The organism is Microbacterium sp. 1S1, from assembly GCF_008271365.1.
Classification (GTDB): domain Bacteria; phylum Actinomycetota; class Actinomycetes; order Actinomycetales; family Microbacteriaceae; genus Microbacterium.
The window spans coordinates 446,158-557,875 of record NZ_CP043430.1; the positions used below are offsets into that span (position 1 = coordinate 446,158).

General features: G+C 70.8%; 108 protein-coding genes and 1 riboswitch (1 of these 109 cut by a window edge). Of the genes, 54 read left to right on the forward strand and 54 right to left on the reverse strand.

What is annotated here, in order from left to right; all coding sequences use genetic code 11:
• Window positions 1-258 precede the first annotated feature (258 nt).
• Together FY549_RS02345 and FY549_RS02350 are read right to left on the reverse strand one after the other, a co-directional pair.
• Window positions 259-1,113, reverse strand: a complete 855-nt coding sequence (locus FY549_RS02345) for an alpha/beta fold hydrolase (RefSeq protein WP_149083657.1) — start codon at window positions 1,111-1,113, stop codon at window positions 259-261.
• A gap of 9 nt (window positions 1,114-1,122) precedes the next feature.
• Window positions 1,123-1,881 (reverse strand): copper homeostasis protein CutC, encoded by a 759-nt coding sequence (locus tag FY549_RS02350; RefSeq protein ID WP_149083658.1) that lies wholly within the window; start codon window positions 1,879-1,881, stop codon window positions 1,123-1,125.
• Between the two features lie 71 nt (window positions 1,882-1,952).
• Between FY549_RS02350 and FY549_RS02355 the strand changes: the two genes are divergently transcribed.
• The 3 genes from FY549_RS02355 to FY549_RS02365 are packed head-to-tail and all read left to right on the forward strand — an operon-like array spanning window position 1,953 to window position 4,075.
• The gene (locus tag FY549_RS02355; RefSeq protein ID WP_149083659.1) at window positions 1,953-2,393 is read left to right on the forward strand and encodes a MarR family winged helix-turn-helix transcriptional regulator; all 441 of its coding nucleotides are present in this window, start codon (window positions 1,953-1,955) and stop codon (window positions 2,391-2,393) included.
• Window positions 2,394-2,398: 5 nt separating this feature from the next.
• The gene (locus tag FY549_RS02360) at window positions 2,399-3,730 is read left to right on the forward strand and encodes an MFS transporter (RefSeq protein ID WP_149085954.1); all 1,332 of its coding nucleotides are present in this window, start codon (window positions 2,399-2,401) and stop codon (window positions 3,728-3,730) included.
• Between the two features lie 60 nt (window positions 3,731-3,790).
• Window positions 3,791-4,075 (forward strand): hypothetical protein, encoded by a 285-nt coding sequence (locus FY549_RS02365; protein ID WP_025105431.1) that lies wholly within the window; start codon window positions 3,791-3,793, stop codon window positions 4,073-4,075.
• Between the two features lie 89 nt (window positions 4,076-4,164).
• On the opposite strand, the gene rocD is transcribed toward FY549_RS02365, so the two are convergent.
• From rocD to FY549_RS02400, 7 genes are all read right to left on the reverse strand, one after another.
• The gene (gene rocD / locus FY549_RS02370; RefSeq protein WP_149085955.1) at window positions 4,165-5,385 is read right to left on the reverse strand and encodes an ornithine--oxo-acid transaminase; all 1,221 of its coding nucleotides are present in this window, start codon (window positions 5,383-5,385) and stop codon (window positions 4,165-4,167) included.
• A gap of 11 nt (window positions 5,386-5,396) precedes the next feature.
• Entirely contained in the window at window positions 5,397-6,275 is an 879-nt protein-coding gene (gene ddaH / locus FY549_RS02375; RefSeq protein ID WP_149083660.1) for a dimethylargininase, read from the reverse strand.
• A 163-nt stretch (window positions 6,276-6,438) separates the two neighbouring features.
• Window positions 6,439-7,437, reverse strand: a complete 999-nt coding sequence (locus FY549_RS02380) for an NAD(P)-dependent alcohol dehydrogenase (RefSeq protein ID WP_149083661.1) — start codon at window positions 7,435-7,437, stop codon at window positions 6,439-6,441.
• Complete coding sequence (locus FY549_RS02385) at window positions 7,434-7,664, reverse strand: helix-turn-helix transcriptional regulator (protein WP_149083662.1); 231 nt, start codon at window positions 7,662-7,664, stop codon at window positions 7,434-7,436. Before FY549_RS02385 ends, FY549_RS02380 begins: the two co-directional genes overlap by 4 nt.
• Window positions 7,664-8,098, reverse strand: a complete 435-nt coding sequence (locus tag FY549_RS02390; RefSeq protein ID WP_149083663.1) for a hypothetical protein — start codon at window positions 8,096-8,098, stop codon at window positions 7,664-7,666. Before FY549_RS02390 ends, FY549_RS02385 begins: the two co-directional genes overlap by 1 nt.
• A 288-nt stretch (window positions 8,099-8,386) precedes the next feature.
• The gene (locus tag FY549_RS02395; protein ID WP_149083664.1) at window positions 8,387-12,061 is read right to left on the reverse strand and encodes a proline dehydrogenase family protein; all 3,675 of its coding nucleotides are present in this window, start codon (window positions 12,059-12,061) and stop codon (window positions 8,387-8,389) included.
• A gap of 64 nt (window positions 12,062-12,125) precedes the next feature.
• Window positions 12,126-12,686, reverse strand: coding sequence for an acyl-CoA thioesterase (locus FY549_RS02400; protein ID WP_149083665.1), 561 nt, complete (start codon window positions 12,684-12,686; stop codon window positions 12,126-12,128).
• Window positions 12,687-12,816: 130 nt separating this feature from the next.
• Between FY549_RS02400 and FY549_RS02405 the strand changes: the two genes are divergently transcribed.
• Window positions 12,817-13,326, forward strand: a complete 510-nt coding sequence (locus tag FY549_RS02405) for a GNAT family N-acetyltransferase (protein ID WP_136034128.1) — start codon at window positions 12,817-12,819, stop codon at window positions 13,324-13,326.
• Window positions 13,327-13,377: 51 nt separating this feature from the next.
• Here FY549_RS02405 and FY549_RS02410 read toward each other — a convergent pair whose 3' ends face one another.
• Genes FY549_RS02410 through FY549_RS02430 form a run of 5 tightly spaced genes read right to left on the reverse strand, consistent with a single transcriptional unit; the run spans window position 13,378 to window position 18,433 of the window.
• Window positions 13,378-14,529: an acetyl-CoA C-acetyltransferase gene (locus tag FY549_RS02410; protein ID WP_149083666.1), complete on the reverse strand. Its 1,152-nt coding sequence runs from the start codon at window positions 14,527-14,529 to the stop codon at window positions 13,378-13,380.
• Window positions 14,530-14,542: 13 nt separating this feature from the next.
• A complete protein-coding gene (locus FY549_RS02415) occupies window positions 14,543-15,016 on the reverse strand; it encodes an ASCH domain-containing protein (protein WP_149083667.1) in 474 nt (157 codons plus the stop codon).
• A gap of 3 nt (window positions 15,017-15,019) precedes the next feature.
• Window positions 15,020-16,681: a cytochrome b/b6 domain-containing protein gene (locus FY549_RS02420; RefSeq protein WP_149083668.1), complete on the reverse strand. Its 1,662-nt coding sequence runs from the start codon at window positions 16,679-16,681 to the stop codon at window positions 15,020-15,022.
• A gap of 2 nt (window positions 16,682-16,683) precedes the next feature.
• Window positions 16,684-17,655 carry an electron transfer flavoprotein subunit alpha/FixB family protein gene (locus FY549_RS02425; RefSeq protein WP_149083669.1) on the reverse strand — a complete coding sequence of 324 codons (972 nt, stop codon included), beginning with the start codon at window positions 17,653-17,655 and terminating at the stop codon, window positions 16,684-16,686.
• Between the two features lies 1 nt (window position 17,656).
• Window positions 17,657-18,433 (reverse strand): electron transfer flavoprotein subunit beta/FixA family protein, encoded by a 777-nt coding sequence (locus FY549_RS02430; RefSeq protein WP_149083670.1) that lies wholly within the window; start codon window positions 18,431-18,433, stop codon window positions 17,657-17,659.
• 175 nt (window positions 18,434-18,608) lie between these two features.
• On the opposite strand from FY549_RS02430, the gene FY549_RS02435 reads away from it, so the two are divergent.
• Genes FY549_RS02435 through FY549_RS02445 form a run of 3 tightly spaced genes read left to right on the forward strand, consistent with a single transcriptional unit; the run spans window position 18,609 to window position 20,055 of the window.
• Window positions 18,609-19,145, forward strand: a complete 537-nt coding sequence (locus FY549_RS02435; protein WP_149083671.1) for a MarR family winged helix-turn-helix transcriptional regulator — start codon at window positions 18,609-18,611, stop codon at window positions 19,143-19,145.
• A complete protein-coding gene (locus FY549_RS02440) occupies window positions 19,145-19,615 on the forward strand; it encodes an SRPBCC family protein (protein ID WP_149083672.1) in 471 nt (156 codons plus the stop codon). Before FY549_RS02435 ends, FY549_RS02440 begins: the two co-directional genes overlap by 1 nt.
• Entirely contained in the window at window positions 19,612-20,055 is a 444-nt protein-coding gene (locus tag FY549_RS02445) for a YdeI/OmpD-associated family protein (RefSeq protein WP_149083673.1), read from the forward strand. The genes FY549_RS02440 and FY549_RS02445 overlap by 4 nt, the downstream gene beginning before the upstream one ends.
• Before the next feature lie 92 nt (window positions 20,056-20,147).
• On the opposite strand, the gene FY549_RS02450 is transcribed toward FY549_RS02445, so the two are convergent.
• From FY549_RS02450 to FY549_RS02465, 4 genes are all read right to left on the reverse strand, one after another.
• On the reverse strand, window positions 20,148-20,924 hold the full coding sequence (locus tag FY549_RS02450) for an enoyl-CoA hydratase-related protein (protein ID WP_149085956.1): 777 nt from the start codon (window positions 20,922-20,924) through the stop codon (window positions 20,148-20,150).
• A 107-nt stretch (window positions 20,925-21,031) separates the two neighbouring features.
• Entirely contained in the window at window positions 21,032-21,910 is an 879-nt protein-coding gene (mmsB, locus tag FY549_RS02455; protein ID WP_149083674.1) for a 3-hydroxyisobutyrate dehydrogenase, read from the reverse strand.
• Window positions 21,907-23,088, reverse strand: a complete 1,182-nt coding sequence (locus tag FY549_RS02460) for an acyl-CoA dehydrogenase family protein (protein ID WP_149083675.1) — start codon at window positions 23,086-23,088, stop codon at window positions 21,907-21,909. The genes mmsB and FY549_RS02460 overlap by 4 nt, the downstream gene beginning before the upstream one ends.
• Before the next feature lie 9 nt (window positions 23,089-23,097).
• On the reverse strand, window positions 23,098-24,597 hold the full coding sequence (locus FY549_RS02465) for a CoA-acylating methylmalonate-semialdehyde dehydrogenase (protein ID WP_149083676.1): 1,500 nt from the start codon (window positions 24,595-24,597) through the stop codon (window positions 23,098-23,100).
• Window positions 24,598-25,040: 443 nt separating this feature from the next.
• On the opposite strand from FY549_RS02465, the gene FY549_RS02470 reads away from it, so the two are divergent.
• Window positions 25,041-25,643: an antibiotic biosynthesis monooxygenase gene (locus tag FY549_RS02470; RefSeq protein ID WP_149083677.1), complete on the forward strand. Its 603-nt coding sequence runs from the start codon at window positions 25,041-25,043 to the stop codon at window positions 25,641-25,643.
• Between the two features lie 23 nt (window positions 25,644-25,666).
• Here the strand turns inward: FY549_RS02470 and FY549_RS02475 are convergent, their stop codons facing one another.
• Window positions 25,667-26,563, reverse strand: a complete 897-nt coding sequence (locus FY549_RS02475) for a LysR family transcriptional regulator (protein ID WP_149083678.1) — start codon at window positions 26,561-26,563, stop codon at window positions 25,667-25,669.
• Between the two features lie 92 nt (window positions 26,564-26,655).
• Here FY549_RS02475 and FY549_RS02480 point away from each other — a divergent pair, with 92 nt between their 5' ends.
• The gene (locus FY549_RS02480; protein ID WP_149083679.1) at window positions 26,656-27,321 is read left to right on the forward strand and encodes a type 1 glutamine amidotransferase domain-containing protein; all 666 of its coding nucleotides are present in this window, start codon (window positions 26,656-26,658) and stop codon (window positions 27,319-27,321) included.
• Between the two features lie 47 nt (window positions 27,322-27,368).
• Here the strand turns inward: FY549_RS02480 and FY549_RS02485 are convergent, their stop codons facing one another.
• A complete protein-coding gene (locus FY549_RS02485) occupies window positions 27,369-28,844 on the reverse strand; it encodes an MFS transporter (RefSeq protein ID WP_149083680.1) in 1,476 nt (491 codons plus the stop codon).
• A 176-nt stretch (window positions 28,845-29,020) separates the two neighbouring features.
• On the opposite strand from FY549_RS02485, the gene FY549_RS02490 reads away from it, so the two are divergent.
• A complete protein-coding gene (locus FY549_RS02490; RefSeq protein ID WP_149083681.1) occupies window positions 29,021-29,527 on the forward strand; it encodes a ClbS/DfsB family four-helix bundle protein in 507 nt (168 codons plus the stop codon).
• Between the two features lie 6 nt (window positions 29,528-29,533).
• Here FY549_RS02490 and FY549_RS02495 read toward each other — a convergent pair whose 3' ends face one another.
• The 5 genes from FY549_RS02495 to FY549_RS02515 all read right to left on the reverse strand — a co-directional run bounded on the left by FY549_RS02495 (window position 29,534) and on the right by FY549_RS02515 (window position 34,981).
• Window positions 29,534-30,667: a bifunctional 2-methylcitrate synthase/citrate synthase gene (locus FY549_RS02495; protein WP_149083682.1), complete on the reverse strand. Its 1,134-nt coding sequence runs from the start codon at window positions 30,665-30,667 to the stop codon at window positions 29,534-29,536.
• A gap of 34 nt (window positions 30,668-30,701) precedes the next feature.
• The gene (prpB, locus tag FY549_RS02500) at window positions 30,702-31,610 is read right to left on the reverse strand and encodes a methylisocitrate lyase (protein WP_149083683.1); all 909 of its coding nucleotides are present in this window, start codon (window positions 31,608-31,610) and stop codon (window positions 30,702-30,704) included.
• A 118-nt stretch (window positions 31,611-31,728) separates the two neighbouring features.
• Entirely contained in the window at window positions 31,729-33,255 is a 1,527-nt protein-coding gene (locus FY549_RS02505) for an MmgE/PrpD family protein (protein ID WP_149083684.1), read from the reverse strand.
• Complete coding sequence (locus tag FY549_RS02510; protein WP_149083685.1) at window positions 33,252-33,917, reverse strand: GntR family transcriptional regulator; 666 nt, start codon at window positions 33,915-33,917, stop codon at window positions 33,252-33,254. Before FY549_RS02510 ends, FY549_RS02505 begins: the two co-directional genes overlap by 4 nt.
• 119 nt (window positions 33,918-34,036) lie before the next feature.
• Window positions 34,037-34,981, reverse strand: coding sequence for an EamA family transporter (locus FY549_RS02515; protein WP_149083686.1), 945 nt, complete (start codon window positions 34,979-34,981; stop codon window positions 34,037-34,039).
• Window positions 34,982-35,020: 39 nt separating this feature from the next.
• Between FY549_RS02515 and FY549_RS02520 the strand changes: the two genes are divergently transcribed.
• The 8 genes from FY549_RS02520 to FY549_RS02555 all read left to right on the forward strand — a co-directional run bounded on the left by FY549_RS02520 (window position 35,021) and on the right by FY549_RS02555 (window position 43,329).
• Window positions 35,021-35,557, forward strand: coding sequence for a CGNR zinc finger domain-containing protein (locus tag FY549_RS02520; RefSeq protein ID WP_149083687.1), 537 nt, complete (start codon window positions 35,021-35,023; stop codon window positions 35,555-35,557).
• A 140-nt stretch (window positions 35,558-35,697) separates the two neighbouring features.
• A complete protein-coding gene (locus FY549_RS02525; protein ID WP_149083688.1) occupies window positions 35,698-36,966 on the forward strand; it encodes an ABC transporter substrate-binding protein in 1,269 nt (422 codons plus the stop codon).
• A gap of 159 nt (window positions 36,967-37,125) precedes the next feature.
• Complete coding sequence (locus FY549_RS02530) at window positions 37,126-38,037, forward strand: carbohydrate ABC transporter permease (protein ID WP_149083689.1); 912 nt, start codon at window positions 37,126-37,128, stop codon at window positions 38,035-38,037.
• A complete protein-coding gene (locus FY549_RS02535) occupies window positions 38,037-38,891 on the forward strand; it encodes a carbohydrate ABC transporter permease (RefSeq protein WP_101848193.1) in 855 nt (284 codons plus the stop codon). Before FY549_RS02530 ends, FY549_RS02535 begins: the two co-directional genes overlap by 1 nt.
• The gene (locus tag FY549_RS02540) at window positions 38,888-40,804 is read left to right on the forward strand and encodes a hypothetical protein (RefSeq protein ID WP_149083690.1); all 1,917 of its coding nucleotides are present in this window, start codon (window positions 38,888-38,890) and stop codon (window positions 40,802-40,804) included. Before FY549_RS02535 ends, FY549_RS02540 begins: the two co-directional genes overlap by 4 nt.
• A complete protein-coding gene (locus FY549_RS02545; RefSeq protein ID WP_149083691.1) occupies window positions 40,801-41,583 on the forward strand; it encodes a ribonuclease activity regulator RraA in 783 nt (260 codons plus the stop codon). The genes FY549_RS02540 and FY549_RS02545 overlap by 4 nt, the downstream gene beginning before the upstream one ends.
• Window positions 41,553-42,518 (forward strand): aldo/keto reductase, encoded by a 966-nt coding sequence (locus FY549_RS02550; protein ID WP_149083692.1) that lies wholly within the window; start codon window positions 41,553-41,555, stop codon window positions 42,516-42,518. Before FY549_RS02545 ends, FY549_RS02550 begins: the two co-directional genes overlap by 31 nt.
• Before the next feature lies 1 nt (window position 42,519).
• Complete coding sequence (locus FY549_RS02555) at window positions 42,520-43,329, forward strand: amidohydrolase family protein (protein ID WP_159463407.1); 810 nt, start codon at window positions 42,520-42,522, stop codon at window positions 43,327-43,329.
• Window positions 43,330-43,528: 199 nt separating this feature from the next.
• Here the strand turns inward: FY549_RS02555 and FY549_RS02560 are convergent, their stop codons facing one another.
• Genes FY549_RS02560 through FY549_RS02570 form a run of 3 tightly spaced genes read right to left on the reverse strand, consistent with a single transcriptional unit; the run spans window position 43,529 to window position 48,868 of the window.
• A complete protein-coding gene (locus FY549_RS02560) occupies window positions 43,529-44,179 on the reverse strand; it encodes a GntR family transcriptional regulator (protein WP_149083694.1) in 651 nt (216 codons plus the stop codon).
• Between the two features lie 19 nt (window positions 44,180-44,198).
• Window positions 44,199-44,804 (reverse strand): SGNH/GDSL hydrolase family protein, encoded by a 606-nt coding sequence (locus FY549_RS02565; protein ID WP_149083695.1) that lies wholly within the window; start codon window positions 44,802-44,804, stop codon window positions 44,199-44,201.
• Window positions 44,795-48,868: an Ig-like domain-containing protein gene (locus FY549_RS02570; protein WP_149083696.1), complete on the reverse strand. Its 4,074-nt coding sequence runs from the start codon at window positions 48,866-48,868 to the stop codon at window positions 44,795-44,797. Before FY549_RS02570 ends, FY549_RS02565 begins: the two co-directional genes overlap by 10 nt.
• Before the next feature lie 357 nt (window positions 48,869-49,225).
• Here FY549_RS02570 and FY549_RS02575 point away from each other — a divergent pair, with 357 nt between their 5' ends.
• The 6 genes from FY549_RS02575 to FY549_RS02600 all read left to right on the forward strand — a co-directional run bounded on the left by FY549_RS02575 (window position 49,226) and on the right by FY549_RS02600 (window position 57,428).
• Window positions 49,226-50,080 (forward strand): carbohydrate ABC transporter permease, encoded by an 855-nt coding sequence (locus FY549_RS02575; protein ID WP_174235390.1) that lies wholly within the window; start codon window positions 49,226-49,228, stop codon window positions 50,078-50,080.
• The gene (locus FY549_RS02580; protein ID WP_101848185.1) at window positions 50,077-50,982 is read left to right on the forward strand and encodes a carbohydrate ABC transporter permease; all 906 of its coding nucleotides are present in this window, start codon (window positions 50,077-50,079) and stop codon (window positions 50,980-50,982) included. The genes FY549_RS02575 and FY549_RS02580 overlap by 4 nt, the downstream gene beginning before the upstream one ends.
• Before the next feature lie 50 nt (window positions 50,983-51,032).
• A complete protein-coding gene (locus tag FY549_RS02585) occupies window positions 51,033-52,358 on the forward strand; it encodes an extracellular solute-binding protein (protein WP_149083697.1) in 1,326 nt (441 codons plus the stop codon).
• Window positions 52,359-52,369: 11 nt separating this feature from the next.
• Entirely contained in the window at window positions 52,370-54,175 is a 1,806-nt protein-coding gene (locus FY549_RS02590) for a BNR-4 repeat-containing protein (RefSeq protein ID WP_149083698.1), read from the forward strand.
• 35 nt (window positions 54,176-54,210) lie between these two features.
• Window positions 54,211-56,472 (forward strand): FAD-dependent oxidoreductase, encoded by a 2,262-nt coding sequence (locus tag FY549_RS02595; RefSeq protein ID WP_149083699.1) that lies wholly within the window; start codon window positions 54,211-54,213, stop codon window positions 56,470-56,472.
• A 68-nt stretch (window positions 56,473-56,540) separates the two neighbouring features.
• Window positions 56,541-57,428: a LacI family DNA-binding transcriptional regulator gene (locus tag FY549_RS02600; RefSeq protein WP_259614153.1), complete on the forward strand. Its 888-nt coding sequence runs from the start codon at window positions 56,541-56,543 to the stop codon at window positions 57,426-57,428.
• 11 nt (window positions 57,429-57,439) lie between these two features.
• On the opposite strand, the gene FY549_RS02605 is transcribed toward FY549_RS02600, so the two are convergent.
• Complete coding sequence (locus tag FY549_RS02605; protein WP_149083700.1) at window positions 57,440-58,249, reverse strand: DeoR/GlpR family DNA-binding transcription regulator; 810 nt, start codon at window positions 58,247-58,249, stop codon at window positions 57,440-57,442.
• An 80-nt stretch (window positions 58,250-58,329) separates the two neighbouring features.
• Between FY549_RS02605 and FY549_RS02610 the strand changes: the two genes are divergently transcribed.
• The 7 genes from FY549_RS02610 (at window position 58,330) to FY549_RS02640 (ending at window position 64,707) form a co-directional block, all read left to right on the forward strand.
• Complete coding sequence (locus FY549_RS02610; protein WP_149083701.1) at window positions 58,330-59,304, forward strand: acetylxylan esterase; 975 nt, start codon at window positions 58,330-58,332, stop codon at window positions 59,302-59,304.
• A gap of 121 nt (window positions 59,305-59,425) precedes the next feature.
• Window positions 59,426-60,001: a glucose-6-phosphate isomerase family protein gene (locus FY549_RS02615; protein WP_149083702.1), complete on the forward strand. Its 576-nt coding sequence runs from the start codon at window positions 59,426-59,428 to the stop codon at window positions 59,999-60,001.
• Between the two features lie 9 nt (window positions 60,002-60,010).
• Window positions 60,011-61,501, forward strand: a complete 1,491-nt coding sequence (xylB, locus tag FY549_RS02620) for a xylulokinase (protein WP_149083703.1) — start codon at window positions 60,011-60,013, stop codon at window positions 61,499-61,501.
• On the forward strand, window positions 61,501-62,472 hold the full coding sequence (locus FY549_RS02625; protein ID WP_149083704.1) for a phosphoglycerate dehydrogenase: 972 nt from the start codon (window positions 61,501-61,503) through the stop codon (window positions 62,470-62,472). The genes xylB and FY549_RS02625 overlap by 1 nt, the downstream gene beginning before the upstream one ends.
• Entirely contained in the window at window positions 62,469-63,419 is a 951-nt protein-coding gene (locus FY549_RS02630; protein WP_149083705.1) for a shikimate dehydrogenase family protein, read from the forward strand. The genes FY549_RS02625 and FY549_RS02630 overlap by 4 nt, the downstream gene beginning before the upstream one ends.
• Window positions 63,419-64,387 (forward strand): phosphotriesterase, encoded by a 969-nt coding sequence (locus FY549_RS02635; RefSeq protein WP_149083706.1) that lies wholly within the window; start codon window positions 63,419-63,421, stop codon window positions 64,385-64,387. Before FY549_RS02630 ends, FY549_RS02635 begins: the two co-directional genes overlap by 1 nt.
• A gap of 23 nt (window positions 64,388-64,410) precedes the next feature.
• Window positions 64,411-64,707, forward strand: a complete 297-nt coding sequence (locus FY549_RS02640; protein ID WP_149083707.1) for a putative quinol monooxygenase — start codon at window positions 64,411-64,413, stop codon at window positions 64,705-64,707.
• Between the two features lie 691 nt (window positions 64,708-65,398).
• Here the strand turns inward: FY549_RS02640 and FY549_RS02645 are convergent.
• The 4 genes from FY549_RS02645 to FY549_RS02660 all read right to left on the reverse strand — a co-directional run bounded on the left by FY549_RS02645 (window position 65,399) and on the right by FY549_RS02660 (window position 70,121).
• Entirely contained in the window at window positions 65,399-66,400 is a 1,002-nt protein-coding gene (locus FY549_RS02645; RefSeq protein WP_149083708.1) for an ABC transporter substrate-binding protein, read from the reverse strand.
• A gap of 134 nt (window positions 66,401-66,534) precedes the next feature.
• Window positions 66,535-67,569, reverse strand: a complete 1,035-nt coding sequence (locus tag FY549_RS02650; protein WP_174521432.1) for an ABC transporter permease — start codon at window positions 67,567-67,569, stop codon at window positions 66,535-66,537.
• The gene (locus FY549_RS02655; protein ID WP_149083709.1) at window positions 67,569-69,071 is read right to left on the reverse strand and encodes a sugar ABC transporter ATP-binding protein; all 1,503 of its coding nucleotides are present in this window, start codon (window positions 69,069-69,071) and stop codon (window positions 67,569-67,571) included. The genes FY549_RS02650 and FY549_RS02655 overlap by 1 nt, the downstream gene beginning before the upstream one ends.
• Before the next feature lie 180 nt (window positions 69,072-69,251).
• Window positions 69,252-70,121, reverse strand: a complete 870-nt coding sequence (locus FY549_RS02660; protein WP_149083710.1) for a sugar phosphate isomerase/epimerase family protein — start codon at window positions 70,119-70,121, stop codon at window positions 69,252-69,254.
• A gap of 170 nt (window positions 70,122-70,291) precedes the next feature.
• Here FY549_RS02660 and FY549_RS02665 point away from each other — a divergent pair, with 170 nt between their 5' ends.
• Complete coding sequence (locus FY549_RS02665) at window positions 70,292-71,293, forward strand: LacI family DNA-binding transcriptional regulator (RefSeq protein ID WP_149083711.1); 1,002 nt, start codon at window positions 70,292-70,294, stop codon at window positions 71,291-71,293.
• Between the two features lie 96 nt (window positions 71,294-71,389).
• Here the strand turns inward: FY549_RS02665 and FY549_RS02670 are convergent, their stop codons facing one another.
• Genes FY549_RS02670 through FY549_RS02680 form a run of 3 tightly spaced genes read right to left on the reverse strand, consistent with a single transcriptional unit; the run spans window position 71,390 to window position 74,086 of the window.
• The gene (locus FY549_RS02670) at window positions 71,390-71,809 is read right to left on the reverse strand and encodes an RbsD/FucU family protein (protein ID WP_149083712.1); all 420 of its coding nucleotides are present in this window, start codon (window positions 71,807-71,809) and stop codon (window positions 71,390-71,392) included.
• 26 nt (window positions 71,810-71,835) lie between these two features.
• Window positions 71,836-72,804 (reverse strand): aldo/keto reductase, encoded by a 969-nt coding sequence (locus FY549_RS02675; protein WP_149083713.1) that lies wholly within the window; start codon window positions 72,802-72,804, stop codon window positions 71,836-71,838.
• Window positions 72,791-74,086: an L-fuconate dehydratase gene (locus tag FY549_RS02680; protein WP_149083714.1), complete on the reverse strand. Its 1,296-nt coding sequence runs from the start codon at window positions 74,084-74,086 to the stop codon at window positions 72,791-72,793. Before FY549_RS02680 ends, FY549_RS02675 begins: the two co-directional genes overlap by 14 nt.
• Window positions 74,087-74,209: 123 nt before the next feature.
• On the opposite strand from FY549_RS02680, the gene FY549_RS02685 reads away from it, so the two are divergent.
• The gene (locus tag FY549_RS02685; protein ID WP_149083715.1) at window positions 74,210-75,070 is read left to right on the forward strand and encodes a fumarylacetoacetate hydrolase family protein; all 861 of its coding nucleotides are present in this window, start codon (window positions 74,210-74,212) and stop codon (window positions 75,068-75,070) included.
• Window positions 75,052-75,846, forward strand: coding sequence for an SDR family NAD(P)-dependent oxidoreductase (locus FY549_RS02690; protein WP_149083716.1), 795 nt, complete (start codon window positions 75,052-75,054; stop codon window positions 75,844-75,846). Before FY549_RS02685 ends, FY549_RS02690 begins: the two co-directional genes overlap by 19 nt.
• A 690-nt stretch (window positions 75,847-76,536) precedes the next feature.
• Here the strand turns inward: FY549_RS02690 and FY549_RS02695 are convergent.
• Window positions 76,537-77,436, reverse strand: a complete 900-nt coding sequence (locus FY549_RS02695; protein ID WP_149083717.1) for an amidohydrolase family protein — start codon at window positions 77,434-77,436, stop codon at window positions 76,537-76,539.
• Window positions 77,437-77,483: 47 nt separating this feature from the next.
• On the opposite strand from FY549_RS02695, the gene FY549_RS02700 reads away from it, so the two are divergent.
• On the forward strand, window positions 77,484-78,161 hold the full coding sequence (locus FY549_RS02700) for a FadR/GntR family transcriptional regulator (RefSeq protein WP_149083718.1): 678 nt from the start codon (window positions 77,484-77,486) through the stop codon (window positions 78,159-78,161).
• Between the two features lie 4 nt (window positions 78,162-78,165).
• Here FY549_RS02700 and FY549_RS02705 read toward each other — a convergent pair whose 3' ends face one another.
• Window positions 78,166-78,828, reverse strand: a complete 663-nt coding sequence (locus FY549_RS02705) for a transaldolase family protein (protein ID WP_149083719.1) — start codon at window positions 78,826-78,828, stop codon at window positions 78,166-78,168.
• A 118-nt stretch (window positions 78,829-78,946) separates the two neighbouring features.
• Between FY549_RS02705 and FY549_RS02710 the strand changes: the two genes are divergently transcribed.
• From FY549_RS02710 to FY549_RS02725, 4 genes are read left to right on the forward strand one after another with little or no spacing between them, the layout of a single operon-like run.
• Window positions 78,947-79,909: a ribokinase gene (locus tag FY549_RS02710; RefSeq protein ID WP_149083720.1), complete on the forward strand. Its 963-nt coding sequence runs from the start codon at window positions 78,947-78,949 to the stop codon at window positions 79,907-79,909.
• 14 nt (window positions 79,910-79,923) lie between these two features.
• Window positions 79,924-80,328 carry a D-ribose pyranase gene (gene rbsD, locus FY549_RS02715; protein WP_149083721.1) on the forward strand — a complete coding sequence of 135 codons (405 nt, stop codon included), beginning with the start codon at window positions 79,924-79,926 and terminating at the stop codon, window positions 80,326-80,328.
• Window positions 80,328-81,140, forward strand: a complete 813-nt coding sequence (locus FY549_RS02720) for a GntR family transcriptional regulator (protein WP_149083722.1) — start codon at window positions 80,328-80,330, stop codon at window positions 81,138-81,140. The genes rbsD and FY549_RS02720 overlap by 1 nt, the downstream gene beginning before the upstream one ends.
• A 25-nt stretch (window positions 81,141-81,165) precedes the next feature.
• The gene (locus FY549_RS02725) at window positions 81,166-82,224 is read left to right on the forward strand and encodes a PLP-dependent cysteine synthase family protein (protein WP_149083723.1); all 1,059 of its coding nucleotides are present in this window, start codon (window positions 81,166-81,168) and stop codon (window positions 82,222-82,224) included.
• A 16-nt stretch (window positions 82,225-82,240) separates the two neighbouring features.
• Here FY549_RS02725 and FY549_RS02730 read toward each other — a convergent pair whose 3' ends face one another.
• Window positions 82,241-83,104 (reverse strand): FHA domain-containing protein, encoded by an 864-nt coding sequence (locus FY549_RS02730; protein ID WP_149083724.1) that lies wholly within the window; start codon window positions 83,102-83,104, stop codon window positions 82,241-82,243.
• Window positions 83,105-83,116: 12 nt separating this feature from the next.
• Window positions 83,117-83,383 carry a hypothetical protein gene (locus FY549_RS02735; protein WP_149083725.1) on the reverse strand — a complete coding sequence of 89 codons (267 nt, stop codon included), beginning with the start codon at window positions 83,381-83,383 and terminating at the stop codon, window positions 83,117-83,119.
• Window positions 83,384-83,595: 212 nt separating this feature from the next.
• On the opposite strand from FY549_RS02735, the gene FY549_RS02740 reads away from it, so the two are divergent.
• The 5 genes from FY549_RS02740 to FY549_RS02760 all read left to right on the forward strand — a co-directional run bounded on the left by FY549_RS02740 (window position 83,596) and on the right by FY549_RS02760 (window position 87,006).
• A complete protein-coding gene (locus tag FY549_RS02740) occupies window positions 83,596-84,429 on the forward strand; it encodes a DUF4397 domain-containing protein (RefSeq protein ID WP_149083726.1) in 834 nt (277 codons plus the stop codon).
• Window positions 84,430-84,655: 226 nt separating this feature from the next.
• On the forward strand, window positions 84,656-85,093 hold the full coding sequence (locus FY549_RS02745; protein WP_200839144.1) for a class F sortase: 438 nt from the start codon (window positions 84,656-84,658) through the stop codon (window positions 85,091-85,093).
• A 41-nt stretch (window positions 85,094-85,134) separates the two neighbouring features.
• Window positions 85,135-85,698 (forward strand): RNA polymerase sigma factor, encoded by a 564-nt coding sequence (locus tag FY549_RS02750; RefSeq protein ID WP_149083727.1) that lies wholly within the window; start codon window positions 85,135-85,137, stop codon window positions 85,696-85,698.
• Entirely contained in the window at window positions 85,685-86,422 is a 738-nt protein-coding gene (locus tag FY549_RS02755; RefSeq protein ID WP_149083728.1) for an anti-sigma factor, read from the forward strand. Before FY549_RS02750 ends, FY549_RS02755 begins: the two co-directional genes overlap by 14 nt.
• 65 nt (window positions 86,423-86,487) lie before the next feature.
• Window positions 86,488-87,006 (forward strand): glycine cleavage system protein R, encoded by a 519-nt coding sequence (locus tag FY549_RS02760; protein WP_149083729.1) that lies wholly within the window; start codon window positions 86,488-86,490, stop codon window positions 87,004-87,006.
• A 101-nt stretch (window positions 87,007-87,107) separates the two neighbouring features.
• On the opposite strand, the gene FY549_RS02765 is transcribed toward FY549_RS02760, so the two are convergent.
• Window positions 87,108-87,785 (reverse strand): FadR/GntR family transcriptional regulator, encoded by a 678-nt coding sequence (locus tag FY549_RS02765; RefSeq protein ID WP_149083730.1) that lies wholly within the window; start codon window positions 87,783-87,785, stop codon window positions 87,108-87,110.
• Between the two features lie 166 nt (window positions 87,786-87,951).
• Here FY549_RS02765 and FY549_RS02770 point away from each other — a divergent pair, with 166 nt between their 5' ends.
• The 4 genes from FY549_RS02770 to FY549_RS02785 all read left to right on the forward strand — a co-directional run bounded on the left by FY549_RS02770 (window position 87,952) and on the right by FY549_RS02785 (window position 92,430).
• Window positions 87,952-89,187 carry an aminotransferase class V-fold PLP-dependent enzyme gene (locus FY549_RS02770; protein WP_149083731.1) on the forward strand — a complete coding sequence of 412 codons (1,236 nt, stop codon included), beginning with the start codon at window positions 87,952-87,954 and terminating at the stop codon, window positions 89,185-89,187.
• Window positions 89,188-89,248: 61 nt separating this feature from the next.
• Window positions 89,249-90,562, forward strand: coding sequence for an ABC transporter substrate-binding protein (locus tag FY549_RS02775; protein ID WP_149083732.1), 1,314 nt, complete (start codon window positions 89,249-89,251; stop codon window positions 90,560-90,562).
• Window positions 90,563-90,565: 3 nt separating this feature from the next.
• The gene (locus FY549_RS02780; protein WP_149083733.1) at window positions 90,566-91,513 is read left to right on the forward strand and encodes a carbohydrate ABC transporter permease; all 948 of its coding nucleotides are present in this window, start codon (window positions 90,566-90,568) and stop codon (window positions 91,511-91,513) included.
• Window positions 91,510-92,430: a carbohydrate ABC transporter permease gene (locus tag FY549_RS02785; RefSeq protein WP_200838623.1), complete on the forward strand. Its 921-nt coding sequence runs from the start codon at window positions 91,510-91,512 to the stop codon at window positions 92,428-92,430. Before FY549_RS02780 ends, FY549_RS02785 begins: the two co-directional genes overlap by 4 nt.
• A 66-nt stretch (window positions 92,431-92,496) precedes the next feature.
• Here FY549_RS02785 and FY549_RS02790 read toward each other — a convergent pair whose 3' ends face one another.
• From FY549_RS02790 to FY549_RS02800, 3 genes are read right to left on the reverse strand one after another with little or no spacing between them, the layout of a single operon-like run.
• Window positions 92,497-93,510: an aldo/keto reductase family protein gene (locus FY549_RS02790; RefSeq protein WP_149083734.1), complete on the reverse strand. Its 1,014-nt coding sequence runs from the start codon at window positions 93,508-93,510 to the stop codon at window positions 92,497-92,499.
• Between the two features lie 58 nt (window positions 93,511-93,568).
• On the reverse strand, window positions 93,569-94,066 hold the full coding sequence (locus FY549_RS02795; protein WP_149083735.1) for a hypothetical protein: 498 nt from the start codon (window positions 94,064-94,066) through the stop codon (window positions 93,569-93,571).
• Between the two features lie 9 nt (window positions 94,067-94,075).
• Window positions 94,076-95,569, reverse strand: a complete 1,494-nt coding sequence (locus FY549_RS02800) for a PLP-dependent aminotransferase family protein (RefSeq protein WP_149083736.1) — start codon at window positions 95,567-95,569, stop codon at window positions 94,076-94,078.
• Between the two features lie 19 nt (window positions 95,570-95,588).
• Between FY549_RS02800 and FY549_RS02805 the strand changes: the two genes are divergently transcribed.
• Window positions 95,589-95,909 carry a hypothetical protein gene (locus FY549_RS02805; RefSeq protein ID WP_149083737.1) on the forward strand — a complete coding sequence of 107 codons (321 nt, stop codon included), beginning with the start codon at window positions 95,589-95,591 and terminating at the stop codon, window positions 95,907-95,909.
• Here the strand turns inward: FY549_RS02805 and FY549_RS02810 are convergent.
• Together FY549_RS02810 and rlmN are read right to left on the reverse strand one after the other, a co-directional pair.
• The gene (locus FY549_RS02810) at window positions 95,897-97,387 is read right to left on the reverse strand and encodes a DUF4407 domain-containing protein (protein WP_149083738.1); all 1,491 of its coding nucleotides are present in this window, start codon (window positions 97,385-97,387) and stop codon (window positions 95,897-95,899) included. The genes FY549_RS02805 and FY549_RS02810 overlap by 13 nt on opposite strands.
• Before the next feature lie 131 nt (window positions 97,388-97,518).
• Window positions 97,519-98,808: a 23S rRNA (adenine(2503)-C(2))-methyltransferase RlmN gene (rlmN, locus tag FY549_RS02820; RefSeq protein WP_200838624.1), complete on the reverse strand. Its 1,290-nt coding sequence runs from the start codon at window positions 98,806-98,808 to the stop codon at window positions 97,519-97,521.
• A gap of 130 nt (window positions 98,809-98,938) precedes the next feature.
• On the opposite strand from rlmN, the gene FY549_RS02825 reads away from it, so the two are divergent.
• From FY549_RS02825 to FY549_RS02835, 3 genes are read left to right on the forward strand one after another with little or no spacing between them, the layout of a single operon-like run.
• Entirely contained in the window at window positions 98,939-99,577 is a 639-nt protein-coding gene (locus FY549_RS02825; protein WP_149083739.1) for a bifunctional 4-hydroxy-2-oxoglutarate aldolase/2-dehydro-3-deoxy-phosphogluconate aldolase, read from the forward strand.
• A gap of 37 nt (window positions 99,578-99,614) precedes the next feature.
• Window positions 99,615-100,316, forward strand: coding sequence for an ankyrin repeat domain-containing protein (locus FY549_RS02830; protein WP_149083740.1), 702 nt, complete (start codon window positions 99,615-99,617; stop codon window positions 100,314-100,316).
• Window positions 100,313-101,062 (forward strand): sulfite exporter TauE/SafE family protein, encoded by a 750-nt coding sequence (locus FY549_RS02835; protein WP_149083741.1) that lies wholly within the window; start codon window positions 100,313-100,315, stop codon window positions 101,060-101,062. Before FY549_RS02830 ends, FY549_RS02835 begins: the two co-directional genes overlap by 4 nt.
• A gap of 54 nt (window positions 101,063-101,116) precedes the next feature.
• Here the strand turns inward: FY549_RS02835 and FY549_RS02840 are convergent, their stop codons facing one another.
• Both FY549_RS02840 and FY549_RS02845 read right to left on the reverse strand, forming a co-directional pair.
• Window positions 101,117-101,950 (reverse strand): SDR family oxidoreductase, encoded by an 834-nt coding sequence (locus tag FY549_RS02840; protein WP_149083742.1) that lies wholly within the window; start codon window positions 101,948-101,950, stop codon window positions 101,117-101,119.
• Between the two features lie 45 nt (window positions 101,951-101,995).
• The gene (locus tag FY549_RS02845; protein WP_149083743.1) at window positions 101,996-102,754 is read right to left on the reverse strand and encodes an SDR family NAD(P)-dependent oxidoreductase; all 759 of its coding nucleotides are present in this window, start codon (window positions 102,752-102,754) and stop codon (window positions 101,996-101,998) included.
• A gap of 133 nt (window positions 102,755-102,887) precedes the next feature.
• On the opposite strand from FY549_RS02845, the gene FY549_RS02850 reads away from it, so the two are divergent.
• Window positions 102,888-103,613 (forward strand): aminoglycoside 3'-phosphotransferase, encoded by a 726-nt coding sequence (locus tag FY549_RS02850; RefSeq protein WP_149083744.1) that lies wholly within the window; start codon window positions 102,888-102,890, stop codon window positions 103,611-103,613.
• Between the two features lie 13 nt (window positions 103,614-103,626).
• On the opposite strand, the gene FY549_RS02855 is transcribed toward FY549_RS02850, so the two are convergent.
• The 5 genes from FY549_RS02855 to FY549_RS02875 form a co-directional block, all read right to left on the reverse strand.
• The gene (locus FY549_RS02855) at window positions 103,627-105,099 is read right to left on the reverse strand and encodes an amino acid permease (protein ID WP_200838625.1); all 1,473 of its coding nucleotides are present in this window, start codon (window positions 105,097-105,099) and stop codon (window positions 103,627-103,629) included.
• A gap of 8 nt (window positions 105,100-105,107) precedes the next feature.
• On the reverse strand, window positions 105,108-106,478 hold the full coding sequence (locus FY549_RS02860) for a glutamate decarboxylase (protein WP_149083745.1): 1,371 nt from the start codon (window positions 106,476-106,478) through the stop codon (window positions 105,108-105,110).
• A gap of 101 nt (window positions 106,479-106,579) precedes the next feature.
• On the reverse strand, window positions 106,580-107,371 hold the full coding sequence (locus FY549_RS02865) for an energy-coupling factor transporter transmembrane component T family protein (protein WP_149083746.1): 792 nt from the start codon (window positions 107,369-107,371) through the stop codon (window positions 106,580-106,582).
• Entirely contained in the window at window positions 107,368-108,825 is a 1,458-nt protein-coding gene (locus tag FY549_RS02870) for an ABC transporter ATP-binding protein (RefSeq protein ID WP_187614909.1), read from the reverse strand. The genes FY549_RS02865 and FY549_RS02870 overlap by 4 nt, the downstream gene beginning before the upstream one ends.
• Window positions 108,825-109,466 carry an ECF transporter S component gene (locus tag FY549_RS02875; protein ID WP_187614910.1) on the reverse strand — a complete coding sequence of 214 codons (642 nt, stop codon included), beginning with the start codon at window positions 109,464-109,466 and terminating at the stop codon, window positions 108,825-108,827. Before FY549_RS02875 ends, FY549_RS02870 begins: the two co-directional genes overlap by 1 nt.
• Window positions 109,459-109,568, reverse strand: a riboswitch (TPP riboswitch). Its footprint overlaps the gene before it by 8 nt.
• 77 nt (window positions 109,569-109,645) lie before the next feature.
• Between FY549_RS02875 and FY549_RS02880 the strand changes: the two genes are divergently transcribed.
• Complete coding sequence (locus FY549_RS02880) at window positions 109,646-111,175, forward strand: D-alanyl-D-alanine carboxypeptidase family protein (protein WP_149083748.1); 1,530 nt, start codon at window positions 109,646-109,648, stop codon at window positions 111,173-111,175.
• Window positions 111,176-111,232: 57 nt separating this feature from the next.
• Here FY549_RS02880 and FY549_RS02885 read toward each other — a convergent pair whose 3' ends face one another.
• Window positions 111,233-111,718, reverse strand: partial view of an ABC transporter ATP-binding protein gene (locus FY549_RS02885; protein WP_259614151.1) — the 3' portion only. The gene runs 1,845 nt beyond the window's last position; the window shows 486 of its 2,331 coding nt (coding positions 1,846-2,331); its start codon lies beyond the right edge, outside the window; the stop codon is at window positions 111,233-111,235.

The following is a 111,718-nucleotide window of genomic DNA, read 5'->3' on the forward strand; positions in this document are numbered from 1 at the left end:
CTCACCGACGCCCCCACTGCGGTGCGTGCTCGAAAACGCTCCCCCCGGGACCGTCCAGAGTACGAAAGTGAGCTCGTTTTGGCGGCGGAAGGGGCGGAACTGATCCCGGAGGAAAACCGGACCGACCGGGACCGGGACCCGGATGGGACGGGACCGGACGGACCCGAACGGGACGGACGAACCCGGACGGGGCGAACCCGGGCGAACCCGGACGGACCCGGACAAGACGGACCGGAACGAGACGGGACCGAAAGGGGGTCAGCGCGCGGGGATGTGGGCGTCGAGCCAGGCGAGCACGTCGGCGCGCACCTCGTCCTGCTGCAGCTCCTGGAAGATCTCGTGCCGGGCGTCGGGGTAGACGAGGGTCGTGACGTCGGTGAGTCCGGAGCGCCGGCGGTACTCGTCGGCGAGCTTGTGCACGCTGCGCGGACCGCCGACCGGGTCGTCGCGGCCGACCAGGAGGAGCATCGGCAGGTCGCGCGCGAGGTGCTTCGCGGGCCGCCCGTAGAGCCGTGCCGCGTCGAGCGGACCGAACAGCTTGAGCAGCGGCACGCCCGTCGTGAGCGGATCCTCGTCGAAGGCCTTCCACACGGCGGGGTCGCGGCTCAGCCACTCGTATCCGGTCGCGTCATCCGCCGCCCACGCGGCGTTCAGCGGTGCCGGGTTGAGGGAGCGGGGCGTCCGCAGCGCCGAGCCGGACAGGATGACCGCGTCGAAGGCCTCGGCATGCTCGTTCACCAGCATCTGCGCGAGGAACGACCCCCACGAGTGTCCGAGCAGCACGAGCGGAAGGTCGGGGTTCTCGTCGCGGATGATGCCGGTCAGCTGCCAGACCGCGTCCTTGGCCGCCCGGAGACCTCCGGGGCCGAGTCGTCCGAGCCGGGCGGGGTCGCCGTGCTGGCGGATGCCGGTGCGGCCGTGACCCCGGTGGTCGTCGGCGTAGACGATGAACCCGGCTCCGGTGAGCGCGCCGATCAGCGCCGGATAGCGGCCCGCGTGCTCTCCCACCCCGTGCAGGAGCTGGACGACGCCGCGGGGCGTGCCCTCCGCGGGGTGGACGTCGTAGACGATCGCGATGCCGTGGCGGTCCGTGTACTCGCGGGTCTCGGTCATGGCGCGGCCCTACCGGTCGCTCTCCGCGCGGGCGCCGCGGACCGCGTCGCGGATCGCGAGGGCGATGTCGCGGTCCGTCACCTCGTAGCCGCCGACGCCGTCGGAGGCGGAGCCCATGCGCACCCCGCCGTCCTCGGTCACGGCCCGCTTCGCGGAGAAGTGGATCGCGTCGACGCCGGTCGCCGCGAGCACCGGAGCGCTGGCGACGTCGACGCCGCTGCCGGCCATGACCTCGATCTCCCCCTCCGCCGCCGCGACGAGCGCACGCAGGGTGTCGATGCCGTCGATCGCGGCGGAGGCGCCGCCGGAGGTGAGCACGCGGCGGAGACCCAGCTCCCGCGCGGCGCGCAGGGTCGCGACCGGGTCGGCGGTCACGTCGATGGCCCGGTGCAGGGTCGCCGGAGCTCCCCCGGCCGCATCCCGCAGCCGGGCCATGGCGTCGCGGTCCAGTCGCCCCGCGCTGTCGAGAGCGCCGATCACGACGCCTGCGGCCCCCGCGGCGATCGCGTGCCGCACGTCCCGCTCTGCGACGGCCAGCTCGTCGGCGCTGTAGTGGAAGCCGCCGGCACGCGGACGGATGAGGACGTGCACCTCGGGTCCGCTCGCCCCCACGGCGTCGAGCGCGAGCTCGAGGGTGGCCGGCGACGGGGTGAGCCCGCCGAGGGCGAGGGCCGTGGCCAGCTCGACGCGAGCGGCACCGACCTCGGCGGCGATACGCACTCCGGCGGGATCCTGGACGGCGATTTCGAGAGCGATCGTTCGGGTCACCCCTCCATTGTGCCCGCTGGACTCGGCCGCTCCCGCCCATGCGTCCGAAATATTAGATAGACTAACTAAGTATGTCTGCGTCCGATGATTCCCTCCACCTCACCGCCACAGACCTGCGCATGGCCACGTTCCGTCTCGCCCGCCGCCTCCGCTGCGCGCGTGCCGCCGACATGATGAGCGACACCCAGCTCGCCGTGCTCGCCGAGCTGCGCATGAACGGCCGCCGCACGATCTCCACTCTCGCCGAGCGCGAGCGTGTGACCGCCCCGTCCATGACGAGCATCGTGAACGGGCTGGAGGAGCAGGGCTACGTGGCCCGCACCCCGGACGAGGACGACCGGCGCCGTGTGCAGGTCGACATCACCCCCGCCGGTGCCGAGATCGTCGTGGAGACGATCCGCCGCCGTGACGTGCTGCTCGCCGACATGCTCCGCGAGGTCGACTACACCGAGGAGGAACTGGCGACCCTGCGAGAAGCCAGCGCCCTGATGCGGAGGGTGGTGGAGAGATGAGCGCCATGTTCCGCTCCTTCGCGAACGTCAACTATCGGATCTGGTTCGCCGGCGCCCTGGTCTCCAACGTCGGTGGATGGATGCAGGCCACCGCCCAGGACTGGGTCGTGCTGACCGAGCTCACCGACAACGACGCGACGGCGATGGGCGTCACGATGGCGCTGCAGTTCGGGCCGCCGCTGGTGCTGGTGAGCCTGACCGGGTGGGTCGCCGACCGCTTCGACCGGCGGAAGATCCTCCTGACCACGCAGGCCGCGCTGCTCGCCCTCGCCATCGCGGTCGGCTCCCTGCTGCTCGCCGGGGTCATGACCCTGCCGATGATGCTCGCGTTCGCCCTCGGCTTCGGCATCGTCAACGCGTTCGACGCGCCGGCCCGACAGGCCTTCGTGTCGGACATGGTGTCCGCGTCGGAGACCTCCAACGCGGTGGCGCTCAACTCGGCGTCCTTCAACCTCGCTCGCATGATCGGACCGGCGGTCGGCGGCCTGCTCATCGTGGCGATCGGCTCCGGCTGGGTGTTCATCGCCAACGCCGCGACCTTCCTCGCCATGATCGTCGCACTGCTGCTCATGCGCACGCATCTGCTCGCGCCACGCCCCAAGAACCGCAGCCGCGGCGGCCTGGCCGAGGGGTTCCGGTACGTCTGGGCGCGCAGCGACCTCAAGGTCGTGTTCGTGACGGTGTTCCTCATCGGCGCGTTCGGCATGAACTTCCCGATCTTCGCCTCGACCATGGCGCTGGAGTTCGGAGCCGGGGCCGACGGGTACGGGGTGCTGAGCTCGGTGCTCGCGATCGGGTCCCTGATCGGCGCCCTCCTCGCCGCGCGTCGCGACCGGGCGAGGGTGCGCGTGGTGATCCTCGCGGCGGGCGGCTTCGGGATCGCGGCCTTCGTCTCGGCCGCGATGCCCACCTACCTCTCCTACGCGGTCACGCTGACCTTCACCGGCTTCATGATCGTGACGCTGCTGACCACGGCCAACGGCTACGTGCAGATCACCACCGACCCCGCGCTCCGCGGCCGGGTCCTCGCGCTGTACATGGCCGTCATCATGGGATCGACCCCGGTCGGCGCGCCGATCGCCGGCTGGGTGGCCGACGCCTTCGGCCCCCGCGCCGCGATCATGCTCGGCGGCACGGCGGGCTTCATCGCGTGCGCCATCGGGGTGACCTGGGTGCTGACGTCCGGGAGGTTGCGCCGCCAGGAGAGCAGCCGTTTCCGCCTGACACTGGACGAGACGCGGCCGCTGCGGGTCGTGCAGCCGGTCGAGCCCGTCGACTACACGGAGAAGGCCGCGGCGACGACGCCGATCCGCCTGCCGCAGCGCGACGACGAGTGAGTCGCACGGGCGTTTGTCAACGCCTTCCTCATCCGGGTACGGCGGTCGTAGCGTCGTGTCATGGACGAGAACATGAGCACCCCGCACCCGCAGGATCCGGCTGAAGGCGCTCCCGGCGTCGACGTCCCGGATGAGAACTCCGGCCAGGGCGACGGCACCGGCGGCGCGATCCAGGGCGACAGCTCCCGCGGCGAGTCGACCGGCGGCGCCATCCAGGGCAGCTCCGGCCCCGGGCACGACGCCCCGCTCGGCGGCGACGAGAACACCGAGGACGAGCTCGCGGCCGACAACGCCGCCGAGGAGGACACCCTCCGCACGCTCGACCCGGACTCCCCGCCCGCCTGAGCCGTCGACCCACCCCTTCGAGACGAGCCACCCCCGTGCGAACGTTCGCACGGGGGTGGCTCGGGCGGAAGGGGTGGGTCGGCCGGGCCTCAGCCCTCGAGCACCACCTTCAGCTGCTCGACGGCCCAGTCCAGCTCCGTCGCCCGGATGACGAGCGGCGGCGCGATGCGGATGGTCTGCCCGTGCGTGTCCTTCACGAGCACGCCCCGCTCGAGCAGCTTCTCCGCGATCTCACGACCGGTCCCGACGGCGGGATCGATGTCCACGCCCGCCCACAGTCCGGCGAGGCGCACCGCGGTGACCCCGTGGCCGATCAGCGGCTGCAGGGCCGCATCGAGGTGAGCGCCAAGAGCCCGCGCGCGCTCCTGGAACTCCCCGGTCTGCAACATCTCGACGACGCGCAGGCCGACGGCCGCCGCAAGCGGATTGCCGCCGAAGGTGGAGCCGTGCTCGCCAGGACGGATGACCCCCAGCACATCGGCATTCCCCACCACGGCCGACACCGGGAGGATGCCGCCGCCCAGCGCCTTGCCCAGAAGGTAGAGGTCCGGCACGACGCCCTCGCGATCGCACGCGAACGTCTCCCCGACCCGTCCGAGTCCGGCCTGGATCTCGTCCGCGATGAACAGCACGTTCTTCTCGTCGCAGATCTCACGGATGCGGCGGAGGTACCCCTCCGGCGGGATCACGACACCCGCCTCACCCTGGATCGGCTCCACGAGGATGGCAGCCGTGTCGTCCGTGATGGCCGCCGCGATGGCCTCGGCATCGCCGTAGGGTACGGCGTCGAAACCCGGTGCGTACGGTCCGAAGTCGTCACGGGCGGTCGGGTCGTCGCTGAAGCCCACGATGGTGGTCGTCCGACCGTGGAAGTTCCCGGCGGCGACGATGATCCGCGCGTTCCCCTCGGGGATGCCCTTCACGCGGTAGCCCCAGGCGCGGGCGACCTTGATGCCGGTCTCGACCGCCTCGGCGCCCGTGTTCATCGGCAGCACGAGCTCCTTGCCGGCGAGGGCGGCCAGTGCGGCCGCGAACGGCTCCAGCATGTCGCTCTGGAAGGCGCGGCTGACGAGCGTGACCCGGCCGAGCTGCTCCGTCAGCGCCGCGACCAGCGCGGGGTGGCGGTGACCGAAGTTCACGGCGGAATACGCGGCGAGCAGGTCGAGGTAGCGCCTGCCCTCCACGTCGGTGACCCACGCCCCCTCCCCGCGAGCGATCATCACGGGCAGGGGGTGGTAGTTGTGCGCAACGTGCGGCTCCGCGCCCGCGCTGGCTCCCTGGGCCTGTCGAACGGTCGACGCGCCCTCCACCTGCTCCAGGGTCACTTCGCACCTCGCAGCTCGAGCGTGCAGCACTTGATCCCGCCGCCGCCGAGAAGGAGCTCGGAGAGGTCGACGGTGATCGGGTTGTAGCCGCGCTCGCGCAGCTGCTGCTCGAAGCCCTTCGCCCGGGGGGAGATGATGACGTTGTAGCCGTCGCTCGACGAGTTGAGGCCGAAGACCGCGCCGTCCTCGTCCGAGACGAGGATCGCGTCGGGGAAGCGCTTCTCCAGCTCGGCACGGCTGGAGTCGTCGAAGGCACCGGGGAGGTACGCGATGTTCGCCCGCTCCGGGCCGCCGTTCTCCACGCCCTGGACGGGATCGAGCACGGCGATCGCGGTGTCGAGGTGGTAGAAGCGGGGGTCGGTGAGGTTGAGGGAGACGACCTCCCGGCCGAACACCTCGCCGACCTCGCGATGGCTGTCGCCGGTGGAGCGGAAGCCCGTTCCGGCGAGGATCACGTCGCCGACGAGCAGGAAGTCGCCCTCGCCCTCGTTGACCTCCTTGGGCAGGACCGTGTCGTAGCCGGCGGCGCGGAACCACTCGGCGAAGGCCGGGGCCTCGCCCTGCCGCTCGACGAACCGGAACTCCGGCACGTACGCACGGCCGTCGATGAGGAAGCCACCGTTGGCCGTGTAGACCATGTCCGGATAGCCCGGGAGCGGGTCGATGAGCTCGACCTCGTGGCCGAGCTCGAGGTACAGGTCGTAGAGCTTCTGCCACTGGGCGACGGCATTGGCCGTGTCGGTCGGGCGCGAAGGCTCCATCCACGGATTGATCGAGTAGTTCACCGTGAAGTGCTCAGGGCGGCACATCAGGTAGTGGCGGCGGTGCGCGGTGCGCGTGGGGGCGGTGGTGACGGCGGTCTCCGGCGTCGACATGGATGCTCCTCGTGTGAACGGGCGCGGCGGACGCTGTCCAGGGGCCCGGCGGTCCTTCGACCCCCCGCTCGGACGAGGCGGAGAGGAAGATGCGACTCGGGCACGCCGGTGACCATTGTGCCACCGGACCCTGGGCGCCACCAGCATCGGCGCCGCGCGGCGCTCAGCCCTCCCGCTGCGTCACCACGACCTTGCCGACCGTGTGCCCGGATTCCACGTGCGCGAGCGCCGACACGGCCTCCTCGAACGGGTGGGTGCGCTCGATGACCGGGACCAGGTGCCCCTCCTCCACGAGCTCGAGCAGCTTCGACAGCACCTCCGGCCGCGGGGTCGCCGCGAGCGACACCACCCGGGGGCCGCCGAGCGAGAGCGCCGCTGCGCGGATCATCCGGGGCACCGGGCCGAGGACGCGGCCGCCATCGCCCGTCACGAGCACCACGCGGCCGTCGGGGCGCACGAGCCGCTGGAGCTCGCGGAGCGGGACGCCTCCGGCGATGTCCACGACCGCGTCGAACCCGGCGGACGGCAGTTCCGCCAGCGGAGACGTGCGGTGGTCGAACGTGCGCTCGGCCCCGAGGCGTTCGAGCAGCAGGGCGTTCTGCGTGCGGCAGGTCGCCCAGACCTCGGCGCCGCGGAGCGCAGCGAGCTGCACGGCGAAGGTCCCGACGCCCCCGGAAGCACCGATCACGAGGACGCGCTGGGCTCGGTGCCTGAGGCCCACGCGGGCCGCGTCGAGCGCCTGCCACGCAGTGCCTCCGGCGACCGGCAGACACGCGGCGGCCTCGGCAGTCACATCGGGCGGGATCGGGACGACCCGGTCGGCCGTGATCCGCGCATGGGTCGCGAGGCCCCCTCCGCCCTGCAGCTCACCGACGACGAGTTCGCCGAGCTCCGCGTTCACGACATCGGCGCCGACCGCCACGACCGTGCCGGCGACGTCGAGCCCGCGCACCGGGTGCTTCGGTCGGGTCAGACCGAAGAAGGGACGGACCAGGAGCGGGTCACCGAGGAGCAGCCGCACGTCGCCGGCATTGAGCGCGGTGGCCTGCACGCGCAGTACGACCTCTCCGCGCCGGGGCCGGGGCAGGGGCACGCGGGTCAGTGACGTACCGGACGCCGGGCCGTACGTCTCCCGTGCCCACGCGGACATCGTCTTGGTCATGCGGCACCTCCGGGGTCGGTGGGATACGCGAACAGATCGTCGATCCCGACACCGAACGCCCGGGCGATCTGGAACGCGAGCTCGAGAGTCGGCGAGTACCGCTGCTGCTCGATCGCGATGAGAGTCTGGCGCGTCACGCCGATCGTGCGCGCGAGCTCGGCCTGCGTGAGTCCGGCGCGCTCGCGGTGCACGCGGATGCTGTTGGAGACGAGGGTGGGCTTGACCATCAGATCAGTCCCCGACGGTAGGCGATCACGCGGGCGACCCCGCCGACGACCGCCGCCACGAGGAACCCGGCGAACATGGTGTTCGCGATCCAGAACACGTCGGCGCCGAGACCGCACAGGACGATGACCCCGATGCCGGCGATGGCGACGAAGCCCTGCTCGACGCGGGCTCCCATCCGGCCGATGTCCCGGTCGCGGACGTCGGAGCGGCCCACGCCGTCCGGGTCCGACATCCCGGCGACGATCCCCCAGACGATGCTCAGGAGGATCGTGGCGACGATGCCGCCTCCGATGGTCCACAGCATCAGCGGGAACCAGTCCGTCGCGGTCAGCGGACCGCCGCCGGCCTCCTGCAGCAGCAGCACCACGTAGGCGATCGCGGCGAGTGGGCTGACGATGAGTCCCGCCCAGACATTCCGCTCCTCGTAGACCATGCCGGCCTCCTCGTGTCAAAGATTCTTGACACGAGAGTACGCCGCGGACCTCTCGGATGTCAAGAATCTTTGACACGCTCCCCGTTCTCCCGGTCCCCCCTTCATTTCCCGGGATCAGAAACGCACCCCCACGACCCCGGGAGCGCGCCTTTTTCCATCCCGCAGCCCTGAGCGCCGCCCCCCCGCTCCACCGCGCGGGATCAGAAACGCACCCGCGTCGGTCCTGGAAGGGACGTTTTCGAGCCGGCACCCGCGGACGCCCGGGAGCCGAGGGGCAGCGGAACCGGGTCAGATGACGGAGGCGCTCCAGGGGTCGGGGTTTCCGTAGCGGTGGGCGGTGATCGAGACGGACTGCTCGTGCACGAACGGGAGGAGCTCGATGCGCGCGGCCGCCGTCACCTCCGCGTCGTACACCGCGAGGTCCGGATCGCCGTCGGTGGCCACGGCCAACGCCGCGCGCAGGGCCGCCACGGACTCGCGTCCCCCCACGAGCCGCACGCGCTGATGCCGCGGGAGCACCGGCTCGACGCGGTCCCCCGGCACTCCGTCTCCCTCGGCCACCTGCATCCGCTGGAGCCACTCGTCCTCGGTCTCCAGGAACACCACGGCGTCGAGGTCGCCCAGGGCGTGCCGCACGCCCGCGGGAAGCCCGACCGGCGTGGACACGACGAAGCCCGCGCCGGCACGCACCCCCGCGATCACGACACGCAGCAGGTCGTTCAGGGCGGCGTCTCCGGTCGCGCGGATCTCCACCGGCACGGGTCGGTAGCGGAAGAGGTTGCGCTCGATCTCCAGCCGCGAGACGTCCCGCACCCGTCCGAACTCGCGGTCCCACGCCAGGGCATCCGACAGGGCGGACCGCCGGAGCCACTCGAACGCCTCGTACGGGAGGGACGGCTGCGCGGCCTCGATGAGCCCGGTGATCCGGGAGTCGAGCCCGCGCAGGTGCAGGGTGCTCGACGCCGGGGACCCGTGCTGCGCGCGCCACGACCCGAGTCCGATGAGGTGGTTCGGGCCGCCGGGCTTGGCCCCGGCGCCGACCGAGGAGCGCTTCCAGCCGCCGAACGGCTGCCGCTGCACGATGGCACCGGTGGTGCCGCGGTTGACGTAGAGATTCCCGGCCTGCACGCGGTCGAGCCAGAAGGCGAGGTCGTCCGGGTCCTGCGTATGCAGTCCCGCGGTGAGACCGTAGGCGACGGCGTTCTGCAGGTCCACGGCCTTCGCGAGGGTCGGCGCGTACATGATGCCGAGCACCGGCCCGAAGAACTCCTCGGTGTGGAAGCGGGAGCCGGACTGGACGCCGACCCGCACACCAGGCCGCCAGAGCCGACCGCTGCCGTCGTCGGCGGGGTCGAGGGAAGGTTCGATGAGCCACCGCTCGTCGCCCTCGAGCTCGCTGAGCGCCCAGGCCAGCTTGCCCTCGGGTTTCTCGATGACCGGCCCGATCTCGGCGAGCGGGTCGGACGGCCAGCCGACCCGGAGCGAGCGCACGGCATCGGCGAGCTGTCGCGCGAAGCGCTGCGAGCGTCCCACCGGACCGACGAGGATCGCGAGCGACGCCGCGGAGCACTTCTGCCCCGCGTGCCCGAACGCGCTCTTCACGAGGTCGGCGACGGCCAGGTCCAGGTCGGCGGAGGGCGTGATGATCATCGCGTTCTTGCCGCTGGTCTCCGCCAGGAGGGGAAGGTCAGGCCGCCAGGACCGGAACAACGCGGCGGTCTCCCACGACCCGGTGAGGATCACCCGGTCCACCGCCTCGTCCGTGATGAGGGCGCGTCCGAGGTCGCCTTCCTCGATGTCGACCAGAGCGAGGGCCTCACGGGGCACGCCGCCGTCCCACAGCGCCTCGACGAGCACCGCCGCACACCGCCGCGCCTGCGGGGCCGGCTTGAGGACGACCCCTGAGCCCGCGGCGAGTGCCGCCAGCACCCCGCCGGCCGGGATCGCGAGGGGGAAGTTCCACGGCGGGGCGACGACGGTCACCCTCGCAGGGACGAACACGGCTCCGGAGATCGCATCGAGCTCGCGGCACGTGGCCGCGTAGTACCGGGCGAAGTCGACCGCCTCGCTCACCTCGACATCGGCCTCGGCGAAGACCTTCCCGGTCTCCGCGGCCGCGACCTCGATCAGCTCGCCGCGCCGCGACTCGAGCGCCGCCGCCGCCCGTAGTAGCACGTCGGCCCGCTCGGTCGCCGGGCGCGATCCCCAGGCCCCCGCCGCACCCTGCACGCCTCGGACGATGCGGCTGAGATCGTCGGCATCCTCGACGCGCGCGGCGTCGAGGACATCTCGCCCGGCGGCCGAGTCCGCGAGCCGACCGCGGATCGCCGCCGCCCACTCCCGGTTCGCAGGAAGGGCGAGATCGGTGTCGGCCGTGTTCGCGAAACCCGGAGCACCCCCGGTGTCCTCCCCCCGCTCGCGCGCCGCATACACGGCGGTCTCGAGGTAGGCACCGGTGTCGGTGTCGTCGGAGCCACGGGCGATGCCGAGCACGGCCTTCGTGAGGTCCTCTTCCGCGACCGGACCGACGGGCGCGGGCCGTACGGACTCATGCACAGGTGCGAGCCGGTTCTGCGTCCGCCGTGGGCCGAGGCCGAGGCCGGGGTCGGCTGCCCGATCGAGCGCGTCGAGGAAACGGTCGGCCTCTCGCGTGAAGAGCGCCTCGTCGTCGTGCAGGTGGAACGCCGCGGAGAGGAAGTTCTCCACAGAGGCGTTCTCCTCCAGCCGCCTCACGAGGTAGCTGATGGCCACGTCGAACTCGGCAGGAGCGACGACCGGCACGTACAGCAGCACCGGCCCGACATCGCGCGAGACCGCCCGCACCTGCCCCTGGGCCATGCCGAGGAGCATCTCGAACTCGACCGCGTCGCGGACGCCACGCTCCCCGGCGAGCAGCCACGCGTGCGCGATGCCGAAGAGATTGTGCCCTGCGACGCCGAGCCGTACCGCTGCCGTGCGCTCGGGCTGCAGCGCCCAGTCCAGGCACCGCAGGTAGTTGGCGTCGGTGTCGAGCTTCGTGTCGTAGGGTGCGGGCGTCCAGCCGTGCAACGTCGCTTCGACGTGCTCCATCGCGAGGTTCGCGCCCTTCACGAGCCGCACCTTGATGCGCGCTCCCCCGTGGATCACGCGGTCCTGCGCCCAGGCCGTGAGCTCCTGCAGCGCGGGCAGCGCGTCGGGCAGGTAGGCCTGGAGCACGATCCCCGCTTCGAGTCCGGCGAGCCGCTGGTCCTCCAGGAGCCGTGTGAAGACGGCGATCGTGAGATCGAGGTCGCGGTACTCCTCCATGTCGAGGTTGATGAAGGTGCCGTCGGCCGCGGCCGTGAGGTACAGCGGGAGCAGCCGCTCGACGACCCGGTCGACGACCCCGTCGAAGCCCCACATCGAGATGCGGCTGACGATGGCCGAGACCTTGACCGAGACGTAGTCGACGTCGGGACGCCGGATGAGGTCGTGGATGCCGTCGAGCCGACGCTGCGCCTCCGCCTCCCCGAGCACCGCCTCCCCGAGGAGATTCAGGTTCAAGCGCGACCCGGACTCCCGCAGCTTCGCGATGGCGGGGCCGAGCTTCGCGGGGCGGGCGTCCACCACGAGGTGCCCGACCATCTCCCGCAGCGCCCGCCGCGCGATCGGGACGACCGGCGCCGGCAGCACGGGAGCGACACCGCCGCCGAGACGGACGGCGGAGCGCAGGTACCAGGGCAGGAACTCCGGCACGATGGGCGCGATCCGGTGCAGCTGGGCGGCCGCGGCTGTGAGGCTCTCCGGCCGCATCACGCCGTCGACGAAGCCCAGCGTGAACGGCAGGCCGTTGGCATCGCGGAGGACACCGGCGAGGCGCTCGGCGGCGGGGTCGACGTCGGCCGCTGCCGCCTCGATCACCCAGCGGCGCGCGAGGTCGACCGCCTGATCGGCGCGGGATGCGGAGGCCTCCGCCTCCGCGGAGGATGACGACGACTCTGCCATGTGACCACCCTAGGTCTCCGCCCGGCGGATTCGCGGGTGCCCGACCGCGCAGGCCGCAGTCGGGTCAGTTCCAGATGCTGGGGGCGGGGGTGCGCACGGGAGGCAGGGCGGACGCGGCGGCCCAGTCGTGCACCCACGCGTCGATCTCGGGGACTCCCTCCGGCTTGCCGACCGCCGCGAAGAGCTCCTCGTTGCTGATCGTGCCGCCGGCGCGACGCAGCACGCGGGCCCGCACGATGGCCCTGGCGTAGACCTCGCCGCCCACCACCGCACGGTGCTCCAGGAACAGCGCCTTGTCGTCGTGCCCGATGAAGCGGGACTGCACCTCGAACCGCTGCCAGAGCTGGAGCGACTTGCGGAAGGTGATCGTCTCGCTCGACACGACCGCGTACCAGCCGCGCTCCTTCATCACGTCGAAGAGGCCCGTGCGGATCAGGTGATCCCAGCGGCCGAGGTCGAACAGCGACAGGTAGCGGCCGTTGTTCATGTGGCGGAGGATGTCGAGGTCGGTGGGGAGGGTGGTGACGGTCACGGTGCCCACGGCGGTCGGGTCGAGGGTCTTGCCCTGCCGCACACGACGACGTGCACCGAGGATCACGAGGAGGGTCCGCCAGATCACATTCACGAGCACCGATCGTAGCCATCCGCGCACGATGGCTGAACTTCGTTGTCCGAACCCTCCATGCCGCCCCGGGGCCTCTCGCACGGTTTCCGTCCGATTTCCGATTTCCACGGACCCGCCGTAGAGTCACCGCATGAGCGCCGAAGCCCAGCCCGAAGTCATCGTCCGTCCGGTCCGTGATGTGGATGCGGAAGCCCTCGGTCGCGTGCATGCGCAGTGCTGGCACGAGACCTACGATCACCTCATCAGCAAGGCGGCGCTGGAGAAGGTCTCGCCCCGGCGCATGGCCGAGCTGTGGACCCACTGGGCCGCTCAGGGCCCGGACTTCAAGATGAACGCGGCTCTCGTCGACGGCGAGATCGTCGGGTTCGTCGGCTCGGGACCCGCGCGCGACAAGGACGCCCCGGCGTTCCGCGAGCTCTACTTCATCTACCTGCTCGATGCGTACCACTCGACCGGCATCGGTCAGAAGCTGTTCGACGCGGCCGTCGAGAAGGACGAGCCCCTCTACCTCTGGGTCGCCGAGGACAACCCGCGCGCGCACCGCTTCTACACGCGCAACGGGTTCCACCTCGACGGCGCGTCGCACACCGAGCCGTTCCTGGGTGAGACGCTCACCGAGGTCCGCTTCGTGCGCCCCTGACCCCCGACTGACCGACAGGGCCGCCCCTCGGGGCGGCCCTGTCGTCTGCGCTCAGAGGCGTTCGATGATCGTGACGTTCGCGACGCCGCCGCCCTCGCACATCGTCTGCAGGCCGTAGCGACCGCCGGTGCGCTCAAGCTCGTTGAGCAGGGTCGCGAGAATGCGCGTGCCTGTCGCGCCGATGGGATGCCCCAGCGCGATACCGCCGCCGTTGACATTGACCTTCTCGTGCGGAACGTCGATCTCGCGCATCCAGGCGAGCACCACGGAGGCGAACGCCTCGTTGACCTCGAACAGGTCGATGTCGTTGATCCGGAGTCCGGTGCGCGTCAGTGCCTGCCGGGTCGCCGGGATCGGCGCGGTGAGCATGAACACCGGGTCGTCGCCGCGGACAGAGAGGTGGTGGACCCGGGCCCGCGGGGTGAGTCCGTGCTCCTGCACCGCTCGCTCGCTGGCGACGAGCACGGCGCTCGACGCGTCACTGATCTGCGAGGCGACCGCCGCGGTGATCCGTCCGCCTGGCGCGAGCGGCGGCAGGCCCGCCATGCGTTCCAGGGTGGTGTCGCGCCGCACGCCCTCGTCGTGGTCGAGTCCGCCGAGCGGGGCGATCTCCGCCGCGAACCGCCCCTCATCCTGCGCCAGGGCCGCGCGACGATGGCTCTCCAGCGCGAAGTGCTCCATCTCTTCCCGCGAGATGTCCCAGCGCTCGGCGATCAGCTCGGCGCCACGGAACTGCGAGATCTCCTGGTCGCCGTAGCGATCCTGCCAACCGGGGGATTCGGCGTACGGCGTCGTGAAGCCGTACGCCCTCCCCACGCTCGCGGCGGCGGTGAGCGGGATGCGGGACATGTTCTGCAGCCCGCCGGCGATGACGAGGTCGCTCGTGCCGCTGAGCACGGCCTGCGCCGCGAAGTGCACCGCCTGCTGACTCGATCCGCACTGCCGGTCGATCGTCACGCCCGGGACGTGTTCGGGGAAACCGGCGACGAGCAGTGCGGTGCGCGCGACGTTCCCGGCCTGTCCGCCGATCGCATCGATGGCCCCGAGGATCACATCGTCCACGGCGCCGGGGTCGATGCCCGTACGAGCGACCAGTGATCTCAGGCTGTGGGCGCCGAGGTCGGCGGGGTGGATCTCCGCAAGAGCGCCGCCACGGCGTCCGACCGGCGAACGGACCGCGTCGACGATGTAGGCCTCTGCCATGATCTGCGTCTCCTCACTCCTCCGCGCCGGTCGGCAGGAGCAGCCGGAAGCGCTCGCACACCACCGGCATGTCGGGCGCATGGCCGCGCGGATTCTCGGAGTGGGCGCGCCAATAGCGCTCGTGCACGTCGCGCCAGTGCGCCAGTGTGCGGTCCCCCTCCCCCTCGGCGAAGGCGTGCGCCTCGTCGACCTCGTCGAACGGGACGATGTCGATCGCCGTCGTCTCGATCACCGCCCGCGGGGTGCCCGCTCCGTCCAGGATGATGCTGAGCTCGCCCACGGTCGGCAAAGGCTCCCCCGACTCCTCGTAGTCCCAGAGGGAGGACGCCGTGCCCACCTTAATGCCCGCGAGCACGAGCTCCAGCAGTTCGTCGGCGTGCTCCGGCGTCGCACCGAAGCCCCATGCCTCGGGGAGGGCCTCCGGCAGGTCGGGCAGCAGGCTGCGGGCTTCGCGCCAGTAGTCCTCGATGGCTGTGCGGTCGGGCATGGATCAGCGCCCCGAGACCTTGCCGAACAGCTTCGCGATCGGCGCGAGCACGAGCGGCCGCGCAGCGACCCACGCGATTGCGATCACGACGAGCGAGGCGATGAACACCCAGAACCCGGTCCACGTCGCGGCGTCCTGCGCGGCGAACATGTGGTTGAGGTTGCGCTGGAACCCGGTCAGCATCACGAGTGCGACGTGCGCGATGATGAACGCCACGAAGTACAGCATCACCGGGAAGTGCAGGGCGCGAGCCCATTCCACCGGGTACGCCTTCGACAGGCGCTCCGCCTTCTTCGGCCACAGCCCCGACATGCGGAATCCGGTGATGGCCGCGAGCGGTGCCGCGAGGAAGACGGTGACGAAGTAGGCGAGCTGCTGCAGGCTGTTGTAGTTGTTCCAGCCGTTCTCGTGCGGCCAGTCGAACGAGATGTACTGCAGCGCCGCCGACAGCGCGTTCGGGAAGACCTCCCAGCTCGTCGGGACGATCCGCACCCAGTGCCCCGTGGCGAACACCAGGACCACGAAGATCACGCCGTTCAGCAGCCACAGGATGTCGAGGGCCTGATGGAACCAGAGGTTCAGGCTGATCTTGCCCTTCGGGTTGTTCCGCGGCGTCCAGAACACGCTCGGCCGCTTCTCGGTGCGCACCTGCAGACCGGACCGGATGATCAGCACGATAAGGAACATGTTGAAGAAGTGCGCCCAGTTGACCCACGGCGCGAAGCCGGGTTCGACGGGGATCGGCGGCTCGTACTCGCCGGGGTAGGCGGCCAGGAAATCCTGCAGGAAAGGGAGGCTCAGCAGCGCGCGGACGAGGGCCACGGCCGCCGCCGCGAGCACGCCGAGGGCGGCGGCGCCGAACAGCGCCGCGATCGCCTGGGTCCACGAGGGGCGACGCCGGGCAGCGGAGGCGGTGGTGGACGCGGTCGCCGGGAGGTGCCGCGGCGCACGTCCGTCCCACACCGTCCGCGTCCAGGGCAGCGGGGTGCTGATGTCGGCGGCGGGCGCGAGGGCTGTGCCGGCGGTGGCGGGCTCGGGAGAAGGCGCCGCCGGAGACGGCGTCTCCGTGATCACCGCGGCATCCGGCGTCGCGGCCGCGGCCGTGGTCGCAGGAGCGGGCGCGGTCCCGGCAGGCGGCCACGGCTCGCCACCCGGCACACGAGGCAGTCCGCGGCGGACGCTCTCGCCCCCGGCAGAGGTCGTCGGAGTGGGCACCGCAGCGGACGCCGGGGCCGACGCTGGCGCGGTGGGCGCAGCGGGCGCAGCGGACGCGGACGCGGGCGCAGCGGACGCGGTCGGAGTCGCCGCGTCCGCGGCGTGTGCGGTCGCGCCCGGAAACGCGGCTACGGGCGACGCCGCGGGCGCGACAGCGGACGTCGGCCACGGCTCGCCGCCAGGAACGCGCGGCAGGCCCCGACGGAGCACCGGGCGCGGCGCGGCGTCCGGCGTCGCGGCCGGAGCGGTGTCATCCGGCGTGACCGGCACGGGGCGGTCCTCGGCGCGCTCCGCCGGCGTCGCGACCGGGGCCGCCTCCGGCGCCTCGACGGCAGCGGCCATCCCGGACGGCTCGACCGCATCGCCGGTCTCGACCGTCACGCCGGCCGGCGGCCACGGCTCCCCGCCCGGCACCCGCGGCAGCCCGCGGCGCAGCATCCGCGTCGCCATGGTTACTTCTTCCGCGCCTCGAGGGCGGCGATCACCTGCGGGACGATCGTGAAGACGTCACCGACGATGCCGAAGTCGGCGACGTCGAAGATCGGCGCCTCCGGGTCCTTGTTGATGGCGACGATGTTCTTCGACGTCTGCATTCCGGCACGGTGCTGGATCGCACCGGAGATGCCCAGCGCGACGTAGAGCTGTGGCGACACCGAGACGCCGGTCTGGCCGACCTGATGGGACTGCGGGATGTATCCCGCATCCACCGCCGCGCGGGAGGCACCGACGGCCGCGCCGAGAGCGTCCGCGAGCTCTTCGACGAGCACGAACTTCTCCTTCGAGGCGAGGCCGCGGCCACCGGAGACGACGCGGGTCGCGCCGCGCAGCTCGGGACGGGACGAGGTGGCCTCGACGGTCTCGACGGGGCCGGCCACCGCGGCGACCGCGCCAGACGATGCGACCGCGAGCTTCTCGACCTGCGGGGAGGCGACAGCCTCCGCCCTGGCCTCCACCGCGCCCTGCCGCACGGTGACGACGAGCGTGCCGTAGGTCGCGGCCGCGTCGACGAGATACGCCCCGCCGTAGACGGAGTGGTGGGCGACGATGCCCTCGTCGTCACGGGAGACACCGACGGCATCCACGGCGAGAGCGCTCCTCGAACGCACCGCGAACCGTCCGGCGACATCGCGCCCGGAGATCGAGTTCGAGATCAGGACCGCCGCGGGCTCCACCTGTGCCGCGGCAGCCTGCAGTGCGTCGACGATCGGCACCGTCAGCGCCGAGGGGTCGCCGTCGGCCGTGAGCACCACCGCGGCTCCGGCCTCCGCAGCCCGCGCGACGGCGGCGTCGGAGCCGCCGACGACCAGGGCCACCGGCGTGCCGATGCCCGCTGCGGCACCGAGGAGTCCCGCAGTGCTGCTGGCGAGCTCGCCCGACGGGTCGACGTCGAGGAGCACGAGGATCGAGTTCTCGGGGTACGTCATGTCACACCAGCCTGTTCTGCACGAGGAACTCGACGAGCTTCTCGGCGGCATCGCCCTCGTCGGTGATCTTCACTCCGGCGGCCCGCGGGGGCTTCTCGGAGACCGCGGTCATGATGGTGCGGGGGGCCACCGCCGGGTCGGCCGACACGTCCAGGTCGGCGAGGGACAGCACCTCCAGCGGCTTCTTCTTCGCGGCCATGATGCCCTTGAAGTTCGGGAACCGCGCGTCGGGCAGCGCCTCGGTGATGGAGATCACGGCGGGCAGCGGGGTCGACACCTGCTGGCTTCCCGCGTCGGCGCCGCGGGTGGCGGAGACGCCTTCGGGTGTGATCTCGACCGCGGTGAGCGCCGTGGCCTGGGCCCAGCCGAGGTGCTCCGCGAGCATCGCGGGGATCACACCGCCGGAGCCGTCGGTGGACAGGTTGCCGGTGATGACGAGGTCGGGGGCGCCGCGACGGATCGCCGCGGCGAGCACCTCGGCGGTCAGCCCCAGGTCAGCGCCGCGGAGCTGCTCGTCGACGATGTGGACCGCGGACGCGGCACCGATCGCCAGGGCACGACGCACAGAGGCGGTCGAGCTCTCCGGCCCCATCGTGAGGGCGACGACCTCGGTCCCCTCGTTCTTGTCGGCGTAGGAGAGGGCGACCTCGAGCGCCCGTTCCGTGATCTCATCGAGGACGACATCCCCGGCGCCGCGATCGGCGAGACCCGTCTCCAGATTCAACGTGCGATCGCCATAGGTGTCCGGCACCTCTTTGACCAGGACGAAGATCTTCATCGAATGCTCCTCACGACACGCTGAGTCTATCCGCACGCTCTTCTATGTAGCCAAAGGCGGAGGGTTCCCCCGGTGGAGGCCCCGATTTCCGCCTCGAATGTATACATAGTCGACAGACGCCGCGCAGTGACCGGCGGTGGCGTCCGCGACGGCCCTCCGCCGGTACCGTAGAGACGTGGTCCGACCCCGCCCGCTTCCCGTCGACCCGCTCGCCGAGGCGAAGCGGCAGTGGATCGCGCACGGCTGGACCGACGCTGCGGACGGCATGACGGTCGTCACCTCGGTGATGCGGGCCCAGCAGCTCCTCCTCGCCCGCGTCGACGCCGCCCTCAAGCCGTTCGCGCTGAGCTTCGCGCGGTACGAGGTCCTGCGACTGCTGGCGTTCAGCCGTGCCGGCAGGCTGCCGTTGTCGAGCGTCGTCGCACGCCTGCAGGTCCACGCCACCACCATCACCAGCACGGCCGAGCGCCTCGTGCGGGACGGCCTCGTCGTGCGCGAACCGCATCCGCACGACGGACGCGCCGCGATGCTCGCCCTGACCGAGGCGGGCCGCGACCTGGTCGAGCGGGCCACGACCGCCCTCAACGCCGACGTGTTCGCCGACCCCGGCATGAGCGACGCCGACGCCGCCGAGCTCGTCGCCATCGTCGCCCGCCTGCGCCGCGACGCCGGCGACTTCATCGACCCACGACCGCTTCCCGAACCGCTCTGATGCCCCGGTTCGTCCTCGAGACCGTGATCGCGGCGTCCCCCACGGTCGTCTTCGCCGCTGCGCTCGACCCGGAGCTGCACCTGCAGTCCATGGCGCGCTACGACGAGACGATGATCGAGGAGCCCGCGGGCGGCGTGTTCGCCGAGGGGTCCACGGTCACCTGGCGCGCGCGGCACTTCGGCATCCCGTTCCGGCTGCGCTCCGTGGTGTTCGACATCGAGGCGCCGCGTCGGTTCACGGACCGGCAGATCTCCGGGCCGTTCCGCGAGCTCCGGCACGAGCACGAGTTCGAGGAGCATCCGCGCGGAACCCTCATGCGCGACACGATCGCCTTCCGGTCGCCCTTCGGCCCCCTCGGGCGCCTCGTCGACGCCCTGGTCCTCGGGCGGTACATGGAGCGACTCATCGCGGAACGCAATACGGCCCTCGTCGCTGCGATCGAGGACGGCGGGCGTACTCTTCCTGCATGAGCGAACTGCGCGTGCACACCGTCCTCGCCGGTCGCGGTCCTGCCGCGGCGATCATCCTCACCGACGAGCAGGTGGCCGCGTTCGGCGCGGGTAAGACCTTCCCTGTCGCGGTCACGATCGGCGGCCGAACCGCCCGCCTGCGACTGGCCCGGATGGGCGGCGAGAACCTGATCGGCCTCAGCAAGGCCGCGCGGGCGGAGCTCGGCGTGGAGATCGACCAGGAGGTGGACGCGGTGATCCGGCTCGACACCGCCGAACGGACCGTCGAGGTGCCGCCCGCGCTCGCCGCCGCCCTCGACGCCGACCCCGCCGCGCGTGCGGCGTTCGACGCCCTGTCCCCCTCGGCCCGCAAGGAGCATGCCCGCGCCGTCGCCGACGCCAAGCAGGAGGCGACGCGCGAGCGCCGGGTCGCGACAATCGTGGAGTCGCTTCGCGGCTGATCGTTCACAACTCAGGAGAGCTGCGGCCGACAGCCACGCGGCCGTGCCGGGCGGCGGTTTCGCGACCGATTCTCCTGAGTTGTGAATGACGGTCAGCGGTTCTGGAAGTCCGGCGTGCGCTTCTCGCGGAATGCCGCCATCCCTTCCTTCTGGTCGTGGGTGTCGAACAGCGCCGCGAACGCCTGCTTCTCGTGGGCGAGGCCGTCGGACAGCGTCGTCTCCATCGCGGCATCCAGCGCGGCCTTGGCGGCGTACACCGACGGGAGCGACTTGGACGCGATCGTCTCGGCCAGCGTCGAGGCCTCGGGCAGGAGCTCCGCCGCGGGGACGACGCGGGACACGAGTCCGGAGCGCTCCGCCTCCTCAGCACCCAGGAAGCGGCCCGACAACACGAGCTCCGCGGCCTTGTAGTACCCCACCGCGCGGATGAGTCGCTGGGTGCCGCCCATGCCGGGGATCACGCCGAGATTGATCTCCGGCTGTCCGAACTTCGCGGTGTCCGCGGCGAGGATGATGTCGCACATCATCGCCAGCTCGCAGCCGCCGCCGAGTGCGAACCCGGAGACCGCCGCGATGACCGGGGTGCGCACGGCGGCGAAGTCGCGCCAGACGCCGAAGTGGTCGGTCTCGAGCATCTCCGCCGCGGACATGCCCTCCATCTCCTTGATGTCGGCACCAGCGGCGAAGGCCTTCTCGGAGCCGGTCACGACGATGGCCCCGATGCCCTCGTCCGCGTCGAAGGCCTGGGCGGCCGCGGTGACCTCCTGGGCGAGGGTGCTGTTCAGCGCATTGAGGGCTTCCGGACGGTGGAGGGTGATCCACCCCACCCGCCCGCGCTGCTCCACCAGGATCGTCTCGTACTCGGTCATCGCTTCCGCCTTCCTGTCGTCTGCCATCCACCCTCCCTGTCGAATCGCCCGAACGGTCGCATTTCGGCCGGCGTCGGAGCCAACCCGGCGACTCGAGATCCCAGAGGTCAGCCGCGGATCTCGGTGATGATGCCGGAGAAGTCGCGACCCGCGCCCTCACCGGCGGCGTAGGCCGCGTAGAGCTCCTGCGCCAACCGCCCCATCCGGGCGTCCGTCGACGTCTGCTCGATCGCCTGCAGCGCCAGGCCGAGATCCTTCGCCATGAGGGCTCCCGCGAACCCCGGCTGATAGTCCCGGTTCGCCGGGCTCGTGGGCACCGGGCCGGGCACCGGACAGTTCGTCGTGATCGCCCAGCACTGCCCCGACGCCTGGGACACCACGTCGAACAGGGCCTGATGCTCGAGCCCGAGCCGCTCGCCCAGGACGAACGCCTCGGCCACGGCGATCTGCGACACCGCGAGGATCATGTTGTTGCAGACTTTCGCCGCCTGGCCCAGCCCCGGTCCCCCGCAGTGCACGATCCGCTTCCCCATGATCTCGAGCAGGGGCAGGGCCGCCGCGAAGTCCTCCTCGGAACCGCCGACCATGAACGCCAGGGTGCCGGCCTCCGCCCCGACCACGCCCCCCGAGACCGGAGCATCGATGTGCCGGTGCCCCGCGGCGAGCGCGAGCGCGTGGGCGGCCCGCGCCTCGTCCACTGCGATGGTCGACGACTCGATGAACAGGGTGCCGGGGGTCGCGGCCGCCAGGAGCTCCGTGCGATACGCCTCGATGACGTGCTTCCCCGCCGGGAACATCGTCACCACGACCTCCGCGTCCGTCACGGCCTCCGCCCCGCTCGCGGCGACGGGGATGCCGGCCTCCCGTGCAGCCTCGATCGCCGCGGGCATGAGGTCGAAGCCGTGCACCTCGTGCCCCGCCGCGACGAGATTCCTGGCCATCGGCAAGCCCATGTGACCGAGCCCGAGGAAGGCCACGCGGGTCATGATGCGCTCCGCATCGACGTCGACCCCGCCGGTCGCAGCATCTCGCGTCCGACGATGAGGCGCATGATCTCGTTCGTCCCCTCGAGGATCTGGTGCACACGGAGGTCGCGAACGATCTTCTCGATCCCGTAGTCCTGCAGGTAGCCGTACCCGCCGTGCAGTTGGAGCGCGCGGTTGGCGACCTCGAAGCCCGCGTCGGTCGCGAAGCGCTTGGCCATCGCACAGCGCATCGTCGCGTCGGGTGCCTTCGCGTCCACGGCCTCCGCGCCGTCTCGGACCATCAGCCGCGCCGCCTGGAGGTCGGTGCGCATGTCGGCGATCGCGAAGAGGATCGACTGCTTCTCCGCCAGGGGCTCGCCGAACGCGACGCGCTCGCGCACGTACTGCACGGCCTTGTCGAGCGCGGCCTGCGCACCGCCGAGCGAGCACGCCGCGATGTTGAGGCGGCCGCCGTTGAGGGCGGACATCGCGATCGCGAACCCGCGGCCCTCGTCCCCGAGCATCGCGGACGCCGGTACGCGCACGCCGTCCATGATGACGGGGCGGGTCGGCTGCGCGTGCCACCCCATCTTCTTCTCCGGAGCGCCGAAGCTCAGGTTCTCGGCGTCCCCGGGGACGAGGAACGCGCTGATCCCGCGGGCTCCCGGCTCTCCGGTCCGCGCCATGACGACGTACACCGCGGCTTCACCGGCACCGGAGATGAACTGCTTCACGCCGGTGAGCACGTAATCGTCGCCGTCGCGGACCGCGCTGGTCGCGATGTTCGCCGCGTCGGACCCGGCCCCCGGCTCCGTGAGGCAGTAGCCGCCGAACTCCTGCATGGCGGTGAGGGACGGCAGCCACCGCGACCGCTGGTCGTCGTCGCCGTACGTGTCGATCATCCACACCACCATGTTGTGGATGGAGATGTAGGCGGCGACGGCGGGGTCGGCCTTGGCGAGCTCCTCGAAGATGGCGATTGTGTCGACGCGGGTGAGCCCCGTGCCGCCGAACTCGTCGCTGACGTAGATCCCGCCGAGGCCGAGCTCGCCGCCGCGCTGCAGGGACTCCCGCGGGAACAGGTGCTTCTCGTCGCGCTCGGCGGCGAACGGGGCGAGTTCCGCGTCGGCGAACTCGCGCACGGCGTCGAGGATCGCCTCGCGCTCTTCCTCGGTGGTGGTGACGGTGGTCATGGTCATCGCTTTTCCTCAGTGCATGGTGGGGATGACGAAGCTCGCGCCGTCGCGCACCCCCGACGGCCAGCGGCTCGTCACGGTCTTGGTCTTGGTGTAGAAGCGGAAGGCGTCGGCGCCGTGCTGATTGAGGTCGCCGAAGCCGCTGCGCTTCCAGCCGCCGAACGTGTAGTAGGCGATCGGCACGGGGATGGGCACGTTCACGCCCACCATCCCGACCTCCACGCGGGCGGCGAAGTCGCGGGCGGCATCGCCGTCGCGGGTGAAGATGGCGACGCCGTTGCCGTACTCGTGCTCGGAGGCCATGCGCAGCGCCTCCTCGTAGTCGGCGGCGCGGGCGATGACCAGGACGGGGCCGAAGATCTCCTCCCGGTAGATCGCCATGTCGGTCGTCACGTGGTCGAACAGCGTCGGCCCGAGGTAGAAGCCCTCCTCGTGCCCGGGGACCGTGAACCCGCGGCCGTCGGCGAGCAACGTCGCCCCTTCGTCGATCCCCTGCTGGATGTAGCCCTTCACCCGCTCGACGGCGGCGCTCGTGACGAGGGGCCCGTAGTCGACGTCCTCCGCGAGGGAGGGCCCGACCCGCAGCTGGGCGACGCGCTCGGTGAGCTTGGCGGCGAGCGCGTCGGCGGTCTCCTCACCCACCGGGACGGCGACGGAGATGGCCATGCACCTCTCCCCCGCGGAGCCGTAGCCGGCGCCGATGAGCGCGTCGACGGCCTGGTCGAGGTCGGCGTCCGGCATCACGATCATGTGGTTCTTGGCCCCGCCGAAGCACTGCGCGCGCTTGCCGTGCGCGGCCGCGGTGGCGTAGATGTACTCCGCGATGGGTGTGGACCCCACGAAGCCGACGGCACGGATCCGGTCGTCGGTGAGGAGTGTGTCCACCGCTTCCTTGTCTCCGTGCACGACGTTGAGGACCCCGGCGGGCAGTCCCGCCTCGAGGAACAGCTCGGCGAGCCGCACCGGAACCGAGGGATCGCGCTCGCTGGGCTTGAGGATCACGGCGTTCCCGGCGGCGAGTGCGGGACCGGCCTTCCACAGCGGGATCATGGCGGGGAAGTTGAACGGGGTGATGGCGGCGACGACGCCCAGCGGCTGCCGCATCGAGTACACGTCGATGCCCGCTCCGGCCCCCGTCGAGTATTCGCCCTTGAGCAGGTGCGGCGCGCCGGCGGAGAACTCGATCACCTCCAGGCCCCGCTGGATGTCGCCTTTCGCGTCGTCGACGGTCTTGCCGTGTTCGCTCGCGAGGAGTTCGGCGAGCGGCGTCATCTCCTGCTGCACGAGATCGAGGAATCGCAGGAGCACGCGGGCGCGCTTCTGCGGGTTGGTCGCGGCCCACGCGAGCTGTGCCTCCTCGGCATTCCCGACGGCCCGGCGCACCTCCTCCGCGGAGGCGAGCGGCACGCGGGCCTGCACCGCCCCGGTGCTCGGGTCGAAGACGTCGGCGAAGCGGCCGCCCTCGGGGGTGACATGCGATCCGCCCACGAAGTGCGGGATAGTTCGGGTCATTGTGTGACATCCCTCCGTGCCTTCTTTGGCACATCGGCGAGTTTACTCCGATGACCGTGAAAATACGAGGATGTCCTTGTATCTCCGGACCCCGGGTGTTCGCGTGCCGCCGTCGCCCGTTCTCCGGCCGTTCACCCGCCGGACATCCGGGCCGATTACAACTGCAGATGCACGGCACAGACTCAGACCGGATCGGGTAGTCGCGTCTCCCGTGCGGCACGGTGAGCCTCTCGCTCCCGTCGCGGCTCCCACGCCGCGAGACCCCCGCCGAATCGGGTCGGCGGGGGTCTCCTCATTCCTCGGCCGTCTCCCCGCCGCCGCGCGCGGACCCCGCCGATCGGGCGACCTGAGCGAGAACTAGAATCGACCACGCGCCGCGACCCTGGCGCCTCCGCTCCGGCGTCCGCACCCCGACGCCCCACTCACCCCCCGAGGACCGCATCATGTCCGCAGCCGCGCCCGCGTCCGAGCCCGTCACCGTCTCGATCCGCCGCGAAGTCGATCCCGAGCGCATCGCCGAGGCCACCGCCTGGGTGCAGACCGGCGTGAACCTCGCCACGAAATACCCCGGATTCCTCGGCTCGGGCTGGGTACGGGCCGGCGAGGACTCCCAGGTGTGGCACATGCTCTACCGTTTCGCGAGCGAGGAGTCCCTCACCGCCTGGGAGCAGTCCGGAGAACGAGCCTGGTGGCTGTCGATGGGGCAGGGCTTCGTCCGCAGCGAGCGATCCAAGCGCCGCTCCGGTATCGAGGGATGGTTCGACGAACCGTCGACCGGCTCGATCCCGGTCGTCGAGGCGGACGGCTCGACCAGCACGGTGACGGTCGCCCCGGCGCCGCCACGGTGGAAGCAGGCGGTCTCGATCTGGCTCGGCTTCTTCCCCGTGAACCTGGCCTTCACGTACGCGATGAGCCCCGTCCCGGGATGGGAGGCCGTGCCGCTCTGGCTCCGGGTGCTCATCACGACGCTCGTCCTCACGCCGATCATGACGTACTGGGTGCTTCCCTTCGTGACCCGCTCGCTGCGCTCCTGGCTCGCTCGCTAGGACGGCTCGCCGGGCCCCGCAGCTCAGATCGCGGAGGCGGCGAGCCGGAGCGCGCGCTCGACGGCTCCGACCGCGGGGGTCAGCGGCCCCGGGCGCCGCACCGCGAAGAGTGTGTTGATCGGCGGATCATCCGTCTCGTTCAGCGCGACGAGCGTGCCGTCCGCCAGCTCCTCGGCGATCAGGTAGCGCGGGAGCACGGTCACGCCGGCCCCGGCCGCCGCGGCCCGGGCGACCGCGCGCAGATCCGGTATCACCAGTGCCGGCTCACGCTCCAGCCGCGTCCCGAAGACGTGCCGCCAGTACCGGCGGAGGATCGGCACGTCGGCGGCGTAGGCGAGCAACGGCGCCCGGTCGAGCGCGTCGGGTCGGAGGCCATCCCCGGGAGCGACGAGACCGGGTGCGGCGACGAGGACGAACTCCTCGTCGCACAGCGGAACCGCGAGCAGAGTGCGGCCTCGCGGCCGCACGGCGGAGACCACGAGGTCCAGAGTGCCCGCACGGAGGGCAGCGAGCAGATCCTCCGCGAGCCCCGGCGTGACCGTGACGCGCATCCCCGCTGTGACCAGCGGAGCGAGTGCCGGCATGGCGACGCGTTCCAGGAACTCGCTCGCACCTCCCAGCCTCACCACGGGGGCCGCCGTGTCGGCAGACCGCCCGACCGCGACGGCCAGCGCATCGAGGGGTCCGGCCACGCGCGCGGCGAGCTCGTCGGCACGCGCGGTCGGACGGAGGCCGCGGGCGTGGCGCTCGAAGAGCGGCTCACCCACGGTGCGCTCCAGGGCCTGCAACTGGGCGGTCACGCTCGACTGGGCGAGCCCGAGCAGGCGCGCCGCTGCCGACACGGAGCCGGAGCGGTGCGCCGCGAGAAACGACCGCCAGAGGAGAACATCCCGCAGCCCATCGGAATTCCGATCACTCATATCGAGAATGTATCGGAAGGACGAGACCACCTGCGACGTTCTCCCCTGTGATCGCTTCCGTGGCCGCACGCCACCCCACCAGAGGAGTCCCCATGTCCACCATCCTGTTCGTCGTCTCCGCCGCCCGCTCGTGGACGCTCGCCGACGGCGCCGCCCATCCCACCGGCTTCTGGGCCGAGGAGCTGCTGACGCCGTATCGCCTGCTGACCGCGGCGGGGCATCGCGTCGACATCGCCACCCCCGGCGGCCGTCCCCCCATCGCCGACGCCGCGAGTGTTCAGGAGGGCGATGCCGAGGCTCTCGCGGCCATTCCGGGACTGGCTGCCCCCCTCACGCTCTCCACCGTGGATCCCGCGGCGCACGACGCCGTGTTCTATCCCGGGGGCCACGGCCCGATGGAGGACCTCGCCGTCGACGAGGACTCGGCCGCCCTCGTCACCGCGACCCTCGCTGCCGAGCGTCCCCTGGCCCTCGTCTGCCACGGTCTCGCCGCCCTCCTTCCGGCCCGCACCGCGACCGGAGAGCCGGCCGCGGCGGGCCGCCGCCTCACCGCTTTCTCCGACGAGGAGGAGCGGCAGGGTGGTCTCGCCGACCGGGCGCCGTTCCTGCTGGAGAGCGCGCTCCGGGCTCAGGGTGCCGCCGTCGTGGTGACCGAGCCGTGGCGTGATCACGTGCTCGTCGACGGCGCGCTCATCACGGGCCAGAACCCGCAGTCGTCCGGCGCCACGGCCCGCGCGCTGCTCGACGCCCTCGCCTGAATACCGTCCTCACGGCGTCTCGGCTCCTGCACCTCCGATACCGGCGGTCAGGAGCCGGGCGTCACGCCCTTCTTCGCGGGTTCCACGAGCGAGAGCGGATCCGCGATGTCCTCCAGCGACTTGCCGGCCGCGCTCACACCGAAGATGCCGCACACGACGCCACCGAACATCATGATCGCCGCCCCGAGCACGTATCCCCAGAACAGCGGGCCGCGGTCGCCGGACTCCGCGCTCGCACCGATCAGCGCTCCGTAGAGCACCGGGGCCACGGCGCCGACGAGCTGCCCGATCGAGAACACGTACGAGATCACCTGGCTGCGCAGTTCGAGCGGGAAGATCTCGCTCACCGTCAGGTACGCGGCGGACGCTCCGGCCGACGCGAAGAAGAACGACGCGCACCAGAACGCCGTGTGCGTGCCCGCGTTGAGCACGCCCGCGTTGAAGAGGAAGGCGCTGACGAGCAGGATCAGCCCCGCGAGCACATAGGTGCCGAAGAGCATCCGCCGCCGACCCCACGTGTCGAAGAAGTGGCCGAGGATGAGGGCGCCCGCGAGGTTGCCGATGGCGAAGACGATGAAGTACTGCGACGCCGACGCCGGCGGGGTGTCGTAGAAGTTCTCGAGCACGAGGGCGTAGGTGAAGAAGATCGCGTTGTAGAGGAAGGATTGCGTCACCATCATCGTGATGCCGACGAGGGTGCGCCGCGGGTACTTCTGGAACAGCACCTTCGCGATCACGAGGAACGGGACGCTGCCGTACTCCTTGACCGTGATGGCCTTGCTCTCGTCGACGGGCTCGATCGTCTTGCCCTCCTTGCGGATGCGCTCCTCGATCCCGTCGACGTTGCGCTCCGCCTCCTCCTCGCGACCGTGGGTCATCTGCCAGCGCGGGCTCTCCGGGATGTGGCGACGCAGCCAGATGATGAGGATGCCGAGGATCGGTCCGACGAAGAAGCTCAGCCGCCAGCCGATGTCGGCGGGAAGGATGTCGGTGTTGAGGAAGAACATGTTGGCCACGGCACCGAGCGCCGCACCGCCCCAATAGGTGCCGTTGATGGCGATGTCCACTCGGCCGCGGTACTTCGCCGGGATGATCTCGTCGATGGCGGAGTTGATGGCCGCGTACTCGCCACCGATGCCCGCGCCCGCGACGAAGCGCCAGATGTAGAAGAACCAGGGAGCGAACGCCAGGCCGGCGACGGCCGAGCCGACGAGGTATACCGCGAGGGAGAGCAGGAAGAGGTTCTTGCGTCCGAGGCGGTCGGCGAGGCGACCGAACACGAGAGCGCCGAAGACCTGGCCCAGCAGGTAGCAGGTGCCCGCGAGACCGACCTCGGCCGGGCCCATCCCCAGCGTCTGCGCGTAGCCGTTGGCCGCGACGATCTGCACTTCGAGCCCGTCCAGGATCCAGGAGAAACCGAGTCCGACGACGATCATCCAGTGGAATCGCGACCAGGGGAGTCGGTCCATCCGCGCCGGGACGAGTGACCGGACCTCCTTGACGCTGACGTCGGATGCGGACATGGGGGCCTCCTTCTCGCGGGACACGCTGTCGTCCCGGATCCGGTTTTACTCCCCGGAGCGATCCGCCGCATCTGCTTGACCCCGGGCCGCCGGCACGCTACAGCCTCGAATCGCGCGAATGGCCCCATCCCGGGCGAGAATGGAGCCAATCAGGCGATTCGAACGGAGGTGGGGGGATGTCCGGCGTCCCTGCGACGAAGGATCAGCTGCTCGCCGCCATCGAGACGTCCTACGCCCGACTGTCCGACGACCTCGACCGGGTGCCTGCGGCCCACGTCCGGGAGAAGGTGCTCCCGGGGCACGCGGCCGGCACCTCGATCAGTCCCGCCGATCTCGTGGCCTACCTCATCGGCTGGAACGAGCAGGTCCTCATCTGGAACGAGCGCCGCGCCGCTGGCCTCCCCGACGAGTTCCCGGCGCCCGGTGCGGCGTGGAACGACCTCGGGTCACTCGCGCTCCGCTTCTACCGCGAGCACGAGCACGAGTCCTGGGACGACCTCCGCGCCCGCCTCGACGACGCTGAACGCCGGATCGTGGAGCTCGTCCGCGACCGCTCGGAGGAAGAGCTCTACGGCGCCCCCTGGTACCGGAGATGGACGCTCGGACGCATGATCTCGCTCAACACCTCGTCGCCGTACGCGAACGCACGGAGCCGGCTGCGCCGCTGGCTCCGCACGCTCTGAACGCCGTCAGCCCGCGACGTGCCGCTCGTCGGGGCCGTCGTAGTGCGACAGCGGACGGATCAGGGCGTTGGCGCCGGCCTGCTCGATGACGTGCGCCGTCCACCCCGTCACCCTCGCCGCGACGAACAGCGGCGTGAAGGTGAGCGTGTCGAAGCCGATGAGGCTGTACGCGGGGCCGGACGGGTAGTCGAGGTTCGGGTGGATGCCCTTGCGCTCGACGAACTGCGACTCCAGCGCGTCGTACAGCGCCGCCACGTCCTCCCGGCCGTAGTGCGCGACGAGGGTGTCCAGCGCGGCCTTCATCGTCGGCACCCGGGAGTCGCCGTTCTTGTAGACACGGTGCCCGAAGCCCATTATTTTGCGCTTCTCCGCGAGGGCCTTGTCGAGCCACGCCTCCACGGCGTCCGCCGAGCCGATCTCCGTGAAGATGTGCAGCACGGCCTCGTTCGCCCCGCCGTGCAGCGGGCCCTTGAGCGCGCCGATGGCCCCGACCACAGCCGAGTAGATGTCGCTGAGGGTGGAGGTGATGACCCGGGCGGTGAACGTCGAGGCGTTGAAGGAGTGCTCGGCGTAGAGGATCATCGAGCGGTTGAAGGCGTCGACCACGACCGGGTCGGCCTCCTCGCCGAACGTCATCCAGAGGAAGTTCGCGGAGTAGTCGAGGTCGTCGCGCGGGGCGATGAGCTCCTGCCCGCGGCGACGACGCTGACCGTACGCGACGATGGCCGGCAGCGCGGCGAACAGGCGGATGCTGCGCGCCAGGTTCTGCTCGGGGCTGCCACCGGCGTCGAGCACGGAACCGCCGGCCTCGGGGTCGGACGCGCCGATCAGGCTCACGGCGGTGCGCACCTCGTCCATCGGGTGCGCCTCGAGCGGCACGAGGTCGATCGCGGCCTTGACGTTGTCGGCCAGGGCGCGGTGCTTCCGCTCCTCCAGCCGGAACGCGGCGAGCTCGTCTCCCGTCGGCAACTCGCCGTGCCACAGCAGGTACGCCACGGCTTCGAAGGACTGCGTCTCGGCGAGCTCCTGCACGGGGTAGCCGCGATACAGCAGGCTGTTCGTCTCGGGGTTGACCTTCGAGATGGCTGTCGTGTCGACGACGACCCCTGCGAGGCCCTTCTTGATGTCCGGCTCGGTCATGGTCACTCCTTCGTGTACGGCGCCGCTCCGCTGCTCAGCGACCGGTGTTGTCGAGTGTGAAGTTGAAGACGCCGGAGTCGAAACGGTTGTACGACTCGTAGTCGATCAGCTCGTAGAGGTCGGCGCGGTGCTGCATCTCGCCGAGCCTCGAGGTCAGGTGCCCCTCGTCGTTCAGCGTATCGAGCGCACGGCCCGCCGCCCCCATCGCGATCCGCAGCAGCGACACCGGCCAGATGACCATCCGCACCCCGGCGTCGCGGAGGCTGTCGACCGAGAACAGCTCGCTCTTGCCGAACTCGGTCATGTTCGCCAGGATCGGCACGTCCAGCGCCTCGGCCATCGCCTCGAACTCACCGATCGTGCGCATCGCCTCCGGGAAGATCGCATCGGCCCCCGCGTCGACGAGCGCCTTGGCCCGGTCGACCGCCGCGTCCAGGCCCTCGATCGCGCGGATGTCGGTGCGGGCCATGATCAGGAAGTTCTCGTCCCGGCGGGCGTCGGCGGCGGCCCTGATGCGCTTGATCGCGGTGTCCTCATCCACCACGGCCTTGCCGTCGAGGTGCCCGCAGCGCTTCGGGTTGATCTGATCCTCGATGTGGGTGCCGGCGAGCCCCGCGTCCTCGAGTTCCTGGATCGTGCGGGCGACGTTCATCGGCTCGCCGAAGCCGGTGTCAGCGTCGACGATCGCCGGAAGTTCGGTCATCCGGGCGATCTGCCTGGCGCGTCCCGCGACCTCGGTCAGGGTGGTGAGGCCGATGTCCGGCAGCCCCAGGTCGGCGGAGAGCACGGCGCCGGAGATGTAGACGCCCTCGAAACCCTTCTCCTCGATGAGCCGGGCGCTCAGCGGGTTGAACGCCCCCGGGAACCGCAGCAGCTCCCCGGAGGCGAGACGCTCCCGGAACAGCCGTCGCTTCTCGGCCGGCGTCGTGGTGGAGTACAGCATCAGTTGCTCCCCTTCGATCGGTGTTCACAACTCAGGAGACCGGCGGCGGGAAGAGCCGTGTGGGCGGTCAGCCGACGCGTTCCGCGCCGATTCTCCTGAGTCATGAACGGCGTGGGCATCAGAACAGACCGGCGGGCGCCGCGGCCTCGTCGAGCAGACCCGGCTTCGCGACGATCGAGAGCTCGCCGACCTCGGCGGCTGTGAGCTCCGGAAGGCGCTGCACGAGGGCGAGGAACCGCTCGATCTCTGCGGACTCGAGCACGGGCTCCGCGAGCAGCCGGAACTTGGCGATGTAGTTCTCCCGCGCGAACGGGCGGGCGCCGAGGGGGTGCGCGTCGGCGACGGCGATCTCGTCCACGACGGTCGAGCCGTCGGTGAGGCGGATCTCCACCCGACCGCCGAAGGCCTTCTCGTCCGGGTCCTCCGAGTGGTAGCGGCGGGTCCACTCCGCGTCTTCCGCCGTGGTGATCTTGTGCCACAGAGCGACCGTGTCGGCCCGGCCGGCGCGCTCCGGGGTGTACGAGTCGACGTGGTGCCAGCCGCCGTCCTGCAACGCCACCGCGAAAATGTACGGGATGGAGTGGTCGAGGGTCTCACGGGAGGCCGTCGGGTCGTACTTCTGCGGATCGTTCGCGCCTGAGCCGATGACGTAGTGCGTGTGGTGACTGGTGTGGAGCACGATCGAGGCGATGTTCGCGGGGTCGCGGAGGGCCGGGTTCGCGGTGCCGAGCTTGCGCGCGAGGTCGATCCACGCCTGCGCCTGATACTCCGCCGAGTGCTCCTTCGTGTACGAGTCGAGGATCGCTCGCTTGGGCTCGCCCGCAGCAGGGAGCGGCACCTCATAGGCGGCGTCCTTGCCGTCGAGCATCCAGGCGATCACGCCGTCCTCGCCCTCGTAGATCGGCGCGGGGCTGGTCTGGCCGCGCATGGCCCGGTCGACCGCCTCGACGGCCATCTTGCCGGCGAAGGCCGGGGCGTGCGCCTTCCACGTGGAGATCTCGCCCTTGCGGCTCTGCCGCGTGGCGGTCGTGGTGTGCAGGGCCTGGCCGACCGCCTGGTAGATCGTCTCGACGTCGAGTCCGAGGAGCGTGCCGATACCGGCGGCGGCGGACGGGCCGAGGTGCGCGACGTGATCGATCTTGTGCTTGTGCAGGCAGATCGCGCGCACGAGGTCCATCTGGATCTCGTAGCCGGTGGCGATGCCGCGCACGAGCGCCTGGCCGTCCTTGCCGGTGTGCTGCGCGACCGCGAGGATCGGCGGGATGTTGTCGCCGGGGTGCGAGTACTCCGCCGCGAGGAACGTGTCGTGGTAGTCGAGCTCGCGCACCGCCACGCCGTTGGCCCAGGCCGCCCACTCCGGGCTGGTACGGCGGTCGAGGGGGGTGCCGAACAGGTTGGCGCCGGCGCCGCCCGTCGAGACGGGGTGGCTGAACGCCTGCGCGCGGGCCGCGACGATCGGGGCGCGGGTGAGGGAGGCCGCGGCGACGGAGGCGTTGTCGATGATGCGGTTGATGATCATGTCGACGACGGGCTGCTCGACCTCGACCTGGTCGGCCGCGACCTCGGCGATCTTCCAGGCGAGCTGATCCTCGCGGGCGAGGTTCTCGGAACTGGCGTGTACGCGGACGTGATGGGTGACGGTCATGAGTGTCCTTCGCTGTCGGAGAGGGTCTCGAGGATGCCGATGAGCGCGTTGTGCAGGTGCACGTGCGTAGCGTGGGCGGCGAGGTCGCCGTCACGGGCGGCGAGCGCCTCGGCGATGGTGCGGTGCTCGGCGGCGGAGGCCGCGAGCCGCGCGGGCTTGTCGCGGGCCATCCGCCGCACGCGCACGAGGTGGGTGCGGACCGTGCGCAGGGCCGCGGCGATGTAGTCGTTGGCGACCGCCGCGTCCAGGGCGGCGTCGAAGCGGGCGATCAGGGCGTAGTAGGCGTCGCGACCCTCGGCCCGGGTGAGATCCACGTGCGCGAACTCGTCGGCGAGGGCGGCGAACCCGGCGGCGTCTCCCCGGACCGCGGCGAGGCGGGCGGACGTCTCCTCCAGCGCGCGGCGGATCTCGAACAGGGACCGGATGTCGTCGGCATCCAGGGCGGCGACGACGGTGACACGGGGCGACTGCTGCACGACCAGACCGTCTGCGGCCAGGCGGCGCAGTGCCTCGCGCAGCGGGGTCCGGCTCACGCCGAGACGTTCGGCCTGCTCCACCTCGCCGAGCACGAAGCCGGCCGGCAGCTCCCCCGACTGGATGCCGTCGAGCAGCGCCGCGTAGGCGCGGTCGCCCATGGACGTGCGCTCGACCGGGAGAACCATTCCGCCAGTGTATACATAAACCGGCCTCTCCAGTCCACTTGTCCGGCGACGACCGCCCATTCGTATACATAGTTCCGACCCGACCCGGTCCCCACAAGTTGTGCCCCCGGGAGACGGGCTCAGGCGGCGGGGCGGGGCTCGCCGAGCTTCACCACCACCACGCCGACGAGCACGAGCACGCCGCCGAGGGCCTGCAGCGGACCGGGGAGCTGACCGAGCAGGAGCCAGCCGAAGAGCAGGGCCGCCACGACCTCGGCGAGCGCGACGAACGACGCGAGGCGCGAGCCGAGCAGCCGTGTCGAGACGATGCCGAGCACGTACGCGAGCGCCGTGGCGATCACTCCGATCGCGAGGACCGGCACGAACCACGGCACGGCGCCGAAGCGGTACTCCACCTCGGCGGTCGTCCACGCGAACGGCAGCACGCCGACCAGCGCCGCGAGACTCAGCCCGACGGCACCGAGCAACAGCCCGCTCCCCGCGAGGGCGATCGGCGGGATTCCGGTGTCGGCCCGCGCGGACAGCACGAAGTAGCTCGCGGCGCCCACCATCGCCCCGAGCGCCCAGAGGACTCCGACCACGTTCACCTGAGCGCCCGTGACGATGTCGAGCATGAGGACCAGCCCGACGAACGCGATCCCCGCCCCGAGGACGCTGCGCCGCGTGGGCCGTTCGCCTCGACGGAGCCACAGCCAGAGGAGCACCGCGACCGGAGCCGTGTACTCGATCAGCAGCGCGATCCCGACGTCCATCACCGCGACGGCCTGGAAGTAGCAGAGCTGAGTGGCCGCGACGGCGAGGAGTCCGTAGGCGGCGACCAGTCCCACGTTCCGGCGGAGGGTGCGCCACCGGCCCCGCAGCGCGAGGAGGGTGGGGACGAGCAGGACGAGCGCCGCGACCCACACCCGCACCGTGACGGCGGCGCCCGGGGTCCACCCCGCGTCGATGAGCCCGCGCGCCCACGCCCCGGAGGAGCCGAACGCGAAAGCGGCGGCGATGGCGAGCGGCAGCCCGACGCGCACACCGGTCCGAAACCGGACGGCGTCATCAGCCACAGTGCTCATGGGAGATGACGCTACGCCGGCGCGGAGTAAGCTGTCAACATGGTCTTCACCGATGACACCGAGGATGCGCTGCGCGCCGCCGTCTGGCTCGCGAACTCGGCGGAGGAGCCGGACACTCTCGTCGACATCGACGACGAGAAGACCTTCCTCCAGGTCTTCCCGTACACGGGACGGGTCGACCGGGACGCGGTGGAGCTCGACGACCTCCGCGCTCTGCGCCCGCGGCTCCGTGCCATGCTGCTGGCTCCGCGCGACGAGATGGCCGCGCACGTGAACGCCGCCCTCGCGGAGGTGCATCTGACCCCGCGGCTCGTGCGACACGATGAGCTGGACTGGCACCTGCACGGCCTCGCCGACGACCGCCCGCTCGCCGAACGCGTGCTCGTGGAGACGGCCATGGCCCTGATCGACGTCATCCGCACGGACGAGGGCTCTCGCCTCACCGTCTGCGCGGACGAGACCTGCCAGGCGATCGCGCTCGACCTCTCCCGCAACCGCTCCAAGCGCTACTGCTCGACGAGCTGCGCCAACCGCAACGCCGTGGCCGCCTACCGGGCCCGTCGCGCCGCCGGCTGACCGCACTTCCCCGCGTCACGCTCTGGCGACCGCACCCCGCGGTCCCGGGGCCGACCGATGCTGTGCACTCTTCACAAACGATTATCGATTAGTGTAATGTCGCGAGCGGCCCTCCCTCATGCATCAGGAAAGGATCAACGATGATCAAGGCCCGAGTCCTCCCCCTCGCCGGCATCGCGGCGGTATCCGCCCTCGCCATCGCCGGCTGCTCGACCACCGCAGGAGACGACGGCGGCGACGCGGGCGGCGACGTCACCGTCCGCATGCTCGTGAACGTCACCCCGAACCTGACCGAGGAGTTCTGGAACGACCTCGTCGCGCCGTTCGAGGACGCCAACCCGAACATCGACGTCGTCATCCAGAACCCGGGCGCCGAAGGCGTCGAAGCCGCGGTTCCCCGCCTGCTCGCCGCCGGAGACGCTCCCGACGTCGTGCAGTCCATCGCCCCCACGACCAAGCTCGCTCCCGAGCTCGTCGATCTCTCGCAGTACGAATGGGCCTCGACTGGTCCCCTCGCGGACCAGTACTCGATCGACGGCAAGAACTACATGGCCGGCATCGGTGTGCAGCTGCAGAGCCTGTTCTTCTACAACAAGACCGCCTTCGAGGAGGCCGGAATCACGGAGGTGCCGACGACGGTCGACGAGCTGACCGAAGCCCTCGGCAAGCTGGCCGACGCAGGCTGGACCCCCATCCAGACCGGTGGTGACTGGATGACGAGCCACACCCTGCAGGCGCTCGGGCTGCCGACGATCATCGCCGAGGACCCGGAGTGGTTCCAGGACATCTCGGCGGGCGAGGTCACCTTCAGCGAAACCTACGGCGACGCCGTCGAGACCTACGCGGATTGGGTGTCCGAGGGGTACATCCCCGCCGACGCCCTTGGCATCAAGTACCCCGACGCCGAGCAGGCCTTCCTCTCGGGCAAGACCGCGGTGTACTCCATGGGCAGCTGGTTCGCCGGCACCCAGGCCAAGGCCGCCGACTCGGCCGACATCGGCGTCTTCCGCGCCCCCGCGATGAGCGCCGACGAGCAGCCCGCGATGGGCGCCAACATCGCCAGCCCGTACTCGATCCTCAAGGCGAGCAAGCACCAGGATGCCGCGGCGAAGCTCATCGAGTTCCTCACCACCGACAAGACCGCGGTCAGTGACCAGCTCGCGGTCGACGGCAACTTCCGCGACGGCTACGAGTACGACATGACGCCGCTCGGGGAGGAGCTGCTGCAGATCGTCGCCGACACCCCGGCCGACGCCTACACGCCCACCGGCGGCGGCTACGGCGAGCGCACGCTCCCCGACGGCTACGCGGGCGAGATCAACACCCAGACCCAGGCCCTCCTCGGCGGCGCGTCCGCGGACCAGGTGCTGAAGGCCATGGACGACTGGTTCGCCGCGAACGCCGGCTGACCCTCGAGGCGCCGGGGACGCACCGCCCCCGGCGCCTCCCCGGCGCTTTCCGCGCCCTCCCCGAACGCGCCACCGAGAACGAGGTGCCGCCATGACTCCCCCACCACGACCGCGCCGCCCCCGGCCGCGGCCACCAGCCCGACAGGACCATCGACGCCGATGACCTCACCCGCCCCGCGCCGCCGCACCGCGCTGCAGCAGTGGCGGAACCGCCTCCCCGGCATCCTCATGGGCGGCCCCGCCGTCGCCGTGTTCCTGGCGATGTTCGTCATCCCGATGATCCTCGCGGCGGTGCTCAGCTTCACCGACTGGAACGGGTACAGCCTGAACTTCACCTTCGTCGGGTGGGAGAACTACATCAAGGCGTTCCGCAGCCCGCGCTCGACGCAGGCCGCGATCTTCACCGGTGTCATCGCGGTGGTGGGCACGATCCTCTGCAACGCCATCGGCCTCGCGATCGCCGCGCTCATCGCCGGCCCCGGACGCTCGAACACGATCCTGCGCACGATCTTCTTCTACCCGTACGTGATCAGCGCCCTCATCATCGGCTTCCTCTGGTCGGCGATGCTCTCCCCCACCGGCGCCGTCAACGGCCTGCTCGGCACGCTGGGCCTTCCGGCGATGCCGTTCCTCACCGACCCGACCTTCGCCAAGGCGAGCGTGATCTTCACGATCGTGTGGTCGCACTTCGGCTTCAACATGATCCTGTTCCTCGCCGGCATCAAGTCGGTCCCCGCCGAGTATTACGAGGCCGCGACCGTCGATGGCGCCTCGCGGTGGCAGCAGTTCCGCTCCATCACACTGCCGCTCATCGCGCCCGTCTTCACCGTGAACCTCGTGCTCACCCTCGTCGGGCTCCTCAAGGCGTACGACGTGGTGCTGTCGCTGACCGACGGCGGGCCTGCCGGTTCGACGCAGACCATCGTCTACCAGATCCTCAAGGACTCCTTCGCGAACTCGGCCCTCGGCTTCGGCGCCGCGCAATCCATGATCCTCCTCATCGTCACCGCGGTCGTCGGCCTCGCCGTCACGCTGGTGCGACGCCGCGCCGAGCAGAAGGCGACCGACTGATGAAACAGACCCGCAACCGCCCGGCCCTCGCCGTCAGCGCGATCCGGTGGATCGTCCTCGGCGTCGTCGCGATCACGATGCTGATCCCGATGTACACGATGCTGATCAACGCGTTCAAGCCGCAGGCCGACATCATCGAGAACCCGCTGCTGATCACCCCGCAGATGTTCACGTTCGACTACCTCTGGGCAGCGATCACGAGCAGCAAGTTCAACGTCATCGCCGCGTACGGGATCACGCTCCTGTTCGTCGTCCTCGTGAACCTGTGCTGCATCGCCCTCGCCGCGCCCGTCGCCTACGTCATCGCCCGCGGACGGTCGAAGTGGCACCTGGGACTGCTGCTGCTCTTCGTCTCCGGGCTCTTCATCCCGGGTCAGGTGACGCTGATCCCCGTCGTCTTCGTGCTGCGGGTGCTCGGGCTCATCAACACGATCCCCGGCTTCATCCTCTTCGAGACCGCGGCGACGCTGCCGGTGACGATCTTCCTGTTCACCGCTTACCTCCGCAGCGTGCCCCGCGACATCGACGAGGCGGCGTCGCTGGACGGCGCCGGTCCCATCCGCGCGTTCTGGGCGTGCATCTTCCCGATCATGAAGCCCGTCGTCGCGACCGTCGTGGTGCTCAACTCGATCGGCGTGTGGAACGACTTCGTGAGTCCGCAGATCATCCTCGGACCGAGTTCCGGGATCTACACGGTGACGACCGGCGTCTACGCGGCGGTCGGGCAGTTCTCCACCGACTACACGCAGGTGTTCCCGACCCTCCTGCTGGCCGTGCTGCCCGCGATGGTGTTCTTCATCGTCATGCAACGCCACATCATCGGCGGCCTGGTCGCCGGAGCGACGAAGGGATGACCGTGCCGGAGACCCCGCTCACGCGTCCGCTGCGGACGATCCCGGCGTGGGCCGTGCTGCAGCGCCGGCTCTTCGCCGAGGTCGAGGAGGCCCGCCGCCTCTTCCGCGACCGCTACACCCTGCCGGACGGCCGCCTCCGCGGCGTCGCCGAGTTCATCGACCGGGACGGCGTCGACGACCTCTACGAGCCGTTCTTCAACTGGCCCGCGTTCTACCTGCTCGGCGGGTCTGACGAGGTGCTCGCCGACGCCAAGCGGCACTGGGAGGGCGTGACGGTCCAGCTCGCGGAGGCGGGCATGCTCACCGAGGAGTACGACAACGGCTACGACTGGTTCCATCAGGGCGAGTCGCTGCTGTTCCTCGCCGGCATCTGCGCCGCCGACCCGGGAGATGCCGCGTTCGCCGCACGAGCCGCCCGGTTCGCCGCACTCTTCACCGACCCCGCGAAGGGCAACTACGACGCCGCGCGCAACATGATCCGCTCCCCGCACAACGGCGCGCTCGGCGCCCGCGAGGGACTCGACGAGAAGATCGTGCCGTACACGGCCGATCGCGACGAGATGCGCCCCTACGGTCTGCCGCTGCACGGCCTGGACGGCATCGCGTCGTGGGACGACCTCGCCGACCCCGCGCACGCGCGGCGGATGGCGGAGGAAATGCAGCGGCGGGCGGCGGGCGACATCGCCGTGAACCTCGCCGCGACCTCCCTCGCCGCGAATCGCTGGCTCTACGACGGCGACGAGGAGGCGGCCGCGTGGGTCCGCCGGTACGTCGACGGCTGGCGGGCGCGGGCGGACGGGGGGCTGCTCCCCGACAACGTCGGCCCGGACGGCACGGTGGGCTCCCTCCACGACGGTCGCTGGTGGGGCGGGCACTACGGCTGGGCCTGGCCGCACGGGCTGCACTCCGTCGGTATGAGCGCCCTGATCGGCGCCCTGAACCACGCGCTCGTCACGGGCGACGACGGCGCCCTCGACCTCGTGCGCACGATGCTCGACACCGTCCTCGCCGAGGCGCACACGGGCAGTGTCGCGGAGTCCACGTACAGCCTGCGCGGCGGATGGATGGCCCGGCTCGGCGCCGCCGCCACCGAGCCCGCCCTTCTCGTCCCCTATCGTCACGGCGCGGACGGCTGGTTCGACTACGGTCCGCTGCAGCTCGACCTGCCGCTGTGGCTGTGGTGGTGGTCGCGACGGGCATCCGACCGGGAGCGGCTGGAGAGGGTCATCGCGGGGCTTCCCGCCTCGACCGACCTCGTCGCCCCGTTCCGCGACAAGGAGGAGGCGGGTCACGAAGCCGGCTGGTTCGCGTACCTGTCCGGCGACCTGCCCGACTACCCGGTGCGGGCGCTGGAGATGGCGCTCGGCCAGGTGGCTCGCCGCGCTGCGATGATGCTCGCCGATGACCGCGACCCCGACGCCGCGCACCTGCACTTCTGGCAGCGCGTGAACCCCGTGGTGACGGAGGTGCTGACCCAGCTCGTCGGCGGGGCGCCGCAGGTGCTCTACAACGGCGGACTCGGTTTCACGGCCCTGCGCTACGAAGACGTCGACCGCGCGCGACCAGGACTCCCGGAGGATGTCGCCGCGCTCGTGCACCGGCTCGACGACCACGGCGTGGGCGTGCAACTCGTGAACACCTCCGCCGTCCACACGCGCACCGTGCGGCTGCGCGGCGGGCGCTTCGGCCTCGACCGGATCGTGCGGGTCACGGCGACCGGCGAGGAGCCCAGCTTCTGGCCCGGCGCCTCGGGCACGTACACCGCCCCGGACGCCCCGACCGTCACCACGACCATCGACGTGGACGACGACCTCGTGGTGACCCTGGCCCCGGCGCACACCGCCGACCTCGACCTGACCATCGCGCGTGCGACCGGATCGCCGCGCCACCTGTTCCCTGAAGGAGACGCATGAGCGCCGATCTGATCCGACCCGACTTCGCCCTGCCCGTGCGGGGTGGGGCCTACCAGCGGCCCTCGCGCGAGGTGGTCGACTCCTTCGATGCGATCTCCTCCGCCACGGCGTGCGCCAAGCTGCACGGACTCGGGATCCGCCGCAGCTACATCGACGGACCGGAGCCGCTGAGCCTCGGCCAGCGCGTCGTCGGCTCGGCACTGACCCTCCAGTTCATGCCGCAGCGCGAGGACATGGCCTCCGGCGACGGCCAGGAGTACGCCGAACGGCACACCGCCCTCTGGCACGTGCTCGAGGCCGTGCAGCCCGGGGACGTGCTCGTGATCCAGGCCTACGGCAGCCGCTTCTCCGGCTGCATCGGCGACATCCTGGCGCGCTACTTCGCACGCAAGGGGGGCGCCGGGATCGTGGTGGACGGCCGCATCCGCGACGCCGGCCGCATCCGCGAACTCGGCATCCCGGTGTGGTCGACGGGCACGACCCCGCACTACGCCTCGCAGTCCGAGCTCGTGCCGTGGGCGTACGACGTGCCGGTCGCGGTGGGCGGGGCGCTGTGCATGCCGGGCGACCTCGTGGTGGCCGACGACGACGGCCCCGTCGTGGTGCCGCAGGCCATGGCACCCCAGGTCGTGGAGGACGCGCGCGACCATGAGGAGTGGGAAGTGTTCAGCCGCCGCCGCCTCGACGAGGGCGCGCGCCTGAGCGACTACTACCCGTTGACCCCCGACAGCCGCGAGGAGTACGAGGCATGGCGTTCCGTCCAGAGCTCCGTCCGCTGAACCCCGGCGTCACCGCGCGCGCCGATGCCGGACTCGGGTGCGCGCCGATCGGCAACCTCTTCACCCCCGTGCCCGACGCCGACGCGGTGTCCACCGTGCAGGCGGCGCTCGCGCGGGGTGTGCGGTTCTTCGACACGGCACCCCTGTACGGCTCCGGCGAGAGCGAGCGCAAACTCGGCCTCGCGCTCCGGGGCGTTCCCCGAGACGAGTACGTGATCGCGACGAAGGTCGGCCGGGTGCTCGTCGATGCAGACGGCCGCCCCGTCACGGGTGCCGCGAGCGGACACGACTCCGTCGCCGACCTCAGCAGGGACGGCGTGCGGAGGTCGCTCGATGGCAGCCTCGCCCGACTGGGCGTCGATCGCGTGGACGTGCTGCACCTGCACGACCCCCTGGATGTAAAGGCGGCGTTCGCGTCGGCACTCCCCGCCCTGGTCGAGCTGCGCGACGAAGGGGTGGTGCGCGCGATCAGCGTCGGCCTCGGCCGGCTCGACCCGCTGGAGCGCTACGTCGCCGAGGCGCCGCTGGACGTGGTGATGGAGGCCGGACGACTCACGCTGCTCGACCGCACCGCCCTGGAACGACTCCTGCCGACCGCCACCGCCCGCGGTATCGGTGTGCTCGCGGCCGCGGTGTTCAACTCCGGCATCCTCGTCGACCCGGTCGGCTCCCCGTTCTTCGAGTACAAGCCCGCCCCCGCGGAACTCCAGGAGCGGGCGCGGCGCTTGCAGGCCGTCTGCGCCGCGTACGGCGTGCGCCTCGCGGACGCCGCGGTGCAGTTCCCACTGCGGCACGGCGCGGACGCCGTAGTCGTCGGGGCGCGGACGCCCGCCGAGGTGGACGCGTTCGTCGACGGCCTCGATGCCGCGCTCCCTGATGCCCTGTGGGACGCCCTCGACGCGGAGGCCGACGTGTTCGTGCGGCGCGGCGACTGACGTGCGGATCGTCGACGCCCATGTGCACGTCTGGGACGCGGACGCCGTGCCGATCCCCTGGTTCCGCGACGACCTCGGTCTCCCCCGGCATGCCGCGGCCGCCCGCCTCGGACGGGAGCTGACGGACAGCGGAGTCTCCTCCGCCATCGCCGTGCAGGCCGCGGACTCGATCGCGGAGGCGGAGTGGCTGACCGCGACGGCGGCCCACGACCCCTTCCTCCGGCGCGTGGTGCTGCAGTACACCCCCGCGCCGGGACGAGCCGCCGGCGCCACCTCGGTCGCGTTCTCCCCCGCTGTGGTCGGCATCCGCGCCGCGGTGCCACAGTTCGCCGCGGATCTCTCCGATGTGCCCGGCCTCGACGCCCTCGCCGACCACCTCAGCGCGACCGCCCGCACCCTCGAACTTCTCATCCGGCCGGACCAGCTTCCCGCCGCGGCCGCCCTCTCCCGACGGCACCCTGACACCCCGGTCGTCGTCTGCCACCTCGGCCTCGGCGCCCGGACGGCCGATGCCGCGTGGCTCTCGGCTCTCGGCGAGGCCGCGTCAGCCCCCGGGGTGTCGGCGAAGGTGTCCGGGCTCGACCTCGCGGCCCGTGGTGCGGAGGAGTCGCGGACACTGCTGCGCTCCGCGTTCGCCCTCTTCGGCGCGGACCGGCTGTTGTTCGGGAGCGACTGGCCGATGTCGACCCGGACCTCGGCCTACGCGGAGGTGCTCGCCGCGACCAAGGCCGCGCTCCCCCGCCTCTCCCCGTCCGAGGCTCGAGCCTTCTGGGCCGGCACCGCCGACCGCCTCTACCCCTTCACCGCGTAGCGCGCCCCCGCCGCAGATTCACCCCGCGTCGCAGAAACCCCGGCGATCCGTGCGACCTCGGTGCGGATCGACGACCCCGCGCGGAAACACCCCACCCCGGGACACTTCCACACCCCCGCCGCAGATTCACCCCGCGTCGCAGAAACCCCGGCGATCCGTGCGACCTCGGTGCGAGACTGCGACCTCGCGCGGGAGAGGCTCAGTCGAGGAGGGTGCCGGCGGCGTGCGCACGGAACAGGGAGGACGCAGCCTCTTCGTCACCGGCATCCAGCGTGTCGAGCAGCCCCTTGTGCCAGTCCGCGACCTCGTGCCAATCCCCCGTGAAGGTGGGGTCACCGAGCACGTGCATGACGCGCAGGCTCGGCTCCAGGAGGTCCCACATGCGGGGGAGGTACACGTTGCCGCTGGCCTCGATCACAGCACGGTGGAAGGTGAAGTCGAGCTCGCGGAATCGCGCGAGGTCCTCCGCCTCCGCGGCCTCGTGCATCTGCGCGATGAGGCCGACGAGCTCGGCCCGACGGGCGGGGTCCAGCGCCCCGCAGGCCAGCCGTCCCGCCAACCCCTCCAGCTCGACGCGCGCGACCTTGGCCTGCGCCGCCTCCTCCGCGGAGTAGCTCGCGACGAAGTTGCCCTGGTGGCGTACGTGCGACACGAGCCCCTCGTGCGCGAGCCGCTTGAGGGCATCGCGGACGGGTGCTTGGCTCACCTGCAGCTGGCGGGCGAGCTGCGACTCCACGAGCTGCTCGCCGGGGGCCAGCGTCGAGTCCTTGATCATCGCCTTGATGAGCGCATAGATCTGATCCGACAGCAGTCCGCGCTGCAGTCCGGCCGTGCCGAGAGCATCCGTCATGACCATCAGTCTACGTCCATTATCGACTATCGCTAATGGACGCGGCCGCGCGCCAGGCATCCGCGATGAGGGCGGATCCGCGGGGCGTCGGGTGCACCCCGTCCGGTGCGAGCTCGACGACCGGATGCTCCTCTGCCGCCGCCGTGAACACCGCGTGCAGCGGCACGAAGGCCGCCCCGTGCTCCGCGGCGAGAGCACGCACCGCGGCCCGCTTCCCGTCGAGGTCGTCGAGCCACTCCCGCTGCTCCTCCGTCACGGGGAGGAAGTAGGGCTCCATGAGGATCAGCCGCGGGGCGTGCGCCGCGACCGCCCGCCCGAGGAGGTCGCCGAGCGTCGCGGCGAACTCCTCGGGCGAGGTCGGGTCGTCGCTGTCGAAGCGCCGCCACATGTCGTTCACGCCGACGTACACGGTCAGCAGCTCCGGCACCGTCGGCATCAGTTCCCCGTCCCAGCGGGCGGCGAGGTCTCGGGCGCGGTCCCCGGCGATCCCGAGGTTGCGGACCGTGGCCCCCGCCGCCTGCAGCTCCGGCGCGAGGAGCGAGACGTAGCCGTCGCCGAAGGACTCGGGGTCGGAACGATCGCGCCCCGCGTCGGTGATCGAGTCGCCGATGAAGGTCACCCGCATCGTGGCACATCCTGTTCGTCGTCCTTCAGCTTGGGCCGCACCGAGATCGGGAGCTCGACGCTCGCGCCAGCGTACGTCACGGTGAGCGTGTGGTGCGGGCGCACCTTGCTGCTGTCGAAGCCGCTGACCATGTCGGCCGTCACCTGCTGCGTGGTGCGGGAACCGTCACTCCAGTCCACGCCCAGCAGCATGCCGGTCACATCGAGCTCCTCGCCGCGCACGTAGCGGGTCTTCGGGTCCGCCTCGGGCGCCCAGCAGATGCCGGTCACCGTCGCGGGCGGCGCGGTCGGGCGCACGGCCAGGGTGTTCGTCTTTCCGTAGTGGTAGACGTTGAAGAAGCCGTCGGCATCGATGCGGAGGTTCTGCCGTGCGTCGACCATGTTCCACACGGTCACGTCGTCCACGCGGAGCACGATCCGGGTGCCGCCGTCCTCGGCGATGGCGCCGAACTCGATACGGTGCGTGGAGTTCGGCTCGATGACGGTGTTGGGGATGCTGTCGAGCATGGTCTGACCCGGGGTCCAGCTCTGGAACTCGATCACGTCCTCCTTGATCACCGCGAGGTAGCCCGTGTTGGAGTTCTGCCAGGCGGGCAGCCCGGTCTGGTCCGAGCGCGCCTGGAAGCCGTACCAGCCGCCGTCGAAGGCTCCGAACTCCGCGTCGAACTGCAGCAACGTGTCGCCGAAGCGCTCGGTCTCGTAGCCGTGCACGCCCTGACCGCTGATCACGACGCCCGTGTCGTCCACCGCGATGTGGTCGGACTGACTCCAGTTCGCCCCGTCCGTGAGCTGCCGGTCGAGGCGAGTGGTGGGGTACTCGGCGTCGTCCACGGTCACGGTGACCGTGTCGCTGAGGCTCGGATCGGCGACCGAGGTCGCGGTGATCGTCGCGGTCCCCGCCGCCACCCCCGCGATCCGGCCCCCGGAGACCGTCGCGACCTCCGGGGCGTCGGTCGTCCAGGTAACGCGGCCATCGCTGGCGTCCTCCGGGGCGACCTCGGCCACGACGGACCGCCGCTCCCCCACGGTGAGCCCGACGGCGTCAGCGTCCAGGCTCACGCCCGTGACCGGCACGCCGGAGAGCGAGAACCCGATGTCGTCGAAGTCGAGCGAGGCGTAGTTCTCCACGTAGAACCCGACCCGACCGGCCTTGCCGGGGCCGGGGTCGGCGCCTTCCAGCGCGATCGCCCCGTTGACGGAGATCCGGACCTGTCCGTCCTGCACGGCGATCCTGACATGCGAGGTCGCGCCAGGGGTCAGCCCCTGCGCCGCGGGCACGACCTTCTCGGCGACGACCTTCCAGGTGTCGTCGAAGATCGTCCAGGTCGGGCCGGCCGCGGCCTGCCGGAAGCGGATGTAGCCGCCGCCCTTGCCGTTGCGGTCGTAGACGATGAGCCCCGCGTTGGCGGGGGTCGTGGCCGGGGCCGTGACGTCGAAGTCGAGCACGAACTCGGTGAAGTCCCGCGGCAGGATGCTGTTGGCGCCCTTGAGGATGCGGTACACCTTGTCGCCCGACGCATCCACCTGGATGCTGCGGTTCGGGTCGGTCGGCCAGCCGTTCGCCCCCGACTCGAAGTCGGTGAAGTGCAGCACGCCGTCGCCCTCCTCGACGATCACCTCGATGGTCGCGGTCTTGGTGGCGTCGGCCTTCGCGGTCGCCGTGACCGTGGTCGTGCCGGGGCCCATGCCGAGCACCACGCCCTTGTCGTTCACGGTGGCGACCGCGGCGTCGGCCGAGGCGTAGGTCACCGCGGCGTCGTCGGCGTTCCAGGGCAGCGGCACGGCGCGCACCCGCACCTCGTCCCCCGCATCGATCGTGAGCGTGTCGCTGTCGAACGCGATGTCCTCGAGCGGGACGGTCTGCGGCTGCTGCGTCTGCCCGATCGCGCCGTCGACGCCGATCTCGCCGAAAGCGATGGACTCGAAGCCCGGGATCTGGTCGAACACGGCCGCATCGGCCTTCAGCGTGTAGTCGCCGTTCGCGGCGTCCACGAAGCCGGGGTCGGCGTCGGCCACCCAGTTGTCCTCGTAGTTCAGGAGGTTCTTGCCGTCCTTCGCGCCGTGTTCGTTGACGCCGGCCATCCGGGCCCGGTTCGGGTTCCACACGACGTTCTGCGCGAACGTGCTGTGGTTCGGGAAGTAGTGGTCGTCTTCGAAGAAGTGCGCGAGCTCGGGGTACTTCGTCAGGTACGGCGTGCCGACGAAGTCGTTGTTGTCGGCGAACACCTTCTCCCAGGCCGGCATGTAGTCGCGGTCGACGACGTTGCCCTCCTGATCGCCCATCCACTGCTCGTAGTTGTCGTACGGGGCGTAGGCGTCGACGAAGACGTTGTTGCGCGCCTCGATGTAGTCGGCCGAGCCGCTCTTGATCGCCCCGTTGCCCATGTTCACGAACACGTTCTTCTCGATCGTGAGGTCCCACGTGAAGTTGTCGGCGTAGATGCCCTCGACGCCCGCCATGCCGACGCCGATGTCGTGGAAGTAGTTCTCCCGGAACACGTGACCGCGCTGCTGCGGGGTCTTCCCGGAGTTCATGTAGATCGCACCGAGATCGTGGAACTGCTTGCAGACGTCGTACACCTCGTTGCGTTCGAACAGGTGGTCGTTGCCGTGCACGATGATCCCGGGGTGGGGAGCGTCGTGGATCTCGTTGTCCCTGGCGATGTTGCCGACTCCGTCGAACATCACCCCAGGGTTGTAGGCCTTGTGGTAGTACGCGAAGTCGGCGATCTCGGAGTTCTCGACCCGGTTGCGGCCGGGCTCGAGGGTCGTCTTGTCGCCGCCCTGGAGCACCACGCCGACGCCGCCGACGTGCGTGAGCCGGCTGTCGGTCACGGCGTGATCGCGCCCGCCGCGGTTCACGGGGATGCCGTCGTACGTGTAGCGCCCCGGCGAGTTGATGAGCACGCCGCCGTCGGTGAAGTTGCGGATGTCGCTGTGCGAGATCGTCACGTGCGAGCCGCCGAGGATCACCGCGGCCGTCGCGCGCCCGTACTCCATCACGAGGTCGTCGAAGTTCACGTACGAGGCCCCGTCGGCGCGCAGCATCGGCTCGTCGAGCGTCGTGACCGTCACGGCGCCGCGACCGGACGTGAACGCGGCGTTGGGGATGAGGTACAGCTTCCCGGCGTCGCGGTCGATGTAGTACTCGCCGGGGGCGTCGAGCTCCTCCAGCAGGTTCTGCGCGAAGTGGAAGTCGGGGAACCAGCTCTTCATGATCCCCGACATCTCGCCGTAGCGGAGGGTGATGGTCTTCGCATCGGTGTCGATGCTCTCGATCTTGTTGTACGACCACTCCCAGCTGTAGCCGAAGATGCCGTCCAGCCACACGTCCTCGGCCTGGGTCCAGTACTTCGGGCGGTCGTAGCCGTAGCTGAACGTGCCGCCGCGGTCCTGCAGGTCGGCGTCGTTGCGGTCGGGCCCGGCGTCGATGATGTCGCCCATCTGCACGGTCGGCGTGGCCGCGTCGGCGTTGGGCCAGCGCGCGAGGGTCATGCCCTGGCCGTCGATGAACAGCTCCATGGGCGGCGTGGTGCTGACGTCGTTGGCCTTCCAGTAGCCGTGGCGGCTGAGCTGGCCGTAGTCGGTGATGCCCAGGTCGGCGAGGTCGATCCCGACGACACGGTCTCGCGCGGCGGGGTCGATGATGCGGTCGGTCACCGCCGCGTCTTCGACCGCGGCGAACTGGTCGCGCGGCAGCTCGCGTCCTCCGGTGAGGGTGGCGGTCTCCCCCGGGTACGAGCGGTAGGTGATGGGGGCGTCGGCGGTCCCCGAGTCCTGCGCCCCGATCTCGAACGAGGCCGAGCGCGGGTACGTGCCCTCCCGGAGGTAGACCGTGAGGCCGTCGTCGGGCAGGGCGGAGTCCGCCTTGAGCGCGCGGATCCGGTCGCGGGCGCCTTCCAGCGTCGCGAGGGGGTCGTCGATCGTGCCGGAGGCCGCGTCGTCACCTCCCGGCGCGAGGTAGAGGGCGTCGTCGTCCGCGGCCGCAGCCGCCGACGGGACCGCCGCAGCGAGGGCGGATCCGAACACCGCTGCCAGGGTCAGGCTTGCCAGCACACGCTTCATTGCGTCTCCGAACTGTCGCTTCCCGCACGACGAATGCGCGCGGCGCCGCGGAAGCGGCTGCTCCGACCGTAGCCAATCGATAATCGACTAGCAAGGATCGATACTGATCGTTTCGAATTCACGCTGCGCGATCTCGATCTGAAAATCAGTTCACAAAACGCACACTTTCCACCACTTTCGGACACTTGTGCTCTCCAGTTGACGTCGCCGTAATGTGCCGGAAATACTGGGGAAGCCCGAGACCGCACCGCGAGAGTGCGGACACATCACCCCAGGCCAAGGATGACCTAGATGACAGAACAGACCATTTCCTCACAGATAGGAACAGGTCGCCGGCCCCGTCGCCTCTCGGACGGGATGTTCGCGCTCCTCCTCACGGCTCCCGGCCTCGCGCTCCTCGCCGCCGTCGTCGTGTACCCCCTGATCACGGCCCTCATCACCGCGTTCTACAAGCAGAGCCTCGTCGAGCCCGGTCGCGAGTTCGTCGGCTTCCAGAACATCGTCGACGTGCTGACGGGCGAGTTCTTCCCCCTCCTCACCCAGACGCTCGTCTTCACCCTCGGCACGACCATCGCGCCGTTCGTGATCGGCTTCGGCCTCGCCCTCGCCTTGAACACGCGCATCCGGGGCGCCAAGGTGCTCCGCGGCCTCATGCTCATCCCGTGGCTGATCCCCGGCGTGGTCGTCTCGTTCCTGTGGATGTGGATCTTCAACGCCAACTACGGCGTGCTCAACGCCGCCCTGGAGACCGTCGGCCTCATCGACTCCCCCCAGGCGTGGCTCGCGAACCCCACCACCGCCATGATCGCCGTGATCGTCGCGAAGACCTGGCAGTCGTTCCCCTGGATGATGGTCATGCTCCTCGCGGGCCTGCAGACCGTGCCGATCGAGCTGCACGAGGCCGCCGAGATCGACGGCGCCGGCACCATCCGCCGGTTCTTCTCCATCACGGTCCCGCAGATGAGCGGGATCATCGGCCTCGTGATCCTGCTGGAGTTCATCTGGAACTTCCAGCACTTCGACATCATCTACGTCCTCACCGGCGGCGGTCCCGCCGGCTCCACCCAGACGTTCGCGACCGCCGTGTACGAGACCGCGTTCGACGGCTTCGACCTCGGGCACGCCGGGGCCATCGGCCTGCTCTGGATGATCCTGCTGATGGCGCTCGTCGTCGTCTACGTCCGCCTGTCCGAGAAGGGAGAGAAGCGATGACCGCCGTGCTGACCGAAGAGACGGTGGCCGCCGTCTCCGCCCCACCCGCCGCGCCCCGTCGTCGGCGCCACCGGGCCGACCGCCGCGCCTCCACCGTGAGCGCCTGGATCGCCGTCGTCGTGTTCGGCGGGTTCGCCCTGCTGCCCGTTTACTGGCTGCTCGCGACCTCGCTCACCCCGCGCACCGAGGTGTTCAGCTACCCACCCAAGCTGTTCCCCACCGAGATCACGTTCGAGGCCTACGCCGCGCTCGCGAACAACCCGGCGCTGTTCGGCTACCTCCGCAACAGCATCGTCGTCTCCGTCATCACCGCGATCCTCTCGGTTCTGGTGTCGGCGTACATGGGCTACGCGTTCTCGAAGTTCCGCTACCGCGGCCGCCGCAGCCTCATGTACTTCGTGCTGGCCTCGCAGATGTTCCCGCAGGCGCTGCTGCTCATCACCCTCTACGCGGTGTTCTCGGCCTACGGCCTGCTCAACACCTACACGGCGCTCGTGCTGTCGTTCACGACGTTCACGCTGCCGCTGTGCGTGTGGATGCTGAAGGGCTTCTTCGACACGATCCCGGACGAGCTCATCGAGGCCGCCCGCGTCGACGGCGCCTCCCGCATGCGCATCATCCACTCCATCGTGCTGCCGCTGGCCGCTCCCGGCCTCATCGCCGCGGGCCTGTTCGCGTTCGTCCGCGGCTGGAACGACTTCATCTTCGCCCTCACGCTCGCCGGTCCCGACAAGCAGACCCTGCCGCCGGGACTCGTCAACACGTTCATCGGCGAGGCGTCCACCGCCTGGCCGGAACTCATGGCGGCATCGCTGGTGGTCTCGCTCCCCGTGGCCATCGCGTTCATCGCCCTGCAGCGCTTCCTCGTCGGCGGGCTCACCGCCGGCGCGGTCAAGGGCTGACCCGCACCACCCCCTCATCCGCAGTCCCTCGAAGAAGAGAGAGCACCCCCATGTCCGAGAACACCACCGTCTCCCGTCGCCAGCTGCTGCAGTTCGCCGGGCTCGGCGCCGCCGGCCTCCTCCTCGCCGGTTGCATGCCGAGCGGCGGCGGCAGCGGCAGTCCGTCCTCCTCCCCCGGCGCCGGGCTCGGCGCGGGCGACTTCGCCGCCACCGACTTCTCCTTCTCCAGCTGGTCGCTCACCGAGGAGGCCGCCGCCCCGGCGACCCGCGCGCTGCTCGACGGCTACAAGAAGACCAACGACGTCGGCATCACCGAGGTCTCCTTCCCCTACAACGAGTACTTCAAGCAGCTCATGCTCCAGGTGCGCGGCGGGCAGTTCACCGGCGCCGCCCACGTCGACGTCGCGTGGCTCGCCTCGCTCGCGGCACTCGGCAAGCTGGAAGACGTCTCGGCGCTCACGAAGGGGCGCGGGTACACCGCTTCGAGCCTGGAGGCCACGCAGCTCGACGGGAAGCAGTACGCATTCCCGTGGACGATCGGCGCGATCGGCCTCGTCACCAACTCCGAGCTCCTGAAGAAGGCGGGGATCTCCACGTTCCCCACCACGGTCGACGACTTCGAGGCGGCGCTGAAGAAGCTCAAGGGCCTCGGCGGTGGCCTCATCCCCTACGCCGCCTCGACCAAGGCCGCCCAGCTCAAGGACGTGCTGATCTGGATGCAGACGTTCGGCAGCGACCTCGTGAAGGACGGCAAGGTCACGATCGGCGACGACGCGAGCATCGAGGCGATCACCTGGTACAAGTCGCTGTACGACCAGGGGCTCATCGCCGCCGACGTCGACCGCTTCGATGCCCGGTCACTGTTCGCCCAGGGACGCGCCGCCATCTACGACGACGCCCCGGTCGGGCGCGCCTCCGTCACGAAGGACTCGCCGGACCCCGACCTCGCCTCCAAGCTCGTGCCCGAGTCCCGCCCGGTGCTGAAGAAGGGCGACACCCCGCGCGCCCTCGTCTGGGGTGGTGCCATCGCCATCGTCGGCGGCGGCTCCGGCGACAGCACCCGCACGGCCGCGGACTTCGGCCAGTGGGCCACGAGCGACCTGAAGGCGGTGCTCGGCGACTACGAGCTGCGCGGCCTGCCCCCCGTGACCGAAGAGGCGCAGGCCTCGAAGGAGGTGGCGTCCGACGCCTTCGGCGCCCGCTTCGCCGAGAAGATCACGGCGACGGCGACCACCAACCCGTTCTGGCAGTACCCGCAGTACGCCCAGATCGAGACCGTGATCGCCGACCGTGTCCAGGCCGTCCTCGTGGGCCAGCAGAGCGCGAAGGACGCCATGACCCAGGCCGGCGACGAAGCGCAGAAGCTGCTGGGCTGAGGAGCATCGCCATGACCCTCCGCTCGAAGGGCGGCGCCACCGCTGCCGCCGCCCTCACCGCGCTCGTCCTCGCCGTGCCGGCTCCGGCTGCCGCTGCGACCTCGGACGTCGAGACCGTGCCCGTCACGGTCGACAGCTCCAACCAGTCCGGCTGGTGGAACCCGCTCGTCGTCGACGGGGACGAGACGTACTTCGCCTTCAACGTGCCCGGCTCGGTGGCGACGAAGCACCAGGTGAACCTGGCCGTCCGCGCCTCCGACGGCACGTGGACATCCGGCTGCCTGCGCCTCACGACCGGCGCGTGCGCGGAGTACCTCGACGACAACGGCCACAACCAGCCGTCCATCGCGATCGACGGCGACGGGTACATCCACGCGTTCGTCTCGATGCACCATGAACCGTGGAAGTACTTCCGCTCCACGGCGCCCTACGACGCGACATCGCTGGTCGACGTGAGCGCGGAGATGCCCGACGCCGGCGCCGCGATCTCCTACCCGGTCACCGCGCAGGGCGCCGACGGCGACATCTGGCTCATGGTGCGCGTCGGCGCCGACCCGCAGGCCCGGCGCGACGGCGTCCTGTACCACTACGACCCCGCCGTGGGGACGTGGAGCCGCGAGACGACGATCGCCGCGGCCGTGAACCACTCCTTCTACCCCGATGACCTCGAGGTCGACGCGGCCGGCAAGGTACACGTGCTCTGGGAGTGGGGCCCCTGGCCGGCAGACCCGTACCGTCATCTCGGCTCGTACGCCGTGTACGACCCTGCCGCGGGCGGCTTCCGCGACATCGCGGGCCAGGCCCTGCCGACACCGATCCGCCCGGACACCCCCGGCGCCGTCGTGTGGCGCGGCTACGAGCCCGGCGAAACCATCGGCGACGCCGTGCCCGCCGTGCAGACCGCGAAGATGGCCCTCGCCGACGGGGAGCTCGTCGGCGTGACCTACCGGTACGCGGATCAGACCGAGAACGCCTTCGACGTGCGCTGGGCCACCTGGAACGGCTCCGCCTGGACGAGCGAGACCCTCGTGGACACGGACGCCCTCGGCAGCGGCGTGCAGACCATCGCCGCGCTCGACACGACGACCGCGGGCGGCGAGAGCCGCGTCTACGCCGTCGTGTCGGTGCAGGACTGCGGCATCACCCGGAGCCGGACGGTCCTGCTCACGGCGGGAGCCTCCGGGTGGACCGCCGACACGGTGGGAGATCCCGTCGTGGGCCAACAGCGCCTCCGTGCGGCGACCCGCACCGACGGCACCGACGTCGTCTACCTCAGCGCCCCCGCGGTGCCGGGCGGCGGCACGCTGCGGCACGCCGAGGTCCCGCGCGACGGTCAGCCCGGCAGCACGACCCTCGCCGCCATCGTGGCCTCCCTCCGCGGCGACGCCGGTGGCGAGAACCTCGCCCTGGGCGGCACCGTGACCGCCTCGTCCCAGCTCCGCGCCGACACCGGCCCGGAGAAGGCCGTGGACGGCGGCTGCACGGACGCGAGCCGCTGGATCTCGGCGACCTCAGACACCCAGCCGACCATCACGGCCGCGTGGGACGAGGAAGCGCCGCTCGACATCGTGCGGGTGCGCAGCGGTTACACCGTCGGACCGGCCCAGGCGTCCGTGCTGCGCGACTTCACCGTTCAGCTCCGGACCGCGAGCGGCTGGGTCACGGTCGGCACCATCGTCGACAACACGCAGACGACGGTCGTGGTCGATGCCCAGGGCCTGACGGCCGATGCCGTACGACTCGTCATCACCGACCCGTCCGACTCCACCACCGACGTCGCCCGCGTCTACGAGATCGAAGCGATCGCCGCACGCTGAGCGGCGTACCACCCCTCCCGAAAGGAACCCATTCCATGCGCACCCAGACCGTCGAAGCCGACATCATCGTCGTCGGCGGCGGCCTCGCCGGAGTGAGCGCCGCGGTCGCGGCCGCCCGCCTCGGCCGACGTACCGTGCTGATCAACAACAGGCCGGTGCTCGGCGGCAACTCCTCCTCGGAGGTGAGGGTCTGGGTGTGCGGGGCGACCGCGCACGGAAACCAGCGGTGGGCGCGGGAGACCGGGATCATCGGCGAGATGTATCGGGAGAACCAGTTCCGCAACCCCGAGGGCAACCCCGTGTACTGGGACGACGTGGTGCTGGACATCGTGCGTCGCGAGCCCAACCTCACATTGTTCCTCAACACCGAGGTCCTGGAGGCGGAGGCCACCGGGCCCGACGACGCGCGTCGGGTCCGGTCGGTCACCGGCTGGACGATGGGCTCTGAGATCCGCACCGTCTTCCGGGGACCCCTGTTCCTCGACTGCACGGGTGACGGCCTGGTCGGCCGGCTCGTCGGCGCGCGGCACCGGCTGGGCAAGGAGAGCCGGAGCGAGTTCGGCGAGGAGTGGGCCCCCGAGCAGCCGGTGCGCGAGTTCCTCGGCTCGACGCTCCTCTTCTATACGAAGGATCTCGGGCACCCGGTGAAGTACGTCGCACCGGAGAGCGCGAAGGACATCTCCACCACACCGATCCCCTCGTCCCGCATCATCCGCAGCGGCGACAGCGGCGCGCACTATTGGTGGATCGAGTGGGGCGGCACGCTCGACATCGTCGACGACAACGAGGCCATCCGCGACGAGCTGCGTTCGGTCATCCTCGGGATCTGGGACCACATCAAGAACTCCGGCGAGTTCGACGCGGACAACCTGACGCTGGAGTGGATCGGCAACATCCCCGGGAAGCGCGAGTACCGCCGCTTCATCGGCGACTACACGCTGCGCCAGCAGGACATCCTGGAGCAGACCTCGTTCGACGACGGCATCGCGTTCGGCGGCTGGTCCATCGACCTGCACCCCGCCGAGGGCATGTATGCGACGGGGGCGGGCGCGGTCCAGCGCTTCTCGGACGGTGTCTTCGAGATCCCGTTCCGCTCGCTGTACTCCGTCAACGTCGACAACCTGCTGATGGCCGGCCGCGACATCTCGGCCACGCACATCGCGTTCGGCGCCGCGAGGGTCATGGCGACGTGCGCCGCGATGGGCGAGGCCGCCGGCACCGCCGCCGCCCTCTGCTACGCGCACGACGCCACGCCGCGCGAGCTGTACGAGAACCACCGCGCCGAACTGCGGCAGACGCTGCTCCGTGCCGACGCGTCCCTCATCGGTGTCGCGAACGAGGACGCCGCCGACCTCGCCCGCACGGCTACCGTCACCGCGTCGAGCACCCTGCGGACGATCGGCACCCCGGAGCGCGCCGTCGCCGACACGGCTCCGCACGCGCTCGTCGACGACCTCGGCATCGTGGTGCCCGTACACCCGCGCCTCGACTCCACGGAAGTGCTGCTCAGCGCCGACGCCGACACGCAGGTCACGGTGGAGGTCTGGTCCACGGGACGACCGCAGAACGTCGTGCCCGCCGCGCTCGAGCACCGCACCGTGATCGACGTCCCCGCCGGGGGCCCGTCCTGGGTCCGCGCCGAGACCCCGTTCACCCCCGAGGTGCCGCAGAACGCGATCGTCGTGATCCGTGCGAACCCGCAGGTGCAGGTGCACCTCGCCTCGGATCTGCCCCCCGGGGTGCTCACCCTCGTGCACCGGGTCGACAACGACGACCGGAACGTGCAGGTCGACCGCGACGGTCTGCTGGTGCAGTGGCCCACCAAGCCGCTGCGCGGTCGGGTGCCCGCGTTCCGCACCAGCCCGGCCTCCGAGGCCGTGGCTCCGGAGCGCGCCGTCTCCGGGTACAACCGTCCGTTCGGCGGCCCGCACCTGTGGGCGTCCGACCCGGAGGCGGAGGGCCCGCAGTGGCTGCGCCTGGACTGGGAACAGCCGGTCCAGGCGCACGAGATCCGCCTCGTGTTCGATGACGACGTGGACCTCGAGCTCAACACCCTGCATCACCACCGCAGCCCCGACGAGGTGCTGCCGCAGCTCGTGCGGGACTACCGCGTCGAGGTGCAGCCGGAGGGTTCCGACGGGTGGCGGACCGTGGCGGAGGAGCGCGACAACCGCCACCGGCTGCGGGTGCATCCGCTCCCCGCCGACCTCGGCGCCTTCACGGCCGCCCGCCTCGTGGTGGAGCGGACGAACGGCGTCGCGGAGGCACGCGTGATCGCGTTCCGAGTGCAATCGTGACGGAGAGCGCTAACGTGAAGGGCATCCGTCGTCCCGGCGGAGACCGTCGTCCTTCCAGGAGGCTGCAGGTGACCACCTCGCCCGGCGGCCGCGTGCTCCCCGTCGCGCGGGCCACCCGTACCGGGCTCATCGCGCTCGCGGTGCCGCACCTGGAGGAGCCGTACTTCGCGGAGCTGGGCTCGCGCATCGTCCGCGGTGCGGACGAGCGCGGACTGGCCGTGCTGATCGTGCAGACCGAGGGCGACCACGCCCGTGAGATCGATGTCGCCAACGGTGTCGGCCTCCCGCCCATCGACGGCCTGATCCACATCCCCCGTTCGCTCACGGTCGCCGACCTCACCCGCCGCACGTCGCCCGGGCCGCTGGTGCTGCTGGGCGAGCACATCCAGGTGAGCCCGTTCACGCACGTCACGATCGACAACCGTGCCGCGGCCTACACCGCCACCGAGCACCTGATCGCCGTCGGCTGCCGGCGCATCGGCTTCGTCGGGCGCCGCGACGCGCGCCCCTCGGACGCAGCCGACCGTCGGCATGCCGGGTATCTGGAGGCGCTGGCCGCCGCCGGTATCGCCGCGGACCCCGCGCTCACGGCGCAGGTCGACGCCTTCACCGCGGAGGAAGGCGAACGCGTCGCCGGAGCCATGGCCGCGGCCGTCCCCGATCTCGACGGCATCGTCTGCTCCAACGACTCGGTCGCCCTCGGCGCGCTGGCGGCTCTCCAGGCCCAGGGGCGGAACGTGCCGCGGGACGTCGCCGTCGTCGGCATCGACGACATCAAGGCCGCACGCTTCGCCGTCCCCGCCCTCAGCACCATCGCGCCCGACCACGCGCGCCTCGTCGACGCCGCGTTCACGGAGCTGGAGCGGCAGATCGCCGCGCCTCCGGGGGCCGATCTCCCGGTGCGGCACGTGACGGTCGGCGCCCGGCTGGTCCCGCGGGCGAGCACGGCACGATGACGGCGGCGGACTCAGTCCGCGAGGGCCGTCGCGAGCGCGCGTTCGTCGCCGCCGTCGCGCGGGGCGACATGCAGGGTTCCGACGTGCGCGGCGAGCCGCTCCCGCGCCTGGTCGTGGAGCCCGTCGTCGGTGATGAGGCGGTCGATGTCACTCAGGTCGGCCACGGTCGTGAGTCCGACCACACCCCAGCGGCTGTGCTCGGCGAGGACGACGACCTCGCGCCCCGCGGCCATGAGCGCTCGATTGGTCTCGGCCTCCAGCAGGTTCATGGTCGTGATGCCGGCCTGCTCGTCGAGGCCGTGGGCATCGAGGAACACGAGGTCGCAGTGCAGATGCTCGAGGGCGCGGACGGCGACCGGTCCGACGAGCGCCTGGGAGGGCGTGCGGACACCTCCGGTGAGGACCACGGTCTGCGTATACGGGGCGTCGGCCCGGTCCGGCGGGGAGAACAGGTCGGAGACCGGCAGCGCGTTCGTGACGACGGTGAGCTCAGGCACCCGCACGAGCTCCCGCGCGAGGGCCAGCGCCGCGGGTCCGCCGGAGATGCCGACCGCCATGCCCGGCTCGACGAGCGCCGCGGCCGCCGCGGCGATCGCCCGCCGTTCCGCCGAGACCGCCGGCGCGGGAACCAGACGCTGCTGCCCCCGCGCCCGCACACCGCCGCGGATGCGCTCGACAGCGCCCTCCTCGGCGAGCTGATCGATGTCGCGACGCACCGTCATCTCGCTCACCTGCAGCGTGGCAGCGAGTTCGGCGATGGAGGCGGTACCGCGATCGCGGGTCAGGGCGAGGATGCGCTCGCGGCGTTCCGTGACCAGCACGCGGTCTCCTTCCGATGGAGCCTCCAGTCTGCCACGCACCCCCGCCCGCCCCACTCCCAGAACAGGACCCCTCAGCCCGCATGACCGTCCCCGAGCCCTACGCCACCTGGTTCCCCGATGCCGCGTTCGACGGCAGCTACGGCCGGACCGAAGCCGACCTCCGTGCCGTCCGCCCCGTGCCCGCGCCGCCCGGGTTCGCCGACCGCTGGCGGCGCTGGCGGCGCGAGGCGGCCGCGGTGGACGCCGCTCCCGTCGTCCTCTCCACCACCGAGGAGCAGGGCCGGCGGGTGTCCGTCGTCGAGCACTCCGGCGTCGACGGCGTACGGCTGCGCGCGTGGGTCGTCGAGCCACTCCGCGGCGCCGCGCGCGCGGGCGTCGTGCACGGGCACGGCTACGGGGGGCGCGAGGCGGTCGACCTCGCGCGGGTGCCGGACGACGTCGCGGCGATCTATCCCGTGGCCCGCGGGCTCGGCACGCTGAACGCCGGAATCGGGGCCCCCGAACCCACCCCGGAGCACGTGCTCGCGGGGATCGACGACCCCGAGCACTACGTCCTCGGCCTGTGCGCGCGCGACCTGTGGCTCGCCGCCGACGTCCTGACCTCGCTCGTCGGCGCGCTTCCCCTCTACTACGTCGGGGAGAGCTTCGGCGGCGGCATCGGCGCGCTCGCCCTGCCGTGGGACGACCGGTTCGTGGGCGCGACCCTCATCGTGCCGAGCTTCGGCCAGTACGACGAACGGCTGGCAGTCCCCTGTCTGGGGAGCGGCGAGACGGTGCGTCAGCACGTGCAACGCCACCCCGAAGCACGCGAGGCGCTGCGGTGGTTCGACTCCTCCACGAGCATCGGCTTCGCGGAGGTGCCGGTCCGGGTCGAGGCGGCGCTGTGGGATCAGTACGTGCCGCCGCAGGGACAGTTCGCGGTGGCGGCCGGGGCGCAGGACGTCGAGCTGGCGGTCCTCCCCGCCGGTCACGCGGAGTACCCGGGGTCGCTGGATGTGACGGCGGACGCGATCCGCGGTGGTCGCGCACACCTGGAGCGCGTGCTCGTCCGCTGAACCGCCGGACGCGCGCATCCTCCCGCGCAGGCGAGCACTGGACGCAACCTGTCATAACAGGTACAGTGAGCTTGTCATTACAGGTTGCGCAACGACGCAGCACCCGTTTCGAGGAGCATGGATGCCCGAGTACCAGACCCCGCCGATCTCCCCGATGGCGATCGCCTTCGATGCCGAGAAGCTCACGCTCTCCCCCGAAGGCCCCACGCTGACCCGGCGGATGTCCGACCTCGAGGGCCTCTTCCGGGATCATGACGCGTGGGCCGCAGCGGCCGCCGGTGAGGACCCGATCGTCTACACCGTCGTCAGCTCGCCCGTCCCCGAGATCGAGCGCGAGCTGCCGCAGTCCATCACGACGATCATGCCCGGCGACACGGGCGGCGAGCTCTGGATGACCAAGGGTCACCAGCACCCCGACCACCAGGGCGAGATCTACCTGGCGCTGCACGGCCGCGGCGGACTGCTGATGTTCGACGGCGAGCGCACCGAGTGGCTCGACATGCTCCCCGGCACGATCGGTTACATCCCGCCGGGGTGGGCGCACCGCTCCGTGAACACCGGCGACGAGCCCTACTCCTTCCTCGCGGTGTACCCGGGAGGCGCCGGCCACGACTACGGCTGGGTGCTGGAGCACGGCATGGGGTCGCGCGCCTACCGTGGCGCCGACGGCGTCGACCTTCGCCCCTACGCGGAATAGGCTCCGGCCATGATCATCGCCCACGACCTCGGCACGACCGGGAACAAGGCGTCGTTGCACCATGATGACGGTCGCCTGATCGCGGCGGTCACCGTGCCGTACCCGGCGCACTTCGCGGCCGGCGGCGTCGCCGAGCAGGACCCGGCCGACTGGTGGCACGCGGTCGTCACGGCGACCCGGGACCTCCTCGCGCGCACCGGTACCGCCCCCGCCGAGGTCGCGGGGCTCGTGGTGAGCGGTCAGATGATGGGGGCCGTGCTGCTCGACGCCGACGGCGAGCCCGCACGTTCGGCGATCATCTGGGCCGACACCCGCGCCGGCGCCCAGCAGCGCGAGCTTGAGGCGGCGGTCGGTGCCGAGCGCGCGTACGGCATCCTCGGTCATCGTCTCAACCCCACCTACTCGCTGGAGAAGGTCATGTGGGTGCGCGACAACGAGCCCGAGGTCTGGGAGCGGGTGCGCCGGGTGTGCGTCGCGAAGGACTTCATCGTGCTGCGGCTGACCGGGCGCCTCGCCACGGATCGCTCCGACGCCTCGGGCACCAATGCCTACGACCAGCTCGCCGGCACGTGGTCGTCGGAGATCCTCGCCGCCGCGCGGCTCGACCCCGCCCTGTTCCCCGAGATCCTGGACTCGACCCAGGTCGCCGGTCCCCTCACCGCCGCCGCCGCCGACGTGCTCGGGCTGCACACCGGGGTCCAGGTCGTGATGGGCGGCGGCGACGGACCGCTCGCCGCGGTGGGGTCCGGCATCGTGGCTCCGGAGGACGGCGCCTACGTCTGCCTCGGCACGTCCTCGTGGATATCGTTCGCGACCGACGCGCCGCTGCACGATCCCGCGATGCGCACCTTCACGTTCGACAACGTCGTCCCGGCGTCGTTCGTGCCGACCGCGACCATGCAGGCGGGCGGTGCCTCGGTGCAGTGGATCGCCGAAGCCCTCTCCGTCGATCCCGCGCACCCGGAGACGGGCCGCCTCGTCGCCGAAGCCGCGAGCGACGTCGACACCGACGACCTCTACTTCCTCCCCTACCTTCTCGGCGAGCGCTCCCCCCTGTGGGATCCCGACGCCCGCGGCGCGTTCGTCGGCCTCGCCAGGCACCACGGACGGGCCCACCTGATGCGCGCCGTGCTGGAGGGGACGGCGTTCAACCTCCTCACCTGCATCCAGGCGTTCCGGGAGGCCGGCGCGACGATCAACCGCATCGACGCCGTCGGGGGCGGGGCGCAGAGCGACGTCTACCTCGCCGTCCTCGCCGACGTCTGGGGCGTGCCCGTGCGGCGTCGCACCATCGTAGAGGAGGCGAACAGCCTCGGCGCCGCGGTCACGGGGGCCGTCGGCCTCGGCCTCACCGACTTCTCCGCCGCTCGGGCGCTCAGCGAGGTCACGGCGGAGTTCGCGCCGGACCCCTCCCGTCACGCGGTCTACGCCGAACGCCACGCGCGCTTCACCGACGCCTATACGGCTCTCGCGCCGTGGTTCGCCGGGAGGCGGCACTGATGGGCGTCATCCTCGTCACGAGCCGCTCCTTCTCGGACGGCGACCTCGACCTGGTCGCGCGAGCCGCCCAGGCCGGGCACCGGATCCTCCGCGGCCCCGCCCACCACGACCTCGATGAGCTGCGCGTGCTGCTGCACGGTGCCGACGCCTGGATCGCCGGGACCGGACCCGTCACCGACGCGCACCTCGCCGCCGGCCCGAAGCTCAAGGTCGTCGCGCGCTACGGGGTCGGTACCGAAGCGGTGGACCTGGCGGCGGCGCGGGAGCGCGGCATCCCGGTGACGAACACCCCCGGCGCGAACGCCGATGCGGTCGCCGATCACGCGGTCGGCCTCATGCTCGCCGCGCTGCGCACCATCCCGGACGGCGATCGCCGCGTGCGGGCCGGAGACTGGAGCGTGCGCCGCGGACGCGAACTCGGGGCGGCGACCGTCGGCATCGTCGGTTTCGGGCGGATCGGCCAGGGGGTTGCGCGGCGGCTCGGCGGTTTCGGTCCGCGGCTGCTCGCCACCGACCCTTTCCTCCCCGCCGACCTCGTGCGGGACCGCGGCGCCGAGCCCGTCGACCTCGACGCCCTGTTCCGCACCGCCGACGTCATCACGCTGCACGCCCCCGGTGGTCAGCGCCTCGTCGACGCCGATCGCCTCGCCGGTATGCGGCCGGGCACGGTGCTCGTCAACACCGCCCGCGGTGACCTCGTGGACGAGCAGGCCGTCGCCGACGCGCTCCACGACGGCACCCTCGCGGGTTACGCGGCCGACACCCTCGACGGGGACACCGCCGCGCACGACAGCCCTCTGCTCGCCGCAGACCTCACCGACCGCGTGATCGTCACACCGCACCTCGGCGCCCAGACCACCCAGGCCGTCGACAACATGGGGGCGCTGTCCCTCGACGACGTGCTCGCCATCCTGCGTGGCGCCGAGCCCGCGCACCCCGTCCCCGTGTCCGCTCCCGAGGAGACCCGATGACCACCGCCGCGACGTCCTCCGCACCGTCCACCACCGCCGACTACATGGGGTTCGTGGGTGTCACCACCGCCTCGTCGTCGATCATGAAGGTGTTCCCGCTGTGGGCCGACATCCTCGGACTCCCCACGCGGACCCTCGTCGGCCACGACCTGCCGATGGATGCCGACCCCGCCCAGTACCGCGCCCTGGTCGAGCAGATCCGCGACGACCCGCACCACCGCGGCGCGCTCGTCACCACCCACAAGATGAACGTGTACGCGGCGGCGTCCGACCTGTTCGACGAGCTCGACCCGTTCGCGGTGTCCTGCGCCGAGATCTCCAGCATCGCCAAGCGCGGGTCCACGCTGTCCGGCCGCGCGAAGGACCCGATCACGGTCGACCTGGCGCTGCGCGACTTCCTCCCCGCCGACCACTTCGCGCGCACCGGGGCCGAGGTCGTGATCCTGGGTGCGGGCGGCTCCGGCACCGCGCTGAGCTGGGCCCTCGCCGAGCGGGAGGATGCCCCGTCCCTCATCACCGTGACCGCGCGCACGCAGGACAAGCTCGACCACCTGCGCGAGGTGCACCGCCAGCACGGCACCCCCGAGGGGCTGCTCCGCTACGTCGTCACCGAGACGCCGGAGGAGGCCGACGCGCTGGTCGCCGCCGCCCCCGCGGGATCGGTCATCGCGAACGCCACCGGGCTCGGCAAGGACCGCCCGGGCTCCCCGCTGACCGACGCCGTCGCGTTCCCCGAGGGCGCGTACGTGTGGGAGTTCAACTACCGCGGATCGCTGGAGTTCCTGCACCAGGCCGAGGTGCAGGAGGACGACCGCGGTCTGCACGTCGTCGACGGGTGGCGCTACTTCATCCACGGCTGGTCGCAGGTCGTGGCGGACGTGTTCGACCTCGACCTCACGCCCGAGACCGTGGAGCGCCTGGCGGACGCCGCGGAGTCGGTGCGCTGATGCCCGTCGTCCGGACCGTGCTCGGCGACATCGACTCGTCGCAGCTCGGGCGCGTGGACTACCACGAGCACCTCTTCCAGGTGTCGCCGCTGCTGGTCGGAGACGAGCTCGACGACGAGGCCGCGTCCGGCGACGAGGCCGGTCTCCTGCGGATGAGCGGCTTCGAGTCCATGGTCGACGCGACGCCGTTCGGCCTGGCCAGGGATCCCGCCGCCGTCGCCCGCATCAGCGCCGCGACCGGCCTGCACGTGATCGCCACGACGGGACGGCACCGCGAGGCCCACTACGGCCCCGATCATCCGATGCAGGTGTGGGGCGCCGACCGCCTGGCCGCTCTGTTCGTGTCCGACCTCACGCGCGGGATGCCCGCGGACGACGCCGCGGTGTTCGAGACGCCCGACGTGCCTGCGGCCGCAGGGCCCGCCGGCGAGCCCGTCCGCGCCGGAATGCTCAAGGGCGGGGCCGACTATTGGCGCATCAGCCCGTTCGAGCGGACGACGCTGATCGCGGTGGCCGCGGCGCATCGCGAGACCGGAGCCCCCGTCATGGTGCATCTGGAGTTCGGCACCGCGGCCCACGAGGTCCTCGACCTGCTGGCGGCCGAGGGCGTCCCGGCCGAGCGGGTGGTGCTCGCCCACGCTGACCGCGACCCCGATCCCGGCCTGCACGTCTCGCTCGCCGAGCGCGGCGCCCACCTCGGCTACGACGGCTTCGCCCGACCGCGCACCCGGTCCGATGCGGAGCTGCTCGCGCTCACGGTCGCCGTGGTGGAAAGGGGCGCGGGCGACCGGATCCTGCTCGGCGGCGACGTCGCCCGGCGCACGCGATACATCGCCTACGGCGGCATGCCGGGTCTCGCGTACCTCGGCGATCGCTACCTTCCCCGGCTCCGCGAGGCCGTGGGCGACGACGCCGTGCACCGGATGCTCGTGACGACGCCAGCGCGCTTCCTCTCCCTCCAGCCCTGATCAGCCGAACCCGAGGAGCCGTCATGTCCGAACCCACCGTCCTCCACGCCGTCTTCACCGCGCAGCCGGGGGCCGCCGACCGCGTCGCCGCGCTGCTGCGGGACTTCGCCGACGTGGTCCGCGCCGAGGAGGGCAACATCGTGTTCGACGCCCACCGCCTCGTCGACGATCCCGACCGATTCTTCGTCTACGAGGTCTACCGCGACGAGGACGCGTTCCAGGCACACCTGCACGCACCCGCCGGTGTCCCCTTCAACGCCGCCCTGCAGGAACTCATCGTGGAGCCCACCTCGATCCTCACCTTCCTCCGCCCCCTCTGACCCGCCCTCTCTGACCCGTTTCACCTGCACGACCCCGCCACGTCCGCACGACCGATACCCCCTCCCCTCGGTCTCTCTCCCCGTTTCACCTGCACGACCCCGCCACGTCCGCCCGACCCATACCCCCTCCCCGTCGTGCATCGGACCCCCGGTCGTGCATCCGTCCCCCGCCGCCCACCCGTCCCCCGTCGTGCATCCGCCCCGTCGCCCATCCGCCGCGACACCCAGGGCTGAACCGAGACCCGACCCAGACCCCCATCACGCCCCCCATCCGCACGACCCCCGACACGGTCGCACGACCAATCCGGGCGTCTCGTCGTGCACTCGTCTCCCCGTCGTGCATCCGTCCCTTCTCCGGGCACATCCCCGGTCCGGGCACGTCCCCCTTCCGGTCCGTTCCCGACCCGGACCCGGGCCGGGCAGGTCCCCGGTCCGGGCACGTCCCCCTTCCGGTCCGTTCCCGACCCGGACCCGGGTCGTCTGCACGATCCGAACACGGCTGCGCGAGGAAACCGGCGCGCTGATCGTGCAGCCGCCCCGGGATCGTGCAACCGGACCATCCACCGCACCGCCCACCGGCACCGCCGACCGGACCGCCCACCGCACCGCCGACCGGACCGCCCACCGGGACCGAATCCTCCGGCACACGACGAAGCCCCCCACCCGAAGGCGAGGGGCTCCGTCGTGCGGGTCACTCGTAGAGGACCGCGGCGATCTTGTCGTCCTCGATGTTGTTCGCGTCGTACCAGTAGGAGCCCGTGTCGTAGAACTCCTCGATGTCGTCGCCGTTCGCGGCGTCGTACGCCGCCTGCACGACCTGGGCGCCGATGCCGATCGGGTCCTGCGTGATGGCGCCGGCCATGGTGCCGTCCTTGATGGCGTTGATCTGGGCCGCACCGGAGTCGAAGCCGACGATGGTGATCTTGCCCTTCTCGAGGCCGAGCTCGTTCGCGGCGTTCACGACGCCGATCGCGGAGCCCTCGTTGGTGCCGTAGATGCCCTTGAGGTCCGGGTGGGCCGCGATGAGCGTCTTGGCGATGTCGGCCGACTTGAGGTGGTCGCCGTCACCGTACTGGATGTCGACGATCTCGATGTCGGGGTAGTCCGACTCGATCTTCTCGACGAAGCCGTCACGACGCTCGACGCCGGTCGAGTTGATCTGCGAGTGGCCGACGATGGCGACCTCGCCCTCGCCGCCGATCAGCTCGGCCATGTGCTCGGCCGCCAGCGCACCGGCGACCTTGCTGTCGGTGGCGGCGAGGCTCAGGCCCACGTCACCGTTGCAGGGGGCGTCGAAGTAGACGACCGGGATGTCCTTCGACTTCGCCTGCTCGAGCGGGGCGACGCACGCCTCGGGGTCGAGGGCGGCGTAGGCGATGGCATCCGGGTTCTTGTCGATCGCGGCGGTCAGCATCTCGAGCTGCTGCGCGATCTCGGTCTCTGCGGCGGGGCCTTCGAAGGTGATCTTGACGCCGAGCTCCTCGGCCTTCTGCTCTGCGCCCTTCTTGACGGCCTGCCAGAACTGGTGCTGGAAGCCCTTCGAGACGAGGGCGATGTACATCTCACCGTCGCCGCTGCCGGTGTCGCCACCCGAGCCCTCTTCGATCACGTCGCCGCCGCCGGCACAGCCGGCGAACACGAGCGCGGATGCGGCCACGAGTGCCGCGAATGCGGTCTTCTTGCCGAATTTCATGGAAACTCCGTTGTTCTGTGTGGGTGCCGGCCAGGACCGGCGGGTGGACATTCGTGGTGCCTGTGCGGAGGGTTCCGCGGGGTCCGGCCGGGGCCGGGGACGGCGGCGGGCACGGGTTTCGCCGCCGCCGTGTCTCAGGTCCGCTGGCGGTTGCGCAGCGAGTCGAGGAAGACGGCGAGCAGGACGACGACGCCGACGACGATGTTCTGCCACTCCGGCTGGATCGACATGATCCGCAGGCCGTTGACGAGAACGCTCATGATCAGCGCGCCGATCACGGTGCCGAGGATCGAGCCGCGTCCGCCGAGCAGCGAGGTGCCGCCGATGATCACGGCCGCGATGGCCTGCAGCTCGTATCCGGTGCCGATCTGCGGCTGGGCCGAGTCGAGGCGAGCCGCGATCACGATGCCCGCGATGCCGGTGAAGGCGCCGGCGAACATGTAGATGAGGATCGTCCAGCGGCGCGTGTTGACGCCGGAGAGCCGGGTGGCCTCCTCGTTCGAGCCGATCGCGAACGTGTACCGGCCGAGCAGCGTCTTCGACAGCACGAGCCAGGCGACGATCGCGAGGGCGGCGGTGATGAGCACCGCGTTGGGGATGCCGGGGATGAGCACGCCGAGGGCGATCTTCTTGAAGTCGGGAGCCGAGGTCGAGAAGTAGATCGGCGCGACGTTGGAGATCACGAGCGCGAGGCCGCCGGCGATCATCATCATGGCCAGCGTCGCGATGAACGGAGGCAGCCGCAGGAAGGTGATGTTCACGCCGTTCACGAGCCCCATGAGCACGCCGGTCGCGATGCCGCCGAGTACACCCACCCACACGGGCAGGCCCATGTTGGTGATGAGCACGCCGGTCATCACGGCGCAGAGCGCCATGCCGGTACCGATGGACAGGTCGATGCCGCCGGTGATGATGACGAACGTCGTACCGAGGGCGAGGATGCCGATGACCGCGGTCGACAGCAGCACCGTGGCGATGTTGCTGAAGGTGAAGAAGTTCGGGCTGGCGATCGAGAAGAAGATCACGAGGACGATCAGGGTGCCGAACGCGAGGGACTGCTGGAACTGCCGCTTGAGGAATCCCGCGACGTCGCGCTTGTCGGTGTCCTCGTTGACGGCCGTCTGGATGATCGTCGTCGTCGACGATCCGGACTGCTGTGGGGTGCTCATCAGTCTTCCTCCCCGTGGGCTGCGAGTTGCATGATCTTCTCCTGGCTGGCTTCCTCGTTGCGGAGCGTCCCGGTGATGCGTCCGTTCGCGAACACGGCGATGCGGTTCGCGACGCGGAGGATCTCGGGGAGCTCCGACGAGATGACGATGATGGACTTGCCCGCGTCGGCGAGCTGCTGCATGAGGCGGTAGATCTCCTCCTTCGCGCCGACGTCGATACCTCGCGTCGGTTCGTCGAAGATGAGGACGTCGCAGTCGCGCATCAGCCACCGGGCGATGACGACCTTCTGCTGGTTCCCGCCGGAGAGGAGCTTGACGACCTGGTTGACCGACGGGGTCTTGATCCGGAGCTGCTGGACGTACTCCTTCGTGCGGTTCTTCGCCTTGCTGTCGCCCATCCAGCCGATGCCGTTGGCGTAGGAGCCGAGGGAGGCCAGCACGGTGTTGAACGTGACGTCCTGTTCGAGCATGAGGCCGAGCAACTTGCGGTCCTCGGAGAGGTAGCCGACGCCGTGCTTGACCGCGTCCGCGGGCTGGGCGATGCGCGCCGCGCGACCGCCGATCGTGATCGTGCCGGCGTCGCGGTGATCGGCACCGATGACGGCACGGGCGGTCTCGGTGCGTCCGGCGCCCATGAGGCCGGCGAACCCGAGGATCTCTCCCTTGTGGAGCTGGAAGGACACGTCCTTCAGGAGCTTTCGCGTGGACAGCCCCTGGACGTCGAGCACGATCGGGTCGTTGAGGTGCTCGCGCGCCTGCGGCCGGGTGCCTTCGTCGATCACGCGGCCGACCATCATCTCGATGATCGTCGGGATCGTGATCTCGGACTTGTCGAGTGATCCGATGTATGTGCCGTCGCGGAGCACGGTCACGCGGTCGGCGAGGCGTCGCAGCTCATCCATGCGGTGCGAGATGTAGACGATGCCGGTGCCGCGGGCCCTGAGCTGATCGATGAGCACGAACAGGGTCTCGACCTCGCTGTCGGTGAGGGCCGAGGTCGGCTCGTCCATGATGAGGACCTTGGCGTTGAAGGACAGCGCCTTGGCGATCTCGACCATCTGCTGCTCGGCCACCGTGAGGTCTCCCACGCGCTGTCGCGGGTCGAGGTGGATGTCGAGGCGCTGCAACAGCTCGGCCGTCTGGCGGTTGAGCTTGCGCTCGGACAGGAACGGGCCGGCGGTGGGCTCCCGCCCGACGTAGATGTTCTGCGCGACGGTGAGGTCGGGCATGAGGTTGAGTTCCTGGTGGATGATCGTGATTCCCAGCTCCTGCGCCTGCAGTGGGCTGGTGAGCTCGACCTCCTGACCCTCGAACGTGATCGTGCCCTCGTCCTTGGTGTAGATCCCGGAGAGGATCTTCATCAGGGTGGACTTGCCGGCGCCGTTCTCGCCCACGAGCACGAGCACCTCACCGGCACGGACCTCGAGATGCACGTCCTTCAGCGCCTGGACACCGGGGAACCCTTTGCTGATCCCCTCGACCCTGAGGATGGGTCCACTCATGCGCTCACCTGCTTCCTTGAAGGTTCTGTCGCGATTCCGGCGGACCGTTCCGCCGTAAACATCGGATCAATTCTGCGACCTGCACCCGGGTCAGTGCAAGTTGTACCTAAATGTATCTAACGATCGGCGGCGAGGGAAGACCTGTAATAACATCTTGATCTCGACCGCCCGACTCCGCCCTCAGTGGAGCCGTATCGAGTCCACCGCGACGAGCTTGTCGCGGATGTAGGCATTCGCGTGAGCGCCCAGCTCGTCGTTGTCCGTCCAGAGGTTCCGCCAGATGCCGAGCATCCGGCTGAGATCCGGAGCGACCACCGCCGAGGAGAACGACTCGAACACGATCGGGCCGTCATAGCCGATGCGCCCGAGGGCCTTGAAGAACGCGTCGAAGTCGACCGTCCCGGTGCCGAGATAACCGCGGTGGCTCTCGCCGATGTGCACGTACCGGAGCGCCGGAGCCGCATCCAGCACCGGCGCGAACATGCCCGACTCCTCGATGTTCATGTGGTACGTGTCGAGGTGGATCCCGAGGTTCGGACGGTCGACCTCACCGACGTACGCGAGCGCCTGCCGTGCGGTGTTCAGCACGTTGGTCTCGTAGCGGTTGACGACCTCGAGCGCGACCGAGACGCCGCGTTCGGCGGCGTGGTCCGCCACCCGCGCGATGGTGCGACGGCTCGATACCAGGCCTTCGGGCGTCACCGGGTCCATGTACTTCTTCATGGCGCTGTAGATCACGCCGCAGAAGTGGCTGCCGCCCAGCTCGGCGAGCACGTCGACCGCGCGGAGCAGGAGCGCTTCACCCGCGGCGACCACGGCGGGGTCGCCACTCGTGACGTCGGTCTCGTCGGAGAGCCCGAGCGAGGCGCTGACGGCGAGCCCGTGTTCGGCGAGAGCGGCCTTCGCAGCCTCGACATCGAAGGAGAACGGATCCATGAGCGGGAACTCGATGAGGTCGAAGCCCGCCCGCTTCGTCTTCTCCACCGCGAGCCGGATACCGTCCGCGTCGAAGGTCCCCGTCCAGACGAGTCCGTGGCAGCCGATGTTCATGAACGCTCCTCCGGCGGGTGTCCGGCACCGTCGCCGCGCGGACTTGGCACGTTACAAGTCCGGTGTGAGAGTCACGCTACGTCGCCGATGAAGAGAGGTCAAGAACTTTCTTGGCACGTTACAAGTCCTCCGCTAGCCTGGCGTCATCCGATTCGATGACGAGGAGTTCCATGCCCGCGAGCGTGAAGGACGTCGCCGCCCTCGCGGGGGTCTCCCCGTCGACCGTCTCGAACTACCTCAACCACCCCCACGTCCTCGGCGCCGCCAGCCGTGAACGCGTGCGCGCCGCGATCGACGAGCTCGGCTTCGTACCGAACGAATCGGCGCGCCAGCTCCGCGCCGGGTCGAGCAAGGCCCTCGCCCTCATCCTCCTCGACGCCTGGCTGCCGTATTTCAACGACCTCTCGCGCGGCGTCGACGACGTGGCCCGCGAGGGCGGCTGGTCCCTCTTCTTCAGCGACAGCGCCCGCGACGCCGCCCGCGAGGAACAGAACATCGACATGTTCGAGGCGCACCGGGTGCAGGGCATCGTCATCTATCCGCGCGGCGACGTCGTGTCGCGGCTGGAACAGCTCGCGACACGCGGCATCCGCTCCGTCGTCGTCGGTCCCATCCGCGATTCGCCGTCCGTCGCCTCGATCACCTTCGACGACCGCGGCGGAGGACGGTCGGCCGGCGAGCACCTGCTCACCCTCGGCCGGCGCCGCATCCTGTTCCTCGGAGCCCCGGCCGTGAGCCAGTCGAACGACCGTCTCGCCGGTCTGCGCGACGCGGTGGCGGGGACCGGCGCGCACGTCTCCGTCATCGACGTGGAGCACCTCACGACCGAGGACGGACTCCGCGCGGGGGCACACCTCGCGGAGCTCCCCGTGGGCCGGCGCCCCGACGCGATCTTCGCCGCGAACGACGGAGTCGCTCTCGGCGTGCTGACGCAACTGCTCCGCCACGGCATCAGGGTGCCGGAGGAGATCGCGCTCATCGGGTTCGACGACGTGGCCGCCGCGCACCAGGGCGTCGTGCCGCTGACGAGCGTCCGCCAGCCGGGCTACGAGATCGGCCGGGCCGCCGGCGCCGCGCTGCTGCAACTCCTCGCCGCCCCCACGGCCCCGCCGCCGGCCCCCACCCCGTTCCCTGCGGAGCTCATCGTGCGGGAGTCCACCGTCGGGCGCTGATCCCGTGGTTCACAACTCAGGAGAAGCGCATACCTCCGTGTCGAAATGGCCCCTCCGACCGCTCGCGCGCCGCAGACTCCGGAGTTGTGGACGGCGTCAGGCGGAGGGGTGGCCGACCACGCCCTTCCGCAGCAGCGCATTGCCGTACTTGCGCGTCTCCCCGGTGCGCACCATCAGGTACGCCTCCTTCGCGACGTCGTAGTACGCGAAGCGCTCGACGAAGCGGGTCGTGTCGAGCTCCGTGCCCGCGGCGGCCATCAGCTCGCGCTGCACCTCCAGGACCTCGCCGTCGGCCGAGGTCATGAGGTCGATCCCCGGCGCGTCGTCGAGGGGCAGCACACTCCGGATGGCCGCGACGACCTCCGGCGTCGTCGTACCGGGAAGGTCGACCACACGCGCACCGAGACCCCACGCCGGGAAGTGCGCGTCGGCGACGACCACGGCGTCGGAGTGCCCCATCCGGTCGAGATGCAGCAGCAGCTCCCCGGTCAGCAGCGGGTGGATTCCTTCGAGCACGGCGGCTCCTCTCGGTCGGGAGGCGGTCAGGACGCGGGGATCAGGCCCTCGGCTGCGAGGTTCGCCCACAGCGCCGGAGGGACCTCCAGGGCAGCGTACTCGGCGTTCTGCCGGAGCTGCGCCGGGCGGCTGCCGCCGACGACGACCGACCGGACGACGTCGGACTGCAACGGGAACTGGATGGCGGCGGCGGGAAGCGGCACGTCGTGATCGGCGCACACCGCGGCGATGCGCACGAGCCGGTCCCACAGCTCGTCCGGGAGCTGTCCGTACTCGTAACGGCCGTCACGCCGCGGCTCGTTCGCCGCGAGCAGTCCGGAGTTGAACACCGACGCCGCCACGATCCCGGTCCCGGTCGCGCGGCACGCGGGCAGCACGTCGACCGCGGCGGGCTGCTCCAGCAGCGTGTAGCGGCCGGCCACCATCACGAGGTCGAGGTCGGCGGAGCGCACCGACGCCGCGAGCGCTTCGGAGACCATCGAGCCGATGCCGATCGCGGTCACCTCGCCGTCCGCGCGCAGCTGCTCCAGGGCGGGAAGGGCCTCGGCGAGCGCGAGGTCGAGGGCGTGCCGCTCCGGGTCGTGCAGGTAGAGGAGGTCGATGCGCTCGATGCCGAGCCGTTCGCGGGACTCCTCCAGGCTCGTCCGGATGCCGTCGGCCGAGAAGTCCCACACGCGCTGGAGGTCGTCCGGCACGTGGAAGTCATTGGCGGTGTCGAGGCCGCCGTCGTGGTCGGGGTTCGGGCGCAGCAGCCGACCGACCTTGGTCGAGAGCACGTACTCGTCGCGCGGCTTGGTCTGCAGGAAGGCTCCGAGACGCCGTTCGGAGAGGCCGAGGCCGTAGTGCGGAGCCGTGTCGTAGAAGCGGATGCCGCTGTCCCACGCCGCGTCGAGCACGGCCCAGGCGTCGTCGTCGGACAGCGCGCGGAACAGGTTGCCGACGTTCGCGGCGCCATAGCCGAGCGACGGGACGGTCAGGCGATCAGACGGTGACATGCGCACCCGTCCAGGTGTACTCCACGATGCTGTCGGCCTTCATCTCCATGCCGGTGCCCGGCGCGGTCGGGGCCCTGTACGAACCACCCTGGATGTCGGTCGGCACGACGAAGTGCTCGTGCAGGTGGTCGACGAACTCGATGAGGCGGCCCTCGCGGGTGCCGGAGACGGCGACGAAGTCGAACATCGACAGGTGCTGCACGGCCTCGCACAGCCCGACACCGCCCGCGTGCGGGCACACCGGTACGTCGAACTTCGCCGCGAGCAGCAGGTTCGCGATGTTCTCGTTGACGCCAGCGACGCGGACGGCATCGATCTGCATGACCGAGATCGCGCCCGCCTGCAGGAGCTGCTTGAAGATCATGCGGTTCTGCGCGTGCTCACCGGTGGCGACGCGGATGGGGGCGACGCCGCGCGCGATCTCGGCATGGCCGAGGATGTCGTCGGGGCTCGTGGGTTCCTCGATCCAGGCGGGGTGGAATTCGGCGAGCGCGTTCACCCACTCGATCGCCTCCGACACCTCCCAGCGCTGGTTCGCGTCGATCGCGATGGGGAAGTCCGGTCCGCACACCTCCCGAGCCTTGCGGAAGCGGCGGATGTCGTCTTGGAGGTCGGCGCCCACCTTGAGCTTGATCTGGGTGAAGCCGTCCGCCATCGCCTCGCGGGCGAGGCGTTCGAGCTTCTCGTCGGAGTAGCCGAGCCAGCCGGGGCTGGTGGTGTAACCGGGGTAGCCGGTGGCGAGGAGCTCCTGCTCGCGCTCGGCCCGGCCGGGCTCGGCGGCACGCAGGATCGTCAGCGCCTCGTCACGGGTGAGAGCGTTGGTGAGGTAGCGGAAGTCGACGAGGTCGACCAGCTCTTCGGGGGTCATCCGGGCGAGGAGCTGCCAGAGCGGCAGGCCGGCGCGCTTGGCCTTGATGTCCCACAGTGCGTTGATGACGGCGCCGATGGCCATGTGCATGACGCCCTTCTCGGGGCCGAGCCAACGCAGTTGCGAGTCGCCGATGATCTCGCGGAACGTGCCGCCCATGTCATCGAGCAGCGGCTCGATCTCGCGTCCGACGAGGTGCCCGGCGAGCGCGTCGATCGCGGCGACCTGCACGTCGTTGCCGCGTCCGATCGTGAACACGAAGGCGTGGCCCTCGATACCGTCCTCGGCATCCGTGCGCACGATGACGTAGGCGGCGGAGTAGTCGGGGTCCGGGTTCATCGCGTCGGAGCCGTCCAGGCTCAGCGATGTCGGAAAGCGAATGTCGGTGGTGTCGAGGGCGACGATACGGCTCACGGGGTTCCTCTCCCTGCGCGGGTCGTTCTTCCACGCGGATCCCTTGGAGTGTAAACATCCGATGTCTATACTGTCAACGAGACCGGCCGCTGAGCAGCGGCCTCCCGAACGATCAGGAGAATCATGAAGTTCGCGCGGCTCGGCACCCCGGGGGCGGAGATCCCCGTCCTCCTGGAGGGTGACCGCTACCTCGACCTCCGCCCGGTGACATCCGATGTCAACGGCGACTTCCTTGCGGGAGACTTCGTCGCCCGTGTCGCCGCCGCCCGCGACGCCGGGGAGCTCCCCGAGCTGCCGGATGCCGCGGCGATGCGCATCGGCGCCCCGATCGCCCGCCCAAGCGCGGTCATCTGCATCGGCATGAACTACGCCGCCCACGCGGCGGAGTCGGGGTCGGAGCCGCCGACCATCCCCATCATCTTCCTCAAGACGCCCAACACGGTCGTCGGCCCGAACGACGCCGTGACCATCCCGCGCGGGAGCGAGAAGACGGACTGGGAGGTCGAGCTCGGCATCGTGATCGGCTCCCGCACCGCATACCTCGACTCCCCGGAAGAGTCGATGGCGCACGTGGCCGGCTTCGTCGCCGCGAACGACGTGTCCGAGCGCGACTTCCAGATGGCGGTCTCCGGCGGGCAGTGGTCGAAGGGAAAGATCGCGTTCGGCTTCAACCCCACCGGCCCGTGGCTGGTCACCCCTGACGAGGTGGACCACCAGGCGCTCGGTCTCCGCAGCTTCGTGAACGGCGAGCCGCGACAGGACTCGAACACGAGCGACATGATCTTCACGGTCGAGCAGATCGTGCACCACCTGTCCCAGTACGTGACGCTCGAGCCCGGTGACCTGATCCTCACCGGCACCCCGCAGGGCGTGGCCCTGTCCGGCAAGTACCCCTACCTGGCCGCGGGCGATGTGGTCGAGATCGAGATCGACGGCCTCGGGCGCCAGCGCCAGGACTTCATCGCATGGGAGGCAGAGAAGTGACCGTTCCGCAGAGTCAGGAATCGATCGCCGGTGGCACGGACGGACTCGTCGCCATCGTGACCGGAGGAGCGTCCGGGATCGGTGCGGCCATCGCGCACCGTCTGCACGACGACGGCGTCACCGTCGCCGTCCTCGACCGCGGCACGACCAACGCCGACGGGCGCTTCGCCGCGTTCACCGCCGACGTCTCCGACCGCGCAAGCGTGGAGGCCGCGGTCGCCGCCGTCGCCGAGCGCTTCGGGCGCATCGACATCGTCGTCAACAACGCCGGCATCGGTGCGCAGGGTGACATCGCGGCAAACGACGACGACGAGTGGGCCCGCGTCCTCTCCATCAACGTCACGGGCATCGCGCGTGTGACCACGGCCGCACTTCCGTGGTTGCGGAAGTCTCCCGCGGCCGCGGTGTGCAACACGGCCTCGATCGCCTCGACCACCGGGCTCCCCCAGCGGGCCCTGTACTCCGCGTCGAAGGGGGCCGTGTCGGCTCTGACCCGCGCGATGGCCGCCGACCACCTGCGGGAAGGCATCCGCGTCAACGCCGTCAACCCCGGCACCGCGGACACGCCCTGGGTCGGACGACTGCTCGACTCCGCGGCCGACCCCGCCGCGGAACGTGCAGCACTGGAGGCACGGCAGCCGCATGGACGGCTCGTGAGCCCGGACGAGGTCGCCGCGGCCGTGGCCTACCTCGTGAGCCCTGCCGCGGGTTCGACCACCGGCACCTTCATCGAGGTCGACGGGGGTATGGCGCAGCTCCGCCTCCGCCCCGAGTGACCCCGATCCACCCGGAACGGCCCGGTGCCTCCCCGCGAGGCCCCGGGCCGTTCCCACTCCCCCGTCCCCTCCCCCGGTCGCGTCCCCGCCCCCTCCCCGCCCGGTCCTCGTCCCCGCCCCCCGGTTGCCGGATCAATACCGCTCCCCCGCCCCTCCCCGCACGCCCCCTTTTTCATCCCGCAGCCCGTGCCGCTCGCCCCCCGCCACCCGGTCGGGATGAGATTCGCCCCTCCGCCCCGCCCCGCACGCCCCTTTCCTATCCCGCGAGCACCTCGGCCTACCTCCCGCGCGCAGGATCACAACCGCTCCTCCGACCCGCCCCGCAGGCCCGTTTTCCATCCCGCATGCTTTTTGCTCCCGCGCGGCCTTCGGCCCACCTCCCGCGCGGGGGATCGGTACCGCTCCTCCATCCCGCCCGGCGGGGGCCCCATGTGCACCCGCACCCCGGTATCCATGCGGGGAGATCAGAATCGCTCCCCAACTCCGCCGCACTGGACCCTTTCCCACCCCGCACCACGAGGCGCTCCGCGGGGACGGCTGTGAGCGGCTTCCGGTACGACGGTGAGCGGCACAGCGCCCACTCGGCTCGGGATCGAAGAGGGGCCGGCGCGGGCCGCCGGAGGTGGCATATTGCACCCGCCCGGGCGGGGCGGGGGAGGGGAGGGGGAAAGGGGAAGAAGGGGGAAGGGGTTAGAGGGCGTAGAAGGAGGTGGCGGTGCCGTGGAAGAGGGCGTCGTGATCGATGCCGCGGGACGTGGCCCAGGTCGCGACCGCGTCGGCCCAGCGGCCGCGGGCGGACCGCTGATACGCCGGAGAGCCGTCCGCACGCGCCTGCGGGTCGCCCGACTCCGCGGGGCCGATCACCGACACGGGCCAGTCACTCCCCCACATCAGGCGCTCGGGACCGAAGACGTCCGCCGCGGTGTCCAGGAACGGTTCGAGCTGCCCGAGGCTCCAGTCCCCTCCGGCCTCCGCCGGCAGACCCGACACCTTGCAGAACACCTCCGGGTGCCGCGCGAGTTCGGCGAGGTCGCGTTCCCACTCCACAGAGGGCGCGAGCGGGGCTGAAGCCGTACCCACCTCCGGCTTGCCCAGGTGGTCGAGCACGATCCGCAGCTCGGGGATCGCGCCGGACAGTCGTGCGAGGTCGGGAAGCTGCGCGGCTCGGACGCAGGCGTCGAAGGTCCACCCGTGTGCCGCGACCTCCCGGGCCCCGGAGATGAAGGCCGACGACAGCATCACGCTGTCCGCCTCTCCCTGCAGGAGGTGGCGCACGCCGACGACGAGGGGTTCCGCGGTCAGGCTCTCCAGGTGCACCGTCGTGTCGGTGCCACGGTCGAGCCGAGCGCCGGCGACGATGCCGACCACCCCGAGCCGCTCCGCCTGCGCGCCCACCCACCGCACCTCGGGGAGGAAGTCGCCCTCGACGGTCTCGGCCTGCACGAACACCGCCCGCTCGGCGGAGGCTCGGTCGATCCGCACCTGCTCCAGCTCGGCCTCGGCGAAGCGCCCCGCGAGCGGCCCCTCGAGCCACGTGTACTCGAGGGCCTCCGGGTCCCACAGGTGCAGGTGCGAGTCGAGGATGCGCATGCCCCCATCCTGCCGCAGACATCGGATGTTGTGCGAGGATGAGCGCCATGGCTGTCACGGACGAGGCGATCGAGAAGATCAAGGCGATGATCGTGTCGGGTGAACTCGCCCCCGGCGATCGCCTGCCCCCGGAGAAGGAGCTGTCCGAGCGCCTGGGCCTCTCCCGCAACTCGATGCGCGAGGCGGTCAAGGCGCTGGAGGTCATCCGCGTGCTGGATGTGCGTCGCGGTGACGGCACCTACGTCACGAGCCTGGAGCCCCACCTGCTGCTGGAGGCGATCGCCTTCGTCGTGGACATGCACGACGACGACTCGATGCTGGAGATGTTCGCCGTCCGCCGGATGCTGGAGTCCCAGGCCACCGGCCTCGCGGCCACGCTCGGCACGGACGAGGCGATCGCCGCGCTGAAGGACGAGGTGGAGGCGGTCGACGCATCCGTCGGCATCGAGGAGCTCGTCGACCACGACATCCGCTTCCACCGCGAGATCGTTGGCATGGCGGGCAACGCCTACCTCGCGAGCCTCATCGAGCACCTCAGCAGCCAGACGGTCCGCGCACGGGTGTGGCGAGGGCTCACCGAGGGCGGCGCCGTGGAGCGCACCCTGTCGGAGCACCGCGCCATCGCGGACGCCATCGCCCAGCGCGACTCGGCGCTGGCGACCTCGCTCGCCACGGCCCACATCGCCGGTGTCGAGCGGTGGCTGCGGCAGGCCGCGTCGGCCTGAGTCGTCAGGCTCCGAGGCGCCCCATGGCGGCGTCGAACTCCGCGGCGGAGCTGTCGCTCACCTCGTGAAACAGCGCCTGCTCGAGCACGTCGGGGGCGGCGGTGAAGTAGGGCACACCCGCCGCGCGCAGCCCGGTGATGTCGTCGGCCGAGCGCAGGGATGCGGCGAGGACGTTCGCCTCGCTGCCCGCGCACATCTCCTGCATCCGGGCGATGAGGGCGTCGCCGTCCATGCCCGCGTCCCGCATCCGGCCCAGATACGGCGCGATGTAGTGGGCGCCCATCGAAGCGCACGCGAGCGCCTGAGCGACCGAGTAGACCGCCGTGACGAGCACCGTGGCCCCGTCACGGACCAGGGCGGACGCGGCGGCGAAGCCGGCCGCCGTGGCCGGAACCTTCACCGCCACCCGGTCACCGAGCGCACGGATGCCCTCCGCGTTCCGGAGGAAGGAAGCGGCGTCGCCGCCCCAGGTCTGGAAGAACACCTCGCGGGCCCCCTCGTCCACCCAGCGCGCGTAGAGGTCGGGGATCTCCGCTGCCGTCCGTCCACCGCGCTCGAGGATCGTCGGGTTCGTCGTGACGCCGTACACGACCCCCGCTGCCAGGAGGCGCGAGACGCGATCGGTGTCGGCGCTGTCGACGTACAGGCGGGGCGCGATCGCGGTCATCGGGGTCTCCTCGCGGGCAACCTGTCGTTACAGGTGGGGATTCGGCTAATGTAATGACAGCTTCCGCGCCTTGTCAAAGACCGGGAGCCCCGCGCTGTCGAGGAGGATCAGGAGCGAGATGACACCCGCACACCCCGGCGACCGCTCCGGCGTCGTCATCGTCGGCAGCGTGACGGCCGACGTCACGACCTTCTCCCAGCGACTTCCGGCCCGCGGCGAGACGATCCTCGGCGACGAGTTCACGCTCATGCTCGGCGGCAAGGGCGCCAACCAGGCCGTCGCGGCCGGACGCTCGGGCGCGCGGACGAGTTTCGTCGGCTGTGTCGGCGACGACCTGTTCCACGACCTCGTGGTCGACGGGCTCACGGCCGCCGGGGTCGATCTCGCGCACCTGCGAACGGTGCCGGGCCCCACCGGCATCGCGCACATCCGTGTCGACGCCTCCGCGCAGAACGACATCGTGATGGTCCCGCTCGCCAACGCCGCCCTCAGCACGGAGCAGATCGACGAAGCCCTCGCGGCCCTGGCGCCGACGACCTCCGTCCTGCTCACTCAGCTCGAGACGCCGTCCGCCCTGACCGCGCACATCACGGCCCGCGGGCGAGAACACGGCATGACCGTGATCCTCGATCCGGCACCGGCAGCGGAGCTGACACCGGAGATCTGGCGCAGCATCGACATCGTCACCCCGAACGAGACCGAGGCATCGCTCATCAGCGGCGTCGAGGTGACCGACGCGGCCTCCGCCGAACGCGCCGGGCGTTGGTTCCTGGAGCAGGGCGTCGGCGCCGCAGTCGTCACCCTGGCCGGGCAAGGGTCGTGCGTGGTGACCTCCGAGGGCGCAACGGTCGTCCCGCCGTTCCCCGTGGAGGCCGTCGATACCACCGCCGCGGGCGACGCCTACGCCGGCTACCTCGGCGCCGCCCTGGCGAGCGGGGCCGCGCTCACCGACGCGGTCCGGCTGGCGACGGCCGCGGGCGCCCTCACCGTCACGAAGCAGGGGGCCTCGCCGAGCCTCCCCCATCGCGCCGACGTCGAGGCCTTCCTCGTCGAGCGCACCGCGGCCTCCGTCGCGAACTGAACCAGGAGCACACGATGCGCAAGACCTCGACCACGATCAATCCCGCGCTCTCCCGGGTCATCAGCGAGACCGGACACACGGATCTGATCGTCGTGACCGATGCCGGGCTGCCGATCCCCCCGGGCTCCGAGCGCATCGACCTCGCCTACCGTCCCGGCGCGCCCACGTTCCTCGACGTGCTCGACACCGTGCTCGCGGAACTCGTGGTCGAGGGGGCGACGGTGTCGGCCGAGGTCGCCGAGAAGAGCCCGGAGGTGCTCGACGCCCTGCGCGAGCGCTTCGCCGACGCGGGTTTCGAGATCGAGCTCGTCCCGCACGTCGAGTTCAAGCAGCGCACGCAGGCGGCCCGCGCGTTCGTGCGCTCCGGGGAGTTCACCCCGTACGCGAACGTGATCCTGCACGCGGGGGTGGCGTACTGATGGCCATCGTCGACGACGCGATCGACCGCCACAGCGCGGCGCCCATGTACGACCAGCTCCGGCAGCTCATCATCGACGGCATCGCCCGCGACGGGCTCCAGCCGGGCGATCCCCTTCCCGGCGAGCACCGGCTGTGCGAGCGCTACGGCATCTCCCGCACGGTCGTGCGGCAGGCGCTCGCCCAGCTCGAGCACGAGGGTCTCGTCGAGCGCGTCAAGGGCAAGGGCACCTTCGTCTCCCGGCCGCGCACGAGCGAGAGTCTCGTCCACACGCTCGTCGGACTGTACGACGACGTGGAGCGTCGCGGCGGCCACGTGCACAGCGACGTCCTGCGGCACGAGCAGACCGTCGCGGACGAGGAGGTCGCGCTCGCTCTGGAGGTTCCGGTCGGGTCGCCCGTGATCGCCTTGGAGCGACTCCGGCACGTGGACGGCGAGCCCTGGTCGCTCTCGACCACGTGGATGCCGGAGGCGGTGGGGGCGGTCACGCTCGGCGCCGACCTCACCGAGGCGTCGCTGTACCGGCTGCTCGCCGAGCACGGCATCGTCGCAACGCACGGTGTCCGCTCCGCCGAGGCGACGGTCGCCACGCACGAGCAGGCGCAGCACCTCGGCGTGAGCGCCGGCTCCGCCCTTCTCCGCCTCCGCAGCATCAGCCGCAGCGACGACGGACTGCCGATCGAGTACTTCATCGCCTACCACCGCGGCGACCGCTCACGCTTCGAATTCCAGTTGCGGCAGGAGCAGTCCCAGGCGTCGTTGATGCACGTGGACGGATCCGGCGGGGCCTCCCCCGCTGGCACGGTGGGCTGACGGCGGCCCCGGTACGCTCGAGAGCATGAGCGACTGGACCAGCACCGCGATCGCCCTGCTGGAAGCCGATGCCAACCGCAGCGCCGACACCCACCTGCACCTCTTCCCGCTGCCTCCGGAGTGGGGCATCGACTTGTACCTCAAGGACGAGTCGGTGCACCCGACCGGCTCGCTCAAGCACCGCCTCGCGCGCTCCCTCCTCCTCTACGGGCTGGTGAACGGCCGCATCCACGAGGACACGACGCTCGTGGAGTCGTCGAGCGGGTCGACCGCGGTGTCGGAGGCGTACTTCGCCCGGATGCTGGGGCTGAAATTCATCACCGTCGTCCCGCGGTCGACCGTGCAGGAGAAGATCGACCTCATCGAGTTCTACGGCGGGACCTGCCACTTCGTGGACCGCGCAGAGGACATGTCGCCGGAAGCGCAGCGCCTCGCGTCGGACTGTCACGGCCACTATCTCGACCAGTTCACCTTCGCGGAGCGGGCGACCGACTGGCGCGGCAACAACAACATCGCCGACAGCGTCTTCGGCCAGCTCTCCCAGGAGCGGCACCCGATCCCCCGGTGGATCGTCACGGGCGCCGGCACCGGGGGTACCAGCGCGACCTTCGGCCGTTACGTGAAGTACCGCCGCCACGACACCCGGATCGCGGTCGTCGACCCCGAGGGTTCGGCCTTCTACGACGGCTGGGCGGGCACGGTCGACCCGCCCGCCGGACGCCCGAGCCGCATCGAAGGCATCGGGCGGCCGCGGGTCGAGGCCTCGTTCGTGCCGTCCGTGATCGACGAGATGATCCAGGTGCCGGACGCGGGCTCCATCGCCGCGATCCGCCTGCTCCGCGAGCGCACCCTGCACTGGGCGGGCGGGTCCACCGGCACGAACCTCTACGGCGCGTTCCAGCTCATCGCGCGGATGCGTGCCGCGGGCGAGACCGGCAGCGTCGTGACGCTGATCTGCGACAGCGGTGTGCGCTACGCCAACACGTACTACTCCGACGAATGGGTCGCGCAACAGGGCTGGGACCTCGCCCCGCACCGCGCCCGCCTCGACGCGTTCCTCGAAACCGGGGTCTGGGCGGGCTGACGCTCGCGGTGCCGGGTCAGCCGAGTTCCCCGGAGCCGTAGGGTCGCACCGGCTGCTGCCTCTGGAACTCGTACTCCCCGCCCTGGCGCCCGCCGAACGGACGACCGTGGTCGGCGAACTCCTCCCGGTAGTAGGCGAGGCGCCACGTGCCCAACTCGATCCGCGAGCCGGTGCGGAGGATCCGCGCGCCGTCCGAGCCGTGCGGGAGGTTGGGCCACCCGCCGCCGGTGGGGGCGTGCGGGTACAGCACGTACTCGTCGTCCTCGTTGTGCCGAATCTCCGCGTGCACCGCTTCGAGCCCCTCCAGCCGCAGGTCGGCATCGGGGCTGGAGCCGATCACCGTCCGGTCGGGCAGCAGGTCGAACTCGCGCGGGCGGCTGCGGTCCCAGTCGCCGGAGCCGACGGAGAAGATCAGGCGGGGGCGACCGGAGCCGGGAAGGTAGTGTGTGGTCGTCACACGGCGTCGGGCGTGGCGCACCACGGTGGGCACGAGCGGGAACAGCGTGCCGGGAGGGACCGAGAGCAGCGACCCGCCACCGCGGTCGCGGCGCTGCCGTTCGGTGAGCAGCGTCGCGAGGGCGCCCAGCCGGATGTGCGGCGACCCGGCGACCGCACGACCGATGGGTCCCGACCGCACGTCGCCGAACTCCGCCAGGGTACCTCGCGGTCCCTCCACCCGCACCCGGATGCCGCGGCGCGCGAGGCCGTCCGCGACAGGGGCGAGCTGCGTGAGGTCACGGCGGCCCATACCCCCGAGTGCGGACGTCTCGGCGAACGTGATGACGACTTCACGGCCCGCCGCGCGCACCGTGAACCGCGCGGGGATGTCGTCGTCCGGGCCTTGGTGCTCGACCTCCAGGTCGATGTCGAGGCGGATCATGGCCGTTTCCGCTCAGGCCGCGTGCGGTCCGTCGGTGGCACGGTCGCTCGTGGTCACTCTCAGGGTGCCGTTGAACTTCCAGATCGCTCGGGGCGCGTCAGGGCCGATGTCGCGGGGAACCTCGACGGTCATGTCCTCGAAGGTGTAGTTCACCGCCGCCCCTCGGCCCGTCAGGTATGCCCACATCTCCCGGCCGAGGTCGGTCCAGTCGGTGATGGATGCGCCGGTCGGGCCGGTGGATGACGAGAACAGTTCGGCGGGTTCGTTCGTGTCGCTCATGGCGTGCTCCTTTGCCGGGTCCATGTGTGTGAATGAGAGTATGCGCGCGGTTCCGGCCGATGTCCATCGAATTCTGGGCACCGCCCAAAAAGGCGGGGACGAATCGGGAGAGACCGGACAAAAGTTCAGCGAGGTGCATCCGACTGCGCCCCTCGCAGCGAATAAGGGGGCAATGGGCGGCGACCGCCGCCCCCGGTTCAAGGAGGAGCATCGTGCGAAGAATCACCACAGCCGGCCTCGCCGTCGGACTACTGGCGGCGGCGGCCCTGGCCTCGCCCGCGACCGCGGCGACCACCGACAGCGCCCAGCTCTCGGTGCTGCACGCCATTCCGGACACGCCCGTCGACGTGTACGTCAACGGCGAGCGCACCATCGACGACTTCCAGCCGGGTGCGCTGGCCGGTCCGCTGGAACTTCCCGCCGGCAGCTATGAGGTCGCGCTCACCGCGCCCGATGCCGCCGACGCGAGTGCGCCCGTGCTCGGCCCGACGACGCTCACCCTCACCGCGGGAACGAACTACACCGCCGTCGCACACCTCACCGAGGCGGGCGACCCGGGGCTGAACCTCTTCACGAACGACACCTCCGCAACGACGCCCGAACAGGGAAGGCTCACCGTGCGTCACGTCGCGGCTGCCCCTGCCGTCGACATCCTCGCCGGCGGCTCCCCGGTGGTCGAGGATCTGACCAACCCGAACGAGGCGACGCTGAACCTCCCGGCCGGAACCGTCTCGGCTGCCGTCGCCCTCGCCGGCACCACCGATCCCGTTCTCGGCCCGCAGGACGTGGCCGTGGAGGACGGGGTGCTCACGATCCTTTACGCGTGGGGAAGTGCCGAGGATGACACCCTCGCGATCGCAGCGCAGACGGTCACGGGCCTGCACACCAACCCCGACGGCGTCCCCTCCGGCTCCGCCGGCTACGCGGCACAGCGCGACGCCGACACGGCCGTCGTCGTGACGACGGCGCTGATCGGCCTGGCGATGATCGTGGCGGCGGCGGGCGCGACCGTCGCCGTGCGACGGCAGCGAGTCGCGCGCCGATGAGGACAGGGGCGTTGCGCAGCCGCATCCGGCGGGGGTTCCTCGCCGGATGCGGTGCCGCCTGCGCGGCGCTCCTGATCGCCTGCACCCCCCGTGGGGGCGGGCGTGGTGATGTCGTCGGAGCCCCCGTCCGACGCCCCACGCTCACCGTCGCCCGCCCCCACCTCGACGCTCCGCCCGGAGACCCGCTCCGCCGAGCTCCCCCGCGCCGCAGCCCGCCACGCCCCCGGTGCGGTTGCGCATCCCCGACCTCGGCGTGGACATGCCCGTGATCGACGTCGGGGCGGAGCCGACCGGGCAGATGGAACTCCCGGAGGATCCCGCGGTGGCCGGGTGGTACCGGTACGGCGCGGACGCCGCGAGCACGGCGGGCCTGGTCGTGCTGGCCGCGCACGTCGACGCGGTCGGGTACCCCATCGGGCCGCTCTCCCGGCTGCGGGAGCTCGGCGCCGGAGCGACCGTGGAGGTGACAGACACGGCGGGCGTGCCGCGGAGGTACGCGGTGGAGTCGCTCACGTCCTACGAGAAGACGGCGCTTCCCACGGGCGAGCTGTTCGCGCGAGAGGGCCCGCCGGGCCTGGTTCTCATCACGTGCGGTGGCCCGTTCGACAGCACGACCGGGCACTATCGCGATAATGTCGTCGCCATCGCACGTCCCGCCCCCTGATGACCGATCCGCAGCGCCGCACGAACGGAAGGGAGGACCGCATGACCTCCGCGGACGACCCGGACGAAGAGACGCAGCTCAACGAGCGCTTCGTCCGAGGCGATGAGGATGCGCTCGCCGAGCTGTACCGGCGCTGGTCTCCCGTCGTGTACACCCTCGCGCTGCGCTCCCTCGGCGACCGCGCCGACGCCGCTGACGTCACGCAGCGCACGTTCGTGTCGGCGTGGACGTCGAGGGAGGGCTACGACGCCTCGAAGGCGCGACTCAGCACGTGGCTGGTGACCATCGCGCGGCGACGCATCGCGGACATGCACGAGTCGCGGGCGCGGATCCAGCGGCTGCAGGAGGAGATGCTGCGCGTCACCTCCCCGGCCGACCTCGTCAGTGCCCCCGTGGACCTGTCGCAGTCGATCCTCATCGCGAACGAGATGCGACAGCTGCGGCCGGACGCCCGCGAGGTCATGCGGCTGGCGTTCTTCGACGATCTGACACACGAGGAGATCGCCCGGCGGCTGGACATGCCCCTGGGTACCGTGAAGAGCCATATCCGCCGGAGCCTCTCCCGCATGCGCGACCGATTGGAGGTCAACCGTGTCGCACCTTGATCCAGAGCAGCTCGCCCTGCTCGCCCTCGGGGAGCCGGTGGCGTCCGACCGCGAGCGGACGCACCTCGACCAGTGCCCGGCGTGCGCGGCCGAGGTCGCCGACCTCGCACACGCGGCCGGCGTCGCCCGCTCGACCGTCTCGGACGCCGAGCTGGAGTCTCCGCCCGCCGACGTGTGGGCCCGCATCCACGACGAGCTCGGCCTGCCGGAGAGCGTGACCGCCGACCCCCTCCGCCCCGCGGCACCGCAGACGGCGGAGGCGTCGCCCGCCTCGGCCGCTCGCCGTCGCACCGCGGCGCGCTGGTGGGTGCTCGCCGCGGCCTCGACCCTCGTTCTCGCCGTGGGGGCGGGCACCTGGACGGCGATCTCCGCCGCCCTCCGCCCGGTCACGGTCGCCACCGCGACGCTCGATCCGTTCCCCGACCACCCCGACGCGGTCGGCAGCGCCGAGGTCGACGAGGACAGGACGGGCGCGCGTACCCTCACGGTCTCGCTCGCCGGCGAGGACGGATCGGACGACTACCGGGAGGTATGGCTGATCCGCAACGACGGGAAGGCGCTCATCAGCCTGGGTGTGCTCGACGCCGAGAGGGGCGTGTTCGCGATCCCGGAGAACGTCGACCTGGACGACTACGACCTCGTCGACATCTCGTTCGAGCCCGTCGACGGTGACCCGACCCACTCGGGCAACTCGATCGTGCGCGGCACCCTCGACTTCACCTGACCGGTCGAAGCGAGGCGCACGTCAAGGGGCATGACCGAAGGACGAACGGCCCGTACGCTGACCCCATGACAACACTCATCCTCACTGTCGCGGGTGCCGATCGCCCTGGCCTCGTGGCCGCCGTCGCCGATGTCGTCGATGCGCACGGCGGCAACTGGGAGAACAGCTCTCTCGCCGAGCTCGCCGGCACATTCGCCGGCGTGATCGAGGTGTCGGTGCCGACCGAGCGTGCCGGCGACCTGGAGACCGCGCTCCGGAGTCTCCAGGGCCAGGGGCTCCTGACGCTCTCGATGCTCACGGGCACTCGCGGAGTGGCGGAGGAGGACGAGGAGCAGCTGCTCGTGATGCAGGTGCTCGGCAACGACCGCCCCGGGATCGTGCGCGAGGTGTCAGCGGTGCTGAACGCCCACGCCCTGAGCATCGAGGAGCTCACGACCGAGACCCGTGAGGCCGCGATGGCCGGCGGGCGGCTGTTCGAGGCGTCGGTGATCGCGAAGGTCCCGCCGACGGTCGACCTCGACGCCCTGCGCGCCGATCTGGAGCGCCTCGCGTCCGAGATCCAGGTCGACATCACCCTCGGGTGACCCCCGTCGCCGACCCACCCCTTTCGGTGCCGCCCACCCCCTTCCGGACGTCCGAAGCGGGCCGGGAGGCACGAAAGGGGTGGCTCGGCCGGGGACCAGGGTCAGAGCCCGGAGTAGCGCCGCACCCAGTACTCGGTGTACGCGACGTGGGCGGACGCGGCGGCCGAGGCGGCCACCGGATCGGCGGCGGCGAGGCCGCGGAGGATCGCCCGGTGGCCGGCGTCGGAGTGGATCTTGAGCTCCGCAGCGTCCTCCGGGTCGGAGATCCGGTACGCACGGGAGCGGGAGCGCAGCACGTCGATCAAGCTGGTGAGAGCGTCATTGCCCGCGACCGACGAGATGGCCATGTGGAACTCGTGGTCGAGGCGGGACTGCGCCTCGAAGTCCGTCGTCGACTCGATCTCCGTGAGCACCTCGTCGAGCGCCGCCACCGTGGCCTCGTCGATACGGGCCGCGGCGAGCGCCGCCGCATGCGGTTCGAGCACCCGTCGGAGTTCCGTCAGCTCCAGCACCCCGGCCATCGGCAGCAGGCCGACCGTGAGCGAGAGGCTGCCGATGAGGTCGGCCGCCCGCAGCTCGCTGACATAGCTCCCCGACCCGTGCCGCGTCTCCAGCACGCCGAGCGCAGCGAGGGTCCGGATGGCCTCGCGCAGCGACCCCCGGGAGACGCCGAGTCGCTCGCACAGCTCCCCCTCGCTCGGCAGACGGTCGCCGGGTCGCAGCGCGCCGTCGGCGATGAGGGCCCGCAGGCCGTGCAACGCCGTGTCGAGTGCGCTCATCGTCGTCCTCCCTGACACTCCGCCACCCTTCGTGCAGTCTGTCGGAACCACGGGGCGCCGCAAACTCGTATGACAACTATGTTTCATGTTCCGGGATTCGTAGCCAAAAACGCGGGCTTGTGGCAAAGTTGTGCAACAACTCGCCCCCACTCGCCGATGAGGTCCGATGCCCGCTCCGCAGTTCCCCGCTCCGCTCACGCTGAACTCCGGCCTGCGAGCGCGTGATGCCTGGCCCCTGGACCCGACCGTGATCCACCTCAACCACGGGTCTTTCGGGGCCGTGCCGTCGGTCGTCGTCGCCCACCAGGACGCCCTGCGCCGCCGCGCCGACCTGAGCCCGGTCGAGTGGTTCCCTCGTATCGCGGAGCGGGTGCAGGACGCCAGGGAGCGGACGGCTCCGTTCGTCGGTGCCCGGGCGGAAGACAGCGTGTTCGTGCCCAACGCCTCCGCCGCGGCCACCGTGGTCTACAACGCGCTCCAGCTCGAGGGCGGCGACGAGATCCTCGTCACGGACCAGGGCTACGGCGCGATCACGATGGGAGCCGAGCGCCTGGCCCGCCGATTCGGCGCCTCCGTGCGCACGGTCGCCCTGCCCCTCCTGGCCTCCGACGACGAGATCGTCCACCTCTTCGCAGCCGCCCTCACCCCGCGCACGCGCCTGATCGTGGTCGATCAGATCACCTCGCCCACCGCCCGCCTGCTGCCCACCCGCCGCATCGCCGACCTCGCCGCCGAACGCGGCGTGCGCACCCTGGTCGACGGCGCCCACGCTCCGGGACTCATCCCGGAGGCGGCGGCCGTGGCCGGCGGCGACTGGTGGTTCGGCAACCTGCACAAGTGGCCGTGCGCGCCTCGCGGCTCCGCCCTCCTCGTCACCGCCGCCCCGGACCGCGACGAGCTGTGGCCACTGATCGACTCCTGGGCGGCGCGTGAGCCCTACCCCGAGCGCTTCGACACGCAGGGCACGATCGACGCCACCACCTACCTGGCCACGCCGACCGCGATCGAGTTCATCGAGGCCGAGTTCGGGTGGACCGCGGCCCGCGATGCCATGGCCGGGCGCGCCGACGCGGGCGCCGAGATGATCGCGGAGGCCCTGCGCCCGTACGGCGACGACGACCCGTTGACCCCGCTCCCCTCGCCGGTGCCGTCCATGAGACTCATCCGGTTGCCGCTCGGTCTCGGCGCCACTCGCGAGGAGGCCGACGCGCTGCGAATGGAGCTGCTCGACGAGGTGGGCGTGGAGACCGCGTTCACGAGCTTCCGCGGCGTCGGCTACTTCCGCCTCTCGGCTCACCTCTACACGGAGTCCTCCGACGTCGAGGCATTCGTGGAGCGCTGCGTCCCCGCGATCCTGCGCCGCGCCGGGATCCGTCCCGCCGAGGCCCTCATCCTCCCCTGACCCGCAACATTTCCTGCACGACCTACCCGAACACCACCCATCCCCCACCGAGAGGCACATCGTGAAGAACAAGATCTTGACGACCGCAGCCGGAGTCGGCACCGTCGCCGTCCTCGCACTCACCGGCTGCTCCGGAGGCTCCGGCTCGTCCGGCGGTGACGGCAGCGTCACCCTCCAGATGGTCGAGAGCCTGACGAACCCGGCGCGCACCGAGCTCATCCGCGGACTGCTCGACGAGTTCGAGAAGGACAACCCCGACATCACCGTCAACCTCGTCTCCCCGCCCACCGAGCAGGCCGACCAGAAGATCCAGCAGATGCTCCAGTCCGGCAAGGGCGTCGACGTGCTCGAGGTGCGAGACATCACCGTCGGACCGTTCGCGAACAACGGCTGGCTCGCCGACCTCGGCCCCGACCTGAAGAAGTGGGACGGCTGGGATGCCCTGACCGAGAACGCGCAGTCGGCCTCGGTGGCGGAGGACGGCAAGAGCTACTTCATCCCCTACGGCTTCTACGGCCTGTCGCTCTTCTACCGCACGGACCTCGTGGAGCAGGCCGGCTTCGACGGCCCGCCGCACAGCTGGAAGGACCTCCTCGAGCAGGCCTCCGCGATCCAGGATCCGTCGAACAACATCTACGGCTATGCCTTCCGTGGTGGCCAGAACGCGAACAGCAACGTCGTCGCCGCGATCGAGGCGTACACGATCGACGGCCTCGACACCGAAGACGCGTTCCTGATGAAGGACGGCTCCACGATCTTCGCCGCTCCCGAGGCGCAGGAAGCCGTCGACGACTACTTCGACCTCTTCAAGGAAGCATCGCCGCCGTCCGCGGTCTCGTGGGGCTACCCCGAGATGGTCGCCGGCTTCACGAACGGCACGACGGCCTTCCTGCTGCAGGACCCCGAGGTCATCGCGACGGTGCAGGACTCCTCGCTGAGCGAAGACCAGTGGGACACCGCCCCGCTGCTCGTCGGGCCCTCGGGCAAGGCCGCGCAGCCGCTGGCCGTCGCCGGCTGGGGTGTCGCGGAGAACAGCGAGCACAAGGAGGCGGCGGTGAAGCTCGTCGAGTTCCTGTCGTCGGCCGAGCCCGCCACCGAGTTCGCACAGGCGAACAGCCTCGTCCCGATCATCGCGGCCGCCGCGGACGACGAGTTCTACTCGACCGGCCCCTGGACGAGCTACGTCACCATGACCGAGGACCCGGAGACCTACGTCAACGTGCGTCAGCCGCGTGGGGTGAGCTGGTGGACCGAGTGGATCCAGAAGTCCGACCAGGACGTGCAGAGCGTCCTGCTCGGCGACATGTCCACGAAGGACCTCCTCGCCTCGTGGGACGCGTTCTGGACCGAGAAGTACGCCGCGGAGAAGGGTTGATCCGTGGCCCGCACCATCCGTGAAGGGGGCTCCGTCGGCACCGCCGGCGGGGCCTCCCCGGCATCGCGTCGCCGCCCGTTCCGGGGTCGCACCGCGCTCACCCTGCTGGCGTTCCTCGCGCCCGCCATCGTCTTCGTCTGCTGGTTCACCTACTGGCCCATGCTGCAGGGCGCCCGCATGGCGTTCCACGACTGGAACCTGTGGGACCTCACGTCGACCCCGTTCGTCGGCATCGACAACTTCCTCGCGGTGTTCCGCGACCCCGCTTTCCCGACCGTGGCCTGGAACTCGGTGCTCTGGGTCGTCGGCTCGCTCGTGCCGCAGCTCGTGATCGGCTTCCTCATCGCCCTCGCCCTGCGCAAGCGGTTCCGCTTCCGCGGGCTCTACCAGGCGCTGGTCTTCTTCCCCTGGGCGGTCTCCGGCTTCCTCATCGGCATGCTGTTCCGCTGGATGTTCAACGCCGAGTTCGGCGTCGTCAACGATCTGCTCATGAAGGCGGGACTGATCGACGCCCCGCTGCCCTGGCTGGCCGACCCGAAGCTCGCGATGTTCGCCGTGATCGTGGCGAACATCTGGTACGGCGTGACCTTCTTCGCGATCATGATCCTCGCCGCTCTGCAGTCGGTGCCCGACGAGATGCTGGAGGCCGCGAGCCTCGACGGCGCTGGCAAGGCGCGGCAGCTCTTCTCGATCATCATCCCGTACATCTCGATGACGCTGCTGCTGACGATCCTGCTGCGCGTGATCTGGATCTTCAACTTCCCCGACATCATCTACGCGATGACGAACGGCGGCCCCGCCAACCAGACCCACATCATCACGACCTGGATGATCAACTACACGCAGCAGGGCAACTACGGCATCGCGAGCGCCATCGGGCTCATCGTCGTGGCCTTCCTCATGGTGTTCTGCGCGTTCTACCTGATGGCGATGCGGAGAGTGCAGCGATGACCATCACCTCGACCGTCCGGACCGGCTCCTCGATCACAGAGACCCGTCGGATCACGGTGCCGGACCCGAAGGCCGCTCCGCGCCCGACGCCCCGCGTCACCGTGGGCGGCGTCGTGCGCATCGTCGGCCTGGGGCTGTGGCTGCTCATCACGCTGTTCCCGCTGTACTGGATCACGCTCACCGCGTTCAAGTCGCCGGGGACCATCAACCGCTTCCCCATCGAGTACTGGCCGAGCGAGCCCTCGCTCGACAACTTCACGAGCTTGTTCGAGAAGAGCTCTTTCGGGACGTTCCTGGCGAACTCGGCCATCGTGGCGGTGTCGGCCGGAGCCGTGGCGACGCTCATCGCTCTGCTCAGTGCGTACGTGCTGGCGCGCTTCGAGTTCCGCGGCAAGGGCACCGTGCTGATCGCGTTCCTGCTGACGCAGATGATCCCCGCGTTCATCGCTCTCGGGCCGCTGTATTCGATGATGACGGACCTCGGCCTCGTCGACACCAAGCCGGGCCTCATCCTCGTCTACATCGCGATCTGCATCCCGTTCTCCACGGTCATGCTGCGGGGCTTCTTCGAGAACGTCCCCGACGCGCTCGAGGAGGCGGCGATGATCGACGGCTGCTCCCGGCTCGGCGCGCTGTTCCGGGTACTCGTCCCGGTGATGACGCCGGGCATCATCGCGGCGTTCATCTTCAACTTCGTGAACTGCTGGAACGAGCTGTTTTTGTCGGTCGTGCTGATGAACACCGATGCGAATCGCACGGTCCCGTCGGCACTCAACGGCTTCATCTCCACGTTCAACATCGACTGGGGCTCCATGAGCGCCGCGGCCGTGTTGACGATCCTCCCGACCATGGTGATGTTCGCGCTCGCCAGCCGCTGGATCGTCCAGGGCCTCACGGCCGGGGCCGTGAAGGAGTAACACGCCCGAACAGCGCAGATGGTCCCCTTCCCGGACGGAAGGGGACCATCTGCGCGGTGGGAAGGCCTAGACCAGCCGGGATTTCGGCGAGACCGAGTACGTGTGCTCGGCGTCGCGGTTGACGGTGTCGCCGAGGGCCTCGTCGATCGCGGCCATCGTGTCGGCGTCGAGCGTCACGCCGGAGGCCTTGACCGTGTCGGCGAGCTGCTCCGGACGGGAGGCGCCGACGAGGGCCGCTGCGACGTTCGGGTTCTGCAGCACCCACGCGATCGCGAGCTGCGGCATGGACAGCCCCGCCTGCTCGGCGATCGGCTTGAGGCGCTGCACCGCGGTCAGGATGTCATCCTGCAGGAAGCTCTTGATGAACCCCGCACCCGAGTTCTGATCGGTCGCCCGCGACCCTTCCGGCACGGGCTGTCCCGGCAGGTACTTGCCGCTGAGGACGCCCTGAGCCATCGGCGACCACACGATCTGCGAGATGCCGAGTTCCTCCGACGCGGGGACGACCTTGCCCTCGATGACCCGCCACAGCATCGAGTACTGCGGCTGGTTGGAGATCAGCTGGATGCCGAGCTGCTTCGCCAGGGCGTGCCCGTCACGCAGCTGCTCCGCGGTCCACTCCGAGACGCCGATGTAGAGCGCCTTGCCCTGACGGACGATGTCGGCGAAGGCCTGGAAGGTCTCCTCCAGCGGGGTCTCGTGGTCGAAGCGGTGCGCCTGGTACAGGTCGACGTAGTCGGTGCCGAGACGGCGCAGCGAGCCGTTGATCGACTCCATGATGTGCTTGCGGCTGAGGCCGGTGTCGTTGGGCCCCTTGGGACCGGTCGGGAAGTAGACCTTCGTGAAGATCTCGAGGCTCTCGCGGCGCTGACCCTCCAGCGCCTTGCCGAGCACGACCTCGGCGGCCGTGTTCGCGTACGTGTCCGCGGTGTCGAACGTGGTGATGCCGGCGTCCAGGGCGGCGTGCACCGTCTTGACCGCGGCGTCGTCCTCGACCTGCGAGGCGTGAGTGACCCAGTTGCCGTAGGTGATCTCCGAGACCTTGAGACCGCTGTTGCCGAGATAGCGATAGTTGACCATGGGTCCACGCTAGTCGCGGCACAGGGCGTCAGGGCCGCCCGGGACGGATCGGCGGTCGTCAGGCGGCGGCGGGCGCCGGTCCGCGCCGCCCTGCGGTGAGCGCGGCCCCGACCAGCACCCCGATCGCGGAAAGCGCGCTGACCGCAGACAGCGGCAGTGCCCACGGCGAGGCGTCGGCCCCGCTGATGCCGAAGGTGTCGGCGAGCCCCATCCCGGGGCCGAACGACGCGACGAAGTACGCCGGGGCCCCACCCATGAGCAGCGCGACGAACGTCATCGCCGGCACGATCGGATGCGCACGCGTGAGGAGGCAGACCACCGCCGTTCCGACTGCCAGGCAGACGCCGGCGCCGAGGATGCCGAGGACGGTCGTCGGCATGAGGCTCTCGCCGGCGTTCGAGATCGCGGCTCTGACCTCGTCGAGGGAGAGGTCGCCCGGAGCCGCGGCGAGCGGGTTGAGCACGAGGATCTGCACCGCGGCAAGCGCAGCGTACGCGGCGACGGCGAGCACGCCCGCGACGGAGATCCAGAGGGTGGGGCGTGGCACCGGTGTCATGCGGTCACCCTAGGCAGGGCTGCTGAGAGTATCCCGGTATTCGCGCCAGGCAGCGCCGAGCCGACGCACGCCCTCCGTCAGCACGTCGTCCGGCGCGGTGAACGGCAGGCGCACGTGGTCGTCCGGTGCGGCAGCGGAGACGGCGAAGGCGCCGACGCCCGCGATGGAGACGCCATGCGCCGCAGCGATCCGGGCGAGAGCCGATGCGGAGCCGCGCGGCAGTGCGGCCCACAGCGAGAGGCCGCCGCGCGGGGCGACGTACGTCCACTCCGGCAGGTGCTCGGCCATGAGCTCCTGCAGGAGCCGGAGTCGCTCCTGATGCACGCGACTGTTGGCACGGCGGAGCTCCACGGCGTGCGCGACGAGATCGAGCGCGAGGAGCTGGCCGGGGACGCTCGTGGATTGGTCGGCGAGCTGCCGGGCGCCGCGGAGCCGCCGGACCAGCACAGGGTCGGCGCGCAACCACCCGATCCGCAGCCCGGCCCAGGCCCACTTCGACACGGACTCGACGACCATCACCGGTGCGTCCGGCCGCTCCGCGGCGAGCGTCGGCGGCACGACCCCGTCGAACGAGATACCCGCGACGACGCGGTCCTCGATCACCGGGACCCCGTATCGCGCGGCGAGTTCCGCGACACGGTGCCGTGCCGCCCCGGGCAGGCGGGTCCCCGTCGGGTTCTGGTGGTGCGGGTTGAGCGCGACGAGCACGGGGCGGAGCCTGGCCATCGCCTGCTCCAGCGCGTCGACGTCGAGGCCGTCCGCCCCCATCGGCACGCCGTGGACCGTGCCGCCGCGGAGGCCCACCGAGTCCGTCACGCCCGGCCAGGTGATCTCCTCGGCCAGCACGACGTCCCCCGGCTCCACCAGCGCATTGACGACCAGGCTGATGGCCTGCTGTGCGCCGTGCGTCACGAGGATCTGCTCCGGCGTGGTGGGCGTCCCCTCTGCGCGATACATCTCCGCGATGAGCTCGCGGAGGGCCGGGAGACCCGCGGGGTCGGTCTCCGGGAGGAGCGCGAGGTCGAGCCGCGGCTGGTGATCGCGGATCAGCTGCACGCCGAGCTGCGGGATCTGCGGCACGGTGCGGAGCAGGTCGATGGCGTTGGGGAGAGCCGAGAACAGCGTCTCACCGCGGCCGGGGCGTCGGTCAGACGCGGTCGTCGTCACCGCGCCGGACACTCTCGTCCCGCTTCCCTGTCGTCGCTCGACCAGGCCCTGCTCGGCAAGCGACGCATAGGCGGACACGACCGTGCCCCGAGAGACCGCGATGACCGTGGCGAGGGAGCGTTCGGCGGGCAGGCGGTCGGCGGGGCGGAGCTCACCGCTGCCGATCAGGGCGGCGATCCCGGCCGCGAGCCGAGCGGAGAGGGTGCCGTCGCCTTGGACCCAGCGGCCGAGGCGTGCGGCGAGCGCGGCCGCGCCCACCTCGCCGGCCTGGACGAGGGGCACGAAGGCCGATCCGTGAGCCACCGGCTGCACATTGGCCCTGTCGACGCTGTCCATGGAAACCGATTCTGGACCAATGACCGCTCTCACGACCACGCAGACCGTGAACCTGGGTCCAATCTCCTCGGATTGGACCATCGGCGAACTCCTCCAGTGGCTCGAGGACGACGCCCGTACCCACGACCGCGCCGTCCGCGAGCCGCTCGCCCGCATCGAGGCCGCTGTCACCGGCGCCCCGTGGCAGGGCGCCCCTTCCACGGTCGCCCTCGTCCGCTCTCTCGCCGAGGCCTGTCGGTCCGGGAACCTCTCCGGCGTTCGAATCGCTCACGTCGTCCCCGACCAGACGGGGATGGAGCACGCTGAGCGATTCGAACCGGAGCAGCGTCAGGTGGCGTGAGCTCCGGCGCCGGAGGCAGGACTCGTGACGATGTCGGCGCGGTCGCGGAAGCCCTCCGCCGTCACCTTGTCGAGGGCGACCTGCCGGCGGATCGCCAGCGCCTTCTCGTACAGGCTCGGGTCGCCGTAGCTCGTCAGCACCTTCACCAGCACCGGCAGCAGCTCGATCATGAAGAACAGCGCCGCGATGAGGATGTGCGCCCACAGGATCGCGGGCTCCTTCTCGCTGAGACGGTTGAGGCCGCTGATCTGGCTCAGCAGGCCCACCGCTCCGGCGTTGCCCTGCGCCACCGAGTCGGCCCGGGCGTTGTACGCCGCCAGGGCCTGCTCGTACGTCTCGCGGGCGGCGGGGAGCTCGTCCTTGGCCTGCTGACGGTTCTGCGACTCCGACGCGGTGGTGTTCTCCTTGGCGGCGGTGCCCGCGGCAGCCAGCTCCTCGTTCGCCGTGCGGAGCTGGGCGGCGAGCGCGTCGTAGGTCTGCTGGGCCTCGGCGAGCTGCGCCTGCGCGGCCTGCGAGCTGGCGCCCTCGCCGTTGACACCGGTGCAGCCGGGCACCGTGCCGGCGCCCTCGCCGGTGAGTTCGCACTGGTACAGCGTCCGAGCCTGGTCGATGACGGCCTGCTGTTCGGTGAGCTTCGCGGTGAGATCGTCGACCGTTGCCTGGGCGGCGGACTGCGTCGCCGACGACGACTCGGTCCCGGCGACGATGCCCGTCGCAGCCTGGTTCTCCAGCGCGGCGACCCGCTCCGAAGCCGCGTCCAGCGCCTTCTTCTCGGGGCCGGTCTCGAGCGCCTCCTGGTCGGACTGGGCCTGCACGATGTTGGTCGCGGCGACCTCGCGCGAGATGTCGTTGTGGAAGATCTGCAGCACGAGCGGTTCCGCGACGACGAACCCGATGATCGCGGCCATGACGACGCGGGGGATGGCGAGGCCGATCAACTTCCAGACGTTGCGGGTCGACGTCATCGTCGAGGTGAGGAACCGGTCGAGGTTGAAGATGATGAGCGCCCACACGATCGCGAGCGGGATCGCCAGCCAGAGCGCGGCGCGCACGCCCGTCGTGAGCGCGAACAGCATCGAGATCGCGCTGACCAGCGCCGTCCCTGCCAGCACGAAGAACATCTGCACGAACCGCGGGGTCTCGCCGGGGACGCGGTCGAGGATCTCGCCTTCCGCGCCGCCGAGGATCGCGAGAGCACGCAGGCGCTCCGCGGCGGTGCGCCGACGGCGGGGCTTCCGGACGCGCTGCGGCCGTGCCGCACGGTCGGCGACGGTTTCCGTGTCGACCGGGGTGTCGTGGGTCGTCACCGGCTCGGACGCCGGGTCTTCGGACGGGACGTCCGGCTGCGCGGGTGTGTCCCCGGTGGGCTCGTACTCGCGCAGGAAGTCGAGGTCGTCCGTCTCGGCGTTCGGATCGCCGTCGAGGATGATCCGACCCTGCGAGTCGAAGCGACCCGGGCGGTGGGCGGAATAGGGCATCCCGCCAATCTACGAAACCTCGCCTGTGGATACCGTGGAAGACCGGGGCGAGAACCCTTGGCAACCATCACCTCATGGCTCGACCGGGCCGAGCGACTCGGCGCCGCCGACGCGGCTCGGGATCGCTCGCGTCAGGCCAGCGCCGCAGCGGCGGCCTCATCCTCCGTCGTGGCGACCAACTGACCGCATGCGCCGTCGATCTCCTTGCCGCGGGTGTCGCGCAGCGTCGTCGGGATGCCGGCGTCGTTCAGCCGTCGCACGAACTCGTCGGTCACGTCCTTCTCGGACGACGTCCAGATCGAGCCCGGCGTCGGGTTCAGCGGGATCGGGTTCACGTGCACCCAGCCACGACCGCGCTGGTTGAGCTTCTCCGCGAGGAGGTCGGCCCGCCAGGCGTGGTCATTCATGTCCTTGATGAGCGCGTACTCGATCGAGACGCGGCGGCCGGTCTTGGCGTAGTAGTCGTAGGCTGCGTCGAGGGCTTCGTCGACCTTCCAGCGCGAGTTCACCGGGATGAGCTCGTCGCGCAGATGATCGTCCGGCGCATGCAGCGAGAGGGCGAAGGTGACCGGGATGTTCTCGTCGGCGAGCTTCTTGATCGCGGGCACCAGCCCCACCGTGGACACTGTGATGCCGCGGGCGCTCATGCCGAGTCCGTCGGGCTGCGGGGCGACCATGATGCGCACCGCGTCCATGACCCGCTTGTAGTTGGCGAGGGGCTCGCCCATGCCCATGAAGACGATGTTGGAGACGCGCTCCATGCTGTGGTCGTCGCGCTTCTTGCCACCGAGCTCACCGTTCGCGATGGCACGGTTGGCTCGCACGATCTGCTCGATGATCTCGGCGGTCGACATGTTGCGGGTCAGCCCGGCCTGTCCGGTGGCGCAGAACGGGCAGTTCATACCGCACCCGGCCTGGCTCGACACGCACAGCGTGATGCGGCCCGGATAGCGCATGAGGACCGACTCGACGAGAGCACCGTCGTGCAGCCGCCACAGGAACTTGATCGTGTCGCCGCGGTCCGTCTCGAGCCGTCGCACCTCGGTCATGAGGGACGGGAGCATGCCGCCGACGAGATCGTCACGGATGGACGCCGGGAGGTCGGTCATCTCCGCGGGATCGGACGTGTAGTGACGGAAGTAATGCGTCGCGAGCTGCTTGGCCCGGAAACCGGGGAGACCGAGCTCCTTCACCTTCTCGATGCGCTCGGCCGGCGTGAGATCCGCGAGGTGAACGGGCGGCTTGCCGCGCTTCGGGCTGGCGAACTGGAGGAGCGGCCGCCCTTCGGCGTCCTTCTTCTGGGTCCAGCCTTCGGTCGCAGGACGGACCTGCGGGGCACGCGTCTCGCGGATCGCTCCCGGACGGGACGACGCGGGCGCTGTCGCGGGGCGCGTCTCGCGCGTGCGGGGGTTCTCGGCCATCCCTCCAGGATACCGGCGCCCGGATGGGAGGCGCCTGGGCAGGGCCCACGACGCCGGCGGTTCCGGCGCTTGCTTGTAATGACAAGTTGCGGTACGCGAGAATGGGGCATCCCCTCGATCAAGGAGCAGCATGTCCGACCGTCTCGCCCGCGCCCGCACCACCGGCATCCTCGCCGTCCTCCGCGCTCCGTCGCCGGAGCAGGCTCTGGAGGCGTCGGAGGCGATCATCCGCGGCGGGGTCTCCGGGATCGAGGTCACGTTCTCCACGCCCGACGCCCCCGCCGTGATCCGTGAGCTCATCGCCCGGCACGGCGATGCGGCATATGTCGGCGCGGGTACCGTCACGACGCCGGACCAGGCGGCCCAGGCCGCCGATGCGGGAGCGGCGTTCCTCGTCAGCCCCGGCACGCTGCCTGCCCTCACGCGCGCCATGCTCGACACCGGCCGGGTGGTGATGACCGGCGCCATGACGCCCACGGAGGTCATGGGCGCGCTCGAGCTCGGTGTCGACGTCGTGAAGATCTTCCCCGCTTCCCTCGGCGGGCCGTCCTATCTCGGAGCCCTGCGCGGACCGTTCCCCGACGCCCCCCTCATGCCGACGGGCGGCGTGAAGCCCGACAACCTCGCCGACTGGTTCGCCGCGGGCGCTGTCGCCGTCGGGGCCGGTGGAGACCTCGCGAACGGCGCCTCGATCGCGAACGCCGACTGGGCGGACATTGAGCAGCGCGCCGCCCGCTTCGCGGCTGCCCTCGCCACGACGCGCAGCTGAGCCGCAGACGTCCGGGATCATTTGGTATACCGGATGAATGCGGAAGCGACGGCTGTTCGTCAGCATCGCGCTCGTGAGCGCCGTGCTGCTGGCTCCGGCATGCGCGGCCGCACCCTCCCTGCACCCCTCGGCACCGACCCCGGAGGCTCCCATGACCGACGCCGCATCCGTCCTCTTCGCCGCCGCGTCCGCGGGTGATGCGGACGCTGTCCGCCGTGCGATCGACGCGGGCGCCGACCTCGAAGCCCGGGGCGACGGCGGCATGACGCCGCTGGTCGCCGCCGCCAAGGCGAATCACGTCGACGCGGCGCGGCTCCTGATCGAAGCCGGCGCAGACGTGAACGCGAAGGACGACATCCAGGACTCCGCCTACCTCTACGCCGGCGCGCGCGGACACGACGAGATCCTCCGGCTGACCCTGGCGCACGGGGCCGACCTCCGCAGCACGAACCGCTTCGGCGGCACCGCGCTCATCCCCGCCTCCGAGCGCGGCCTGCTGCCGACGGTCGAGATCCTGCTCGACGCGGGCGTCGATCCGGATCACATCAACAACCTCGGCTGGACCGCCCTCCACGAGGCGATCGTGCTCGGCGACGGATCCACCCGCTACGTCGAGGTCGTGCGCGCGCTCCTCGACGCCGGCGCCGACCCGACGATCCGCGACGGGGACGGTGTGCTGCCGATCGACCTCGCGACCGACCGCGGATACGACGCCGTCGCCGCCGAGCTCCGGCGGTGACGGCACTCGACCCCTGGGCCTGGGCCGCACTCGCCGTGGCGGCCGTCGTCATCGGCATCTCCAAGACGGCGCTCCCCGGCGGAAGCATCCTCGCGATCGCACTGTTCGCCACGGTGCTCCCCGCGCGCACCTCGACCGCCGCGACACTGCTGCTGCTCATGGTGGGCGACGTGTTCGCCCTGCTCGCGTATCGACGGCATGCGCACTGGCCGACATTGCTGCGACTCGCACCCGCCGTGGTGGCAGGGTTGCTCCTCGGGTTCGCGTTCCTCGCGCTGACCGGAGACGGCGTCGTGCGTCGCGCCATCGGCGTGATCCTGCTGCTCATGATCGCCGTGACCCTGTGGCGGCGCTGGCGGCAGTCGCGCGAGGAGAAGGCGGCCGAGGCGCGCGGCGGCATCGTGCTGGCCGGGGTCTACGGGACGCTCGGCGGCTTCACGACCATGGTGGCCAACGCGGGCGGGCCCGTCATGTCGATGTACTTCCTCGCCACGCGCACGCCGGTTCAGGTCTTCCTCGGCACCTCCGCCTGGTTCTTCGCGATCATCAACGTGATCAAGGTGCCGTTCCTCGCCGGGATCGGGCTGTTCACCGGGCCCGTGCTGCTCACCGATGCGATCCTCGCCCCACTCGTCGTGCTCGGCGCCCTGCTCGGCCTCCGGGTCGCGCGGCGCCTGGACCAGCGGCTCTTCGACCGCATCGTGATCGTGCTCACGGTCCTCGGCGCCGTGTACCTGCTGCTGTAGCCCGTCGACAGGCTCAGGGATCCAGCGGTGCGTCGCTGAGCCTGTCGAAGCACGTCAGTCGAGGAAGATGTCCGGGAACAGGGCGCTGTCCGGCGTCCCCGGGACGGCCGCGTAGCCCGAGAAGTCGGTCACGCCGCTGGCCTCGAGCACGTCCTCCACGATGAGCGACTGCCCCGTGTAGCTGCGCGCGGGCTTGGTCAGCACCGCGTACGCGGCGTCGGCGTAGATGTCGGCGGTGCGGCTCGCCGCCATCACCCTGTCGCCGCCGAGGAGGTTCTGCACCGCCGCCGTCGCGATGGTGGTGCGGGGCCACAGCGTGTTCGCGGCGATCCCGTCGGCGGCGAACTCTGCGGCGAGCCCGAGCGTGACCATCGTCATGCCGTACTTCGCCAGCGTGTACCCGGTGTGCGCACCGAGCCACTTCGGGGTGGGGTTGAGGGGCGGCGAGAGCGAGAGGATGTGCGGGTTCTCCGCGTCCTTGAGGATCGGCACCGCGGCACGGGAGAGCATGAACGTGCCGCGGACGTTCACGTCCTGCATCAGGTCGTACTTCTTGGCTGACAGCTCGAGGGAGCGCGAGAGATCGATGACGCTCGCGTTGTTGAGGACGATGTCGATGCCGCCGAACTCGCCCTGCGTCTTCATCACGGCTTCGGTGATGTGATCGTCGTCCCGCACGTCGCCCACGATGGGGAGGGCCTGCCCGCCGGCGGCGCGGATCTGCTCCGCGGCGCTGTGCACGGTGCCCTCGAGCTTCGGGTGCGGGCTGTCCGTCTTGGCAAGCATCGCGATGTTCGCGCCGTCGGCGGCCGCGCGCAGGGCGATCGCGAGGCCGATCCCCCGGCTGCCTCCCGACATGAGGATGGTCTTTCCGGCGAGTGTGCTCATGGTTCTCGTTTCGAATCGCGTGAGTGGCTGGATGTCCGAGGGCGGTTAGCGCGGGGCCATGCGGATGGCGCCGTCGAGGCGGATGGTCTCGCCGTTGAGGTAGCCGTTCTCGACGATCTGCTGCACGAGGGCGGCGTACTCGTCGGGGCGTCCGAGGCGGGCGGGGAACGGGACCTGCTGGCCGAGCGAATCCTGCGCCTCCTGCGGCAACCCCATGAGCATAGGCGTCTCCATGATCCCGGGGGCGACCGTGCACACGCGGATGGCATGACGGGCGAGCTCCCGGGCGATCGGCAGGGTCATGGCGTGCACGCCGCCCTTGGACGCCGAGTACGCCGGCTGGCCGATCTGCCCGTCGAAGGCCGCGACGCTCGCGGTGTTGACGATGACGCCGCGCTCCTCGTCATGCAGCTCGTTCGCGGCGATGACGGCGGCTGCCTGGGAGATGACGTTGAAGGTGCCGACGAGGTTGATGCGCACGATGCGCTCGAAATCGGCGAGAACGGCCGGATTCCCCTCCCGGTCGAGCACCTTTGCCGGCGGGGCGATGCCGGCGCAGTTGACGACCACCCGCAGCGACGCGGCGGCCTGTGCTGCGGTGACGGCGGCCTTGACCTCGTCGACACTCGTCACGTCCGCGGGGACGAAGAGGCCGCCCAGCTCCGTGGCGACAGCCTCCCCCTGGGACGAGGCGAGGTCGATGATCGTGACGTGGGCCCCTGCTGCCGTGAGCCGACGAGCCGTGGCGAGCCCGAGACCGGAGGCCCCGCCGGTGACGAGCGCACCCTGTCCACTGATCTGCATCTGAGGTTCTCCTTCGAACGTCGTCGTGCGACTTGCATGGAACGCAGTCCCAGCCTATGCGGTTCTTGGTGTCACCGCAGGCGCACCGCGTCGACCCGAGCCTACGACACCGACGTCCCGGCATGATGGACACGTGAGCATCCCCGCAGCGTCCATCGAGGTGCCGGCGCGCGTGCGCGAACTCGCCGCCGGCGCCGCTCTGACACCCATCTGGCGCAACGGGATCGGCGGGCTGACGTTCCGCACCGACGATGGCAGGTACATCAAGTGGGGCCCGCACGATGCGGAGGCGAACATGCGCGACGAGGCCGAGCGGATGCGCTGGGCCCGCGCCTGGATCACCGTGCCGGACGTGCTTTCCCAGGGCCAGGACGAGTCGCACGAGTGGCTCGTGACGGCGGCCCTCCCTGGTCGCAGTGCCGTGGACCCGCGATGGGCCTCTTCTCCGGAGTCCGCCGTGCGCGCGGTCGGGAGGGGTCTGCGCCTCCTGCACGACGCCCTCCCCGTTGCGGAGTGCCCCTGGACCTGGAGTCCCGAGGAGCGCATCGCGAACGCCGCTGCACGCGGGACGGCGGTACCGGCGGATCTGCACGAGCCGCCCGCGATCGACCGGCTCGTGGTGTGCCACGGCGACGCCTGCCTCCCGAACACGCTGCTCGACGATGAGGGCCGCCCCGTCGCCCACGTCGACCTCGCCGCGCTCGGGGTCGCCGACCGCTGGGCCGACATCGCCGTCGCCGCCATGAGCACGCTGTGGAACTTCGGTCCCGGCTGGGAAGGCACCCTCATCGCGGCCTACGGGCTCGAACCCGACCGCACGCGGCTGGAGTACTACCGACGGCTCTGGAACGAGTCCTGAGCCGTCACCGCACTCACGCCTCCGGGTGCGCGTCGCTGAGGAGACTCCCGTTTGCCGGTCGCCGATCCCACGACGGCTTGCGCAGCGCGTAGAACAGCAGCGGCGGGGCGCCGAGCACGACGATCACCAGCCCGACGATCCACGGGTATGCGGCGGCCGGGAAGGCGGTGAACCCCTCAGGTGGGATGAACGCGAGCACGAACGCGGCGAGGCAGGCGACGAAACCGACCCCGGCGACGAACGGCAGGGCCTTCACGCGGTAGGCCCGATGAACGTCCGGGGCTTTTCGCCGCAGCACCATCGCCGAGGCGAACATGAGCATGTACATGATGAGGTACAACGCGGCGGCCATGTCGATGAGGGCGACGAAGGCGGCGCTGACGTTCGGCACGATGATGAAGATCGCCGCGAGGATCGTGACGATGGTGCCCTGGAGCATCAGGATGCCCGACTGGACCCCAGCCCTGTTTCGCCTCTGAAGCAGCGGCGGGAGGAGCCCGGTCTCCGCCGCCGCCAGCACGCCCTTCGACGGGCCGGCCACCCAGGTGACGACCGAGGCGAGGGCACCGGCGGCGATGAGCGCCGAGACGACGGCGGTCGCCCACCCCATGTCCCAGCGGCCGAAGTACTCCCCGAATGCGAGCATGATGCCGTTCGTCAGGCCGAGCTCCTTCTTCGGCACAGCGACGGCGATCGCGATGGTGGGCAGGATGAAGACGAGCAGGATGAGCCCGGCGGCGAGGAACACGGAGCGCGGGTAGCCCGTGCCGGGATCCTTCATCTGGTTGACGTGGACGGCGTTCACCTCCATACCGGCGTACGCGAGCACGTTCGACACGATCAGCACGATGGAGGCCAGGCCCGTGAACGGCGGGATCATCGCCGAGGCCTCCAGGGGCACCTGACTCTTCTCCCCGCTGAACACCCACACGGCGCCGAACACGATGAGCAGCACCGCCGGGAACAGCGTGCCGAGGATGCCGCCCCACGAGCCGAGCTTCGCGAAGAGGTCGCCGCCGCGGAGGGTGACGAGGGTGGACCCCCAGTAGAAGACGATGATGACGACCGCGGTGAAGAAGCCGGAACTGGACAGCGCGGGGTCGAGGAAGACGAAGGCCAGGGCACCGGCCACGAACGCGAGCTGCGTGGGAAACCAGACCACGTTCTGGATCCACTGCAGCCACACCGCGGTGAACCCCCAGCGGTTGCCGAGAGCCTCGCGCACCCAGACGTACACGCCGCCCTTCCACCCCGTTGCCAGTTCGGCCGCGACGAGAGCCGTGGGAATGAGGAAGACGATCGCCGGGATGATGTACAGCGTGACACTGCCGAGACCGTAGATCGCCATCGCGGGCAGCGAGCGCAGGCTCGCCACCACCACCAGCGTGAGGAGAGCGAGCTGCCCGACGCCCAGGACGGCGACGGCGGGACGGGAGACACGCGGCGTGGGGGTGGCGCCCGTGGCACCAGGCTGCGAGACGGACACGTCGACCCCTAGTGGTGGAACGCCGAGTCGGGGTGATCGGAAGGCATGGGAGCCGTGAGCGCGTCGAGGTGGGCCACCTCGGCGGTGATGGCGTCGAGCAGCTCGGCGGCCAGATCCATGCTCAGCCCGTTGCGGACGACGATGCGCTGCACCGTGAGGTCTTCGAGATCCGCCGGCATCGGATAGGCGGGCACGAGCCAGCCGCGCATCCGGAGGCGGTCCTGCAGGTGGTAGAGCGTCCACTTGTCAGTATGGCCGTCCTTCAAACGCCACGCGAAGACCGGGATGTCGCTGCCGTCGTTCCACAGCTCGAACGCGTCGAGCTTGGCGATGCCCGCGGACAGGAACTTCGCCACATCCTGTGACGCCTGCTGCACGGCCCGGTAGCCCTCGAAACCGAGGCGGAGGAAGAGGTAGTACTGCAGCAGCACCTGCGCTCCCGGTCGGGAGAAGTTCAGGGCGAAGGTCGGCATCTCCCCGCCGAGGTAGCTCACCTTGAACACGAGGTCCTCGGGGAGCCACTGCGCGTCGCGCCAGACCACCCACCCGAGGCCCGGGTAGACGAGACCGTACTTGTGCCCAGAGGTGCTGATCGAGTGCACTCGCTCCAGCCGGAAGTCCCACACGAGGTCGGGCTGGAGAAAGGGGGCGATCATGGCCCCCGAGGCCCCGTCCACGTGGATCGGGACATCGAGGCCGGTCTTCTCCTGGATCGCATCGAGCGCCGCGGCGATCTCGGCCACCGGTTCGTACATGCCGGTGTAGGTGACGCCCATGATGGCGACGACCCCGATCGTGTTCTCGTCGACGTACTTCTCCAGATCGTGGCCGTCGAGCGTCTTGTGCTGCGCACTGATGGGCACGAAGCGCGGTTCCACGTCGAAGTAGTTGCAGAACTTCTCCCAGCACACCTGCACCGCGCTCGACATCACCAGGTTCGGCGCGGAGGCGTCCTTGCCGGCGGCACGCCGCGCCTGCTGCCAGCGACGCTTGAACGCGAGACCGCCGAGCATGCACGCCTCGGAGGAGCCGATCGTCGAGGTGCCGATGCTGCGGGAGGCATCCGGGGCCCTCCACAGATTCGCGAGCATGTGCCAGCAGTTGTCCTCGATGGCGGCGGTCTGCGGATACTCGTCCTTATCGATCATGTTCTTGTCGAACGACGCCACGTAGACCTGCTTCGCCTCGTCGTCCATCCAGGTGCTGACGAAGGTGGCGAGGTTGAGACGCGCGTTGCCGTCGAGGATGGTCTCGTCCTCGACGATCTGCTTCGCCGTTGCGGGAAGTGACTCCGAGTCCGGGATGACGTGTCGCGGCGCGACGGTGGCTTCGCCCGGCCGCGTGAAGAGCGGCTGCTCGTCGGAGGAGGAGATGCTCATGGGACGTCCCTTTCGGTGGGGTCGATTGGCACTGTCTCCCGCGCACGCTAGAGCCGTCGTCGGCGCACCGGGAGGGCCCCTCATCCCAAGAGGGTGAGTGATCAGGACGGGCCGAGGATGAAGTTCCAGGCCCCGGTGGCGACCGCGGCGGCGATCGCGATCCCGGAGATCGCGGCACCGACGGCGAGGAGGATCCACTCCGGTGCGCCGAAGCGCGACTCCCGGGCCCACGTCCGGCGCCCCGGGGCCCCGAAGCCCCGGGCCTCCATCGCGGTCGCGAGCTTGGCGCCGCGGCGGATCGACAGCACGAGGAGGGCGAAGGCCATGCCGAGGAAGCGCCGGATTCGGCCCCGGTCGGCGACGCCTCTGGCCCGACGCGCGAGTTCCAGGGCACGCCAGTCGTCGAGGAACAGCCCCACCATGCGCAGTCCGGCGAGTGCGCCGAGCACGAACCGGGCCGGAAGCCGCAGGATCTGCCCGAGACCGTCGGCGAGATCGGTCGGATCGACCGTGATGAACAGCACCACTGACGGCAGGGCTATCGCGAGCACCCGGAGCATCGTGGCGACGGCGAGCGCGAGCGACCCCTCGCTGATGCGCACGACGAACCAGTCGACGTAGACCGTGCCACTCGTCTCGCCGTAGAGGGCGATGGTGAGGCCCGTCAGCGGCGCCGCGAGCCAGACCGGCCACGTGCGCAGCCAGAACTCCCGCCAGCCGATGCCGGCGAACAGGAACAGCACCGCTTCGAGCACCAGCGCGACCGACGCCGACACCGGGTCGAGCGTGAGGATCAACGGCACGGCGATGAGCGCGCTCACACCGAGCTTCGCGACCGGATTGACCCGGGCGATGACGCCAGCGCGAGCGGGGGTGGTGGCGAGATCCGTCATGCGGGCGCCCCCACCGCGAACCTCGTGGCACGCAGGGCGCGCGCCACGTCGAGGTCATGCGTGATGGTGACGACGGCAGACCCCTCGTCCCGCAGCGCGGCGAGCATCGCGACCAGTTCCGCCCAGGTACGAGCGTCCTGACCGAACGTCGGCTCGTCGAGGACGAGCACTCTCGGCCGCGTCGCGACGGCGGCGGCGACTGTCAGACGACGCTTCTCCCCTCCGGAGAGCGTGTACGGATTCGCGGCAGCCAGATGGGCCAGCCGCAGGCGCGCGAGCAGGTCGTCGACACGCGCCGCGACCTCGTCTTCCGGGACGCCCAGCGCCCGTGGCCCGACCGCGAGCTCGTCCCGCACGGTCTTCGCGAGGAGCTGGTGCTCCGGCTCCTGGAACACCATGCCGATCCGCGTGAGCAGTTCGCGGGAGGCCCACCGGATCGGGAATGGATCGGCCCCCTGTGCGAGCGCGGGCGCGGCGGTCACGGCCCCGTCCGCGGGAGGGAGGAGGCCGGCGAGCGTCAGGCCCAACGTGGACTTGCCCGCGCCGTTGGGACCGGTGATCGCGACGGCCTCGCCCGCACGCACGTCCAGGTCGACACCGTGCGCCACCGGGCGAGCCTTCACTCGCGCGACGGCGAGTTCGCGCGCCGACAGCAGCACGTCTCCGGACGCGATGCCCGGCGCCGGTGGCTCCGCGGGAGGACGGCCGGGGACCCAGACGCCATCCGCCGCCAGGCGCTCCCCCTGGGCACCGAGCACGTCGGCGGGAGGGCCGTCCGCGATCACCCCTCCGGCGCCGAGCACGATGACCCGGGTGAGCAGCGGCAGCCACACCTCGAGCCGGTGCTCCACGACCACGAGGGTCGCCGGGTGCGCGGTGAGCATCCGCTCGACCGCGTCCCTGACCTCGCGCACGCCCTCGGGATCGAGGTTCGCCGTCGGCTCGTCCAGCAGCACGAGGCCGGGTCGCATCGCGAGCATGCCGGCCAGAGCGAGGCGCTGCTTCTGCCCGCCGGACAGCGCCTTCGTGGGGTGACCGAGCGCAAGTTCGAGCCCCACGGCCGCCAGGGACTCCTCCACGCGCGGCCAGATCTCCGCGCGCGGCACCCCGAGGTTCTCGCAGCCGAATGCGACGTCGTCGCCCGCGCGGGCGAGGATCACCTGGGAGTCGGGATCCTGCAGGACGAGCCCCGCTCGCCCGCGCGTCGCCACCGCGGGCTCGCCGTCGACGAGCAACTCGCCCGCGCTCTCACCCTCGTCTTCGCCACCGAGCACGCCGGCGAGCCCGTGCAGCAGAGTGGATTTCCCCGCTCCGGACGCCCCGAGCACGAGCACGCGCTCTCCGGGTTCGATGCGGAATGAGACGTCGCGCAGCGCCCAGGCCAGGCGGCTCGCGTGCCGCCACCCCCAGCCTCTGGCCTCGACGGCGGCAGGCGCGACCTGCTCCGTCGCCATCAGACGCGGACGCGTGCCTCGCGCCCGGAACCGAAGCGGTCGAGGGCGCCCGTCGCCGCGATGCCCCTGGCGAGCACCCAGGAGAGCGCGCCGGCGATGACGGCTCCCGAGATCACGGTGCTCGCGAGGTAGATCGCGGTGAAGGCGGGACCGGAGCCGGCGTACCAGAGGACGAGGTTGTTGATGCCGCCCGCGAGCGCCGCGCCGGCGCCGGCGAGGATCGCGACGGGCAACGACCAGCGGCGGTAGAAGAACAGCAGGAAGATCAGCTCGGCGCCGAGGCCCTGCACGAGTCCCGCCTCGAGCGTGAGGAACCCGCCCCACTGATTGCCGATGAGTGCCGACACGACGGCCGCCAGCAGCTCGACGTAGATCGCGGCGCCCGCCTTGCGGATGATGAGTCCGCCGAGCACTCCGGCGAACAGCCAGGGGCCGTCGAGGAGCCCCTGGAGGCCGGGGAGCAGCGGCTCGAGCAGGGCCTTCGGGCCGAGGTATCCGACGTTCCATGCCAGGAAGATCAGGCCGGCGGCGACGCCGAGCACGCTGGCGACGACGATGTCGACGACGCGCCAGCGCAGATAGCTGCGCGTCGGTGCGGCCGTGGTCTTCGCCGACGGGGATGCGGACGTGGACGTACTCATGTGAACTCCTCCCTGCGCTGGCATGACCCAGATCAGGTTCGACGGTCGAAGCGCGATTCGCTCCCTCTCAGCCCGGCTCGCCGGACTCCCGTGGTTGTGCTGTCGATCCTACCGCCATCCGACCGCGCGTCCCGAGCCGTGCACGGCGCATTCCGGGCCGGATTCGGTACCGTAAGCGAGTGACCGCTTCCGATCCCCCTGAAGAGGCGTCCGGCGGCATCGACGTCGACGCGCGGCCAGAGGACTCCGCTCCGGGTTCTTCGGTGTCCGCCGGCGATGTGCCGGAGAGGCATGCCGCCGTGGCCGACGGTTCCTCTGCGGCCGAACCCTCCCCCACGGGGCCGGTCACCTGGGCCGATGCTTCAGCGCCAGCGACTGCGCTGACATGGGTCGATCCGGCGAGCGTCGCCGCGGGGTCATCGGTTCCCGCTTTCGACGCCTCACCCGAGCGTGAGCAGGCGACCGGGCTGCTGCAAGACGCCACGCTGCGTCCCGCCATCGCCGGCCCTGGGCTGCTCGTCCCCCTCGGGGTGCTGGTCGGACTCGTCGCCTCCTACGCGGGCACCACGCTGCTCTGGCCCCTGCACGAGGTCGCGCCGACTGTGCAGGCGGTCGAGTTCACTCCCGTCGCCGCGCCCACCGCGGCCCTCGCCTGGCCCGCGGTCGGTGACGGTGCCGTGGGGATCGCCGGCATGACCACCGCCGCGTCCACCACGGCGCCGGTGAGCATCGCGAGCATCACGAAGGTCGTCAGCAGCCTCATGGTTCTGGACCGGCTGCCACTCGCCCCGGGCGAGCAGGGCCCGGAGTTCTCCTTCACGTACGCCGACAGCGTCCGCTACTGGGACTATCGGATCGCCAATCAGTCCGCGCTCGATGTGCCCGTGGGCGGCGTGCTGACGGAGTATCAGCTCCTCCAGGGCACGCTGCTCGGGTCGGCAAACAACTACATCGATCGACTGGCGTCGGAGATCTGGGGCTCGAACCGGGAGTTCGCCGACGCCGCGAAGGTCTGGCTCGGCGAGCGAGGGCTCTCCGGGATCACCGTGGTCACGCCGTCCGGGTTCGACGAGCGCAACGTCGCCACGCCGGAGGCGCTGATCGCACTGGGCGACCTGGCGATGCGCAACCCGGTGTTCGCGGAGATCGTGGGCACCCCGTCTGTCGAGCTGCCCGGAGCCGGCGTCGTCGAGAACACGAACGGGATGCTCGCCGACCCCGGTGTCGTAGGCATCAAGACGGGCACTCTCGTCGGATGGAACCTGCTGACCGCGAAAGACGTCACCATCGGCGACTCGACGGTTCGCCTCTACGCCGCCGCACTGAACCAGGAGGACGACGAGGCGCGTCTCGCCCTCACCCGCGCCCTGTTCGCGCAGACCGAGGCAGCCCTGCAGGCTCAGGGCCCGGCCGTCCCTGCGGGCACGGTCGTCGGGAGCGTCGACACCCTGTGGGGTGAGAGCGTCGACGTCGTCGCGGGCGAGGACGCGGATGTCGTCCTATGGAACGGCGCGAGCGCGACCGCGACCGCGACGTTCGATCTCGGCGAGGAGCGCGAAGCGAAGGCGACTGTCGGTACGCTCACCACGGCCGGCCCTGTCGACACCACGGAGACCGCGCTCGTTCTCGAAGAGGACCTCGACGGCCCGAGTCCTTGGTGGCGGTTGACCCATCCACTCGAGCTTCTCGGCATTGCCGACGACGACTGAGCCCTGACGCACGACGCCCCGCTCCGGATCCGGAGCGGGGCGTCGTCGATGACGTGGTCAGGCGCGGGACGTGGAGCCGTCCGCACCGTCGTCGAGGAGCGCCTTGGCGGCTGCTGTCTCCGCCGCCGGGACCTGCGCTCCGACGGCGGCTCCGGCGACCGCATCGGCCGCCTGCTGCTGGGCGCTGGCCTCCCCGTCCGCGTCGCCGGTCACGACCACCGGCGACGATCCGGTCAGAGCGGCTTCCGCGTCGAGGTCGGTCGCCGCCTGCTCGAACTGCGACTGGTACAGCCGCCAGTACGCGCCCTGGGCCGCGATGAGCTCGTCGTGCGTGCCCTTCTCGACGATGTCGCCGTGCTCCATCACGAGGATGAGGTCGGCGTCGCGGATGGTCGACAACCGGTGTGCGATGACGAACGAGGTCCGCCCTTGCCGCAGGGCGGCCATCGCGTGTTGCAGGAGCAGCTCGGTGCGGGTGTCGACCGCCGACGTCGCCTCGTCCAGGATGAGGATCGACGGCTGCGCGACGAAGGCCCGCGCGAT

Excerpts from the sequence above, each read along its gene's own strand:
- FY549_RS02515 (WP_149083686.1), bottom strand. The coding sequence starts at position 34,981 with ATGAGCACTGTGGCTGATGACGCCGTCCGGTTTCGGACCGGTGTGCGC.
- FY549_RS02405 (WP_136034128.1), top strand. The coding sequence starts at position 12,817 with ATGAGCGCCGAAGCCCAGCCCGAAGTCATCGTCCGTCCGGTCCGTGAT.
- FY549_RS02635 (WP_149083706.1), top strand. The coding sequence starts at position 63,419 with ATGCCCGTCGTCCGGACCGTGCTCGGCGACATCGACTCGTCGCAGCTC.
- FY549_RS02685 (WP_149083715.1), top strand. The coding sequence starts at position 74,210 with ATGAAGTTCGCGCGGCTCGGCACCCCGGGGGCGGAGATCCCCGTCCTC.
- FY549_RS02355 (WP_149083659.1), top strand. The coding sequence starts at position 1,953 with ATGTCTGCGTCCGATGATTCCCTCCACCTCACCGCCACAGACCTGCGC.
- FY549_RS02695 (WP_149083717.1), bottom strand. The coding sequence starts at position 77,436 with ATGCGCATCCTCGACTCGCACCTGCACCTGTGGGACCCGGAGGCCCTC.
- FY549_RS02395 (WP_149083664.1), bottom strand. The coding sequence starts at position 12,061 with ATGGCAGAGTCGTCGTCATCCTCCGCGGAGGCGGAGGCCTCCGCATCC.
- FY549_RS02870 (WP_187614909.1), bottom strand. The coding sequence starts at position 108,825 with ATGGCGACGGAGCAGGTCGCGCCTGCCGCCGTCGAGGCCAGAGGCTGG.
- FY549_RS02615 (WP_149083702.1), top strand. The coding sequence starts at position 59,426 with ATGCCCGAGTACCAGACCCCGCCGATCTCCCCGATGGCGATCGCCTTC.
- FY549_RS02830 (WP_149083740.1), top strand. The coding sequence starts at position 99,615 with ATGCGGAAGCGACGGCTGTTCGTCAGCATCGCGCTCGTGAGCGCCGTG.
- FY549_RS02735 (WP_149083725.1), bottom strand. The coding sequence starts at position 83,383 with ATGAGCGACACGAACGAACCCGCCGAACTGTTCTCGTCATCCACCGGC.
- FY549_RS02720 (WP_149083722.1), top strand. The coding sequence starts at position 80,328 with ATGGCCATCGTCGACGACGCGATCGACCGCCACAGCGCGGCGCCCATG.
- FY549_RS02645 (WP_149083708.1), bottom strand. The coding sequence starts at position 66,400 with ATGAAATTCGGCAAGAAGACCGCATTCGCGGCACTCGTGGCCGCATCC.
- FY549_RS02530 (WP_149083689.1), top strand. The coding sequence starts at position 37,126 with ATGACCTCACCCGCCCCGCGCCGCCGCACCGCGCTGCAGCAGTGGCGG.
- FY549_RS02365 (WP_025105431.1), top strand. The coding sequence starts at position 3,791 with ATGGACGAGAACATGAGCACCCCGCACCCGCAGGATCCGGCTGAAGGC.
- FY549_RS02475 (WP_149083678.1), bottom strand. The coding sequence starts at position 26,563 with ATGAGTGATCGGAATTCCGATGGGCTGCGGGATGTTCTCCTCTGGCGG.
- FY549_RS02490 (WP_149083681.1), top strand. The coding sequence starts at position 29,021 with ATGTCCGGCGTCCCTGCGACGAAGGATCAGCTGCTCGCCGCCATCGAG.
- FY549_RS02865 (WP_149083746.1), bottom strand. The coding sequence starts at position 107,371 with ATGACGGATCTCGCCACCACCCCCGCTCGCGCTGGCGTCATCGCCCGG.
- FY549_RS02545 (WP_149083691.1), top strand. The coding sequence starts at position 40,801 with ATGAGCGCCGATCTGATCCGACCCGACTTCGCCCTGCCCGTGCGGGGT.
- FY549_RS02660 (WP_149083710.1), bottom strand. The coding sequence starts at position 70,121 with ATGAACATCGGCTGCCACGGACTCGTCTGGACGGGGACCTTCGACGCG.
- FY549_RS02505 (WP_149083684.1), bottom strand. The coding sequence starts at position 33,255 with ATGACCGTCACCCATCACGTCCGCGTACACGCCAGTTCCGAGAACCTC.
- FY549_RS02460 (WP_149083675.1), bottom strand. The coding sequence starts at position 23,088 with ATGACCATGACCACCGTCACCACCACCGAGGAAGAGCGCGAGGCGATC.
- FY549_RS02440 (WP_149083672.1), top strand. The coding sequence starts at position 19,145 with ATGCCCCGGTTCGTCCTCGAGACCGTGATCGCGGCGTCCCCCACGGTC.
- FY549_RS02425 (WP_149083669.1), bottom strand. The coding sequence starts at position 17,655 with ATGACGTACCCCGAGAACTCGATCCTCGTGCTCCTCGACGTCGACCCG.
- FY549_RS02525 (WP_149083688.1), top strand. The coding sequence starts at position 35,698 with ATGATCAAGGCCCGAGTCCTCCCCCTCGCCGGCATCGCGGCGGTATCC.
- FY549_RS02860 (WP_149083745.1), bottom strand. The coding sequence starts at position 106,478 with ATGAGCATCTCCTCCTCCGACGAGCAGCCGCTCTTCACGCGGCCGGGC.
- FY549_RS02560 (WP_149083694.1), bottom strand. The coding sequence starts at position 44,179 with ATGACGGATGCTCTCGGCACGGCCGGACTGCAGCGCGGACTGCTGTCG.
- FY549_RS02630 (WP_149083705.1), top strand. The coding sequence starts at position 62,469 with ATGACCACCGCCGCGACGTCCTCCGCACCGTCCACCACCGCCGACTAC.
- FY549_RS02415 (WP_149083667.1), bottom strand. The coding sequence starts at position 15,016 with ATGCCCGACCGCACAGCCATCGAGGACTACTGGCGCGAAGCCCGCAGC.
- FY549_RS02810 (WP_149083738.1), bottom strand. The coding sequence starts at position 97,387 with ATGCCCTATTCCGCCCACCGCCCGGGTCGCTTCGACTCGCAGGGTCGG.
- FY549_RS02445 (WP_149083673.1), top strand. The coding sequence starts at position 19,612 with ATGAGCGAACTGCGCGTGCACACCGTCCTCGCCGGTCGCGGTCCTGCC.
- FY549_RS02795 (WP_149083735.1), bottom strand. The coding sequence starts at position 94,066 with ATGACACCGGTGCCACGCCCCACCCTCTGGATCTCCGTCGCGGGCGTG.
- FY549_RS02550 (WP_149083692.1), top strand. The coding sequence starts at position 41,553 with ATGGCGTTCCGTCCAGAGCTCCGTCCGCTGAACCCCGGCGTCACCGCG.
- FY549_RS02590 (WP_149083698.1), top strand. The coding sequence starts at position 52,370 with ATGACCCTCCGCTCGAAGGGCGGCGCCACCGCTGCCGCCGCCCTCACC.
- FY549_RS02385 (WP_149083662.1), bottom strand. The coding sequence starts at position 7,664 with ATGGTCAAGCCCACCCTCGTCTCCAACAGCATCCGCGTGCACCGCGAG.
- FY549_RS02710 (WP_149083720.1), top strand. The coding sequence starts at position 78,947 with ATGACACCCGCACACCCCGGCGACCGCTCCGGCGTCGTCATCGTCGGC.
- FY549_RS02390 (WP_149083663.1), bottom strand. The coding sequence starts at position 8,098 with ATGGTCTACGAGGAGCGGAATGTCTGGGCGGGACTCATCGTCAGCCCA.
- FY549_RS02750 (WP_149083727.1), top strand. The coding sequence starts at position 85,135 with ATGACCTCCGCGGACGACCCGGACGAAGAGACGCAGCTCAACGAGCGC.
- FY549_RS02640 (WP_149083707.1), top strand. The coding sequence starts at position 64,411 with ATGTCCGAACCCACCGTCCTCCACGCCGTCTTCACCGCGCAGCCGGGG.
- prpB (WP_149083683.1), bottom strand. The coding sequence starts at position 31,610 with ATGCTGTACTCCACCACGACGCCGGCCGAGAAGCGACGGCTGTTCCGG.
- FY549_RS02700 (WP_149083718.1), top strand. The coding sequence starts at position 77,484 with ATGGCTGTCACGGACGAGGCGATCGAGAAGATCAAGGCGATGATCGTG.
- FY549_RS02610 (WP_149083701.1), top strand. The coding sequence starts at position 58,330 with ATGACCGTCCCCGAGCCCTACGCCACCTGGTTCCCCGATGCCGCGTTC.
- FY549_RS02875 (WP_187614910.1), bottom strand. The coding sequence starts at position 109,466 with ATGAGTACGTCCACGTCCGCATCCCCGTCGGCGAAGACCACGGCCGCA.
- FY549_RS02690 (WP_149083716.1), top strand. The coding sequence starts at position 75,052 with ATGGGAGGCAGAGAAGTGACCGTTCCGCAGAGTCAGGAATCGATCGCC.
- FY549_RS02585 (WP_149083697.1), top strand. The coding sequence starts at position 51,033 with ATGTCCGAGAACACCACCGTCTCCCGTCGCCAGCTGCTGCAGTTCGCC.
- FY549_RS02465 (WP_149083676.1), bottom strand. The coding sequence starts at position 24,597 with ATGACCCGAACTATCCCGCACTTCGTGGGCGGATCGCATGTCACCCCC.
- FY549_RS02665 (WP_149083711.1), top strand. The coding sequence starts at position 70,292 with ATGCCCGCGAGCGTGAAGGACGTCGCCGCCCTCGCGGGGGTCTCCCCG.
- FY549_RS02540 (WP_149083690.1), top strand. The coding sequence starts at position 38,888 with ATGACCGTGCCGGAGACCCCGCTCACGCGTCCGCTGCGGACGATCCCG.
- FY549_RS02410 (WP_149083666.1), bottom strand. The coding sequence starts at position 14,529 with ATGGCAGAGGCCTACATCGTCGACGCGGTCCGTTCGCCGGTCGGACGC.
- mmsB (WP_149083674.1), bottom strand. The coding sequence starts at position 21,910 with ATGACCCGCGTGGCCTTCCTCGGGCTCGGTCACATGGGCTTGCCGATG.
- FY549_RS02725 (WP_149083723.1), top strand. The coding sequence starts at position 81,166 with ATGAGCGACTGGACCAGCACCGCGATCGCCCTGCTGGAAGCCGATGCC.
- rbsD (WP_149083721.1), top strand. The coding sequence starts at position 79,924 with ATGCGCAAGACCTCGACCACGATCAATCCCGCGCTCTCCCGGGTCATC.
- FY549_RS02765 (WP_149083730.1), bottom strand. The coding sequence starts at position 87,785 with ATGAGCGCACTCGACACGGCGTTGCACGGCCTGCGGGCCCTCATCGCC.
- xylB (WP_149083703.1), top strand. The coding sequence starts at position 60,011 with ATGATCATCGCCCACGACCTCGGCACGACCGGGAACAAGGCGTCGTTG.
- FY549_RS02380 (WP_149083661.1), bottom strand. The coding sequence starts at position 7,437 with ATGACCAAGACGATGTCCGCGTGGGCACGGGAGACGTACGGCCCGGCG.
- FY549_RS02485 (WP_149083680.1), bottom strand. The coding sequence starts at position 28,844 with ATGTCCGCATCCGACGTCAGCGTCAAGGAGGTCCGGTCACTCGTCCCG.
- FY549_RS02420 (WP_149083668.1), bottom strand. The coding sequence starts at position 16,681 with ATGGCGACGCGGATGCTGCGCCGCGGGCTGCCGCGGGTGCCGGGCGGG.
- FY549_RS02800 (WP_149083736.1), bottom strand. The coding sequence starts at position 95,569 with ATGGACAGCGTCGACAGGGCCAATGTGCAGCCGGTGGCTCACGGATCG.
- FY549_RS02360 (WP_149085954.1), top strand. The coding sequence starts at position 2,399 with ATGTTCCGCTCCTTCGCGAACGTCAACTATCGGATCTGGTTCGCCGGC.
- FY549_RS02470 (WP_149083677.1), top strand. The coding sequence starts at position 25,041 with ATGTCCGCAGCCGCGCCCGCGTCCGAGCCCGTCACCGTCTCGATCCGC.
- FY549_RS02535 (WP_101848193.1), top strand. The coding sequence starts at position 38,037 with ATGAAACAGACCCGCAACCGCCCGGCCCTCGCCGTCAGCGCGATCCGG.
- FY549_RS02520 (WP_149083687.1), top strand. The coding sequence starts at position 35,021 with ATGGTCTTCACCGATGACACCGAGGATGCGCTGCGCGCCGCCGTCTGG.
- FY549_RS02650 (WP_174521432.1), bottom strand. The coding sequence starts at position 67,569 with ATGAGCACCCCACAGCAGTCCGGATCGTCGACGACGACGATCATCCAG.
- FY549_RS02790 (WP_149083734.1), bottom strand. The coding sequence starts at position 93,510 with ATGGTCAACTATCGCTATCTCGGCAACAGCGGTCTCAAGGTCTCGGAG.
- FY549_RS02495 (WP_149083682.1), bottom strand. The coding sequence starts at position 30,667 with ATGACCGAGCCGGACATCAAGAAGGGCCTCGCAGGGGTCGTCGTCGAC.
- FY549_RS02450 (WP_149085956.1), bottom strand. The coding sequence starts at position 20,924 with ATGACCGAGTACGAGACGATCCTGGTGGAGCAGCGCGGGCGGGTGGGG.
- FY549_RS02675 (WP_149083713.1), bottom strand. The coding sequence starts at position 72,804 with ATGTCACCGTCTGATCGCCTGACCGTCCCGTCGCTCGGCTATGGCGCC.
- FY549_RS02845 (WP_149083743.1), bottom strand. The coding sequence starts at position 102,754 with ATGCAGATCAGTGGACAGGGTGCGCTCGTCACCGGCGGGGCCTCCGGT.
- FY549_RS02345 (WP_149083657.1), bottom strand. The coding sequence starts at position 1,113 with ATGACCGAGACCCGCGAGTACACGGACCGCCACGGCATCGCGATCGTC.
- FY549_RS02825 (WP_149083739.1), top strand. The coding sequence starts at position 98,939 with ATGTCCGACCGTCTCGCCCGCGCCCGCACCACCGGCATCCTCGCCGTC.
- FY549_RS02655 (WP_149083709.1), bottom strand. The coding sequence starts at position 69,071 with ATGAGTGGACCCATCCTCAGGGTCGAGGGGATCAGCAAAGGGTTCCCC.
- FY549_RS02575 (WP_174235390.1), top strand. The coding sequence starts at position 49,226 with ATGTTCGCGCTCCTCCTCACGGCTCCCGGCCTCGCGCTCCTCGCCGCC.
- FY549_RS02595 (WP_149083699.1), top strand. The coding sequence starts at position 54,211 with ATGCGCACCCAGACCGTCGAAGCCGACATCATCGTCGTCGGCGGCGGC.
- FY549_RS02480 (WP_149083679.1), top strand. The coding sequence starts at position 26,656 with ATGTCCACCATCCTGTTCGTCGTCTCCGCCGCCCGCTCGTGGACGCTC.
- FY549_RS02625 (WP_149083704.1), top strand. The coding sequence starts at position 61,501 with ATGGGCGTCATCCTCGTCACGAGCCGCTCCTTCTCGGACGGCGACCTC.
- FY549_RS02705 (WP_149083719.1), bottom strand. The coding sequence starts at position 78,828 with ATGACCGCGATCGCGCCCCGCCTGTACGTCGACAGCGCCGACACCGAT.
- FY549_RS02730 (WP_149083724.1), bottom strand. The coding sequence starts at position 83,104 with ATGATCCGCCTCGACATCGACCTGGAGGTCGAGCACCAAGGCCCGGAC.
- FY549_RS02430 (WP_149083670.1), bottom strand. The coding sequence starts at position 18,433 with ATGAAGATCTTCGTCCTGGTCAAAGAGGTGCCGGACACCTATGGCGAT.
- FY549_RS02785 (WP_200838623.1), top strand. The coding sequence starts at position 91,510 with ATGACCATCACCTCGACCGTCCGGACCGGCTCCTCGATCACAGAGACC.
- FY549_RS02840 (WP_149083742.1), bottom strand. The coding sequence starts at position 101,950 with ATGAGCACACTCGCCGGAAAGACCATCCTCATGTCGGGAGGCAGCCGG.
- FY549_RS02805 (WP_149083737.1), top strand. The coding sequence starts at position 95,589 with ATGACCGCTCTCACGACCACGCAGACCGTGAACCTGGGTCCAATCTCC.
- FY549_RS02770 (WP_149083731.1), top strand. The coding sequence starts at position 87,952 with ATGCCCGCTCCGCAGTTCCCCGCTCCGCTCACGCTGAACTCCGGCCTG.
- FY549_RS02565 (WP_149083695.1), bottom strand. The coding sequence starts at position 44,804 with ATGCGGGTGACCTTCATCGGCGACTCGATCACCGACGCGGGGCGCGAT.
- FY549_RS02510 (WP_149083685.1), bottom strand. The coding sequence starts at position 33,917 with ATGGTTCTCCCGGTCGAGCGCACGTCCATGGGCGACCGCGCCTACGCG.
- ddaH (WP_149083660.1), bottom strand. The coding sequence starts at position 6,275 with ATGTCGACGCCGGAGACCGCCGTCACCACCGCCCCCACGCGCACCGCG.
- FY549_RS02760 (WP_149083729.1), top strand. The coding sequence starts at position 86,488 with ATGACAACACTCATCCTCACTGTCGCGGGTGCCGATCGCCCTGGCCTC.
- rlmN (WP_200838624.1), bottom strand. The coding sequence starts at position 98,808 with ATGGCCGAGAACCCCCGCACGCGCGAGACGCGCCCCGCGACAGCGCCC.
- FY549_RS02570 (WP_149083696.1), bottom strand. The coding sequence starts at position 48,868 with ATGAAGCGTGTGCTGGCAAGCCTGACCCTGGCAGCGGTGTTCGGATCC.
- FY549_RS02580 (WP_101848185.1), top strand. The coding sequence starts at position 50,077 with ATGACCGCCGTGCTGACCGAAGAGACGGTGGCCGCCGTCTCCGCCCCA.